Annotated in this window: 103 protein-coding genes and 7 tRNA genes (2 of these 110 only partly in view); 51 read left to right on the forward strand and 59 right to left on the reverse strand. The window is 56.5% G+C overall.

The annotated features are described in order from the left end of the window. From ppk1 to pstB, 5 genes are all read left to right on the forward strand, one after another. A protein-coding gene (gene ppk1 / locus JYG33_RS18045) for a polyphosphate kinase 1 (protein ID WP_207873500.1) crosses the window boundary here: on the forward strand, positions 1-1,285 show its 3' portion. Its footprint begins 788 nt before the window's first position; the window shows 1,285 of its 2,073 coding nt (coding positions 789-2,073); its start codon lies beyond the left edge, outside the window; it ends in the stop codon at positions 1,283-1,285. 96 nt (positions 1,286-1,381) lie between these two features. Next, positions 1,382-2,425 (forward strand): phosphate ABC transporter substrate-binding protein PstS, encoded by a 1,044-nt coding sequence (gene pstS, locus JYG33_RS18050; protein ID WP_207873501.1) that lies wholly within the window; start codon positions 1,382-1,384, stop codon positions 2,423-2,425. A 219-nt stretch (positions 2,426-2,644) separates the two neighbouring features. Further along, entirely contained in the window at positions 2,645-3,583 is a 939-nt protein-coding gene (gene pstC / locus JYG33_RS18055) for a phosphate ABC transporter permease subunit PstC (RefSeq protein WP_207873502.1), read from the forward strand. Positions 3,584-3,595: 12 nt separating this feature from the next. Then, positions 3,596-4,459 (forward strand): phosphate ABC transporter permease PstA, encoded by an 864-nt coding sequence (gene pstA, locus JYG33_RS18060; RefSeq protein ID WP_207873503.1) that lies wholly within the window; start codon positions 3,596-3,598, stop codon positions 4,457-4,459. 33 nt (positions 4,460-4,492) lie between these two features. Further along, a complete protein-coding gene (gene pstB, locus JYG33_RS18065) occupies positions 4,493-5,272 on the forward strand; it encodes a phosphate ABC transporter ATP-binding protein PstB (RefSeq protein ID WP_189392002.1) in 780 nt (259 codons plus the stop codon). 310 nt (positions 5,273-5,582) lie between these two features. Here the strand turns inward: pstB and JYG33_RS18070 are convergent, their stop codons facing one another. Continuing rightward, positions 5,583-7,208, reverse strand: coding sequence for an acyl-CoA synthetase (locus JYG33_RS18070; RefSeq protein WP_207873504.1), 1,626 nt, complete (start codon positions 7,206-7,208; stop codon positions 5,583-5,585). Positions 7,209-7,540: 332 nt separating this feature from the next. After that, positions 7,541-7,951, reverse strand: coding sequence for a hypothetical protein (locus JYG33_RS18075; protein WP_207873505.1), 411 nt, complete (start codon positions 7,949-7,951; stop codon positions 7,541-7,543). A 224-nt stretch (positions 7,952-8,175) separates the two neighbouring features. Between JYG33_RS18075 and JYG33_RS18080 the strand changes: the two genes are divergently transcribed. The 3 genes from JYG33_RS18080 to JYG33_RS18090 are packed head-to-tail and all read left to right on the forward strand — an operon-like array spanning position 8,176 to position 10,755. Then, positions 8,176-8,730, forward strand: a complete 555-nt coding sequence (locus tag JYG33_RS18080) for a hypothetical protein (protein ID WP_207873506.1) — start codon at positions 8,176-8,178, stop codon at positions 8,728-8,730. A gap of 1 nt (position 8,731) precedes the next feature. Continuing rightward, a complete protein-coding gene (locus tag JYG33_RS18085) occupies positions 8,732-9,397 on the forward strand; it encodes a response regulator transcription factor (RefSeq protein WP_207873507.1) in 666 nt (221 codons plus the stop codon). Next, positions 9,394-10,755: an ATP-binding protein gene (locus JYG33_RS18090; protein WP_207873508.1), complete on the forward strand. Its 1,362-nt coding sequence runs from the start codon at positions 9,394-9,396 to the stop codon at positions 10,753-10,755. Before JYG33_RS18085 ends, JYG33_RS18090 begins: the two co-directional genes overlap by 4 nt. Before the next feature lie 55 nt (positions 10,756-10,810). Here JYG33_RS18090 and JYG33_RS18095 read toward each other — a convergent pair whose 3' ends face one another. Continuing rightward, positions 10,811-11,212 carry a DoxX family protein gene (locus tag JYG33_RS18095; protein WP_207873509.1) on the reverse strand — a complete coding sequence of 134 codons (402 nt, stop codon included), beginning with the start codon at positions 11,210-11,212 and terminating at the stop codon, positions 10,811-10,813. A gap of 82 nt (positions 11,213-11,294) precedes the next feature. On the opposite strand from JYG33_RS18095, the gene JYG33_RS18100 reads away from it, so the two are divergent. Then, positions 11,295-12,020, forward strand: coding sequence for a transporter substrate-binding domain-containing protein (locus tag JYG33_RS18100; protein WP_207873510.1), 726 nt, complete (start codon positions 11,295-11,297; stop codon positions 12,018-12,020). Here JYG33_RS18100 and JYG33_RS18105 read toward each other — a convergent pair. Further along, positions 12,004-12,909: a LysR family transcriptional regulator gene (locus JYG33_RS18105; RefSeq protein ID WP_207873511.1), complete on the reverse strand. Its 906-nt coding sequence runs from the start codon at positions 12,907-12,909 to the stop codon at positions 12,004-12,006. The two genes, JYG33_RS18100 and JYG33_RS18105, sit on opposite strands and share 17 nt — an antisense overlap. A gap of 97 nt (positions 12,910-13,006) precedes the next feature. Between JYG33_RS18105 and JYG33_RS18110 the strand changes: the two genes are divergently transcribed. Continuing rightward, positions 13,007-13,444, forward strand: a complete 438-nt coding sequence (locus JYG33_RS18110) for a PACE efflux transporter (protein WP_207873512.1) — start codon at positions 13,007-13,009, stop codon at positions 13,442-13,444. 107 nt (positions 13,445-13,551) lie between these two features. Here the strand turns inward: JYG33_RS18110 and JYG33_RS18115 are convergent. After that, positions 13,552-13,628: transfer RNA gene (locus tag JYG33_RS18115), tRNA-Pro, on the reverse strand. Between the two features lie 285 nt (positions 13,629-13,913). On the opposite strand from JYG33_RS18115, the gene JYG33_RS18120 reads away from it, so the two are divergent. Together JYG33_RS18120 and JYG33_RS18125 are read left to right on the forward strand one after the other, a co-directional pair. Beyond that, positions 13,914-15,542: a flavin monoamine oxidase family protein gene (locus JYG33_RS18120; protein ID WP_207873513.1), complete on the forward strand. Its 1,629-nt coding sequence runs from the start codon at positions 13,914-13,916 to the stop codon at positions 15,540-15,542. Continuing rightward, the gene (locus JYG33_RS18125; protein ID WP_207873514.1) at positions 15,539-15,955 is read left to right on the forward strand and encodes a cytochrome c; all 417 of its coding nucleotides are present in this window, start codon (positions 15,539-15,541) and stop codon (positions 15,953-15,955) included. Before JYG33_RS18120 ends, JYG33_RS18125 begins: the two co-directional genes overlap by 4 nt. Before the next feature lie 30 nt (positions 15,956-15,985). On the opposite strand, the gene JYG33_RS18130 is transcribed toward JYG33_RS18125, so the two are convergent. From JYG33_RS18130 to JYG33_RS18145, 4 genes are all read right to left on the reverse strand, one after another. Further along, complete coding sequence (locus JYG33_RS18130) at positions 15,986-16,246, reverse strand: hypothetical protein (protein WP_207873515.1); 261 nt, start codon at positions 16,244-16,246, stop codon at positions 15,986-15,988. Positions 16,247-16,480: 234 nt separating this feature from the next. Continuing rightward, positions 16,481-16,557: transfer RNA gene (locus JYG33_RS18135), tRNA-Pro, on the reverse strand. 59 nt (positions 16,558-16,616) lie between these two features. Next, on the reverse strand, positions 16,617-18,506 hold the full coding sequence (locus tag JYG33_RS18140) for an LTA synthase family protein (RefSeq protein WP_207873516.1): 1,890 nt from the start codon (positions 18,504-18,506) through the stop codon (positions 16,617-16,619). A gap of 243 nt (positions 18,507-18,749) precedes the next feature. Next, positions 18,750-22,307 (reverse strand): indolepyruvate ferredoxin oxidoreductase family protein, encoded by a 3,558-nt coding sequence (locus tag JYG33_RS18145; RefSeq protein ID WP_207873517.1) that lies wholly within the window; start codon positions 22,305-22,307, stop codon positions 18,750-18,752. 121 nt (positions 22,308-22,428) lie between these two features. Between JYG33_RS18145 and JYG33_RS18150 the strand changes: the two genes are divergently transcribed. Continuing rightward, positions 22,429-23,388, forward strand: a complete 960-nt coding sequence (locus tag JYG33_RS18150) for a LysR family transcriptional regulator (protein WP_207873518.1) — start codon at positions 22,429-22,431, stop codon at positions 23,386-23,388. A 17-nt stretch (positions 23,389-23,405) separates the two neighbouring features. Here JYG33_RS18150 and JYG33_RS18155 read toward each other — a convergent pair whose 3' ends face one another. Beyond that, positions 23,406-24,647, reverse strand: a complete 1,242-nt coding sequence (locus JYG33_RS18155; protein WP_243430222.1) for a phospholipase A — start codon at positions 24,645-24,647, stop codon at positions 23,406-23,408. Between the two features lie 332 nt (positions 24,648-24,979). Between JYG33_RS18155 and JYG33_RS18160 the strand changes: the two genes are divergently transcribed. From JYG33_RS18160 to JYG33_RS18170, 3 genes are all read left to right on the forward strand, one after another. Next, positions 24,980-25,056 (forward strand) — tRNA-Arg (locus JYG33_RS18160). Between the two features lie 350 nt (positions 25,057-25,406). After that, positions 25,407-25,715: a DUF485 domain-containing protein gene (locus JYG33_RS18165; protein ID WP_207873520.1), complete on the forward strand. Its 309-nt coding sequence runs from the start codon at positions 25,407-25,409 to the stop codon at positions 25,713-25,715. Further along, the gene (locus JYG33_RS18170) at positions 25,712-27,430 is read left to right on the forward strand and encodes a cation acetate symporter (RefSeq protein WP_207873521.1); all 1,719 of its coding nucleotides are present in this window, start codon (positions 25,712-25,714) and stop codon (positions 27,428-27,430) included. The genes JYG33_RS18165 and JYG33_RS18170 overlap by 4 nt, the downstream gene beginning before the upstream one ends. Before the next feature lie 172 nt (positions 27,431-27,602). Here JYG33_RS18170 and paaX read toward each other — a convergent pair whose 3' ends face one another. From paaX to JYG33_RS18190, 4 genes are all read right to left on the reverse strand, one after another. Further along, on the reverse strand, positions 27,603-28,565 hold the full coding sequence (paaX, locus tag JYG33_RS18175; RefSeq protein WP_207873522.1) for a phenylacetic acid degradation operon negative regulatory protein PaaX: 963 nt from the start codon (positions 28,563-28,565) through the stop codon (positions 27,603-27,605). Positions 28,566-28,724: 159 nt separating this feature from the next. Continuing rightward, positions 28,725-30,194: a phospholipase D-like domain-containing protein gene (locus JYG33_RS18180; protein WP_207873523.1), complete on the reverse strand. Its 1,470-nt coding sequence runs from the start codon at positions 30,192-30,194 to the stop codon at positions 28,725-28,727. Positions 30,195-30,198: 4 nt separating this feature from the next. Beyond that, positions 30,199-30,435, reverse strand: a complete 237-nt coding sequence (locus JYG33_RS18185; RefSeq protein ID WP_207873524.1) for a hypothetical protein — start codon at positions 30,433-30,435, stop codon at positions 30,199-30,201. A 367-nt stretch (positions 30,436-30,802) separates the two neighbouring features. Then, positions 30,803-30,878, reverse strand: a tRNA-His gene (locus tag JYG33_RS18190). A 195-nt stretch (positions 30,879-31,073) separates the two neighbouring features. Between JYG33_RS18190 and JYG33_RS18195 the strand changes: the two genes are divergently transcribed. The 6 genes from JYG33_RS18195 to JYG33_RS18220 all read left to right on the forward strand — a co-directional run bounded on the left by JYG33_RS18195 (position 31,074) and on the right by JYG33_RS18220 (position 35,556). Next, complete coding sequence (locus JYG33_RS18195) at positions 31,074-31,700, forward strand: L-threonylcarbamoyladenylate synthase (protein WP_207873525.1); 627 nt, start codon at positions 31,074-31,076, stop codon at positions 31,698-31,700. A 161-nt stretch (positions 31,701-31,861) separates the two neighbouring features. Then, entirely contained in the window at positions 31,862-32,512 is a 651-nt protein-coding gene (locus JYG33_RS18200; protein ID WP_207873526.1) for a site-2 protease family protein, read from the forward strand. Between the two features lie 79 nt (positions 32,513-32,591). Continuing rightward, positions 32,592-33,497 carry a 4-hydroxy-tetrahydrodipicolinate synthase gene (dapA, locus tag JYG33_RS18205; protein WP_207873527.1) on the forward strand — a complete coding sequence of 302 codons (906 nt, stop codon included), beginning with the start codon at positions 32,592-32,594 and terminating at the stop codon, positions 33,495-33,497. Next, positions 33,494-34,627: an outer membrane protein assembly factor BamC gene (bamC, locus tag JYG33_RS18210; protein WP_207873528.1), complete on the forward strand. Its 1,134-nt coding sequence runs from the start codon at positions 33,494-33,496 to the stop codon at positions 34,625-34,627. Before dapA ends, bamC begins: the two co-directional genes overlap by 4 nt. A 223-nt stretch (positions 34,628-34,850) precedes the next feature. Next, positions 34,851-35,195, forward strand: a complete 345-nt coding sequence (locus JYG33_RS18215; RefSeq protein WP_207873529.1) for a sigma factor-like helix-turn-helix DNA-binding protein — start codon at positions 34,851-34,853, stop codon at positions 35,193-35,195. Further along, positions 35,182-35,556: a DUF4880 domain-containing protein gene (locus JYG33_RS18220; protein ID WP_207873530.1), complete on the forward strand. Its 375-nt coding sequence runs from the start codon at positions 35,182-35,184 to the stop codon at positions 35,554-35,556. Before JYG33_RS18215 ends, JYG33_RS18220 begins: the two co-directional genes overlap by 14 nt. A gap of 2 nt (positions 35,557-35,558) precedes the next feature. Here JYG33_RS18220 and bioD read toward each other — a convergent pair whose 3' ends face one another. The 9 genes from bioD to JYG33_RS18265 form a co-directional block, all read right to left on the reverse strand. Then, the gene (gene bioD / locus JYG33_RS18225) at positions 35,559-36,272 is read right to left on the reverse strand and encodes a dethiobiotin synthase (RefSeq protein WP_207873531.1); all 714 of its coding nucleotides are present in this window, start codon (positions 36,270-36,272) and stop codon (positions 35,559-35,561) included. Beyond that, complete coding sequence (gene bioA, locus JYG33_RS18230) at positions 36,269-37,609, reverse strand: adenosylmethionine--8-amino-7-oxononanoate transaminase (protein WP_207873532.1); 1,341 nt, start codon at positions 37,607-37,609, stop codon at positions 36,269-36,271. The genes bioD and bioA overlap by 4 nt, the downstream gene beginning before the upstream one ends. Positions 37,610-37,615: 6 nt before the next feature. Further along, a complete protein-coding gene (locus JYG33_RS18235) occupies positions 37,616-38,782 on the reverse strand; it encodes an 8-amino-7-oxononanoate synthase (protein WP_207873533.1) in 1,167 nt (388 codons plus the stop codon). Continuing rightward, positions 38,779-39,975, reverse strand: a complete 1,197-nt coding sequence (locus tag JYG33_RS18240; protein ID WP_207873534.1) for a cytochrome P450 — start codon at positions 39,973-39,975, stop codon at positions 38,779-38,781. Before JYG33_RS18240 ends, JYG33_RS18235 begins: the two co-directional genes overlap by 4 nt. A gap of 406 nt (positions 39,976-40,381) precedes the next feature. Next, positions 40,382-41,626 (reverse strand): benzoate/H(+) symporter BenE family transporter, encoded by a 1,245-nt coding sequence (locus tag JYG33_RS18245; protein WP_207873535.1) that lies wholly within the window; start codon positions 41,624-41,626, stop codon positions 40,382-40,384. 467 nt (positions 41,627-42,093) lie between these two features. Next, positions 42,094-43,284 (reverse strand): cupin domain-containing protein, encoded by a 1,191-nt coding sequence (locus tag JYG33_RS18250; RefSeq protein WP_207873536.1) that lies wholly within the window; start codon positions 43,282-43,284, stop codon positions 42,094-42,096. Between the two features lie 237 nt (positions 43,285-43,521). After that, entirely contained in the window at positions 43,522-46,155 is a 2,634-nt protein-coding gene (mutS, locus tag JYG33_RS18255) for a DNA mismatch repair protein MutS (RefSeq protein WP_207873537.1), read from the reverse strand. 257 nt (positions 46,156-46,412) lie between these two features. Beyond that, positions 46,413-47,447 (reverse strand): nucleotidyl transferase AbiEii/AbiGii toxin family protein, encoded by a 1,035-nt coding sequence (locus JYG33_RS18260; RefSeq protein WP_207873538.1) that lies wholly within the window; start codon positions 47,445-47,447, stop codon positions 46,413-46,415. Beyond that, a complete protein-coding gene (locus tag JYG33_RS18265; protein ID WP_207873539.1) occupies positions 47,440-48,036 on the reverse strand; it encodes a DUF6088 family protein in 597 nt (198 codons plus the stop codon). Before JYG33_RS18265 ends, JYG33_RS18260 begins: the two co-directional genes overlap by 8 nt. Positions 48,037-48,606: 570 nt before the next feature. On the opposite strand from JYG33_RS18265, the gene JYG33_RS18270 reads away from it, so the two are divergent. From JYG33_RS18270 to JYG33_RS18280, 3 genes are read left to right on the forward strand one after another with little or no spacing between them, the layout of a single operon-like run. Further along, positions 48,607-49,785, forward strand: a complete 1,179-nt coding sequence (locus JYG33_RS18270) for an efflux RND transporter periplasmic adaptor subunit (protein WP_207873540.1) — start codon at positions 48,607-48,609, stop codon at positions 49,783-49,785. After that, on the forward strand, positions 49,779-51,737 hold the full coding sequence (locus JYG33_RS18275) for an ABC transporter permease (RefSeq protein WP_207873541.1): 1,959 nt from the start codon (positions 49,779-49,781) through the stop codon (positions 51,735-51,737). The genes JYG33_RS18270 and JYG33_RS18275 overlap by 7 nt, the downstream gene beginning before the upstream one ends. Positions 51,738-51,739: 2 nt before the next feature. Further along, positions 51,740-53,170 carry an efflux transporter outer membrane subunit gene (locus JYG33_RS18280; RefSeq protein ID WP_207873542.1) on the forward strand — a complete coding sequence of 477 codons (1,431 nt, stop codon included), beginning with the start codon at positions 51,740-51,742 and terminating at the stop codon, positions 53,168-53,170. Here the strand turns inward: JYG33_RS18280 and JYG33_RS18285 are convergent. The 6 genes from JYG33_RS18285 to JYG33_RS18310 all read right to left on the reverse strand — a co-directional run bounded on the left by JYG33_RS18285 (position 53,123) and on the right by JYG33_RS18310 (position 60,748). Then, the gene (locus JYG33_RS18285) at positions 53,123-53,887 is read right to left on the reverse strand and encodes a glucosamine-6-phosphate deaminase (RefSeq protein WP_207873543.1); all 765 of its coding nucleotides are present in this window, start codon (positions 53,885-53,887) and stop codon (positions 53,123-53,125) included. The two genes, JYG33_RS18280 and JYG33_RS18285, sit on opposite strands and share 48 nt — an antisense overlap. Positions 53,888-54,019: 132 nt before the next feature. Beyond that, the gene (locus JYG33_RS18290) at positions 54,020-55,864 is read right to left on the reverse strand and encodes an ABC transporter ATP-binding protein (RefSeq protein WP_207873544.1); all 1,845 of its coding nucleotides are present in this window, start codon (positions 55,862-55,864) and stop codon (positions 54,020-54,022) included. 254 nt (positions 55,865-56,118) lie between these two features. Next, complete coding sequence (locus JYG33_RS18295; RefSeq protein ID WP_207873545.1) at positions 56,119-57,726, reverse strand: gamma-glutamyltransferase family protein; 1,608 nt, start codon at positions 57,724-57,726, stop codon at positions 56,119-56,121. Next, entirely contained in the window at positions 57,723-58,751 is a 1,029-nt protein-coding gene (locus JYG33_RS18300) for a tripartite tricarboxylate transporter substrate binding protein (protein ID WP_207873546.1), read from the reverse strand. Before JYG33_RS18300 ends, JYG33_RS18295 begins: the two co-directional genes overlap by 4 nt. A gap of 75 nt (positions 58,752-58,826) precedes the next feature. Further along, positions 58,827-59,753, reverse strand: a complete 927-nt coding sequence (locus tag JYG33_RS18305) for a LysR substrate-binding domain-containing protein (RefSeq protein WP_207873547.1) — start codon at positions 59,751-59,753, stop codon at positions 58,827-58,829. Continuing rightward, positions 59,750-60,748, reverse strand: coding sequence for an LLM class flavin-dependent oxidoreductase (locus tag JYG33_RS18310; RefSeq protein ID WP_207873548.1), 999 nt, complete (start codon positions 60,746-60,748; stop codon positions 59,750-59,752). Before JYG33_RS18310 ends, JYG33_RS18305 begins: the two co-directional genes overlap by 4 nt. A gap of 88 nt (positions 60,749-60,836) precedes the next feature. On the opposite strand from JYG33_RS18310, the gene JYG33_RS18315 reads away from it, so the two are divergent. The 3 genes from JYG33_RS18315 (at position 60,837) to JYG33_RS18325 (ending at position 63,930) form a co-directional block, all read left to right on the forward strand. Further along, positions 60,837-61,451, forward strand: coding sequence for a class I SAM-dependent methyltransferase (locus JYG33_RS18315; RefSeq protein WP_207873549.1), 615 nt, complete (start codon positions 60,837-60,839; stop codon positions 61,449-61,451). Between the two features lie 523 nt (positions 61,452-61,974). Next, complete coding sequence (locus JYG33_RS18320) at positions 61,975-62,787, forward strand: mechanosensitive ion channel domain-containing protein (RefSeq protein WP_207875943.1); 813 nt, start codon at positions 61,975-61,977, stop codon at positions 62,785-62,787. Between the two features lie 207 nt (positions 62,788-62,994). Beyond that, entirely contained in the window at positions 62,995-63,930 is a 936-nt protein-coding gene (locus JYG33_RS18325) for a LysR substrate-binding domain-containing protein (RefSeq protein ID WP_207873550.1), read from the forward strand. A 1-nt stretch (position 63,931) separates the two neighbouring features. On the opposite strand, the gene JYG33_RS18330 is transcribed toward JYG33_RS18325, so the two are convergent. From JYG33_RS18330 to JYG33_RS18380, 11 genes are all read right to left on the reverse strand, one after another. Next, the gene (locus tag JYG33_RS18330; protein WP_207873551.1) at positions 63,932-64,861 is read right to left on the reverse strand and encodes an acyltransferase domain-containing protein; all 930 of its coding nucleotides are present in this window, start codon (positions 64,859-64,861) and stop codon (positions 63,932-63,934) included. 2 nt (positions 64,862-64,863) lie between these two features. After that, complete coding sequence (locus tag JYG33_RS18335) at positions 64,864-65,826, reverse strand: triphosphoribosyl-dephospho-CoA synthase (protein WP_207873552.1); 963 nt, start codon at positions 65,824-65,826, stop codon at positions 64,864-64,866. Beyond that, positions 65,816-66,520, reverse strand: coding sequence for a malonate decarboxylase holo-[acyl-carrier-protein] synthase (mdcG, locus tag JYG33_RS18340; RefSeq protein WP_207873553.1), 705 nt, complete (start codon positions 66,518-66,520; stop codon positions 65,816-65,818). Before mdcG ends, JYG33_RS18335 begins: the two co-directional genes overlap by 11 nt. Next, positions 66,520-67,233 (reverse strand): biotin-independent malonate decarboxylase subunit gamma, encoded by a 714-nt coding sequence (gene mdcE / locus JYG33_RS18345; RefSeq protein ID WP_207873554.1) that lies wholly within the window; start codon positions 67,231-67,233, stop codon positions 66,520-66,522. Before mdcE ends, mdcG begins: the two co-directional genes overlap by 1 nt. Continuing rightward, complete coding sequence (locus JYG33_RS18350) at positions 67,230-68,132, reverse strand: biotin-independent malonate decarboxylase subunit beta (RefSeq protein WP_207873555.1); 903 nt, start codon at positions 68,130-68,132, stop codon at positions 67,230-67,232. The genes mdcE and JYG33_RS18350 overlap by 4 nt, the downstream gene beginning before the upstream one ends. Continuing rightward, entirely contained in the window at positions 68,129-68,479 is a 351-nt protein-coding gene (gene mdcC, locus JYG33_RS18355; protein WP_026484239.1) for a malonate decarboxylase acyl carrier protein, read from the reverse strand. The genes JYG33_RS18350 and mdcC overlap by 4 nt, the downstream gene beginning before the upstream one ends. A 34-nt stretch (positions 68,480-68,513) precedes the next feature. Beyond that, entirely contained in the window at positions 68,514-70,196 is a 1,683-nt protein-coding gene (gene mdcA / locus JYG33_RS18360) for a malonate decarboxylase subunit alpha (RefSeq protein ID WP_207873556.1), read from the reverse strand. 57 nt (positions 70,197-70,253) lie between these two features. Then, positions 70,254-71,534: an amidase gene (locus JYG33_RS18365; protein ID WP_207873557.1), complete on the reverse strand. Its 1,281-nt coding sequence runs from the start codon at positions 71,532-71,534 to the stop codon at positions 70,254-70,256. Between the two features lie 9 nt (positions 71,535-71,543). After that, positions 71,544-72,953, reverse strand: a complete 1,410-nt coding sequence (locus tag JYG33_RS18370; protein WP_207873558.1) for a TIGR00366 family protein — start codon at positions 72,951-72,953, stop codon at positions 71,544-71,546. A gap of 465 nt (positions 72,954-73,418) precedes the next feature. After that, positions 73,419-74,189 carry an IclR family transcriptional regulator gene (locus JYG33_RS18375; protein WP_121738390.1) on the reverse strand — a complete coding sequence of 257 codons (771 nt, stop codon included), beginning with the start codon at positions 74,187-74,189 and terminating at the stop codon, positions 73,419-73,421. Between the two features lie 144 nt (positions 74,190-74,333). Further along, complete coding sequence (locus tag JYG33_RS18380) at positions 74,334-75,182, reverse strand: RNA methyltransferase (RefSeq protein ID WP_207873559.1); 849 nt, start codon at positions 75,180-75,182, stop codon at positions 74,334-74,336. 108 nt (positions 75,183-75,290) lie between these two features. Between JYG33_RS18380 and JYG33_RS18385 the strand changes: the two genes are divergently transcribed. Genes JYG33_RS18385 through JYG33_RS18395 form a run of 3 tightly spaced genes read left to right on the forward strand, consistent with a single transcriptional unit; the run spans position 75,291 to position 78,611 of the window. Next, complete coding sequence (locus tag JYG33_RS18385) at positions 75,291-76,082, forward strand: inositol monophosphatase family protein (protein ID WP_207873560.1); 792 nt, start codon at positions 75,291-75,293, stop codon at positions 76,080-76,082. A gap of 58 nt (positions 76,083-76,140) precedes the next feature. Next, positions 76,141-77,724: a TerC family protein gene (locus JYG33_RS18390; protein WP_207873561.1), complete on the forward strand. Its 1,584-nt coding sequence runs from the start codon at positions 76,141-76,143 to the stop codon at positions 77,722-77,724. A 26-nt stretch (positions 77,725-77,750) separates the two neighbouring features. After that, positions 77,751-78,611 (forward strand): undecaprenyl-diphosphate phosphatase, encoded by an 861-nt coding sequence (locus JYG33_RS18395; protein WP_207873562.1) that lies wholly within the window; start codon positions 77,751-77,753, stop codon positions 78,609-78,611. A gap of 110 nt (positions 78,612-78,721) precedes the next feature. Here the strand turns inward: JYG33_RS18395 and JYG33_RS18400 are convergent, their stop codons facing one another. The 3 genes from JYG33_RS18400 to JYG33_RS18410 form a co-directional block, all read right to left on the reverse strand. Beyond that, positions 78,722-79,525 carry a UDP-2,3-diacylglucosamine diphosphatase gene (locus JYG33_RS18400; RefSeq protein WP_207873563.1) on the reverse strand — a complete coding sequence of 268 codons (804 nt, stop codon included), beginning with the start codon at positions 79,523-79,525 and terminating at the stop codon, positions 78,722-78,724. Next, positions 79,515-80,078: a peptidylprolyl isomerase gene (locus JYG33_RS18405; RefSeq protein WP_243430359.1), complete on the reverse strand. Its 564-nt coding sequence runs from the start codon at positions 80,076-80,078 to the stop codon at positions 79,515-79,517. Before JYG33_RS18405 ends, JYG33_RS18400 begins: the two co-directional genes overlap by 11 nt. A gap of 115 nt (positions 80,079-80,193) precedes the next feature. Further along, positions 80,194-80,805, reverse strand: coding sequence for a tetratricopeptide repeat protein (locus JYG33_RS18410; RefSeq protein ID WP_222667512.1), 612 nt, complete (start codon positions 80,803-80,805; stop codon positions 80,194-80,196). Positions 80,806-81,069: 264 nt separating this feature from the next. Between JYG33_RS18410 and cysS the strand changes: the two genes are divergently transcribed. From cysS to JYG33_RS18460, 10 genes are all read left to right on the forward strand, one after another. Beyond that, positions 81,070-82,521 carry a cysteine--tRNA ligase gene (gene cysS / locus JYG33_RS18415; RefSeq protein WP_207873565.1) on the forward strand — a complete coding sequence of 484 codons (1,452 nt, stop codon included), beginning with the start codon at positions 81,070-81,072 and terminating at the stop codon, positions 82,519-82,521. Beyond that, the gene (locus JYG33_RS18420; RefSeq protein WP_207873566.1) at positions 82,506-83,177 is read left to right on the forward strand and encodes a DNA-3-methyladenine glycosylase 2 family protein; all 672 of its coding nucleotides are present in this window, start codon (positions 82,506-82,508) and stop codon (positions 83,175-83,177) included. Before cysS ends, JYG33_RS18420 begins: the two co-directional genes overlap by 16 nt. A 26-nt stretch (positions 83,178-83,203) precedes the next feature. Further along, positions 83,204-84,169, forward strand: a complete 966-nt coding sequence (locus tag JYG33_RS18425; protein WP_207873567.1) for an acetyl-CoA carboxylase carboxyltransferase subunit alpha — start codon at positions 83,204-83,206, stop codon at positions 84,167-84,169. After that, complete coding sequence (tilS, locus tag JYG33_RS18430) at positions 84,162-85,247, forward strand: tRNA lysidine(34) synthetase TilS (RefSeq protein ID WP_243430223.1); 1,086 nt, start codon at positions 84,162-84,164, stop codon at positions 85,245-85,247. The genes JYG33_RS18425 and tilS overlap by 8 nt, the downstream gene beginning before the upstream one ends. Before the next feature lie 167 nt (positions 85,248-85,414). Next, positions 85,415-86,668 (forward strand): aspartate kinase, encoded by a 1,254-nt coding sequence (locus JYG33_RS18435; RefSeq protein WP_153229374.1) that lies wholly within the window; start codon positions 85,415-85,417, stop codon positions 86,666-86,668. Positions 86,669-86,728: 60 nt separating this feature from the next. Continuing rightward, a tRNA-Ser gene (locus JYG33_RS18440) sits at positions 86,729-86,821 on the forward strand. Positions 86,822-87,240: 419 nt separating this feature from the next. Next, a complete protein-coding gene (locus JYG33_RS18445; RefSeq protein ID WP_243430224.1) occupies positions 87,241-87,801 on the forward strand; it encodes a hypothetical protein in 561 nt (186 codons plus the stop codon). A gap of 173 nt (positions 87,802-87,974) precedes the next feature. Beyond that, positions 87,975-88,115 carry a hypothetical protein gene (locus JYG33_RS18450; protein ID WP_207873568.1) on the forward strand — a complete coding sequence of 47 codons (141 nt, stop codon included), beginning with the start codon at positions 87,975-87,977 and terminating at the stop codon, positions 88,113-88,115. Further along, positions 88,105-89,025, forward strand: coding sequence for a prohibitin family protein (locus JYG33_RS18455; protein ID WP_243430225.1), 921 nt, complete (start codon positions 88,105-88,107; stop codon positions 89,023-89,025). Before JYG33_RS18450 ends, JYG33_RS18455 begins: the two co-directional genes overlap by 11 nt. Before the next feature lie 91 nt (positions 89,026-89,116). Further along, positions 89,117-89,476 (forward strand): hypothetical protein, encoded by a 360-nt coding sequence (locus JYG33_RS18460; RefSeq protein ID WP_207873569.1) that lies wholly within the window; start codon positions 89,117-89,119, stop codon positions 89,474-89,476. Here the strand turns inward: JYG33_RS18460 and JYG33_RS18465 are convergent, their stop codons facing one another. The 3 genes from JYG33_RS18465 to JYG33_RS18475 form a co-directional block, all read right to left on the reverse strand. Next, entirely contained in the window at positions 89,477-90,460 is a 984-nt protein-coding gene (locus tag JYG33_RS18465) for a helix-turn-helix domain-containing protein (protein ID WP_207873570.1), read from the reverse strand. Between the two features lie 218 nt (positions 90,461-90,678). Next, positions 90,679-91,749, reverse strand: a complete 1,071-nt coding sequence (locus JYG33_RS18470) for a nitrilase (RefSeq protein ID WP_207873571.1) — start codon at positions 91,747-91,749, stop codon at positions 90,679-90,681. Positions 91,750-91,971: 222 nt separating this feature from the next. Continuing rightward, entirely contained in the window at positions 91,972-92,238 is a 267-nt protein-coding gene (locus JYG33_RS18475; RefSeq protein ID WP_207873572.1) for a hypothetical protein, read from the reverse strand. Between the two features lie 109 nt (positions 92,239-92,347). Between JYG33_RS18475 and JYG33_RS18480 the strand changes: the two genes are divergently transcribed. Then, positions 92,348-92,941, forward strand: a complete 594-nt coding sequence (locus tag JYG33_RS18480) for a phenylacetic acid degradation protein PaaY (RefSeq protein WP_035271432.1) — start codon at positions 92,348-92,350, stop codon at positions 92,939-92,941. Between the two features lie 241 nt (positions 92,942-93,182). Here JYG33_RS18480 and JYG33_RS18485 read toward each other — a convergent pair whose 3' ends face one another. From JYG33_RS18485 to JYG33_RS18495, 3 genes are read right to left on the reverse strand one after another with little or no spacing between them, the layout of a single operon-like run. Next, a complete protein-coding gene (locus JYG33_RS18485; protein ID WP_207873573.1) occupies positions 93,183-94,187 on the reverse strand; it encodes an extracellular solute-binding protein in 1,005 nt (334 codons plus the stop codon). 16 nt (positions 94,188-94,203) lie between these two features. Then, positions 94,204-95,871 (reverse strand): iron ABC transporter permease, encoded by a 1,668-nt coding sequence (locus JYG33_RS18490; RefSeq protein WP_207873574.1) that lies wholly within the window; start codon positions 95,869-95,871, stop codon positions 94,204-94,206. A gap of 5 nt (positions 95,872-95,876) precedes the next feature. Then, complete coding sequence (locus JYG33_RS18495) at positions 95,877-96,926, reverse strand: ABC transporter ATP-binding protein (protein WP_207873575.1); 1,050 nt, start codon at positions 96,924-96,926, stop codon at positions 95,877-95,879. A 702-nt stretch (positions 96,927-97,628) separates the two neighbouring features. Here JYG33_RS18495 and JYG33_RS18500 point away from each other — a divergent pair. From JYG33_RS18500 to JYG33_RS18510, 3 genes are read left to right on the forward strand one after another with little or no spacing between them, the layout of a single operon-like run. Further along, a complete protein-coding gene (locus JYG33_RS18500; protein WP_207873576.1) occupies positions 97,629-98,747 on the forward strand; it encodes an NAD(P) transhydrogenase subunit alpha in 1,119 nt (372 codons plus the stop codon). 4 nt (positions 98,748-98,751) lie between these two features. Next, positions 98,752-99,072 (forward strand): NAD(P) transhydrogenase subunit alpha, encoded by a 321-nt coding sequence (locus JYG33_RS18505; RefSeq protein WP_009457776.1) that lies wholly within the window; start codon positions 98,752-98,754, stop codon positions 99,070-99,072. Beyond that, complete coding sequence (locus JYG33_RS18510) at positions 99,069-100,505, forward strand: NAD(P)(+) transhydrogenase (Re/Si-specific) subunit beta (RefSeq protein ID WP_207873577.1); 1,437 nt, start codon at positions 99,069-99,071, stop codon at positions 100,503-100,505. Before JYG33_RS18505 ends, JYG33_RS18510 begins: the two co-directional genes overlap by 4 nt. Before the next feature lie 81 nt (positions 100,506-100,586). Here the strand turns inward: JYG33_RS18510 and JYG33_RS18515 are convergent, their stop codons facing one another. Together JYG33_RS18515 and JYG33_RS18520 are read right to left on the reverse strand one after the other, a co-directional pair. Next, complete coding sequence (locus JYG33_RS18515) at positions 100,587-100,922, reverse strand: hypothetical protein (RefSeq protein ID WP_207873578.1); 336 nt, start codon at positions 100,920-100,922, stop codon at positions 100,587-100,589. Positions 100,923-101,267: 345 nt separating this feature from the next. Beyond that, positions 101,268-101,344: transfer RNA gene (locus JYG33_RS18520), tRNA-Arg, on the reverse strand. A 324-nt stretch (positions 101,345-101,668) separates the two neighbouring features. Here JYG33_RS18520 and JYG33_RS18525 point away from each other — a divergent pair. After that, positions 101,669-102,142, forward strand: a complete 474-nt coding sequence (locus JYG33_RS18525; RefSeq protein ID WP_207873579.1) for a hypothetical protein — start codon at positions 101,669-101,671, stop codon at positions 102,140-102,142. A 198-nt stretch (positions 102,143-102,340) separates the two neighbouring features. On the opposite strand, the gene JYG33_RS18530 is transcribed toward JYG33_RS18525, so the two are convergent. Further along, positions 102,341-102,417, reverse strand: a tRNA-Arg gene (locus JYG33_RS18530). Positions 102,418-102,708: 291 nt separating this feature from the next. On the opposite strand from JYG33_RS18530, the gene JYG33_RS18535 reads away from it, so the two are divergent. Continuing rightward, positions 102,709-103,878: an alpha-hydroxy acid oxidase gene (locus JYG33_RS18535; protein WP_279382245.1), complete on the forward strand. Its 1,170-nt coding sequence runs from the start codon at positions 102,709-102,711 to the stop codon at positions 103,876-103,878. Here the strand turns inward: JYG33_RS18535 and JYG33_RS18540 are convergent. The 7 genes from JYG33_RS18540 to JYG33_RS18570 all read right to left on the reverse strand — a co-directional run bounded on the left by JYG33_RS18540 (position 103,872) and on the right by JYG33_RS18570 (position 108,553). Further along, on the reverse strand, positions 103,872-104,885 hold the full coding sequence (locus tag JYG33_RS18540) for a glutathione S-transferase family protein (protein ID WP_207873580.1): 1,014 nt from the start codon (positions 104,883-104,885) through the stop codon (positions 103,872-103,874). The two genes, JYG33_RS18535 and JYG33_RS18540, sit on opposite strands and share 7 nt — an antisense overlap. Positions 104,886-104,899: 14 nt before the next feature. After that, positions 104,900-105,499, reverse strand: a complete 600-nt coding sequence (gene wrbA, locus JYG33_RS18545) for an NAD(P)H:quinone oxidoreductase (protein ID WP_207873581.1) — start codon at positions 105,497-105,499, stop codon at positions 104,900-104,902. Positions 105,500-105,678: 179 nt separating this feature from the next. After that, entirely contained in the window at positions 105,679-106,086 is a 408-nt protein-coding gene (locus tag JYG33_RS18550; protein ID WP_207873582.1) for a PaaI family thioesterase, read from the reverse strand. 5 nt (positions 106,087-106,091) lie between these two features. Then, positions 106,092-106,406, reverse strand: coding sequence for an I78 family peptidase inhibitor (locus JYG33_RS18555; protein WP_207873583.1), 315 nt, complete (start codon positions 106,404-106,406; stop codon positions 106,092-106,094). 71 nt (positions 106,407-106,477) lie between these two features. Beyond that, positions 106,478-107,083, reverse strand: a complete 606-nt coding sequence (locus JYG33_RS18560) for a DNA-3-methyladenine glycosylase (protein ID WP_207873584.1) — start codon at positions 107,081-107,083, stop codon at positions 106,478-106,480. Next, positions 107,076-108,113 carry an adenosine deaminase gene (locus JYG33_RS18565; protein ID WP_207873585.1) on the reverse strand — a complete coding sequence of 346 codons (1,038 nt, stop codon included), beginning with the start codon at positions 108,111-108,113 and terminating at the stop codon, positions 107,076-107,078. Before JYG33_RS18565 ends, JYG33_RS18560 begins: the two co-directional genes overlap by 8 nt. A gap of 59 nt (positions 108,114-108,172) precedes the next feature. Beyond that, positions 108,173-108,553 (reverse strand): DUF423 domain-containing protein, encoded by a 381-nt coding sequence (locus JYG33_RS18570; RefSeq protein WP_207873586.1) that lies wholly within the window; start codon positions 108,551-108,553, stop codon positions 108,173-108,175. A gap of 92 nt (positions 108,554-108,645) precedes the next feature. Between JYG33_RS18570 and JYG33_RS18575 the strand changes: the two genes are divergently transcribed. The 4 genes from JYG33_RS18575 to JYG33_RS18590 all read left to right on the forward strand — a co-directional run. Further along, the gene (locus JYG33_RS18575) at positions 108,646-109,650 is read left to right on the forward strand and encodes a magnesium and cobalt transport protein CorA (protein WP_207873587.1); all 1,005 of its coding nucleotides are present in this window, start codon (positions 108,646-108,648) and stop codon (positions 109,648-109,650) included. A 47-nt stretch (positions 109,651-109,697) separates the two neighbouring features. After that, entirely contained in the window at positions 109,698-111,299 is a 1,602-nt protein-coding gene (locus tag JYG33_RS18580; protein WP_207873588.1) for an acyl-CoA dehydrogenase family protein, read from the forward strand. A gap of 103 nt (positions 111,300-111,402) precedes the next feature. Then, entirely contained in the window at positions 111,403-111,975 is a 573-nt protein-coding gene (locus tag JYG33_RS18585; RefSeq protein WP_243430226.1) for a thermonuclease family protein, read from the forward strand. After that, positions 111,969-112,342, forward strand: partial view of an ABC transporter substrate-binding protein gene (locus JYG33_RS18590; protein WP_207873589.1) — the start only. The gene runs 1,816 nt beyond the window's last position; 374 of the gene's 2,190 nt are visible here — the first part of the coding sequence; the start codon lies at positions 111,969-111,971; its stop codon lies off the right edge, out of view. Before JYG33_RS18585 ends, JYG33_RS18590 begins: the two co-directional genes overlap by 7 nt.

Below are 112,342 nucleotides of genomic sequence, written 5' to 3' on the forward strand. Positions count from 1 at the left end.
TGTGCGTCTGGAAATCGATCGCTCCATGCCCGAGCGCCTGGAGCGATTTTTGCAAAGCGAGTTTTCGCTTGATGTGCCCGATACCTATCGTGTCAGCGGCCCGGTCAATCTGACGCGCCTGATGCAGTTGTGCAATGTGCCGGATCGCCCGGACTTGCTGTTCCCGGATTACCGCGCGCCGATTCCCGCGCCCTTTGATTCTTCTTTTGAGTCCCCCGCACAGTTCTTTGAGGCCATTGCCCGCAAAGACCAGTTGCTGCATCACCCTTACCAGTCCTTTCAGCCTGTCCTGAGCTTTTTGCGTGCCGCCGCGGCCGACCCGGCTGTCGTGGGCATCAAGCAGACCATCTACCGTACGGGTGAAGACTCGGAGCTGATGAATATTCTGCTGTCAGCCGCACGCGCAGGTAAAGAAGTGACGGTGGTGGTGGAGTTGATGGCGCGCTTTGACGAGCAGACCAATATCAACTGGGCCGCCAAGCTGGAAGAAGTAGGGGCACACGTCAGTTATGGGGTGGTGGGGCACAAGACCCACGCCAAGATGGCCTTGGTGCTACGCCGTGAAGGTGGCCTGATTCGTCGTTATGGCCACTTGGGGACGGGGAACTATCACCCGCGTACCGCTCGCCTGTACACGGACTTTGGTTTGATTACGGCCAACCAGGAAGTATGTGAAGACATGGATAAAGTGTTTTCCATGTTGACGGGGCTGGGGGCCTGGCGGCCATTGAAGCAGTTGCTGCAATCGCCTTTCACCTTGCATGACAGCATGATGGACCGGATTCAGGCAGAAACGGAACGAGCCTTGGCGGGCAAGAAAGCACGCATCATGGCCAAGATGAATTCCTTGCTGGAACCCAAAATCATTCAGGCGCTTTATGACGCCAGCCAGGCCGGGGTCAAGGTAGACCTGATTGTGCGTGGTGCTTGCGCCTTGCGGCCTGGGGTGAAGGGTTTGTCGGAAAATATCCAGGTGCGTTCGATTATCGGCCGCTTTCTGGAGCACTCGCGTGTGTTCTATTTCTACAATGGCGGCCAGGAAGAAGTCTTTATTTCCTCCGCAGACTGGATGGATCGCAATTTCTTCCGCCGGGTGGAGCTGGGCGTGCCGGTACTGGATCGCAGCCTGAGAAAACGGGTTATTGCCGAAGCCTTTACCTACGCCTTGCGTGACAACCAACTGTCCTGGAAAGCCAACCCGGATGGCACTTATAACCGTATCCGTAGTCGTGGGGCGCCGTTCAACCTGCATTTGAATATGATGCAGCGTCTGGGCGGTGTGTGAAATACAGACTGTCATGAACGTGTCACATAGCCTGTTTACTATGACGACACATACAGGGTGGGCCTGTGATCTGACTATCATCAAGAGGGTTTCTCGATGTTAAAACGTGTATTCAACAAGGTAAGTATTGCTCTGGCGTTCAGCGCTTTTGCGGCTACTGCCACAGCAGCAGACGTAACCGGTGCCGGTGCGTCGTTCCCTTACCCAATTTATGCCAAGTGGGCGGCTGAATACGCCAAGCAAACCAATAACCGCGTTAACTACCAGTCGATTGGTTCGGGTGGTGGTCAGCAGCAGATTATTGCCAAGACTGTCGATTTCGGCGCTTCGGATGACCCAATGAAGGTCGAGACGCTGGAAAAAGAAAACCTGTTGCAGTTCCCCGCCGTGATTGGTGGTGTGGTTCCTGTGATCAACGTCGACGGCATCGAACCTGGTCAACTGAAACTGTCCGGCAAAGTGCTGGGTGACATCTACCTGGCCAAGATCACCAAGTGGGACGACGCTGCCATCAAGGCACTGAACCCCGACTTGACTCTGCCTAACAAAGACATCGTTGTGGTTCACCGCTCTGACGGTTCGGGCACCACCTTTGGCTGGACCAACTACCTGTCCAAAGTGTCCCCAGACTGGAAATCCCAGGTTGGTGAAGGCAAGGCTGTGAAGTGGCCTACCGGTCAGGGTGGCAAGGGTAACGAAGGTGTTGCCGCTTACGTGCGTCAGTTGCAGAACTCGATCGGCTACGTTGAATACGCTTACGCCAAGCAAAACAAACTGTCCTGGACCCAGTTGCAGAACAAGGACGGCCAGTTCGTCCAGCCTGGTCAGGAAAGCTTTGCTGCCGCCGCTGCGAATGCAGACTGGGCCGGTACACCTGGCATGGGTGTGATTCTGACCGAAGAGCCTGGTGCACAATCCTGGCCTATCACTTCGGCTACCTTCATCTTGATGCACAAGGTGCAAGACAAGCCTGAAAGCGGTAAAGAAGTGTTGAGCTTCTTTAACTGGGCCTTTGACAACGGTGCTCAAGCCGCTGCCGATCTGGACTACGTTGCACTGCCTAAAGACGTGACCGACAAGATCAAAGCGGCCTGGGCTGCGGAAATCAAGTCCAAAGACGGCGCAGCGGTCTGGAAGTAAGATTCGTGTTCAAATACAGGTCAGTTGTAAATTGATCTTGTGAGACGGCCCACCACTAGGTGGTGCCGTCTTTATTATGTAAAAATTACGGTTTTGTCTTGGACGCACGGCGCGTGACCTGATCGTTTTTTCGGACTCAAGCAGCCTTGGCTGTTACAGAATCCGTAAATCGGTTGCAGTGCGTTTGTCCCATTCCGGCCTGACCCTTCATCTGTCTACATGAAATCAAATCAGAACGCCTTTATGGACGGCATTTTCAAGAACATGACGCGCTCGTTTGCGTTCCTCGTGTTCATATTGCTGGCTGCCATCTCTATTTCCCTGATCTATGGAAGCCGGGAATCCATTGCCGAATACGGTTTCTCTTTTCTCTGGACGAATAACTGGGATCCGGTCAATAACGAATATGGCGCACTGGTGCCCATTGCCGGTACCTTGCTCACTTCCCTGATCGCACTCTGTATTGCGGTGCCGGTCTCTTTCGGGATTGCGATGTTCCTGACGGAACTCTCGCCAGCCTGGCTGCGTCGTCCTTTGGGAACGGCTATTGAAATGCTGGCCGCCATCCCTTCCATCATTTATGGCATGTGGGGCCTGTTTGTTTTTGTGCCCCTGTTCCAGCGCTATGTGCAGCCCAGCCTGATCTCTCTGTTTGACGGGGTGCCTTTGCTGGGTCAGATCTTTGCGGGCCCTCCCTTCGGGATTGGTGTGTTCACCGCCGGTCTGATTCTGTCCATCATGGTGATCCCCTTCATTACCGCGGTGATGCGTGACGTCTTCGAGCTGGTTCCTCCCATGCTCAAAGAATCTGCTTACGGTCTGGGCAGCACGACCTGGGAAGTGATGTGGCGTGTGGTTTTGCCCTTCACCAAGAACGGGGTGATTGGCGGCATCATGCTGGGCCTGGGGCGTGCTCTGGGTGAAACCATGGCCGTTACCTTTGTGATTGGTAACTCCTTTAACTTGCCCAGTTCGCTGTTTTCGCCGTCGAACTCGATTGCGTCGGCACTGGCCAACGAGTTTAACGAAGCCGGTGGCATGCAGAAGTCTGCCTTGCTGGAGCTGGGTCTGATCCTGTTCCTGATCACCACAGTTGTATTGGCGATCTCCAAGTTGCTCTTGTTGCGTCTGGCCAAGAACGAAGGCACGTCGCGCTAAGGATCACCTACCATGTTTGATAAAAAATCCGCAATTAGTCTGAGCAACCCGATCTACAAACGCAGGCAGGTGTTTAACCGCCTGATGCTGGGTGTGTCTTTTGCTGCTTTGATCTTTGGCCTGTTCTGGCTGTTCTGGATCATCTGGACCCTGATCGAAAAGGGCAGCAGTGCCATGGCCTGGTCCTTGCTGCTGGAAAGCACACCGCCTCCCGGTGGTGAGGGTGGTCTGCTCAATGCCATCGTCGGTAGTGTCATGATGGCTGGCGTGGGTACCCTGATCGGTACGCCTATCGGCATTCTGGCGGGTACTTACCTGGCTGAATATGGTCAGCGTGGCTGGCTGGCTCCGGCAACCCGCTTTTTGAACGACGTGCTGCTGTCGGCTCCGTCCATCATTATTGGTCTGTTCATCTACGCCGTATACGTGGCCCAGGTGGGACACTATTCGGGTTGGGCGGGTGCCTTGGCACTGGCTATTCTGGTGATCCCCGTGGTGGTGCGTTCTACCGACAATATGCTGATGCTGGTTCCCAACGGTCTGCGTGAAGCGGCTTCGGCTTTGGGCTGCCCCAAGTGGAAAGTGGTGATGGCCATCTCTTACCGCGCAGCCTTGCCTGGTATCGTGACTGGCGTTCTGCTGGCCGTGGCTCGTATTGCCGGTGAAACCGCACCGCTGTTGTTTACAGCCCTGAACAACCAGTTCATGTCCTTGAACATGAACGCACCTCTGGCTAACTTGCCAGTGGTTATTTTCCAATACGCTGCCAGCCCTTTCGAGGACTGGAACCGACTGGCCTGGGCGGGTGCAGTTCTAATCACCTTGCTGGTGTTGGGTATCAATATCCTGGCCCGCAGCCTTTTCCGCCAAAAATAACATTTTCACGGAGCGCCCTTGTCGGCTATCGCTATGAGTCAAATTATTACCCCCGCCGAATCGATCAAGATTGAAATCAAAGACTTGAATTTCTACTATGGCAAGTTCCATGCCCTGCGCAACGTGAACATGTCCATCAAGGAAAAGAAAGTCACGGCCTTTATCGGACCTTCGGGTTGCGGTAAATCCACCTTGCTGCGCACGCTGAACCGCATGTACGAGCTGTACCCCGGCCAACGTGCTGAAGGCGAAATCCTGCTGGACAATGAAAACCTGCTGACTTCCAAGCAGGACATTTCCCTGATCCGCGCCAAAGTGGGCATGGTGTTCCAGAAGCCCACGCCGTTCCCCATGAGCATTTACGACAACGTGGCCTTTGGCGTGCGTTTGTTCGAGCGCCTGAGCAAAGGTGAAATGGACGAACGTGTGGAATGGGCCTTGTCCAAAGCCGCACTGTGGAATGAAGTGAAAGACAAGCTGCACCAAAGCGGTAACGGCCTGTCTGGTGGTCAGCAGCAGCGTCTGTGTATTGCCCGTGGTGTGGCGATCAAACCTGAAGTTCTGCTGCTGGACGAACCTTGTTCGGCACTGGACCCGATTTCTACGGCCAAGATCGAAGAGCTGATTGCGGAATTGAAAACGGACTACACCGTGGTGATCGTGACCCACAACATGCAGCAAGCTGCTCGTTGCTCGGACTACACCGCGTATATGTACCTGGGCGAGTTGATGGAATTTGGTGAAACCGACCAGATCTTCGTTAAGCCTGCTCGTAAAGAGACTGAAGACTATATTACTGGTCGTTTCGGTTAATCAGACGGATGCAGGCAAAGCTGCCTCGCGGCGCTTTGTCTGGAGTTTGATGAGAGCCATACTTCCACATCGGGGCAGTCGTTCCTCTGTGGCAAACACCCCAATCGCTGGATTTATGTCCAATGATTGGGGTGTTTTTTTATCCCTTGGCGCGGTTATGCGGAGTTGGCTCCGGTAATGGGAGTAGCGATGGTCTTGAGTCGTGCTGCTTGTAGACGTGACCTGATTCAGGCGAGCGACAATTGACAGCCAGCAGCCAGCAGCCAGCAGCCAGCAGCCAGCAGCCTGCAATCCCCCGTAGACTGTTCGCTTACTGGCTCAACTTGCGTAAAGCATGGCGTATGACTTTGCCGGTGGTCGTCATAGGCAGGGCATCCACAAATTCGATCAGCCGTGGGTACTCATGTGCAGCCACCCGGCGCTTGATGTGCTCCTGAATCTCCTTGACCAGCGCTTGTGATGGTTCGACATCCTCTTTCAGCACAATAAAGGCTTTCACCACTTCAGTGCGCTCCGGGTCGGGCACGCCAATGACCGCGGCCATCGCGACAGAAGGATGCCCCATCAGGCCATCTTCAATCGGGCCTGGGCCAATGCGGTAGCCGGAACTGGTGATTACATCATCATCCCGGCCTACGAACTGGATATAGCCGTCCTCGTCCTGCATGCCTTTGTCGCCCGTCAGCAGCCAATTGCCCACGAATTTCTCATGAGTCGCCTCAGGTCTTTGCCAGTAGCCCAGAAACATCACCGGATCGGGAGTTTGCACGGCAATATGGCCTTCGACCCCGGCTTTCTGAATTTGCCCCTGATCATCCACAATCGCGACCTTGTGCCCAGGCACCGCCTTGCCGATCTTGCCTGCCTGACCGGGAAACCAGGCCGAGCAGGAGGACACGATCATATTGCACTCGGTTTGCCCGTAGAACTCGTTGATGGTGATGCCCAGCTCCTGTTTTGCCCAATCCAGCAGTTGTGCGCCCAGTGACTCCCCACCGCTGGCAATGGATTGCAGTTTCAGAGGCCATTGCTCACGCGACCATTCACTGCGACGCAGCATCTTCAGGGCGGTGGGCGGCAGGAAGGTATGCGTGACGCCGTGTTCGGACATCAGCTTCCAGGTGGCTTCGGCGTCGAATTTGGGGAAGCGGTAGGCCAGAACGGGTATGCCGTGATGCCAGGCGGGTAACAGCACATCCAGCAAGCCGCCAATCCAGGCCCAGTCAGCGGGCGTCCACATCAGGCCTTCGCCTGTGGGCAGAAAGTTGTGCGACATTTCCACGCCGGGTAGATGGCCCAGTAGAACGCGATGCGCATGCAAGGCACCTTTGGCTGAGCCCGTGGTGCCGGAGGTATAGATCAGCAAGGCAGGGTCGTCAGCACGGGTATTCAGCGTAGAGGGGGCAGGGTTGGGGTGCGCCTGGATGGCTTGCCATAGGGACAGCGCTGGGTCTTGATCGTGTCGGCTATCACTTTGATAAAGGTGCTTGAGTTGCGGCAGGTGCTCCCGCAAAGGCAATACCGTATTCAGTCCCGTTTGATCGGTAACGATTGTGCTGGCACCGGAGTCACTCAGGCGATAGCGCAAGGCATCCGTGCCAAACAGGGTGAATAAAGGCATGGCAATGGCGCCGATCTTGTAGGTCGCCAAATGCGCCAGGGCAGTTTCCAGACCTTGAGCCAGAAAAATGGCGATACGGTCGCCCGCCTGTATGCCTTGAGCTTGCCAGGCGGCGGCCAGCGAATCGGACCAGCTCTTGAGTTGATCGAAGGTGTAGCGTTTGACCTGACCATCGGGCAGTTGCTGGATCAGGGCCAGACGTCCGGAACCATCGGCCCATTTGTCGCAGGCGTCTTGGGCAATGTTGTAGTGCTCGGGGATGGACCAGTGAAATTCCGAGTAGCTTTGTGAGTAAACAGAATCAGCAGACAGCATGGGAGGCACTTTTTCCAAAGGTAAAACAGACCTCCATCCTAACGCTTATGGCGGGATGCCCCTATCCGGGCTAGTCAGTAGAGAGGCGAGTAGGGAGATGGAAAGAAGGCGACGCTGACTGGACGCTGAAAGTGACAGGTAAGAAAAACGGCGCTGGGGGGGCGCCGTTTTTCGTCCTGCTTTACTGCAACTGCCTGTACGACAACTGCTTTACTACAACTACCGACTTTTACTGCTAAAAGAACTGCATGTTGTCACTTCAAACGACTAACTACTGTTGCGAACAGCGACTGCTCAGGGAAAAGTGATAGAGATGCCCTCAGGTCCAAGGATTACTTGGCTTCCTTCGTGGCGGCATCACGATGTTGCTCGTGTCCTTCACGGTGACCACGACGATGCTGGCCATCGGTCTTGCGTTCCACCACGGTAAAGGCGCCGTTTTCACCTTCGGAGCGGACGCGGACGACTTTCCCGTCTTTATCCACGACCATGGCCATGATGTGATCACCACGCTGGTGCAAGCTACCTACCTTGGTGTAGCCCGCGTCTTTCAGGCGCTGGTAGGCAGGACCAATGTCTTTGACTTCATCCGCGGTCAGGGGTTTGTGGTCGCGGGCCTGACGTGTTTGTTTCTGGGCGGTTTGTGTTTGGGCCGTGGGGGTCGCTTCCTGGGCAATGGCAGCGGTGCCGCCCAACAGGCTGGCGCTCAACAACAAGGCGGAGAAAAGGGAAGTGCGTTTCATGTATAGCTCCTTCATGTAATCGAAAAGTAGTGCTGTCAGATTCCTGGGTAGCTTCCTTTTGAGTGGGGAAGGTTTGTTTGCCCTGTCAGCCTGGTGCCCATTATGAGCAAGCGGCTCTGAATCTAAACTGAAGTCGCTGTTCATGTTATGTTCATCCGCAGCTTGCTATATAAGGGGGGCGTGATCTTTTGATCCCTCTTTTTTTTCTGCACGTACCGGTTCCCATGATGTCCTTGAAACGATCTGCACTGCTTGTGTGTCTGGCCGCGGTTCTGACCGCCCTGATGCCACAGGTAGGAGCCCGCTCTCATGATGATGCCCCCGCCTGTGATACACATCGGCGGGGCGATTCGTCCTGGGAGACGCAAGAGCGCCCGGACTGGTCAGGGCATGAGTATTGGCGTGATGAGGACAATGACAGGCGGGACGAGGACTGTGAACGCCGCCCGCCACCACCACCTCCGCCGCCTAGAGATCGTTTTGGGCCTAACCCTGATTGGCCCCCCGGACCGGCGTATCGAGGCCATGATCAGGCCCGTGAGGCTGTACGCCGGGGTGAGGCCTTGCCCTTGAGGGAAGTACTGCGGCGTGTCCGCGGTGATTATCCTGGCCGGGTGCTGCGAGTGCAGTTTGAATATGATGATCACTTTGAGCTTTGGGTGTACGACATCCGCATGCTGTTTGACGACAACCGTCTCCTGCGACTGAAAGTAGATGCCTTGAGCGCCGAAGTGCTGCTTGTGCGTGGCGTTAAGCGTCCGCATTCCAAAGGACATTGATATGCGGATACTGGTTGTCGAGGACGAACCCACTCTGGCGGCACAATTGCAGCAGGCCCTGGAGCGGGCCGGTTATGCCGTGCAGGTAGCCCATGATGGTGAACAAGGCCACTACCAGGGTGAAGTCGAAGCCTTTGATGCGGTTGTGCTGGATCTGGGCTTGCCGGGGATGGATGGCGTATCGGTATTGAGGCGCTGGCGTGCATCGGACATCAATATGCCGGTGCTGATTCTGACCGCCCGTAATGACTGGCACGACAAGGTGGAAGGCATGGATGCGGGGGCGGATGATTATGTGGCCAAGCCCTTTCACATGGAAGAGCTGCTGGCCCGTATGCGTGCTTTGCTGCGTCGTGCGGCGGGGCAGGCGAATCCGCGCTTGCAATTAGGTGAACTGGAGCTGGATGCACGCTCCTCCTCGATCAGTTGTGCGGGTATGGTTCTGGCCTTGACCAGCCATGAATATCGCTTGCTGGCGTTCATGATGCATCACCCCGGTCAGGTCCTGTCACGTACGCAATTGACCGAGCATATTTACTCTCAGGACTTTGAGCGCGACTCCAATACCATCGAGGTTTTCATTGGTCGTCTGCGCAAGAAATTGCCACCGGGCTATATCGAAACGGTGCGCGGAATGGGGTATCGCCTGGTGGACCCGCAAGCATGATTGCGCTTCGCGGTCGTACCACCCTGGGTTCCTTGCGCAGTCGATTGCTGCTGGGGACCTTGGCCTGGATTTTGCTCAGCATTATCTTGGCCGGTCTGGGTTTGAACCGCTTGTTTCAGGACCACGTATATCGCCAGTTTGAGCAGCGTTTGCAAACGCATCTGGACCAGATCATGGCTGACGTGAATCTGGACAGCAGCGATGGCGTAACTTTGCAATCACGCTTGAGCGATCCCTTGTTCGAGCAGCCTTATTCGGGCATGTATTGGCAAATTGCACGTCAGGAAGCGGGCAGTAATCAGTGGACAGTGGCCTTGCGCTCGACCTCCCTGTGGGATGAAGCCCTGGATGTGAATGCGCCTGATACGCCCAATGGCGTCTTGTCGCTGACAGGCCCCGAAAAGCAGCGTCTGGTGGTGCTGCGTCAGGAGCTGGACGAGGTCAACGAGAAAGGCCAAAGCTTGCAGATCATGGTGGGCGGTAATCGGGAATTGTTGGCCGAACCTCTGGCCCGCTTTGAGCGGATTCTGTTTCTATCCTTGGGTGGCTTGGCACTGGGGCTGATTCTGGCCGCCGTGTTGCAAGTGGTGCTGGCTTTGTATCCCCTGCAATTACTGCGCCGCCGTTTACTGGATGTGCAGGAAGGACGAGAACCGCAGGTAGGTGGCAGCTTTCCTAGTGAAATTCAACCTTTGGTGGACGACTTCAATGCCGTGCTCAGTGCCAATGCAGGCATGGTGGACAGGGCGCGTGCGCAGGCCGGAAACCTGGCCCATGCGGTTAAAACACCGTTGACGATTATGGGTAATGCCGCAGAGGCACAAGACCCGCATCTGGCGGGCCTGGTAAGCGAACAGGTAGCCTTGGCTCAGCGGCAGGTGGATCATCATCTGTCACGTGCACGGGCGATGGCGGTACGGGCAATTGGAGTACGTACTGATGTGGCGACTTGTCTGCAATCCCTGTGTCGAGTGATGGGGCGCTTGCATAGCGACAAGCAGATTCATCTGGAGCTATCCGCTCAAGACCTGGTCTTTAAAGGTGAAGAGCAGGACCTGCAGGAGATGGCCGGTAACTTGCTGGATAATGCCTGCAAATGGGCGAGCCAGCATGTCTGGTGTCAGGTATGGCAGCAGGACAATGTGCTGCATCTGGTGGTGGAAGATGATGGCCCCGGTCTGGACCCAGAGCAGTTGGAGCGTGTGTTTGGCCGTGGTCAGCGGGCCGATGAACGTCATCCGGGCTTTGGTTTGGGCTTGGATATTGTGCGCGAACTGGCGCGTAGTTATCAGGGACAAGTGCAGGCCAGTGCCTCGGAAAAAGGTGGCTTGCGTCTGGATTTGACCTTGGCCAGTTAAAACGCCCGGCAGAGCGGGCGCTTTTTTGGCTGTGTGGTCTGTGGAAAGAGGCAGACTAGTTCCAGGGGCCGCCGTCACCGCCCAGACTGTAGCGACCGGCACCAATCAAACCTACCGTTAGAGCACCAATCAGGAACATGCCCTGAAGCTCCAGAGCCCAAATACCCTGGGCATTAAAACTGCCAATCTGGTTGCTATGGGCCAGTAACAGGGCGATGACCATGTTCATGGCTACAATCAAACCACCCGCGCGGGCGTAGAAACCCAGAATCATCAGGACGGGAGCGATCACTTCGCCTATGTATACGCCCCAGGCCAGAAAGCCAGGCATATTATTGGCGATCAGCATTCTTTCGATGCCACCAATGCCATAACGTATCTTGGCGATGCCGTGCAGCAGGATCAAGATACCGACCGTGACACGCAGCAAGAGTTTTCCAAGATCATCACGAGACATACAGACGCTCCATTATGTAGTGGGACAGGAAGGTGCGTTATTGTAGAAGACCGGGTTCTTAAAAGTATGACGGAGCATTTACATGACACAACAGCAGGCTGTCGCAGCAGAACTGGCCCCCAGCGGGGTTTTGCGTGTTGCCATGAATTACGGCAACCCCGTCCTGGCCCAACGCGGTGCCACTGAGCAGTCACCCAAAGGGGTGTCGGCAGATCTGGCCCGCAGCGTGGCGCAAGAGCTGGGTTTGAGTGTGCACTTTCATGGCTATGACGCCGCCCAGGCGGTGGTGGAAGCTGTGTACAAGGATGAGTGGGATTTGGCCTTTTTGGCGATTGATCCCAAGCGTGCTGAAAAGATCCGTTTTACAGAAGCCTATGTGCATATCGAAGGCACCTATCTGGTGCGTGCCGATTCGATCTTCCAGGCGACGGATCAACTGGATAGGCATGGGGTCTGCATTGCAGTGGGGAAAGGGGCGGCTTATGACCTGTTTTTGAGCCGTAACCTGAAGCATGCCGATTTGGTGCGCGCTACGACCTCGGCTGCGGCCATTGATCTGTTTGTAGAGCAGGAACTGGATGCCGCTGCCGGTGTGCGCCAGCCTCTGGAACGCTATGCCAGTTCACGCAGTGGTCTGCGTGTTTTGCCGGATAGTTTCACTGTGATTCGTCAGGCGATGGCCGTGCCGTCGGAACGGACCCTGGCCCATGCCTGGATCGAGGCGTTTATTGCCCGACAGAAAAAAGAAGGGATGGTGGCGCAGTTTTTGGCCGATAGCGGCCAGGCCAATGTCACGGTGCCGGAATAGGCTGAAGACGCGTATTCAGCTCGTCTTGCAGAGCCTGTCTGAACAGGGCCTGTGCCTTGCCCACCTCCTGTCCTTTGGACTGCAGCAGATAAATTGGCAAGTCCAGGCCATTGCTGCCAGTCGCGAACTGGATGCGGCTCAAGCGCCCCGACTCCAGTGAGGGGCCCAGGCATGACAAGGGCAGGTTCGCCCAACCCAGTCCCCGCTCCACCAGTTCTAGCGTCAGGGAGAGGTTATCTGTCTTCCATTGGCGCAGACTGAGCATGGATCGGTCTTTGCCTATATCGTCGTCGGGGCTGGTGATCACAATCTGCCTGTAGGCCTTCAGATCTTCCAATGGCCGGGGGTTATCTTGCAGCAAAGGATGGCCCGGCGCGGCGACGGCGCTAATGGTTTCTGTCCATAGCGATTGCACAATCCCCACGCTTTCCAGTTCCAGCCCCCCATAGGCGATGCACAGGTCCAGCTCACGCTTTTTAAGAGCCTTGACCAAGGTGTCTTGCGGCGCAGTCCGCAGCTCTATGTCCAGGCCGGGATAGCGTTGCTCCAGAGCTTGCAGGGCAATCAAGGCAGGCTCGGGGTTCACATCACACACAATGCCAAGACGTAAATGGCTTTCCAGCCCACCCGATAATTCCTGCAAATGCAGGCGCAGACTTTGCAAGCGACTGCTGATCAGTTTGGCATCGGGCAGCATGGCCAGCAGCTCTGCCGTTGGGACCGGCTCACGGCGGCTGCGATCAAACAGGGGCAGGTCCAGTTCGGCCTCCAGATTGGCTACCGCCATGCTGACGGCGGACTGAGTGCGGCGCAAGGCGCGTGCCGCGGCGGAGAAGGAGCCGTGTTCGACCACGGCGAGCAGCAGTTCAAGATGATCACTGGTAAGCATGGCTAAACCATAAGTAAAACTGATGGAATCTGACTTTTTCTAAAAGCTGTACCCCGGATAATCATCCTTTCGGACATTTTGATCAAGGATATTTATCGTGCAGGGATGGAAAAGAAGAGTGGTCTATGTAGGTATGTTCGAGCTGTTGGGCATGATGGTGGCGGCTGTCGTGCTAGGACACTTGAGCGGGGCGGGGGCGATGGAGAGCGGTGTGCTGTCTTTCATGATCAGTACGTGCGCGGTATCGGTGAACCTGTTTTACAACATGCTGTTTGAGGCTTGGGAGCGTCGTCGCCAGATTCAGGCGCGCACCTTCTGGCATCGGGTGCTGCATGTGGCCGGATTTCAGATCGTGCTGGTTTCCTTGCTGATTCCGCTGATCGCGTGGTGGCTGGATGTCAGCCTGTGGAAGGCATTTCTGATGGAAGCGGTGCTGTTGGCTTTCTTTCCCATCTTTGCATTCATCTACAACTGGGCGTTTGATTCTATTTTTGGCTTGCCCAATTCGGTCGGGATCAGTTCCAGCCAGGCCTAAGCGGTAGTGGCCCAGTGGCTGCCAGGACCCGTGTCGTCGCAGCCAGCTCATTGATTCAGCAAAACAAAAAGGCCTTGCAGATTGCTCTGCAAGGCCTTTGAATTTTTTGGTCGGGGCGATAGGATTCGAACCTACGACCCTCTGGTCCCAAACCAGATGCGCTACCAGGCTGCGCTACGCCCCGACTAAGCAAAAAATTATATCTCGTGGCGATGAACTTGGCAAGCAAATGCCCACCACAAAAAAGGGCTTGAAGGTATTTATCGGGAGTCAGCTAATTTTCAGCGCTGTAAAGATATGTTTTTATCTTTGGCTTAAATATTTCAGGTGCTTATAGTTAAGTGGCAAGCTGATAACAAAGCATGTGTTCTTTGTTGTTTTCCACACGAGTAGCATTTATGCACCGGGGGTTGGCAAAGACGTTGGGGGCGAATGCTGCTCATCAGTTTTCCAAAAAGGAGAAAGCACGATGAGCCAAGTTTTACAGGGTGGAATACTGACACGGCGGCACTTTCTGACAATGGTCGGGTATGCCGCAGGTGGTGCGGCCATGTATCAGGCCATGATGCGGCTGGGCCATGCGGCCGAAGGGAGTTACGACGGCCCTATCCGCCTGGAAGGTAAACCCAAGCCCGGGACTTCTGTCGTCATTCTGGGGGCTGGTCTGGCGGGTATGGTGGCCGCTTTGGAGCTGCGCAATGCAGGCTACAAGGTCAAGATCCTGGAGTTCCGGGAGAAAGTAGGCGGGCGAAATTGGTCTTTGCACGGCGGAGACAGTTTTACCGAGCTGGGCGGAGCCAAGCAGGAGGTGAAGTTCGACAAGGATCAGTACATTAATCCCGGTCCGTGGCGGATTCCCTTTCATCACAGAGCCTTGATTGATTACTGCAAACGACTCAAAGTCCGGCTGGAGCCCTTTGTCCAGTACAACTACAACGCTTACTTGCACAGCAGTAAACATTTTGATGGCAAGCCGCAGCGCTTTCGCCATATCCACGCGGACTTTCAGGGACAGGTGGCCGAGCTGCTGTCCAAGGCCATCAATACCCAGGCGCTGGATGCACCCATGTCCAAAGAAGATCAGGAAAAGCTGCTGGAGGCTCTGCGTAGCTGGGGAGCGCTGGACAAGAACATGGCTTACGTTAAAGGTCATGCCAGCTCTGATGTGCGCGGCTTTGAGCGGGACCCAGGCGGTGGCTTGAACGCCGAGCCCGTTTTTTCCGAGCCTCTGGCTCTGGCCGATATTGTGCGTTCCAGCGTTTGGCACAATATGGGCATTCACGATCTGTATGAATTCCAGCAAACCATGTTCCAGCCTGTGGGCGGTATGGATCAGATCGGGGTGGCGTTTGGTAAAGAGCTGGAAGGGCTATTTACCTTTAATGCCAAGGTCACGGCCATCAAGCAAAGCGATGGCAAAGTCACGGTGACGTATACCGATCAGACCAAGAACGAGGAGCATAAGGAAACGGCAGACTGGTGTGTCTGCACCATTCCGCTGTCCGTGTTGAGCCAGATCGAAGTCGACTCCAGCAAGGAAATGCGGGCAGCTATTGACGCTGTGCCGTATGCGCCATCGGTCAAGATCGGCTTGCAATTCAAGCGACGCTTTTGGGAGGACGATGAGGCCATTTACGGTGGCATCAGCTATACGGATCTGCCCATTACCCAGATTTCTTACCCCAGTGGCGGGATGAATGCCGGGGGCAAGGGCGTGTTGCTGGGGGGCTATATGTTTGGGCCTAGTGCGACAGAATGGTCCTCGCTCAGTCCTGAGGATCGCGTCAAACATGCGCTGGAGTATGGCGCGCAGATTCACCCTCAATACAAGGATGAGTTTGAAAGCGGGGTGGCCGTGGCCTGGCACCGCGTGCCGTGGACCTTGGGTTGCTACGGTTTATGGACGGATCAGACCCGCAAGGCGCATTACAACAACCTGTGTCAGATAGACGGTCATCTGGTGCTGGCTGGTGAGCATGCATCCTATATCAACGCCTGGCAGGAGGGGGCGATTCTGTCTTCCCTGAATGCGATTACGCGCTTGCATAGCCAGGCTGTGGGTAATCAGCAAGCCGATTCCAAAGGAGCCCAGTCATGATGATGCGATCTTTAGCGATACTGCTGGCTTCTGGCTTTCTGACTGTCAGCTATGCCGATACGGCGGTGGTGGGAGGTGACACCCAGGTCTTTACCCAGAAAACGGGCAAGGAGTTGTATGAACAGGTCTGTGCCTCTTGCCACATGCTTGATGCCAAAGGGGCGACAGGGGCGGGGACCTATCCTTCCCTGTCCAAAAATCCCAAGCTGGGAGCACCGGCCTATGCCGTGTTCATGGTGACCCAGGGCAATCGGGCCATGCCGGGTTTAGGTGGTTTGATGAATGACGAGCAAATTGCCGAGGTGGTTAATTATGTACGCTCGCATTTTGGCAATGAGTTCAGTGACAAGGTCACAGCCAAGGATGTAGCGGCGCAACGGCCCAAAGACCATCAGTATGTTGATCTGAACTGATAAGGATCATGGAGAGGCAGGGCCGGGGCTTCAGGCTCGATAGCCCTGCTGAATCCACTGCATGCAAAACAGGAAGATAAATATTGCTACCGGGATAGGCAGCAGGGCGAAAAGCCGAATACCCAAACGGCGTGCCTGCCCACGCAGGCCGCGCTTGTAAACATGGAGGCTGATCAGGCAAGCGGACAGGGGGAACAGAAAGACGGGCAGAATCAGAAATAGAGTGGGCACGGTCAGCAGGCACAGCAGCCAGGCAAGACTGCTCAAACCTATAATTCTTGAGTCGCTCATTTCGGATTCCTGATCATGTTTTGCGCCTAAAGCATAAGGTACTTGAGGTGGCAAACGGATGTTGCTGGTGGGGGAGGTATCAGACCCAGGCGCTGTCTGGTGAAACAGGCTAATTGAAGGTTGCTCGTGGGTGAGCAGCAAATGAATCCGGCAGAAAAACAAGCCTTGCCCGATAAGCGGGCAAAGAAAAAGGCTTAGTTCACTGTGTAATGAACTAAGCCTTTAATTCTTTAATGGTCGGGGCGATAGGATTCGAACCTACGACCCTCTGGTCCCAAACCAGATGCGCTACCAGGCTGCGCTACGCCCCGACTAAAGACAAGCATGATAGAACGGATTTAGCGCTTCGTCAAGCGCTGCACGCTCTGATTTAACGCTTTTGCAGGTGAGGCAGGGTGTAAGCCTGCTCATGGTAGGCCCAGCTAGGCCAGAGCACGTGAGCCAAGGCTTCTTTAGCCAGTGCTTCGTCAATCTGCTCCAGCGCGTCGTATTTGTCCGGTGCGGTATAGCGATACTGGCAAGGCGGCAGGTGGGGCATCAGCACAGTCAGGATGTCGCCTTTCAGATAACCGTAGTTCTCGAAGTACTGCATCATGGCCCGGTCGCTGTCTTGCTGGGTCAGGTCACGCCCAATCATGGGGTGTTCGCTTTCAATTCCCATCAGGGACAGCAAGGTGGGGGCCATATCGATCTGGCTGACAATGCGGTCGTCCTGGCGGCTGGGCACGCCTGCTCCCAGAATCAGGGCAGGGATATGGAAGTGGCGCAGGGGCACCAGATTGGCGCCGCCGACGCGGGAATCGTGATCGGCCACAATCAGGAATACGGTGTTGTCCCAGTATTCAGATTCACGGGCTTTCTTGAAAAAGTCGCCAATGGCCCAGTCGGCATAACGCACGGTGTTCTCGACTGTCGCAGGATCGCCGTCAACCTGAATGCGGCCAGCAGGATACTCCCAAGGTGAGTGATTGCTGACGGAAAAAGCCAGTGTCAGGGTGGGCTGTTCAGTGTCCTGGCTAAGCAGTTGGTGCAGTTTGTTGAACATGTCCTCGTCGCTGGCACCCCAGGTGCCGACAAACTCGGGGGATTCAAAGCTGGACTGCTCATGCAGCTCATCAAAGCCATTACCCAGGAAAAAGCTCTTCATATTGTCAAAGTGGGCTTCACCGCCATAAATAAAGCGCGAGCGGTAGCCTTGTTCCTTGAGCAACTGGGCCAGGGTGAAAAAGCGGGTTTGGGAGCCGGGCAGGCGCAGCACTGCATCGGCCACGGTGGGCGGGAAACCGGCGGAAACGGCTTCCAGACCGCGCACAGAACGGGTGCCCGTTGCGTAGGCACGACGGAAGTTCCAGCCCGTTTCAGCCAGCTTGTCCAGTTCCGGGGTCAGGTTTGCGCCGCCCAGATTGCTGACGTATTGTGCGCCCAGGCTTTCTTCCACAATCAGAACCAGATTGGGCTTGCGTGTACCTTTCTGGGCGGGTGTTTGGCGGTGCAGAGTGGGCAGATTATCCGGCCCGGCGGGCAGGGATGCAGCATCGCGCACAATCTGGTTCATTTCCGCTGCATCCATGCCGCCGTAAATGTCTTCAGCAGAGCGCTCGTTTTTCATGCTGTAAATGGCGTAGGCCACGTTGTACAGCGAGTTCAAGGGCAGGGTGTTGAGCATGCTGTCGCTGCTCCAGGCCACCGATGAAGGGTTGATGGGGCGGTGCGCCAAGGTGCCGCGTATCGCCAGGGCGCACAAGGCGGCGCCGACCAGCATCCAGATAGGACGCAGCCACCAGCTCATGACCGGATCGGGGGCGATATGCCCAAAAATAGACCAGCCTGAATAGACAATCAGCCCCAGCCCGATCAGGGCGATACCAATCATCAGTTTGTAGCCCTTCCAGAGCATGCCCATCACTTCCTGAGGGTGCTTCAGGTAATCCACGTACAGGCGGTTTGGACGGGTGTCGTATTCAATAATGAATTGGGGCGTGGACACTTCCAGCAAGGTCAGCAGGAACCAGGCGAAGGTAAACCAGAGAGCCGCTACCGTGGTCATCACGGGGAAATGTCCCACCCAAGGGGCCAGCAGCACAACAGGAGCACTTAAGGCGGCAATCATCAGGGCGTCAATACGCAAGCCACCTATCAGAATCGGCAGCAGTCCTCCCGCCTGACGCACACGTGGCCACTGCCAAAAGGCAAAGGCCAGCCTGAACGCAGTCAGCAAGATCAGGGCAGAGGGAATAAAGACGTAAACAAGATGGCGCATAAGAATGTGGTCCTGGGCCGACCCATACGCCACGGACGGTGGCACTGGCATCGAATTGCACGATTGTATGTCAGTTTAATAAGCAAACTATGTCGTTAAACGGACAGGGTCTGAACGGGGGAAGCGTTCCAGGGGCCAGGTAGCGTTCAAGAGCAAAAAAAAGAGCAGGCTGCTTGCTAAGACAGCCTGCTATTAAGGAGGAGCTAAAGGGGCCCAGCCCTGAGCTCAGGGCTGGGGGCAGGCTTAGGCAACGCGTTGGCTGGGTTCCGTGCGAGAACGGAATTGGCTACGTTGCTGTTCGCGCTGGGCGTAGGCTTTGAGGTGACCAGCATCTTTGACATGGCCATAGCCACGGATCAGATCCGGGTAGTTCAGCCAACGCTGCGCCACTTCCAGATTGTCTGCATCCAGGTGTGCGCTGACTTCGTTCAGGTCGGCCAGATAGTCTTCAATGTTCTGACGTTCCTGACGACGCTCCTGGGTGTAGCCAAAGATATCCAGCGCCGAGCCACGCAAACCACGCAGACCGGCCAGAATCTTGAACAGGCTTCGGGTCGAGGGGCCGAACTTGCTCTTGATAGGCTGGCCCTGGCTGTTCTTGCGACCTAGCAGGGGTGGAGCCAGATGGTATTGAATCTGGTAGTCCTTGCCAGGCTCACCCGCAAATTGGGCACGCAGCTTATCCAGGAAAGCCGGGTCGGTATAAAGACGGGCGACTTCGTACTCGTCCTTGTAGCTCATCAGCTTGGCCAATTGCGTGGCGGCGATACGGGTCAAAGGCAAAGCCTTGTCCTGATCCAGGCGGGACTCACGCTCCATGACGGAGGTGATGGCATCACGGTAGCGCTTGGCCCAGGCCGGATTCTGATAGGCGCTCAGGTGTTCTTCCATGCGCTTGATCAGGGATTGCACGCTTTCAGGGAAGGCAACGGCGCGAGCCTTGGATGTGGCACCTTCCATCAAGGCTTCAATCCCTTTCTCCGCCGCCAGGCGGCCCCACTGGAAGGCTTTGCGGTTGGCTTCAACGGACACGCCGTTCAGCTCAATGGCGCGCAGCAGGCTGTCCATGTGCAGAGGAATCCAACCACGCTGGAAGGCATAGCCCAGCAAGATGGGATTGGCATAGAGAGCATCGCCCATGACGTGTACGGCCAGGGCGTTGGCATCCAGATAGCGGATATCCTGGCCCACAGCGCTTTCAATATCTGTGCAGGCGGTTTGCAGTGGGAATTGCCAGTGCGCGTTGCCAATCAGATCCGAGGTGGGGCTGGCTGCCGTATTGATAATGGTGTGCGTGCGGTCGCGACTGACGCGGCTCAGTACATCGGTGGAGGCGCTAACCAGTGCATCGCTACCAATCAGCAAAGAAGCCTCGCCGGTAGGAACGCGTGTGGCATGCAGCAAGTCAGGCTGGCGAGCAATTTGTACGTGGCTCAACACGGCACCGCCTTTCTGTGCCAGACCGGCCATGTCCAGTACGCTGACGCCTTTCTGTTCAATATGAGCCGCCATGCCCAGCAGGCCGCCCACCGTGACCACACCAGTTCCACCAATACCCGCGATCAAAATGCCGTAGGTCTTGTCCAGGCTAGGTAGCTTGGGCAAAGGCAATTCGGCCAGATTGAAGGATTCCAGCGAGCGACCTTGCGCTTCCGGCTTGCGTACTTGCGCCCCTTTCAGGGTGACAAAACTGGGGCAGAAACCGTTAACGCAGGAGAAGTCCTTATTACAGGAGGACTGGTTGATACGACGCTTGGAACCCATAGGGGTGTCCAAGGGTTCTACGGACAAGCAGTTGGACTTGACCGAGCAATCCCCGCAGCCTTCACAGACCGTGTCATTGATAAAGGCGCGCAGGGCAGGGTCAGGATACGTGCCCTTTTTGCGACGGCGACGTTTCTCTGTGGCGCAGGTCTGGTCATAGACCAGGATGGTGGTGCCGGGTATTTCACGCAGCTCGCGCTGCACGCGGTCCAGCTCATCCCGGTGATAGATGGGGGGATTGCCCGCCAGGGTCAGACCCTTGAATTTTTCGGGTTCGTCGGTCACGACCACGATCTTGCGGGCGCCTTCCGCATGCACCTGGGCAATCACATCGGTGACTTTCAAAATCCCGTCTACGGGCTGGCCGCCTGTCATGGCGACGGCATCGTTATACAGAATCTTGTAAGTGATATTGGAGTTGGCAGCAATCGACGCACGAATCGCCAGTACACCCGAGTGGAAGTAAGTGCCATCGCCCAGGTTGGCAAAGACGTGCTTTTCATCGGTAAAGGGTTGCTGGCCAATCCAGGCTACCCCTTCGCCACCCATATGGCTGAAGGTGGACGTGTTGCGATCCATCCAGACCGTCATGTAGTGACAGCCAATCCCGGCCATGGCGCGCGAACCTTCAGGCACGCGGGTAGAGGTATTGTGCGGACAGCCCGAACAGAACCAGGGTTTGCGCTCTACGCTGACGCGCGGCATGCGGGCTTCACGGTCCTTGGCGTCCAGAATGGCCAGACGGGCCTGGATGCGGGCTTGCAGCTCCTCAGGCAGGTCCATGGTGCCCAGGCGGCGGGCAATCGCGCGCGCAATAATAGCGGGCGACAGTTCACCTTGCGGGGGCAACAGCCAGGGCGAGCGCGACAGAGACCATTCGCCACCGCCGTGTTCGGTTTCATCGAATTTGCCGTAGACCTTGGGGCGTACATCGTCGCGCCAGTTATACAGCTCTTCTTTCAGGGCGTATTCCAGAATCTGGCGCTTTTCTTCTACCACCAGAATTTCGGACAGGCCTGTGGCGAACTGGCGGGCGTCCTGCCCGTCCAGAGGCCAGATACAGCCCACTTTAAATAGTCGGATGCCTAGCTCGGCACAGAGCTCGTCGGACAGGCCCAGATCGGCCAAGGCCTGGCGAGTATCCAGATAGGCCTTACCGGCCGTCATGATGCCAAAGCGGGCGTCGGGCGAATCAATTTCGACACGGTTCAATTTGTTGGCACGCACATAAGCCAAAGCGGCGTACCACTTGTGGTTCATCATGCGGGCTTCCTGAGCCAGCGGAGGATCAGGCCAGCGAATATTCAGGCCGTCAGCCGGCATGTCCTCGATTTCGGGCAGGACGATTTTCAGATTGTCCGGGTCCAGGTCGACCGAGGCGTTCGATTCCACCACTTCGGTGACGCACTTCAAGGCCACCCACAGACCGGAGAATCGGCTCATGGCCCAACCATGCTGGCCGAAGTCCAGGTACTCCTGTACGTTGGCCGGATACAGCACGGGGATACCGGCGGCGGCAAAAACGTGATCGGACTGGTGGGCGACGGTGGAGGATTTGGCGCCGTGGTCATCGCCCGCCAGAACCAGCACGCCGCCATGACGGGCACTACCGGCCGAGTTGGCGTGCTTGAGCACGTCCATGGAGCGATCCACGCCGGGGCCTTTGCCGTACCACATGGCAAAGGTGCCGTCGAAACGGGCATTGGGGTAAAGATTGGTTTGCTGGCTACCCCAAACGGCGGTAGCGGCCAGGTCTTCGTTCAGCCCGGGCTTGAAGACGATGTCGTGTTCTTTCAGGTGTTTGCTGGCTTGCCACAGAGCCTGGTCTACGCTCCCTAATGGGGAACCCCGGTAGCCAGAGATAAAGCCGGCGGTATTCAGACCAGCGCGCTGGTCGCGTTCCTTTTGCAGCATGGGCAAGCGCACCAGCGCCTGTGTGCCGCTCATATAGGCGCGGCCCTTGGTGACAGTGTATTTGTCGTCCAGGGACACGGATTCCAACATGGCCTTGTAAGGTTTGTTGAGTGGGGCATTCATGAGTTTGTCTCCTGCAAGAAGGATGGTTTTCGTGCAAGTTGTTGTAGTTTGTTCTTTAGTCTAGGGCAGCTTTTTGTTATCGTAAAATCAAATTTACGTGTACCTGATATCTGAAAAACGGATGGCTATGAAACACGAAGTGACCTTGAGACAGTTCCGCTATTTCATCGCTGCGGCCGTTAGTGGGCAGTTCTCGGCGGCGGCTCAGGCGGAGAACGTATCGCAGTCGGCAATCAGCAATGCGGTGCAAAGTTTGGAGCGTCAGCTAAATGTGGCGCTGTTCGAGCGCTTGCCGCATGGCGTGGAATTAACGCCACAGGGGCAGGCGTTTTTCCATCATGCTCACCACGTTATTGATGCCGTCAGTGATGCGCTGAATCATGCGGATTTGCGCCGTCAGAATATCGAGGGGCAGATTCGGGTAGCAGCGGGGTACACAGTGCTAGGGTATTTTCTACCCGACCTGATCAGCCGTTTCAAGCACAGTTACCCCAATATCGATATCGAGCTGGTGGATATGGAACGCCCTGAAATGGAAGCGGCCCTGCAAAGCGAGCGTATCGATCTGGGTGTTGCTATTTTGTCGAATATCACCGATCTGGCCATGTATGGGCATCATCGCTTAAGCAGCTCGCGCCGTCGTTTATGGGTGTCGGATCAACATGCTCTGGCCAATGAATCCAGTGTTTCACTGGGGCAGGTCAATAACTATCCCTTTATCTTTCTGACGGTGGATGATGCCGACACGGCCGCCAGGCGGCATTGGGGACTGCCTGGCTTTCCAGAGCGAGTGGCAATGCGGACGCGTTCACTGGAAGCCGTGCGAGGTCTGGTGGCTTATGGCTTTGGGGTGACGATTTTGTCCGATATGGTTTACCGCCCCTGGTCCCTGGAAGGCAAGCGCATCCATGCTATCGGGATTAGTGACCCGGTGGAGTCGGTGGAGGTGGGCTTGTTATGGCCGAAAGGGAGGGAACCACAAGGTTTGGTGGCCTTGTTCCAGCGCTTTTTGATCCAGGCCTGTGATCATGATATGGCCCGCGCCGGCATGGGTAGCCGACGCGGTGGGGGACTGCTTTGAGTTCGGCTTAACTCGGCTCAAGGCACCAGGGCCAGACCAATACGGAATTGCGAAGAACGATCGCGGTAGCCCAGCATGGTTTCGGCATAGCCCGAGAAGTACTGGCCATAGAGATAGCCATTCATGTTCAAAGGCGTGCGCTTTAGTGGCCAGGCAATCGAGAACTCGTGTGTGTTGCGGCTACCTGCAGCTTTGTTATACATACCGGACAGGACCAGCCCGTTGTCCTGGGCATAGCGCAGATTCCAGTCGTAACGGCCACGGTAGTGTGCCCAGTCGGCGTTTTCGCCCATAAACACATAGTGTTTGATACGTGGAGCAAACGTCAGCGTTGCACCGTGATCGAAGCGGTAATTGAACTCGGGCTGGATGAAGACTTCGTTCATGGAACGGGAGTCGTCGCCGGCCTTGCCGTTGGACGCGTGTTCATAACCGGTTGCCAGGCCCATGAACAGACGTTTCTGCTCGGATTCCCAGATGGAATCCTTGCGCCAGAAGAAGCTGGGGCGGTAAGTGGTGTCCACAAATGGCTTGGAGTCTGCGTGCAGATCCCACAGGGCTGTTTGTGTATAGCCAATATAGAAGTGGTCGTAGAACTTCGGATTGCTTGGGTCCGACGGCGAGTGCAGGCGGTACTTGAAGCTCAACTGGAAGCGAGCATTCGTGCCGCCTTTATTGCCACCAATAAAGTAGGTTGGGTCGTGGGCCGAGATCGCGTTGCTGAAGTTCTCGAAACTGGAGCTCGCTGGGCGCAAACCCTCGCCGCTATTAATGGCGGGGCCTTCAGCTTGTGCCCCGGCAGCAGCAGCCTGTGCGTAGGGCAATTCAGGATCAATGACCCGAGGATCGCTACCTGCGCCCGCATTAATTACCGGCGCGGTGGCGGGGCGTGACGTAATCGGGCTTTGGCCTTGCGAGTTGGTATCCAGCGCCAACATGACCCGCTCGCCTTCAATATTGACGGCTTGCAGGCCGGTCAACCCATTGGGGACCACAGCCCGCCAGCTATAGGCGGTGAAGTTGTTGGTGGGGATGGACGCTCGCGGTCGGGGGGTAACCAGTTCAGCCAGACTTCGGATGACGTTGCCGTCATTGTCACGCCACTGCAACACCAGATTTTGCGGGGCGGTCCAGCTCATCAAGCTGCCCGTGTCGTTGTAGACGATGGCATCAATATTGACGCTTTCGCCTGAACTGGCCTGTACTTGGCGCAACTGATACGTGATACCGGCTTGTGCGGTATTCAGGATGGCGCTCAAGAGTAGAAAGGGGGCCGATAAGATTAAAGAGTGCTTACTTAATTTCTTTGCTGTCGGCATGAAAAAGAGATCCAGAAAAACGAGTTAATCCGTACACGACTGTACCATTTGCGACTAAAAATACTACTTATAATTATTTTTCTTACAGTATTGACACTCTGAATGGCTTGCTGCTTATCTAAAACGGCTTTTCAGGCTAGAATATTCGATTGTCCTTTTCGGCCCTTATTTTCCTCCAAAATTCGGCCATGGATTAAGTCCTTGTTTATACAAGATCTTGATTTTCAGGACCTTGCATTGCCCAGTTTTCTCTGGCGATGCCATCAGAACCGGCGGGTGTAGCTCAGTTGGATAGAGCACAGGCCTTCTAAGCCTGGGGCCGGGGGTTCGAACCCCTCCACCCGCGCCAATCTTATTCCTTTTCTTGCGCGGTTTGCGCCTGGTCTGTCAGGATCGCAGTAGCGTTTTTGTGCGCTCCGTTTCTCTTGTTTATTACCATTTAACTATCTGTTTTTACAGCGAAATTCATTGTCGCGGCAAGGGTCTTTGCTGCCTGCGGGAAGGCTGTATATTGCCCGTCCTAGGCATAACCCTGAGGCGGTGCTGTTAGTAAGTATGGTGTAAGTGTCGGGCTCTAATGTTCACCGCATAGACGTCGGCAGGCGTCTTCATAGCGCCGTTTTCAGCCTTTTCGGGCTGGGCCGGTTCAATAAGATACGCCAGCAAAATAAGGCGTTCAGAACAATGCGGAGACAAACTATGCAAGACCCCCTTGTAGGTCGAATTTCGGCCAATCCTCGCTATCAGAATCTGGTCAAGACCCGGCTGCGGTTGGGCTGGATACTCACCATCGTCATGCTGGTGGCTTACTACAGCTATATCGGCATTATTGCTTTCGACAAGGAATTGTTTGCAGAGCGTCTGGGTGATGGCGTGATGACGCTGGGTATTCCTATTGGTTTTGGTGTCATTGTTTTGGCGGTTGTCATTACCGGCATTTATGTCTGGCGCGCCAATACCAAGTTTGACCAGATGGCCAAGGAAGTCCTTGAGGAGGTGCGTAAATGAAGCATTCCTATCTTCGTTCCGGCCTAGCTCTGGGCCTGATGTTGGCTAGCCCCGCCTTGCTGGCGGCGGGTGGCGACCTGGGCGAGCTGCAAAAGCAGCCGACCAACTGGACTGCCATTGGCATGTTCGCAGTCTTTGTGCTGGCGACCTTGTGGATCACCAAATGGGCGGCTGCCCGCACCAAGTCGGTCTCTGACTTCTACACGGCAGGTGGCGGTATTACAGGCTTTCAAAACGGCCTGGCCATTGCCGGTGACTATATGTCTGCGGCTTCCTTTTTGGGTATTTCGGCTGCGGTGATGATCAACGGCTATGACGGCCTGATCTACTCTATCGGCTTTTTGGTCGGCTGGCCCATCATTACTTTCCTGCTGGCAGAAAAGCTGCGCAACCTGGGTAAATTCACGTTTGCCGACGTGGCAGCTTATCGCTTCCGCCAAGGTCCGATTCGCGCCTTTGCGGCTTCGGGCACGCTGGTTGTGGTTCTGTTCTACCTGATTGCACAGATGGTGGGTGCAGGCCAGTTGATCAAGCTGCTGTTTGGTCTGGAATACTGGGTTGCCGTGGTGCTGGTCGGTGTGTTGATGATGGTCTACGTGCTGTTTGGCGGTATGACAGCCACGACCTGGGTGCAGATCATCAAGGCGGGCCTGCTGCTGTTCGGCGCTTCCTTCATGGCCATCATGGTATTGGCACAGTACGGTTTCTCTCCTGAAAAACTGTTTGCCGCTGCCGTGCAGGTCAAGACCGATGCCGCTATTGCTGCGGGTAAAGATGCGGTTCAGGCCTCCACGATTGGTCAGGCCATCATGGGCCCCGGCAACTTCATCAAGGATCCCATCAGCGCGATTTCCTTCGGTATGGCTCTGATGTTTGGTACGGCTGGTCTGCCACACATCCTGATGCGCTTTTTCACCGTGCCTGATGCAAAAGAAGCACGTAAATCCGTGTTCTGGGCAACGACCTGGATTGGCTACTTCTACATCCTGACTTTCATCATTGGCTTTGGCGCTATCGTGCTGGTGTCTACCAATCCCCGCTTCCTGGAAATTGGTGGCGACCTGATTGGCGGCTCCAATATGGCTGCCGTGCACTTGGCTGATGCTGTGGGTGGTGACGTGTTCCTGGGCTTCATGTCGGCAGTGGCATTTGCCACGATTCTGGCTGTGGTGGCTGGTTTGACCCTGTCGGGCACTTCCGCTGTGTCGCATGACCTGTACTCCACGCTGATCAAAAAAGGCGAAGCCACGAACGAGGAAGTGATGCGTGTATCGCGTACCACCACCTTGATCCTGGGTGTGGTTGCGGTGCTACTGGGCATTATTTTCGAGAAGCAGAACATCGCTTTCATGGTGTCCCTGGCCTTCGCGATTGCCGCTTCGGCTAACTTCCCGGTCCTGTTCCTGTCCATTCTGTGGAAAGGTTGCACGACACGCGGTGCCACGATTGGCGGTTTCCTGGGCCTGATCGTTGCCTTGCTGCTGACCTTGCTCTCGCCATCGGTGTGGGAAGCCACGCTGGGTAATCCTGCTGGTTCGGCTCCGTTCCCTTATGCCTCGGCTGCCTTGTTCTCCATGCCTTTGGCCTTTATCGCGATCTGGTTCTTCTCGATCACCGATAGAAGTCCACGTGCCGAGATTGACCGTGCTGGTTTTGAAGCTCAGTCGGTACGTTCCGAAACGGGTGTGGGTGCTGAAGCCGCGTCTTCGCACTAAGCCATGCTGACAGGCCGGGCTTGATCGCCCGTGCCTGGCCCTGATAGTGAAAGGGCACAAAAAACCCGGTGTGATTTCAATCACACCGGGTTTTTTTTATGGCAGTCCTAACGGCAGTCCTAACGGCAGTCCTAACGGCAGTCCTAACGGCAATGCCGCCTATTGGATGGCTTTATACCTGATCAGGGGCTGTTGCTTGGGGCAGGCCATCAAAGCGCTCGTAAAAATAGGCTGCCGCTTCGGGGGCTTGTTCGTCTTCCGCACGCAAGGTGGACAGGATATAGCGCTCGGCTTTGCCGCAGACTTGTCGATAGACATCTCGGCACAGCTCGTATGCCTGCTTGCCTGCCCAGCCTGCTGGCAGTAATTCAATAGGCAATTGAGGGTCGTGCAACTGAATACGGCGGAACTCGTGGATCAGCAAGGTGCGAATCACGAAGGCCAGTTCGTCGTTGTAAGACTGGCCCGCATTTAACATCGCCAGTGCTGGCGCAAAGCGTTGGATGAACTGCCCATAGCCGTTGGCAACCTGAGCCAAGTCCCAACTGTCCTGGATCAATTGGGACAGGGGGCGGGTCTGGGGTAATTGGGACGGCTCCAGTTTGCCTACATACACCTGAGATTGGGCCTGTGTGGCTTGCAGGATGTAATCCAGAATCGTGTGATCCGGGTTCGGGTGCAGGAACGCGGTGGGCGACAAGGCACAAAACCCTTCCCACAGCAGTTCTTTACGCAAGTCGGCCCGTTGTTTGGAATTCATCATCAGGCTGGGCATGCTGAAAATCAGTGTCCATTGCCCGTCCCAGGCCAGATAGGTCGGGGTATAGATGCGCTGATAAGCATGCTCAAAGCGCTGGCTGGCTTCGGGGCGCAAGGTGTACTGGCTGCGTCGCCCTTCGCGCTGTGCGCTGAGCCAGCCTTCTTCGGCCAGCCTGTACACACTGGTGCGCACCAGTCGGTCGCTGATCCCGAAAGGGGCCAGCAACTGGATCAAGCTACCCAGCCAAAGTTTGCCGCCATGCGGGCGAATGACGTCGCCAAACAAGGTCATGACCAGGGACTTGGCACGGGGAGGGCGATTTTCCAGATGGTGGGCGGCCCAGTGGGCCAGGTCGGAATAAGAGAGCTCGGACATTGTTTTTTTAAAGGCGCTCAAGGCTGTATAGGGACGGCACGCCTATCTGTGTAGACCGTTCAAGCGCTTGATTATAAAGGGTGGGTGCGCAAGCGGATTGAAAGATTGTGCAAGCTAGGGGCTTTCTTGAAGCTTGCAGGAGTTTTATACGCACCGACACTACAAATAAGGGCTGGCCAGCCAGATCAGGCGGTTGCGCAAGCGCTTGCCAAAGCCAATCGAACTTAAGGATTCCAGGGTGACCGCTTCGGCTTCCTCAATTTCCAGATCAATCAGGTTTTGGATTTGGCGGGCGGTGTCGCGGCTGTAGATCTCCACATCCAGCTCGAAGTTCAGACGCAAGCTGCGTGGGTCCAGATTGGACGAACCAATATAGGACCAGACGCCATCAATCGTCATCAGTTTGGAATGGTTGAAGGGGCCGGAAGCGCGCCAGACTCGACAGCCTGCGCGCAGAACCTGGTCTAGCTGGGCTGTCATGGCGTAGTTGACCAGACGCAGATTGTTTTGCCCTGGAATCACGATATCTACCTGGATGCCACGGCGGGCAGCCGTATTCAAGGCGCCCAGCAGAATCTGGTCGGGCAGAAAGTAGGGGGACTGGATGCGGATATGGCGTTGAGCAATGGCAAATGCACCTTGCAGCATATGGTGCGTGCTGGCCATGAAGCGGTCTGGGCCAGACGCAATGCAGCGTGCCGGTACGTGGGGCCGGGGGGCGGGCGAGGAGCTGGCATGCCAATAAGCAGGGGAGAGATCCTCGCGGGTCGTAAATTGCCAGTCGTGGCGGAAAGAGGCCAGCAACTGCATGACGGCGGGGCCCTCCAGGCGGAAATGCGTGTCCTGGGACGGTTTGCCGTCGCTGTATTGCGCCATAAAGGATTCGCGCAGATTCATGCCGCCTGTAAAGCCTACCGTGCCATCCACAATCAGCAGTTTACGGTGACTGCGCAGGTTGGCGTAGGGCATGCGTAAAAAGCCCAGGGGATTGGTCATGAACAAGGCGCAGCGTATACCTTCACGACGCAGGGCCCGCACAATGGGTGTGCGTGAGTATTTTGCGCCGATGGCATCGACCAGAACGCGAATCTGCACACCACGCTGGTGCGCGCGGGACAGGGCACTGACGAATTCGCGCCCCAGGCGGTCGCTATCAAAGATATAGCTTTGCAGAGCGATGGTGCTATGGGCTTGCTCAATGGCTTCCAGCATGGCGGGGTAAGCCTGATCGCCCCCCACCAGCAGGCGCACATTATTGCCGTTGCGCAACTGGCTGCGGCTGACCCGGTCACCCAGAATCTGCAAGGAACGGAAAGGCGCGCCGACCAGGGCGCCAATATCCGAGACGGGGGGATGCAGATAGGTAACCTGCTCATAGAACACGTCTGCGCTGTGTTCCAGGCGGCTTTGCCTGCGTACGCGGTTGATGCCTGCGATCAAATACAGAAACGGCCCCAGGAGTGGCGACATGATGATGACGCCTACCCAACTGATGGCGGCACGGACATCATTCTTGGTCATGGCGGCATGAATCGCCGCCGACGCGCCCAGTATCACGCTGAGTGCCAGGGCCAGATGCGGCCAGTAATCGTGCAGCAGGGAGCGCAGATGTATCAGATGCTCTTGCATGGGGTCAGGTGCTACGGTTCTTGTCGGGCAGGTCCGGACGTTGATAAAGGCTGTGCATCCAGGACGGGTTGGGTTCGCCCTTGGCCGCAAGCTGCTGCATGCGCGAGGGGGAGCGCCATACGCCACCACCAATGCCAGGGGAGGGCTGGACGCCATACCAGAACCACTGACCGTCTTCGTCTTGCGCGAGCCAGTCCCAATGGGCAGGAGCCTGATCCCAGCAGGGAAAACCGAGTGTCATCAGCAAACTTCCAGAAAATGGGACAGATTAGAGTATAAGAAAGCGTGCTTTTGTGCCAGTTTCTATTACTGAGATGGCGGGCTGAAAAGCCTGCGGGAAGGGCGGCGGAATGCGTTGAGGCCTGCGTGCATGAACTGGAGGGTGGCTAGCCATTGCGTCAAGGCTTGCTGCGCCTGGGGTTCACAATCAAACACAGTTTATTGTCCAGCCTGGACTTGTGCGGGGGTGTGCGAAGGTGCCAAACTTGCTACGATGAACAAACGCAAAAAAGCCCGCTACGTGGCGGGCTTTCAAGTATGTTCTTTTCCATTTCCTGGTTCTGTCACCGATTAAGGAGAACTGCAAAACCTTGGAAGCGGTAAATTTCTGGGGTGACCGATGGGGCTCGAACCCACGACAACCGGAATCACAATCCGGGACTCTACCAACTGAGCTACGGTCACCACTGTTTACTGCTTTTTTGCTTCCAACCGACTTTAGGGTGGGCTGCGAAGTAAAAAATGTATTCTAGCATGAATATTTTAAATAATGCAACAGTCATGCAAGAATGCCTCGACCCTCAGTCTTGCCCCGGTCTTGCCGGTCGTGGTGTGACTCAGGTTTAATGATTTCCCCTCGTAATAGCAAGGAAGCGCGAAATGTCTCAATTATTCGTCGTTCATCCCGAAAACCCCCAACCCCGCGCATTGGCTCAAGCGGCCGAACTATTGGCTAAAGGAGGGCTGTTAGCCATTCCTACCGATTCCAGTTACGCCGTTGTCGCCCGTCTGGACGATAAGTCCGCGGCAGATAGCCTGCGTCGTTTGCGTGGCCTGGATGATCGTCATCATCTGACCTTGCTGTGTCGTGATCTGGCCGAGATCAGCCACTTTGCCAAAGTGGACAATCCGCAGTATCGCTTGTTGAAAATGGCGACCCCCGGTCCTTGGACTTTTATTCTGGAAGCCACCAAAGAAGTGCCACGTCGCGTGTCGCACCCGTCGCGTAAAACGATTGGCATTCGGGTTCCGGACCAGAAAGTAGCCCTGGCCTTGATGGAACAAGTGGGCAGCCCACTGATTTCCACCACGCTGATTCCTGAAGGCGAAGACGAACCCTTGAACGATGCCCAGGAAATTCTGGAGCGTTTTGCGCACCAATTGGCCGCGGTGGTCGATGGTGGTCCTTGCCCCTTGCAAGCCACTACGGTGATCGATTTGACGGGCCCCACGCCCGAAGTGCTGCGTCGTGGTTCGGGTGATCCTGCCACCTTGGGCTTGTCCTGATCCCCTGGCTTGCACAAAATTCGCGTCCAGGTGCGTATCCGTGTTTCAATTCTGAACCTTGGGGCAGCACTCGCTGTCCCAATCAGACGGGCTGATTGTGCAGGTGACTTATCCCCTTGAATGGCGAGAGGATAAGTCCCCGGCCCGGACCAAGGATCACCATGGACTCTTTTATACAGACCTTGACGGTCTATGCTTTGCCAGTCATTTTCGGTATTACGCTGCATGAAGCCGCTCACGGCTATGTGGCACGCATGTTTGGCGATCCCACGGCCATGCTGGCCGGTCGCATCAGCCTGAACCCACTGCGGCATATCGATCCTATCGGCACGATTGTGGTGCCCGCCGTTCTGCTGCTATCCAGCGCCATGATGGGGATGGGTGGCATTTTGTTTGGTTGGGCCAAACCCGTGCCTGTGGATTGGGGCCGGTTGCGCAATCCCAAGCGCGATATGCTGTGGGTGGCCCTGGCCGGACCCGCCTCTAATATGGTGATGGCTATCTTGTGGGTTCTGTATGCCCATTTGATGGTCAAGCTGGGGCAGGGCGACAGCCGTTTCTGGATGGGTATGGCCATTGCCGGTGTACAGGTCAACCTGGTCTTGATGGCACTGAATCTCTTGCCTTTGCCGCCTCTGGACGGCGGGCGCATTGTATTTAGTCTATTGCCTAATCGTTTGGCCTATCATTATTCTCGTATCGAGCCTTACGGCATGGTCATTTTGATCCTGCTGATGTTTACCGGCGCACTTTGGACCCTGATGAGGCCTTTGATTGCGCTGGGTGAAGGCGTGTTGAAATGGTTCTTATGATTTAACGGCTTATCCGTTAAACTTGTGAGTCATTATTTTTTTGGGCTGTAGGGCCTTAAACCCGGAGATTCATCTCATCATGGCAAGTTCGGACTCTGCTATTTCCAATTTTCAGGGCAGCATGGTTGCCCTTGTTACACCCATGGATCCCAATGGGGGTCTGGATTTTGCCGCTTACCGAAAGCTGATCGACTGGCACATACAAGAAGGAACCCGTGTGCTGGTGGTCGTTGGAACCTCGGGCGAATCGCCTACGGTGTCGGTTGATGAGCACGCTGAGCTGATCAAGATCGCGGTTGAGCATGCCGCTGGGCGTGTTCCCGTGATTGCCGGTGTGGGTGGCAACTCCACGCGCGAGGCGATCGAGCTGTCGCGTCACGCCCAGGAAGTGGGTGCTGATGCCGGTTTGTCGGTGGTGCCTTACTACAACCGTCCTACTCAGGAAGGCATGTATCAGCACTTCCGTGCGATTGCCGAAGCGGTGGACCTGCCCCAGTTCCTGTACAACGTACCTGGCCGTACTGTTGCCGACCTGCAGAACGACACCGTGCTGCGTCTGGCCCAGATCCCCAACATCATTGGTATCAAGGATGCAACGGGAGATCTGGCGCGCGGTGGCCTGCTGCTGCGTGATGCGCCTGAAGATTTCATCGTTGTTAGCGGTGATGATCCTACTGCGGCTTCCTATATCTTGCTGGGCGCCAAAGGCAATATCTCCGTGACAGCCAACGTGGCTCCACGCTTGATGAGCCAGTTGTGCCAGGCTGCCCTGGATATGGACGTACCCACGGTACGTCGTTTGAACGCCCATTTGGCAGGTCTGAACAAGAACCTGTTTGTTGAGGCTAACCCCATTCCCGTGAAATGGGCCGTTGCAGAAATGGGCCTTACTCAGTTGGGATATCGTTTACCATTGACGCCGTTAAATGCACAGCATCACGAATTGCTGCGTCAATCTTTGAAACTTGCGGATCTTCTTCCATGATTGCTAAGCCAGTTAATAAAAGCCTGATCGGGCTGTCCCTGAGCCTGTTGGTGCTGTCGGGCTGCTCGACGATGGACCAGATAATGGGCCAGGGCGAATCGGTAAATTACAAGAGTACGGTTGCAGGCGATCCCCTGAGCATTCCCCCGGATCTGACCCAGGCTAACCGCGATGCGCATTACCGCGCTCCAGAAGGTGCTACGTCCTACTCGGTCTACGCACAAGGTCAAAACGCGCAGCAGGCCACCGGCGGAGCAGACAAGGTTCTGCCTCAGTCCGATGCCATCAAAGTGATGCGTGACGGCGATTTGCGCTGGTTGGTGGTGGACCGCCCTGTTGAAGATCTGTTCCCCCGCATCATCGATTTCTGGGGTGATCATGGTTTCACCATTCAGTCCCAGGACCCTCGTGCTGGCCTGATCCAGACCGACTGGGCTGAAAACCGCGCCAAGATTCCAGAAAGCTGGATTCGCAGTGCCTTGGGCTCCATCATTGACCAGGTCTTTGACAGCGGCGAACGTGATCGCTTCCGCACCCGCTTTGAGCGCGTTGGCAACAAGACCGAAATCTATGTGTCCCACCAGCACATGGAAGAAACACCGACGGCAGACGGTTCCGCCTTTAAGTGGGTGTTCGCTAAAGAAGATCCAGGCCTGAATGCAGCCATGCTGGCTCGCATGATGGTCTTCCTGGGCTCCGACATTGAAACAGCACGTGAACAAGTGGCTAACGCCTCCAAGGATCCTGCTGGCGTTCAAGTCCAGGCTTCGGACAAGGGCGACCAGGCCGAACTGGTGCTGAACGAATCCTTTGACCGTGCATGGCGTCGTGTTGGCGTAGCCATCGACTCCGCTGGCTTCTCGGTGGAAGATCGTGACCGTTCCGCTGGCGAATTCTTCATCCGTTATCTGGATTCGGATACGGGCGAGAAGATCGAACAGCAAAACATCATTGGCCGTATCTTCGGTAGCCGTAACACCGCTGAAGCTACACCGTTCCGCATCAAGCTGAGCGCTCAAGGTGCGGGCACACGTGTCTCCGTGCTGGATCAGCAAGGTCAGGAACAGACTACGGCGACAGCCAAGCGCATCATCAATGTGCTGTCCACCAATCTGCGCCCCGGCAACTGATTGTTTTGATTTGGCCCTCGGGCCGTCTGGAAAAAGCCCTGGTTTCATGCCAGGGCTTTTTTTATGCCCGAAATTCGCCCTGATATGGTTTGGCGCCAAGCCTTGCCGCTTTCTATTTATTTTTGTGAGCAGAGTGAATCTTTATCGAACAGGGCTGGACTTTCTCTAAAACAGTAAAGATAATAGGAACCATTATCATTTAATCTCTTTTAGGGAGTGGCCCATGCTGAAATCGTTTTACCGTAACGGTTCAAGTTTTTGCCTGCGTATGCTGCGTGGCACACAAGCCTCTGCTCACGCTCCTTCAGAACCCGGTGCACGCATGCTGGCCATGATCGAGGCCTTGCCGCGCCGCCGTCGCGAAGCCTTTGTGCTGCATCGCTTCGAGGGCCTGAACTACAAAGAAATTGCTGCGCGTATGGGCACCAGTCCGCGTGTGGTGGAACACTATATCCGCATGGCCATGCTGGCTTGCCGTCATAACCCAGCGCCGGTCAATCGGGTGGACGGGGCTGTGCCGCGCCCGGCTGGCTCGTATGTCTCAGGACGAGCACATGCAGCATATTGATGAGCAGGCCTTGAGTTGGCTGCTCAAACAGCACGATCCCAAACATCAGGGTGATGCTCGCAGCCAGTCTGCGTTTCGTGCCTGGCTGTCCATTGATCCCGAGCATCAGGCTGCTTTTTTGCGCTGGAAGCTGGCGTGGGAAGCGATGGACGGAATCAGCGCTGAGAACCTGAATCGCTTGCGTGCCGACTCTCAGCAAAGTGGTGTATTGACAGAGCAAGGCGGCTGGCGTCAACGACTGATGAATGCGTGCGTGGACGCCTGGTCTGCCAACCCGGCCTTGCGCTTTGCCTTGAGCGGTGCGGTGTGCCTGCTTTTGGGCGTGGCGGTTCTAGGCAGTGTTGGCAGTTATTTTTTATAGGGTCAGGCTCTGAGGTCTTGGCCTTTAGCCAGATCGGCCCAAGGCGAGCGTAGATACTGCGCGGCTTGATGAATACGCTCATCCAGATCGGGAGAAGCCAGCCGGGGAATCACCCCCAGGCAAGGGCCAGGCATATAGTCATGCAGAGTCTGCAAATTCTCCTCGATATAAGCCATCTCTGGACCGATGCAATTGGCGACCCAGCCCAGCAAAGCTAAACCGCTTGCGCGTATGGCCTGGGCTGTCAGCAAAGCGTGATTCAAGGCTCCCAAACGCAAACCGATGACCAGCACCACAGGCAATTGCAAAGCCTGTGCCAGATCCTCTCCCGTTCGCCCTTGCCCCAGCGGCAGCATGAAGCCTCCCACACCTTCGACGATCATGTAGTCGGCCTGTCCGTTCAGTTTCTGGATGTTTTGCTGAATCAGTGTGAGGTCTAATGAGATGCCTGTTTTTTCAGCAAGTACGTGAGGTGCCGCTGCCTCGCGAAACAGATACGGAGTCAGTTTCTCTTGATCCACTTGGACGCTGGAGTGTCTTGCCAGTGCGTCCACATCTTCGTTGTGCAGACGGCCATTCCGTTCCGCTGCGCCCGATGCTATCGGCTTGATGCCTAGCGTACGTGCACCCTCCCGTCCCAAGAGGTGAAGTAGGGCTGAGCTGACCAACGTTTTGCCGATTTCGGTGTCTGTTCCCGTGACAAAGCAGGCCCTCATGCGAATTCCTTCAGCAGATGAGCCAAACCACCCAGCAAGTGTTGGACCTCTGTTTCAGTCCATAGATAGCCGGGCATCAGGTAAACCGTATTGCCAATGGGGCGCAGCATCAGCCCCTGTTGCAGAGCCGAGCGGTAAAAGCGTCGTGCAAAGCCCTGGTGATCGTAGCGGGCCGGACCTGCGTCCAGTTCAAAGGCCCAGATCACGCCACAACGTCGTAGATGCTGCATTTTGGGATGACGCTGCGCCAGTGCTTGCAAACCTTCATCAATGTGTTGTCCCAGCGTGTTTTGCAGCTCATACACGGGGTACTGACGGAACAGTTCCAAGGTAGCCAGAGCCGCGCGGCAGGCTAGTGGATTTCCGGTGTAGGAGTGTGAGTGCAGAAATCCACGGCGCAGGTCCTGGTCGTAAAAACCTTGGTAGATGGCAGGGGTAGACAGCACGACTGACAGGGGCAGGGCACCACCACTAATCCCTTTGGACAGGCAGAGCAAATCCGGCCAGATGCCAGCTTGTTCACATGCAAAAAAAGTACCGGTGCGTCCGCAACCTACGGCAATCTCATCCAGAATCAAATGCACTTGATAGCGATCACACAGGCTACGCACACCGCGTAAGTAGTCGGGGGAATGCATTCTCATCCCGGCGGCGCATTGCACCAGCGGCTCCAGAATGATGGCGGCAATGTCCTGATGCGTATCCAGAATCTGCTGCAGCGATAGCAGGGCTTTTTCGGTGACTAGCGTTTGTTCTTCCGGACTTTTGGCTTGGCGCAGATCCGGGCTGGCGGCTGTGTATTGGGCGCTGAGTTGAGCACCATAATTTTCACGGAACAAAGGCACATCCGTTACGGCTAAAGCTCCCATGGTTTCACCGTGATAGCCCTGCTCAATGCCCACAAAACGCTGCTTGTACTCCTGGCCCTGGTTGCGCCAGTAATGCAGACTCAGCTTGAGTGCGATCTCCACGGCGGAGGCACCATCACTGGCATAAAAAGCATGGCCTAAATGATGGTCGCTCAAGGCGGCTAACTGCTCGGACAACTGCACGACTGGCTCATGCGTCAGACCGCAGAGCATGACGTGATCCAATTGTTGCGCCTGATCGCGAATAGCCTGCACCAGATGCGGGTGGCTATGTCCAAACAGATTCACCCACCAGGAGCTGATCGCGTCCAGATAGCGATTGCCATCGGCATCGTAAAGCCAGGCACCCTGAGCACGCTTGATAGCCAGCAGCGGCACACCCTGATCGTGATGCTGCATTTGCGTGCAGGGATGCCAGACGGCCTTCAGGCTGCGTTGGGCTAGAGGGGAGAGGGAGTTCGGATTCATGGCAAATCACCGTAAAGAATGGGCGGCTTCATGCAGAGCCTGGACCAGTTTTTCAATGTCCTGATGGCTGTGGGCGGCAGAGAGAGAAATGCGTAAGCGGGCTTGGTGACGAGGTACGGTGGGCGGCCGTATAGCGGGAGCCCAAATGTCTTTTTGCAGCAAAATTTCAGATAGCTGCACAGCAGGCTCGACCTCTCCAATCAATAGGCTTTGCACTGGCGTGTCCGAAGGGGCCAGATGCCAGGGCAAGTCCCGGCTTAAGGTTTGCAGGGTTTGAATGTTCGCTTTTAGGGAGGCGCGTTGTGGCTGGGCTTGCTTGATCAGTTGCAGGCATGCCAGCAAAGATGCGCAATGGGCCGGGGCCAGGCCCGTGCTGTATACATAGCTGCGTGCAGATTGGGTAAACCAATCCGCCAATGGGTTAGAGCAGGCAATAAAGGCCCCGCCTTGTCCGGCAGCCTTGCCAAAGGTGCCCAGATAAATCAGGCGTCGGCGCTGTTCGGGGCGAAGCAGGAAATGCTCAGCTGCCCCGCGTCCGTTCTCCCCCAGAATGCCCAGGCCGTGTGCGTCGTCCAGATACAGCAGGGCGTCATGACGTTCACACAGATCAAGTAGCGTATCAAGGGGCGCGATGGTGCCATCCATGCTGAACAGGCTGTCTGAAATTACTAGTTTGAAGCCCGTGCCTGGACGACCTAGTAAATCGTCCAGGCGCTCCATATCGCGGTGAGGATAGACCCGTAAACGGGCACCAGACAGACGGCTGGCGTCAATCAGGCTGGCGTGGTTGAGCCGGTCACAAAAAATAGTGTCGCTAGCTCCTACTAGAGCAGGAATTACCCCCAGACTGGCTTGATAACCACTGACAAACAGGCGGCTACTTTCAAAGCCACTCCATGCTGCCAACTCTTGTTCCAGTGTCTGGGCAAGCGGGTGATGTCCGCAAATCAAGGGGGAGGCAGTGGCTCCGGCGACGCTGTGGGCCTCTAGCTGTTTGAGTTGCGGGTGCTGGCTAAGGCCCAGGTAATCATTGCCAGCAAAGTTCAGCAGGACCTGGCCATTGCGTTCAATCTGCGCGTTGGGCAAGGGTAGGCTAATAGCGCGCTGCCGCCAGAGTTGCTTGGCTTTTAAAGCCGCTACTTGCTGGTCCACATGGGCAAGAAAAGCGCTCATGAGTGCGACGCCCGTAGTTGGACCGGCAGGCTGTTCCAGCCACGATAGGCAGGCAACTGAATACGTTGTCCCTGGCCTGGTTGAAGGCGGGACAGCAGGGGGAGAGTTCGTTGCAGGGTGAGCCGGGCTTCCAAATGCACCAGGCCTGCTCCCAAGCAATGATGAATGCCGTGGCCCATTGATAGTTCGGCCTGGTTGTCGCGGCTGAAATCCAGCTCGTCCGGGTCAGTAAAAACTTTGGGGTCCCGGTTGGCGGCACCTAAGAGCAGAAGCAGCAACTGCCCCTTGCGCAAGTGCTGACCGTGCCAATGCTGGTCACGCATCAGACGTCTGGCCGTGTATTGAATCGGGCTGTCGTGACGCAAGACCTCTTTAATGGCTGCGGGGATGTTTTCAGGCTGTGCCTGCAGGTGCCGCAGCTTGCGTGTGTCGCCAAGTAGAGTCTGAAAGAGCGTGCTAAGCAGATGCCGAGAGGTTTCATAGCCTGCGAAGAGCAACATACAGGACTGCGCCAGACGTTCGCGCCTGCCGTGCAGGGACAATTGCTCATCCTGCAAAAGCCGCCAAACCAGACCGCCTTCGCACAGATTGGACGTGGTGCTCAAAAAATCAGCCATATCCAGCAAGGCGTCCTGGGTGTCCATCAACAAGGGGAGATCAGGGGTTGCTTGCCCTATAAATCGCGCCAGTTGCTCGGACCAGTCCTGGAACACGGACAAGGGTAATGCCTTCAATCCGAGTACATCCATCATGACCAAGGCGGGCAAGGGGCGGCAGAGTTCATCAACCAGATCCGCAGGACCATGCTGCAGCTTTTCTTCCAGATTCAGAAGGATCTGCGTGACGCGGCTATCAATCGTGCCATGCAGGGATTCCAGTGCTTTGGGGCTAAAGGCAGCATTGACGACGCGTCGCACGCGGGTGTGACGGGGGCGATCCAGAAAAACCAGCGTTCTGGCCATCAGGCCTTTGAAAGCCTGCAGGCGAGGGGAGGGAGCGGCACCGGCTTGAGACACCCATCCTCCCACACGTCGCACACTTAAATCGGGATGGCGCAGGGCGGTTTGTACATCCTTATGTCTGTGAACCAGCCAGGCCCCACCACAGAAATCCGCATCCCACACCAAAGGCGGCCCCTGATGGAGGCGGGCATAAGCCGCATAGGGGGACGCAAGATTGAAATCGCCAAACATGACACTGTTTCCTGAAGATCAAAGCCAGCGCAGGCTAGCACTCGATCTGGAAAGAGGCAGTCAGGAGATTGTGTCTATTAATTCTTTCAGTGTGTTTTGCCGGATTTAGGTCGAATTTGATGTCTTCTGGTGTCTATAGATGGAAGTTGGGTAACTATTTTTTACAATAAATTGAAGTAGTGGAGCCCTGGTTTCAAGGTCTTGTTCTGCCCGGAGAAATAGAAAAACCCGGCTCAAGGCCGGGCTTTTTTTCTGCTTTCAGGATTGCTGCTTCCAGGACTGCTGTTTGATAGACAGCCTGATGATAGAACAGGTCAGGTGCCGCGCTGTATAGCAGCCAGTATTGTTTCTGTGAAAGCCACGGCTCTTGATTTCAAGCGTATGGATTCGAGTGCTTAGTTATCCATCAACGGGCATCCGAAGCGGTAGGAAGGGCTTCATTTCCCAGCTTTGCTGGTTTCCGTTGTGGCAGCTTCCCGTTCAAAATGAAGTACGCCAACAGACCAATCACCAGCCCCCAGAATGCCCCGCCAATCCCGAACAGGGTGATATTCGCGGCCGAGGCCAGAAAGGTAATCAGCGCCGCTTCACGCGATTTGGGTTCGGCCATTGCGCCAGCCAAACTGCCGCCAATCGTACCCAGCAGAGCCAAACCAGCCAGAGTGGTGATGAATGTTGCGGGGAAGGCCATGAATACGGCGGCCAAGGTCAATCCAAAGATACCGACCAGAATATAAAAAATACCTGCAGCAATCCCGGCGATCCAGCGTTTGGAGGGATCCTGATGTGCTTCCGGTCCTGTACAGATGGCGGCGGTAATGGCGGCGACGTTCATGGCATGAGAACCAAAGGGCGCCATGATCAGTGAGCCCAGGCCAGTCACCCACACAATCGGGTTGGCACTGGTGCGAAAACCATCGTTACGCAGAACCAGCATGCCTGGCATATATTGGCCAGTCAGAGTGATCAGAAACAAGGGCAAGGCCACGCTCAGCAAGGCATTCAGCGTGAAGACCGGCATGGTAAATACAGGGGCTGCCAGCTCCAGCTTCAGGCCGCTCAGGTCGACACGATGCTCCAGCAGGAGAAAGGCCAGACCCAGGATCAGAATCCCCACCACGGCATAGCGTGCAGAAAAGCGTTTGATGATCAGGTAGGCCAGAATCAGCAAACCAGCCAGTTTCGGGTCCAGCGTCATGCTGCCAAAGGCCCCAATCCCGAATTGCAGCAGAATCCCGGCCAGCAAGCCTGCAGCAATCCCGTTGGGAATCAGACGAATCAGGCGCTCGAAGTAGGATGACAGGCCCAGCACGACAAAGGCCGCCGCTGATATCAGATAGGCTCCGATGGCTTCTTCGTATGGCGTACTAGCCAGGGCGGTCACCAGGAAAGCGGCCGCAGGGGTAGACCATGCCGTGATGATAGGTTCATGCGAAACCCAGCTTAAAAGCAGGCCGGTCACACCGACACCAATCGAAATCGACCAGACCCAAGATGCGGTCAGTTCCGGGCTGAGCCCGGCGACTTTGGCGGCCTGGAAAACCAGAATAAAGGTGCCGCCGTAATTAACGATGACCGAGATCAGACCAGCCACGATAGGCGGGATCAGATCACTGATTAAATAGGATGAGGACGATCGAGAGGTAGACATAGTGCTCAGCGCTTTCCAAAAGGAGAGATGACAAACGAGCACTATTTATAGCGATTAAATGGACTGGCCTGATAGGACGCTTTCAGGGTGTAGGGCAGACCACTTTTGAATTCGGCAGGTGCCTGACTACAGGGAGTGGGGTGGGTTACGTGATTTTTGAGTGTGGCCCGAGCTGGATTGAAGCGGGGCTGCAAAGCCACCAATGGTGGCTTTATGACGAGTTGCTCGTCTTGTGAATCGCATTTTTCATGATAGTACTTTTTGCTGCTGTATGGCGTGAATAATGCTGCCACAGCCACAGCCACAGCCACAGCCACAGCCACAGCCACAGCCACTGCTACTGCCCCAGCCGCAGTCAGCGGATGTATCAGGCTTTCGATTCCTGAGGTGTCAGAAATAAAAAAGCGGGGCAGCCTGCAAGCTGCCCCGCTTTTTTCCTGAACTCGCCAGAGCTAGTGGCTTAGTGCTCAGTTTTCCTTGAACTGCAGCCAGCCGTCATCCAGCCAGGCATTCAGCATTTCCAGTTCGTCCTCATCCAGTTCTGCAAATGCGTCGCCAGAGGTGGGGAGCTCGCGTTGATCAGCCAACAATTTCAGTGCCGGGCTGGCCGGGCAGGGGGCCACTTCACCGTTGATGTACAGCTCATCGCCGCGATACATCATGCGCGAGCAGCGGTCCAGCACCAGACGACCTTCGGGCAGATCAGGGTCATGTAAATCAACCGGATCTTCCGCGATGTCGAACCAGCTATTGCTGGGCAATTCGGTCAGCCAGACACCCAGGAAGCGAGAGGCCAGTGCCTCATCAAAACGAATGGCGTTCAATGCATCCAGCGACTTCTGAATCAGATTTTCTGGCAGGGCGGCGGGTGTGCTGCTGGCCAGAGCATCCGGGTCGGTGTAGCGGTTTTGCAGGGATGCAGGCATGTCGATGGGTGGGTCTGCATACAGGCCAAAGCCTTCATTACTGGCAGCAGCCAATTGATCCGACGCGGCATCCATCAAGCCACGCGCCAGCGTTGCCTGGGTGGGTGAGCGAAAGCCGATGGAAATCGTCATGCAGTCGCCAATCGCAATGCCGTCATGCGCGACATGGGGGGGCAGATACAGCATGTCGCCGGGTTCCAGGGTGAACTCTTCTTCTACCTGGAAATTGCGCAAAATCTTCAAGGGAAGGTCAGGCACCAGGCTCAGGTCTTTTTGCTGGCTGATGCGCCAGTGACGCTTGCCGTGGGCTTGCAGCAGGAACACATCGTAGCTGTCGAAATGCGGGCCTACGCCACCGCCGTCAGAAGCAATGCTGATCATGGCATCGTCCAGACGGGCATCGCCAATGAAGCGGAACTGACGCATCAGGGCAGCGGTATTGTCGTCATGCAGATCCACGCTTTGTGCCAGAGCAGTCCAGTTGGGCTGCGAGGCGGGTGGCAACTCGTCAAAGGGCCCGGTTTCCATCTCCCAGTCCTCGCCGTCATGAATGATCAGGCGCGATTCGACCTCTTCACGCGTTACCAGCTCGCGGATATTGTCTATGCTCAGCGAGTGCTTGAAATTAGGGATGGCGCCGCGTATCAATAAAGGTTTGCGTTGCCAGTAGGTTTGCATGAACTCATGCGCGCTGATGCCGCCCAAAAGGGTCAATGGCTGGTCGATATTCATGGACTGCCCGAACAAGAATTAAATTAGCCCGTAGCTTAACTGATCCGGCCTGTCCCGGTGTATGGCTAGCCTGCGTATCAGGCGTATCCAGCGCAAAGAATCCAGAGAAATATTCACGAAATAGAGTGATTGATTCACGGTGGACAGGCTGAGAATGATGGATTGTCTATCTGCTCGCCAACGGCCCTCGGGAAACTGCATAAAAAAGGGAGCCTCCTGGGCTCCCTTCCGGACTGTTTACCCCGCCTTCATATCCTTTTTCCAGCGATACAACAGGTCCAGTGCATCCCGTGCGCTTAGCTCATCCACATCCAGCTGCCTGAACTGATCCAGCAGTTCCAATGCTTGATCAGTCGTAGGATCGGGCTCTGCAACCGAGGTTTCAGGCGCACTGCCCGCATTGAACAAGTCCAGTTGTGCGCTAGGATCATTCTGCGCTTCCAGACGGCTCAGTTCACGGCTGGCCTGACGAATGACCGCAGAGGGAATACCGGCACGTTGTGCCACCTGAATCCCGTAACTGCGGCTGGCCGGGCCTTCCTGAACTTCATGCAGGAACACAATGCCTGAAGCCGATTCAGCCGCGGCCAAATGCACGTTGGCGGCTGCGGGCAATTCGTTGGGCAAACGGGTGATCTCGAAGTAGTGCGTTGCAAACAGGGTCAGTGCCTGATTGTGGCTGAGCAGGCGATGTGCAATCGACCAGGCCAGGGCCAGGCCATCATAGGTGGAGGTGCCCCGGCCGATTTCATCCATCAGTACCAGGCTGTAAGGGGTGGCACCCGCCAGAATGGCCGCGGCTTCGGTCATTTCCATCATGAAGGTGGAACGGCCACCGGCCAGATCATCAGCCGCGCCGATACGGGTGAAGATACGGTCAATCTGCCCAATGCGGGCGCTGCTTGCCGGTACAAAACTGCCAATGCGGGCCAGCAGGGCAATCAGGGCCACCTGACGCATATAGGTGGACTTACCACCCATATTCGGGCCGGTAATCAGCAACATGCGGCGCTGGGCATGCATTTCGCAATGGTTGGGTGTGAAGCGCTCGATGCTGTGCTCCACCACGGGGTGGCGACCGGCTTCAATCCAGATGCCTGCCTGTTCTGTCAGTTCCGGGGCGATCCAGTTGTTGTCCAGGGCATGCAGGGCCAGGGAGGACAGGGTATCCAGTTCGGCCAGCGCACTGGAGCACAGGGCCAAGGGGCCCGCATAGCTTTGCAGCTTGTCCAGCAGTTCGTCGAACAGGAACTTCTCGCGGCTCAAGCTGCGGTCCTTGGCGGACAGAACTTTGTCTTCCCATTCCTTCAGTTCGGGCGTGATGAAGCGCTCAGCATTTTTCAAGGTCTGGCGGCGACGGTAATCATCGGGCACCTTGTCGGCCTGACCGCGGCTGACTTCAATAAAGAAGCCATGCACACGGTTGTATTCGACACGCAGGGTAGCAATGCCGGTGCGCTCGCGTTCGCGGGCTTCGATCTTGACCAAGACATCGCCGCTGTCGCTGGCCAGGCTGCGCAACTCGTCCAGATCAGCGTCGTAGCCGTCGGCAATGACACCCCCGTCACGGATCAGCAAAGCGGGTTCGGGGGCGATGGCCGTGCGCAGCAAGGTGGCCAGCTCAGGGTCCAGGGCCAGATTCAATAAATGGGCATACAGGTGTTCAGACTGCCCAAAGCTCTGTTCCAACTCCTGGCGCAGTTCGGGCAGAGTAGCCAAGGCGTCACGCAGGCTGGCCAGTTCCCGAGGACGGACACTACGCAGCGAAATACGCGTTGCAATCCGTTCCAGATCGGGGAAGCGGCGCAGGGCCTGACGCAGCACGCCTAAAGGGTCGCCCGCATTCAGACTGGCTGTTTGCTGAGTCTGAAAGAACAGCGACACGATATCCTGGCGCTGTTGAACGGCTTGGTTCAAGCGCAGCGGATGGTGCAGCCAGCGGCGCAGCAAACGGCTGCCCATGGGGGTCTGGCAATGATCCAGGGTGGAGAACAGCGTCGGGCTGGTTTCACCGCTAATGGTTTCCGTGATTTCCAGATTCTTGCGGGTGACGGCATCCAGCACCAGAAAGTCCGAGCTGTGCTGAACGCGAATGGCCGTGATGTGAACCAGCGATTGGGATTGCGTGCTGCCTACATAGCGCAGCAAGGCACCGGCGGCCGCGGTGGCGGCGGGCAAGTCGTCCAGACCAAAGCTGGCCAGGGAATCCAGATCGAAATGGTCCAGCAAGGTTTCGCGCGATCCGTCCTGGGCGAAGTGCCAGTCTGGCAAGGTATGGCAGCTTGCTTGCGGCAATTCAGGGGCGGGGCGCAGGGATTCGGGGTAGACCAGTTCTACCGGGCCGATGCGGTTCAGTTCCGTGTCCAGCATGTCTGGCTCGCACTGGCTGACCAGAAATTCGCCACTGGCCAGATTCATCCAGGCCAGCCCTATCATTTCTTGACGCTGAACTTTAATCAGGGTGCAGGCAGCGATCAGACGGTCTGCCTTGGGAGGCAACAAGGCGTCGTCAGTCAGCGTACCGGGGGTGACCACGCGCATGATCTTGCGCTCGACCGGGCCTTTGCTGGTGGCGGGGTCACCGATTTGCTCGCAGATAGCGACGGATTCGCCCAAGGCCACCAGACGCGCCAGATAGCCTTCCATGGCATGAAAAGGTACACCTGCCATGGGGATGGGCTCGCCATTGGAAGAACCGCGCTTGGTCAGCGTCAGGTTCAGCAGGCGCGCACCGCGCTCGGCATCGGCGTAGAACATTTCATAGAAGTCTCCCATCCGATAGAACAGCAGATGCGAGCCAGCTTCAGCCTTGAGCTGAAGGTATTGACGCATCATGGGCGTGTGGGCGGACAGATCGGCAGCAGAAGTCATGGCGCAGTACAAGTCAGGGAATTCAACAACAAGGCCGCCCAAGAGGCGGCTGAGTCGATATTGTAGCGAGGGCAGTCAAGTGGGGGATAGGGAAGTGCGCTAATTTGGCCTGCGCATTTGTGCGTATGGACTTGAGAGCGGTGTGGTTTAGGTGAAATGTGGCTTCAAAAGAGGCTCAGAGCAACAAGTCATCACGCTAGCATGGAGGCGGCTTGTGGTTTTAAGCCAGCCGGAATAAGGAATTCGATATCTTTGGTTTACAACAGGCCTTGTGAGGCCATTTGGTTTGCCTGGGTTTCCACGTAGGCACAGGCCTTGAGTAGTTCATCAAATGGCAGCCCGTCGCCTAGCAGGACTTGGTCTTCTTGCATGGCAGCATAATCTTTCTCCAAGGCAGTTTTTGCCTCTCCCATGGGAATGAGACTCAGATTTCCGCTGGTGGCGTTGATGTAGTCAATCACTAGCCCTTGCACGTCTTTTTCAATGAAAAATAAGGACTTGTGCCGGGCTACCGCTGTAGCAATGTCTCTGGCTGCAATGGCTGTATCGAAATACGGACTGCGGGCGATGGCGGCAAGGTCATGCCAATGGCGGGCATAGCGTTCACCACGGATACGGCCTTGTGCGCAGAAAACATGGACTGCGGTCGCCTTTTCCCAGAAAGTTCGGCTAACACTCATGACGCGGGGGGAGGCGCTAGGGAATGAGACATCAGGAAGATGCGTGGCGACATCGCAATGGACGGTGTGCACCTCATTGGGCTCCCCAGTTGCACGGCCACCAAATTCCAGGGTGATGGTGGGTTTGATATAGCCTGTTCCCTCCACCAGTGCCGGGTAATGCAAGAGCAGTTTGTCTTGGCTTGGCCCCGTAAGCTCCAGGTGAGCATTGATCTGTTCTTGTGCCAGAGCCTCTTGCAGGACGGGTAGGACATGGTCCTTGATCCAGTCTGGTAAGCGATGTCGTACTTCTGTAGTCCATCTGCTTGCCTGGCTACGGCTTGCGGGCAGTTCGCCTGTTTCCCCTATGAGATCAGGGATCAGTTTGCGGATGTCGTAAGTCAGGTCTATATCTTCCGAGAATCGGTCGATGATGTTGTAAACCTTGGAGAGTGAGGTCCCGCCTTTAAAGGTCAGATTATTGTGCAATGTGGAGCTGAACAGGGCGTTTAGTGTCCACACGACCCAGATATCTTTTTCCAGAAGATGAGCGGGGCGGCCTGATTCCGTACGAGCGAACTCCAAGGCTTCGCGTTGATCGGCCCTGCTGAGGCTGAAAAAGGTTTCAGTCACGCAGTGTCTCCTTGCCTATGGCACACGCCATCCAGCTAGGCAGACTGGCACGGCTTGCAATCAAGGTTTGCCATTCAGAGTTTGGTAGGCTGCGGCGCAAGGAGGCAAGAGACTCGCTAACGTGTTCAGGGCCCATCCAGGCCAGGGCGCGCACTGCCGCACCGGCTGGACGTGAGCCTAGTGCTGTCATCCAGGGTGGAGCATGTTTAATGAGCACCTGTGATTTTCCAAGGGTAATTTCGCGGCTCTTACCAGAGGTCAGGTAGATGTCGCGAACAGGAACTTGCTGGGTCAGTCCTAAGGTATTGGCCGCATTGGCTCCATGGGAGACCATTTGTTCGCCATTTTGCTCTGCCAAGGATTGGATTACTTTGGCTGGGGAGGGTGTACGAACACCAAACCGGCTGGCGATCGGAGCCACATAAGCTCCGCGCTCTATGCGTAGCAATGATCCTGCTTTGCACAAACGGGAAAAGGCTTGATCAATCGCGGCACGACTACCCAAGTGTAGAAACTCTTTGGGCGATAGCACCGCTCCCTCGGGAAGGGCTTGGGCTTGCAGAAGAATAGTTTCGGGTAGGGTAGTCATAGTTTTGCCTTGCATGTCAGAAACTATACATCAACTTCTAACATTATAGCAATTGAGACGTGTCGGATGATAGAGAGGTGCTTGTCATTCAGGTCTGAAGCGGATGTGATTTCCTTGCCTTTTGTTACCAGTCGATAATAGAATTCATTCTCATTTAAGGTGTCTCCCTTTGGCTGGGTCTACATCACTTTATCTGCCAGTGGTTCTGATCCAGTAAACAGCCGCTTGTACGTACCTGAGTGTCTTTGGACAGGGCTTCGGTTCAGTCCGCCTTGAGCATGGTTGCAGACCGGAGAAAGGCACTTGGCGTGCCAATTTACAAAATAAATGTCCGGAAAATGGGCTCTCAAACGTCTTACTAAGGAAGGCCTCTAAAAAGGACCTCTTGCCGTGCCCTCTTTGCTGCATCGTTTTAATGAACGCCTCTTGTGTTTAGCCTGATGGCGTCGGGTTTGTATCGGTGTGACTCGGTGGTTTGACACGCATTCCTTCTTGACCACTATTACTTTTTTGATCACCTGCCACGCATGATCCGGCGGGTGTAGATCTACGGTTTTAACGGGATTATTTATGAAGTCCAAAGCAGTAAAGCGCCGCTGGGCGTTGGCCATTGTGGCGGTGCTGGTACTGGGGGCGCTGGCCGCGCAGGCCGGGCGTTCGTCCGAGCAGTTTGAGACGGTATCGGTGGAGCAAAGCGATATACGCGCCACCGTTGCAGCAGTAGGCACTTTGAAACCCAGCCGCTATGTGGATGTGGGCGCGCAAGTGTCGGGACAGATTACGGCTTTGCCAGTTGCGCCGGGCGATCAGGTTGAGCAGGGCCAGTTGCTGGTGGAAATTGATCCCAGTGTGCAACAAGCCACAGTGGATGCAGGCCGAGCTTCTTTGGCCGCGTTCCGCGCCCAGTTGGCCGAGCAGCAGGCGCAGCTTTTACTGGCGCGTCAGCAGTTGACTCGTCAGCGTCAATTGGAGCGCCAGCAGGCCAGCCGTCAGGAAGATATTCAGATTGCGCAAGCCAATCTGGCGACGTCGCAGGCTCGGGTAGCGCATGTGCAAGCGCAGATGGAGCAGACCCAGGCCACGCTGAAAGCCGATGAGGCGCGCTTGGGCTACACGCGCATTTATGCACCCATGAGTGGCACGGTCATTGGCGTACAGGCTCGTGAAGGCCAGACGCTGAATGCCACGTACCAAACCCCCAATATTCTGCGCATTGCAGACTTGAGCACCATGACGGTGTGGACCAGCGTGTCCGAAGCCGATATTCGTCGTATCAAACCCGGTATGACGGTCACCTTCACAACCTTGGGTGAGCAGGGCGAAACTCAGGCGCGTCAATGGCAGGCCAAGGTTCGTCAAATCATGCCTGCGCCGGAAGGTAGCACTCAGGATGAAAGCACGGCAGCGGCACCGACGGCCACGCAGGCCATCATGTATACGGTGCTGTTTGATGTGGACAATGAAGATGGCGAGTTGATGCCGCAGATGACGGCTCAGGTGTTGTTTGAAATTGATCGTGCCGATCAGGCCTTGCTGGTGCCTTTGGTGGCGTTGCGCCCCGATCCTGCTCGCGGTCCTGACGCTTTTACGGTGCCAGTGCTGGAGCGTGGCAAGCTGCAGGAAAAGCCGGTTGACCTGGGGGTGCGCAATCGCCATCAGGTGCAAGTCGTGGAGGGGCTGGCTAAAGGAGAGCAGGTTGTTTTGGCAGTGATCACACCTGAGCGTGGCTGGCGGTGGTTGCAATGGTAGGGTCTGCGCCTCCTTTGATTGAGCTGCGCGACATTAACCGTATCTATGGCGGTCCGCCCAGCACCAAGCCTGCTGTGCAAGTTCTGTTCGATGTCAGCCTGTGTATTGAGCCGGGTGAGTTTGTAGCGATTGTGGGGGCCTCGGGCTCGGGTAAATCGACGCTGATGAATCTGCTGGGTTGTCTGGATAAACCCAGCAGTGGCAGTTATCTGTTTCAGGGCCGGAATGTTGCGGATTTAAGCCCGGACGAGCTGGCCCAGCTACGTCGGGAAACCTTCGGTTTTGTGTTTCAGGGCTATCACCTGATTCCCACAGAAAGCGCCAGTGAAAATGTCCAGATGCCCGCCATTTATGCGGGTATGGATGAGGACGCACGTGCAGCACGGGCTGCAGAATTACTCAGCAGTCTGGGACTGGCGGACAAGCTGGATAATCGGCCGAATCAGTTGTCCGGTGGCCAGCAGCAGCGGGTGTCCATTGCTCGCGCTCTGATGAATGGTGGCCGTGTCATTCTGGCCGACGAGCCGACAGGGGCACTGGATTCGCGTAGTGGTGCAGAGGTGATGGCCCTGCTGCGCAAGCTGTCAGACTCCGGGCACACCATTATTCTGATTACGCACGACCATGACGTCGCTGCGATGGCAGACCGGATCATTGAAATCCGTGACGGTTGCATCCTCTCGGATAGTCGTCCTGAAGGGGCCCAGGAGAGTCAACCCAAGCAGCCCTTGCCGCAGCCCGAGCATCGACGCTCGCCCTGGTTTTCAGAAATCAAGGATGCCGCCCGCAGCGCCTTGCGCAGCATGTTCATCAACCGTCATCGCACGGCCTTGACCTTGTTAGGCGTGATTATCGGGGTGGCCTCGGTCATCGTGATGCTGGCGGTGGGCGAAGGTGCCCGCCAACGGGTCATGGATCAGATGGGCACGATGGGTACCACGATTATTTATTTGAGCAGCTCATCACCGCCCAACGGGGTGGCCAAGGGGCAATTGACGGAAGAGGATCTGGAGGCGATTGGCGAGCTGCCACTGATACGGCGCGTCATGCCCGTGATTGGGGATCCGATTACCGTGCGGCGTGGCAGTGTGGACCGGCAAGTCTATGTGTTTGCCGCCAATGAAACCATGCCGGACATTCACCGCTGGCAACTGGCACAAGGCCGTTATTACACCGATGCCGAGGACCGGGATCTGGCTCCTTTGGTTGTCTTGGGCTATCGCGCTGCCAAGCATTTCTTCCCGGATATGGAGGTGCCCTTGGGTCAGCAGTTGCTGATCGGCAATTCTCCCTTTGAAGTGATCGGGGTGATGCAGGAACGGGGTGCCGACTCGGGCGCACAGGACTATGACGATATGGTGTTTGTGCCCTATCACGCGGCGCGTGCTCGTGTGTATCAGGCCCAGACACAACCGGATTACGTCGTCATTGATGCGCAGGACAGCTCCACTGTTCTGGAGGCAGAACAAGACATGCGCCAGTTACTGACGCAGCGTCACGGTGGCCGGGAAGACTTTTCTATTGGTAATGCAGCGGCTCGCTTGCAGGCTGAAGCGTCTACCCGTCAGGCCATGAGCATGATGCTGGGCCTGATTGCTGCTGTCTCGCTGGTGGTGGGCGGTATTGGTGTGATGAATGTGATGCTGATGACGGTGCGTGAACGTACGCGAGAAATCGGCATACGCATGGCCACCGGTGCGCGGCAAAGCGACATCATGCGGCAGTTCCTGACGGAAGCTGTCTTGTTGACGATTACGGGTGGTTGCCTGGGTGTATTGGTGGGTGCTCTGGTGGGCCTGGGTTTGATTTTTGGTGGGGTGGATGTGGTGTTTTCCTTGCGGGCTGCCTTGGGCGCCTTCGGCTGCGCCGTTGCGACGGGCATGATTTTTGGCTATATGCCAGCACGGACGGCGGCCGCTCTGGACCCCGTTCAGGCCTTGGCGGGGGAGTAAGCATGGCTCATTACCGATGGATTCTGGGAGCCTTCAGCGGCCTCTTGTTGCAGGCGTGTACATCGCTGTCCTCTGATCTGGAAAAGAGCACACCCAGCTTGCCGCTGGCGTATCAGCAGCAGGGCAAGACAGCCGCCAGTCCGGTCACGGCCAAAGTAGAGGCGCAGTGGTGGCGCGCCTATAACAGTCCGGCCCTTAATACCCTGATGCAGGAAGCGCTGGATGACGTGGCGGTGCTGCGTCAGGCGCAGGCCCGTATCTTGCAGGCCCAAGCCCAGGCGCGGATTGCCGGTGCCAGTTTGTTGCCTGAGTTGCAGGGAAATCTGTCCGCCCAAAGAGATGCGCCGTTTTCTTCCAGCCATGGTGACAGCCGTTCGCAGTATGTGGCCGGTGTGTTCATGAGCTACGAGCTGGACTTGTGGGGACGCAATAGTGCTCAGGCCAATAGTGCCTTGTTCCAGGCACAGGCTGCGGAGTACGAGCTGGATGTACTGCGTGTCAGCGTTCAGGCTCAGGTGGTGCATTTAAGTCTGCAAACCATGGGTGACAAGCAGCGCGTGGCGATTGCCCGTCAAAACCTGGCCGTTGCACAACGCTTGTTGAGTTTGCTGGAAGCACGTTTACAAGCAGGGGCCGCCTCACCGCTGGAGCTGGCTCAACAGCGTCAGTTGCTGGCGTCTCAGCAACGTAAATTATTGGTGCTGGAAGAGCAGGCCATACGCACGCGGGTGGAGCTTACAAGCTTGCTGGGTCGCACCGAGATTCTGCCCGAACCGCAAGAGGATATTGCCACTTTGCAGGTGCCGGTGCTGGATGCGGGATTGCCGTCGCAGCTCTTGTCGCAGCGTCCTGATATTGCGCGTATTGAGTCCCAGTTGTCCGCTGCCCATGCGGATGTGCATGTGGCTCGTGCTGCCATGTATCCCAGTCTGACTCTGGGTGCGCGGGCAGGGGCATCGGGTAATCATTGGGAAGAAAGTTTGCGCCATCCCGTCTACAGCCTGATCAGCGGGCTGGTGGCTCCTATCTTCAATGCAGGCCGTCTGGAGGCGGGCAAGGATTTAAGTGACGCCCGTTTGCAGGAGTGGCTGGCTCAGTATCGTCAGACCATTGTGCAGGCCTATATGGATGTCGAAGGTGTGCTGGCGCAGTTGCATAGTCTGGATGCCCAGGCGCAGACGATGGAACTGGAATGGGAGCAAGCCAGGCTGGCGTTTCAACTGGCCGAAGCACGTTATCGCTCCGGCTCGGAAACTTTGCTGTCTTTACTGGATGCGCAGCGTACTTTGTACGCCGCTCAGGATGTACGCGTCAGCTTGATGCAGTCGCGTTTGCAGTCCCGCGCGGCGCTCTTCCGAGCGCTGGGCGGAGGCTGGCAAGCCGGTTCAGGCGGCCTGGCTGATCAGGGGACGGTGGCAGAGGCTGGGGTCTAGCAGGTTGGCAGCCGCCTCATCCAGCAGGATGTGGGTGTTGGCGTGCTGTTTCAGTGCTGTGAAAGGCAGTTCAGGCGTGATACCGCCTTCCTGATAGTTCAGCATGGTGCGAGCCTTGTGCTCGCCCGTCACCACCAGGGCAATTTCACGGGCGCTCAGAATATCGGCAATCCCCATGGTGATGGCCGATGCAGGCACTTCATCCATGGAGTCAAAAAAGCGGCTGTTGTCGATGCGAGTGCGCTCGGACAGGGCGACCACGTGAGTGCGGCTGTCAAAGGGTGTACCGGGTTCGTTAAAACCGATGTGGCCATTGGTGCCTACGCCCAGCAGTTGCAGCGCAACGCCACCACAGGCAGCAATCCCGGCCGAATAATCCTGGCAGTGTTGCTCCAGCTCTGTGGTCAGGCCATTGGGCAAGTGCAGACGCGCGGTATCAAAGGGTAAAAGGCCGAACAGGTGCTGGCGCATGTAGCAGGCGTAGCTTTGCTCGTGCGTTGCCGACAAGCCTACATACTCATCCAGATTGAAGCTGTTGATCTTGGAGACATCCAGCCCATTGGCGCGCACGTCCTGTACGAAACGGGCGTACACGGGTTCCATGGTCCCTCCCGTTGCCAGACCCAGCGTTGCTTCAGGATTTTGACGAATAATGTCCTGGAGGCGGGCGCTCAGGTGGGCTGCAATGGCGGCGGAATCGGGGAAGACTAAAAACATAATCTTGTTCTTCGTATGGGCTGATTAAGTTGAAAAAAAACTTCGCCGCAAGCACGGCGAAGTTTGATCTTCCGAAATTCTAATGGGACAAAGACGTAACGTCAGTTTTTTTTTGCAAGCAAGTGACACCTTTTAGACATCTTGTTTGCCGGTCTCTCCCAGGAAACCACCACTTTGACGTGCCCATAAACGAGCGTACAGACCACCTTGTTCCAGCAGTTCCTGGTGGCTGCCCTGTTCGATGATGCGGCCCTGATCCAGCACAATCAAGCGGTCCAGTGCGGCAATGGTAGACAGACGGTGAGCAATGGCGATCACTGTCTTGCCGTGCATCAGGGTGTTCAGGCTTTCCTGAATAGCGGCTTCCACTTCGGAATCCAGCGCGCTGGTCGCCTCATCCAGTAACAGGATGGGGGCGTCTTTCAGCATCACGCGGGCAATCGCCACACGCTGACGCTGACCCCCAGAGAGCTTCACGCCACGTTCGCCCACATGGGCATCCAGACCTTCACGACCCTGACGGTCGTGCAGTTGCGGGATGAAGTCAGCAGCGGCAGCACGATCTACGGCCATATGCAGCAGTTCGTCACTGGCGTCGGGGCGACCATACAGGATGTTGTCGCGCATGGAACGGTGCAGCAGGGAGGTATCCTGCGTCACCATGCCAATCGCGGCACGCAAGCTGTCTTGGGTGACATGGGCAATGTCCTGGCCATCAATGCGGATGGTGCCGCTATCCACATCATGGAAGCGCAGCAGCAAGTTGACCAGCGTGGATTTGCCCGCACCCGAGCGTCCGATCAGGCCAACACGCTCGCCCGGCTTGATCACCAGATTGAGCTTGTCGATAACCTGACGGCTTTTGTCGCGGTAGGCAAAGCTGACGTCCTGGAATTCGATACGGCCTTGCTCGATCTGCAGGGGCTTGGCATCGGGCGCATCCACCACGGTAGGTTCTTGCGTCAAGGTGTTGATGCCATCCTGAATCGTGCCCACGTTCTCGAACAGATTGGTCAGCTCCCACATCAGCCAATGGGAATGGCCGGACAGACGCAGTGCCATGGCAATGACGGCTGCCACGACACCGGCGGTGGACTGATCAATCGACCACAGGTACAAGGCCAGACCGGCCGAGCTGATCAGCAAGAGCGTGGCCAGCACATGGTTGGCCACTTCAAACATGCTGATCAAACGCATCTGGGCGTGGCCCGTTTCCTGGAAACGGCGCATTGCATTCTTGGCGTGATCTGCTTCACGACGCGTGTGGGCAAACAGCTTGACGGTATTGATATTGGTGTAGGCGTCGGTAATGCGGCCTGTCATCAGTGCACGGGCGTCAGCCTGGGCTGCACCGACTTTACCCAGACGGGGCACAAAGTACACGCAGGCCAGTGCGTAGCCCACCAACCAGAACAGGAAGGGCAGGATCAGCAGGAGGTCAAAGCTGCCCGCCAGAATCAGGATACCGATCAGGTAAGCGCTCATGCCCACGACCACTTCCACGGCCATGAACAGGGTTTCACGCACCGCCAGAGCGGTTTGCATGATCTTGGTGGTGATGCGACCGGCAAACTCGTCCGCGTAAAAGGACATGCTCTGGTTCAGCATCAACTTGTGAAACAGCCAGCGCAAGCGCATGGGGAAGTTGATGGCCAGCACCTGGTGCATGACCAGTGTATGCAGGCCAATCAGCACCACGCTGCCCAGCAGAACCCCGGCAATGGTCAACAGTGTGCCGCCTTGCTGACTCCAGAATTGGGCCGGTTCAATAGAGGGCAGCCAGTCCACGATATAGCTGAGCAGGGCGAACAGCATGGCCTCGTAGGCCGACAGGCCAATAGAGGTCAGTGTCATCAGGCCAATCCAGCCGCGCGAATTTTTCGTGCAGGACCAGATGAAGGCGAAAAAGCCTTTGGGAGGGGTTTCTACTTGTTGTTCGGGATAGGGATTTAATCGACGTTCAAAGAATGACAGCACCGAATGGGCTCCAGCGGACGGCCTTAAGGATGAGAGGCCGTTTAGACAGATAGAAAACTGCTTCTGGGGTATGGAAACAGCAATTTTTGATGGTAACGCAGACGCCCAGATCCGCTGAAGAAAACCTGATAAAAACACAGTCTTTGTGTCTTGAAAGTGTCAGATATTGACCACGGTGTACGTTTTTGGGGTCTGGAAAAGAACATCCAGACCCCAAACAGAGAACGGCAGTGACTTCTTGAAGATAAGCAGGCTTAGTAAGCCACCACCTGACCGTCTTTACGCGGGTCGGAGCCGCCCACGTAATGATTGCCCTGGCGCAGAATCAGTTGTGCACCACCAAAGGCGAACACACCGCTGCCGGGTTCAACGACGACTTCATGACCGCGATCGCGCAAAGCTTGAACCAGAGCGGGATCGAAAGTAGGTTCTACCGCGACGCCACGGCCACCTGTCACGCGCCAGCGTGGGGCATCGGCGGCGGCTTGCGGGTTCTGGCCGTACAGCAGAACACGCAGCGCCATTTGCATATGGCCTTGCGACTGGAAGGGGCCACCCATCACACCAAACGACATTTGAGGCGTGCCATCGGCATTCATGGCAAAGGCGGGAATGATGGTGTGCGAGGGGCGCTTGCCACCGGCCACTTCATTCACATGACCGGGGCGCAGGGTAAAGCCATGACCGCGGTTCTGCATGCTGATGCCGGTGCCGGGAACGACCACGCCGGAACCAAAGCCCATGTAGTTGGATTGGATCAGGGAAACCATCATGCCGCTGGAGTCGGCGGCGGTGACATAGACCGTGCCGGAGGGGCCAGGCAGGCCATGTTTGGGATCGCCCGCCTTGTCCATTTGAATCAGGGCAGCGCGTTCGCGCAGATAGGCCGGGTCCAGCAAATGCTCGGGCTGATGAATCATGTGCTCCAGATCTGCGTGGTGCTCGTACAGATCGGCAAAAGCCAGCTTCATCGCTTCAATGCTCAAGTGCACCGTGTCGATATGATCCAGCGGCTGCTGGCCGATACCGGCCTGTTCCATGATGCCCAAGGCCATCAAGGCGGCCAGACCCTGACCATTGGGGGGGATTTCATGGATGACAGATTGCGCAAAGGGATGGCTGATGGTGCCGCACCAGTTCGCGCGGTGTTCGGCCAGATCCTGCTCGTCCATGGCACCGCCATGCAGGCGAGAAAAGTCGGCAATGCGCTTGGCCAGTTCGCCCGTATAGAAGTCCTGACCTTGTGTGGCGGCGATACGTTCCAGCGTATTGGCCTGATCCTGATTCTGATACCACTGACCGGCTACGGGGGCTTTGCCATCACGCAAAAAGGCTTCGGCAAAACCGGGTTGATCGCCCAGGCGCTGACGACCCAGTTCCCACAAACGCGCGATCACGGGCGAGACCGGGAAACCTTCGCGGGCGTAATGAATCGCGGGGGCGGCGACTTGCTCCAGACTCAGGCGGCCCAGCTTGCTGGACAGCTCGGCCCAGGCAGAGACGGCACCGGGAACGGAGACACTTTCCCAACCCTTGTCGGGGATGGCAGCGTGACCTTTGAAGCGGTCCGGTGACCAGCCACGGGGCGAGCGCCCGGAGGCGTTCAAGCCATGTAATTCTTTACCGTCCCAGACGATGGCAAAGGCATCGCTGCCTATGCCGCAACCCGTGGGCTCGACCACCGTCAGGGCGATGGCGGCCGCCAGAGCGGCATCGACCGCATTGCCACCGGCTTGCAAGATACGCAGGCCCGCTTGTGCGGCCAGAGGGTGAGAGGTGCTGACCATGTTCTGGCCAAGTACCGCAGAGCGGGCGGACGGGTAGGGGTTGTTCCAGTCCATACAGGTGTCAGTCTTGTTCATTGAATCTGTATTCCAGTCAGTTGGATCAGGCCTTGCCAACGTGCGCTGTCCTCGCGAACCAGAGAGACAAACTCTTCTCGGCTGGTGCTGCGGGGTTGGTCCACGCCCAATGTTTGCAGGCGCGAGCGTACTTTGGGGTCCTGAATGGCATGTGTAAAAGCCTCATAAGCTTTGTCACGGATTTCGTCGGGCAGGCCTGCGGGTGCGTACAGACCAAACCAGGTCACTGATTCATAGCCCGGCAGGCCGGACTCTTGAAAGGTAGGCAAGTCGGGAGCCAGCGGCGAGCGCTGTTGGCCGGTTACCGCCAGGGCGCGCAACTGGCCACTGTTTACATACGGCATCCCGGTGGGGATGGCGTCCAGTAAAACATGGATGGAGCCGCCCAGCATATCGTTAATGGCCTGACCGGTTCCACGGTAAGGAACATGGGACATGACGATATTGGCCTGATTCAAAAAGGCCTCGGTGCCCAGGTGCACGATGGTGCCATTGCCACTGCTGGCGTAGTTCAATTCATCGGGGTGGGCACGAGCGTATTCAATCAGTTCGGGTAGCGTTTGTGCGGGGACTTTCGGGTTCACCAGCAAGACGCTGGCGGCATCACCCAGATGGGCGATGGGGGTGAAGTCTTTTTCTGCATCGTAGGGCAGGGACTTGTACAGATGCGGGGCAATGGCGTGGGTGCTGCTGGTGGTGAACAGAAGGGTGTAGCCATCGGGCTTGCTGCGAGCCACTTCACCTGAACCAATTGTGCCGCCTGCGCCCGTGCGGTTGTCCACAATGATGTTGGCGTTCATCGCTTTGGCGGCGCTTTCGGCGATCAGTCGGCTGATGACGTCGGTGGCACCGCCGGTGGGGAACGGCACAATCAGGCGAATGGGACGATCCGGCCAATCGCTGGCATGGGCAGCCACGCTGCTGACAGCCAGCACGGCACCTAACAAGGTTTGGGCAAGACGACGCCAGGGCTGGCGTGTCGCAGGGGGCTGCTCTGTGTTCAGGGCTATGCTGGTTGGGCTCATGGCTATCTCCTCAATCAAGAGATGATAGGAAAGGCAATGATGCCGAACCAGCAACAAATAAGCAGGTCAGTGTTGCTATTTTGGCAAGGCTAGCGGGTCGACTTCAAGCTGTGGCAGCAACTCGTCCAGAAAGCGGTGAACAATAGAGGGCAAGCGGCGGCCAGCCAGGGCCTGCACTTCGATTTGGCGGTTCAGCAAACCGCGTTCATGGATGAAACTGGCTTGCAGCAAACCTTGCTCAATCAGATGGCGGGCGGACAGCAAGGCCGATACAGTCACGCCTGCGCCGGACAAGGCAAATTGATGCAAGGACTGCATATGGTTGCTGCTGAACACCGGGTCCAGACTCAGGTTCTGCGCACTGCAGGCCACATCCATCATTTGCCGCACGGTGGTGTCCGGACCGGGCAAGGCCAATGGGTGGGCCAGGAGGCTTTTCAGGCTGATGCGTTCGGTGCGGGTGACGGGGTGACCGGGAACAGCCAGAGCCATTACCGGGGCATCGCGGCGGAACAAGGTCTTGATGTCTTTTTCAGCCGTTTGGGTGAACTTGATGCCTATATCTATCTGGCCACTTAATAACAGCATGGTGATGCGGTGGGGGGGCAGTACGTCCAGTTGAAAACGTATGCCCTGATGCTTCTGACGGAACTGGGCAATGCACAGGGGCAGCAACTGAGCCGCCAGACCTTCAGAGGAAGCAATACGTATCAAGCCGGTTTGCAGTCCTTGCAGAGCGGCAATATCGTGCAAGGTGCGCTCGGCATCCATGGCGCTGCGGCGCGCATGGGCCAGCAAAAGTTCACCTGCCGCGGTCAGGTTCATGCCACGGGCATGGCGTTCAAACAGAGCCATGCCCAGGTTTTCTTCCAGCCCGCTGATCTGGCGGCTAATGGCAGACGTGGCCACATGCAAATTGCTGGCTGCCTGCGAAATAGAGCCACAACGCGCTACTTCCTGGAAGTAGCGCAGTGCCGTTTCTTGAAGGTGACGTGGGTTCATACCAGACTGCCGCGCAGCTCGGCGGCAATCTCGTAGGAGCGCAGGCGCTTCTTGTGGTCAAAAATATTGGCGTTCAGCATCAGCTCGTTTGCGCCCGTCAGTTGGATGAAACCCTTCATCTGCTCAAGCACTTGCTCCGGCTTGCCAATGGCGGTACAGCTCAGCAAGGAATCCAGCAGATGTTGCGCCGGTGGACTGCATTGCTCGTAATAGTCCTGTACGGGCGGTGGCAATTGGCCGGGGCGACCACTGCGCAGGTTTACAAAGGACTGTTGCCAGGAGGAGGCCAGCAGCTTGGCTTCGTCTTCCGTGTCGGCGGCAAAGACGTTGTAGCCCAGCATGACGTACGGCTTTTCCAGATGTACGGATGGCTGGAACTGACGGCGGTAAACCTCAATAGCATCCATCAACTGAGCAGGTGCAAAATGCGAAGCAAAGGCATAGGGCAGACCCAGAGCGGCCGCCAGTTGAGCCCCGAACAAGCTGGAACCCAGAATCCAGACTGGCACATTCAAGCCTCGGCCTGGCACGGCCATGATGCGGTTGCGCGGTTCGTCGGACATGTAGTCCATCAACTCCAGCACATCGCGCGGGAACTGGTCGGGGTCGCTGTTCAGATTGCGGCGCAAGGCACGGGCGGTTTCGGGGTCAGAACCGGGGGCGCGGCCTAAACCCAGGTCGATACGACCGGGGTAGAGAGAGGCCAGTGTTCCAAACTGTTCGGCGATAACTAGCGGCGAATGGTTGGGCAACATGATGCCGCCTGCGCCCACGCGGATACGGCTGGTCTGGCTGGCAATGTGCCCGATCAGCACCGATGTGGCCGCGCTGGCAATACCGGGCATGCCGTGGTGTTCGGCCAGCCAGTAACGGTGATAGCCCCATTGCTCGGCATGACGGGCAATGTCCGCCGAACAGCGAAAAGACTGGGCCGGGGTGGAACCCTGAACAATAGGGGACAGGTCTAGAACGGAGAGCGGATAGCTTGGCGTCATGGCATCAGATTCAAATTGGACTCGGGATATAGTCGATCCATCGTTAGGCAGCGTCAAGTAAACCCATAGCATAGGCAAGGATGTTCAGATGAAAGAAACCAGTCGTCGCACCGTCAATCATTACCAGGACCATGCGCAGGCCTATCGGGACGGCACCTGGGATCATGACGTCAGCCAGAATCGTCAGGCCTTGTTGAGCGCCATAGCGGCACAGGGGCCTGTGGATATTCTGGATCTGGGCTGTGGACCGGGTCGGGATCTGGTGGCGTTTCAGGCAATGGGCCATCGCCCTGTTGGTCTGGATGGTTGTGCCGCCTTTGTGGAAATGGCCCGTCAGCAAACCGGCCTGACAGTTTTGCACCAGGATTTTCTGGATTTGAAACTGCCCGCCGCCGCCTTTGATGGCGTGTTTGCCAATGCTGTTTTATTCCATATTCCAAGCGCAGAACTGCCGGGTGTGCTGGCTGCTTTGCGGCATAGCCTGCGACCAGGGGGAGTCTTGTTTGCTTCGAATCCACGTGGCGAAGGACAAGAAGGTTGGCATGGTCAGCGCTATGGCTGTTACTACAATTGGGAGCAGTGGTCACAGCGTCTGGAGCAGGCGGGCTTTGACTATATTGATCACTTTTATCGTCCGACTGACAAGCCGCCACAAGAGCAACATTGGCTGGCTTCTCTGTGGCGCGTACCGGTCCCCGAGTGAGCAAAATGGTGAATCGCTGACCTGGGTACTTAGACGATTGTTTTATATAGGGATTTATTGTTAATACAGGGGTTTTCCCTATTTTTATGCACATCTTTTGTGGATAAGCCTGTTTCCGGTCGCCTGGGCGAGTCCTGGGGAAAAAAATGGTAAAGAATTGTCGATTCTCTGATCAGCTATTTTAAGTGCTTGATTCAATTGCCTTAAGTGCAGTGATTCACGGTTTATCCTGTGACTTGTCCACATTTTACGGGGATAAGCTGGCGCTTATTTTCCGATTTGGCTGTTTTCTATTCGCCCTTTTTAAGTGTTTGATACTTCAGCCTGTTTTTCTGATTTGCCCAGTTTTTCCTATGAGCTATCCACAGTTTTCGGGGATAAGATGGAGTGCTTGTCCAACTTGGGTTCGGGCCCGTCCCAAGGCTATGATGCGCACTAGCAATGTTTACCCTTAGCGGCCAGTCCCTTCGGTGCTTTGCCCTTTAATTGAGGAGATTGAAACGTGGAAAAATTGCAAGTCTGGATGACAGAGTTTCCCGCCGTGGTCGCGATTGCGCTTAACGTCGTGATCGCTTTGTTGATTCTGATTATTGGCTGGTGGCTATCGGCCGTCGCTGGTCGTGCGATCAAGCGAATGGCGGCTCGCTCTCCCCGTGTGGACCCGACCATTGTGCCTATGGCTCAGTCCGTCACGGTCTGGACGATTCGCATCTTTGTGCTGATTGCGGTACTGGCTCGTTTCGGTGTGCAGACCGCCAGCATTATCGCGGTGCTGGGTGCTGCCGGTTTGGCGGTAGGTCTGGCTTTGCAGAACACGCTGCAAAATATCGCTGCGGGCATCATGCTCTTGATGCTGCGCCCTTTGCGTGCCGGTGAGTTCGTGTCGGTCGTCGGTAAAGGCGACGGCACCGTGCTGGAAGTGGGTTTGTTCCTGACCCGCTTTGAGCAAGTGGATGGCATTCAGTTCACCCTGCCCAATAGCCTGATCTGGGGCAATCCCATCATCAACTACAGTCGCAACCCGACCCGCCGTTTGGACTTTGGTGTGGGCGTGCGTTATGGCGATGATCTGGACCTGGCCATCAAGCTGCTGCAAGGCTTGCTCAATGAACATCCCAAGGTGCTGAAAGACCCCGCTCCTTTGGTCATGGTCATGGAGTACAAGGACAGCGTGATCACGGTTAATTTGCGCGCATGGATCAATGCAGCAGACTTCTGGGATGCCCGTTTTGATCTGTACCGCCGTGCTGTTCAGGTATTGAATGAGGCTGGTTTGCAGACTCCAGTGCCTGTACGAGAAATCGTGCAAACGAGTGGCGAGAAAAAGGCCGCTTAAGTCCTGGGTTCAGGGTCTGATTTCCAGACCCTGAACATGATCTTGTCGGGTTCAGGCCCGTGCGATTCTGATCTAAAATAGAAATGCCCCAAGCCTTGCTTTTAGCGGCTTGGGGCATTTTTTCGGGTTAGTCAGCATTGGGTTTGTTTCAGGTTTCACCCATACTGTACTCTTTGCTTTCGCGCTGTTTTTCTAGCTGCCCACACGATGTTTCTGATCGACGAAAAAATCACGGTACGACGCCTGGAAGTTCTGCTGGCCTTTTTGGAAGCAGGTACGATTGCGCGCGCCGCCGAGCAACTGGGCACCAGTGCCGTCAGTGTGCATCGGGCATTGAAAAGCCTGGAAGAAGGCTTGCGCTGCCCCTTGTTCTTGCAGGAAGGGCGCAATCTGGTGCCACAGGAGTCGGCCCGTGAACTGGCCGAGGCGGCTAAAGAAACCATACGCACCTTGCAGCATGGCATTGATGCTGCTCGTGAAGCCGGAGGCTATTCCTCGGATCAGTTGCGCATTGGCTCCATGTATTCGCTAACGATTCGTCTGGTGCCACGTCTTTTGGTGGAGCTGAAGGTCCACAAGCCTTTATTGCAGATTGATCTGGTCCTGGACTCTAACGAGAAGCTGCTGCAAAAGCTGCGGGGCGGTCATATCGACGCGGCCTTGATCGAGCTGCCGCAAGAGCAGCCGGATGATCTGGAAGTGCTGCCCATTTTTGATGATGAGCTGATGTTTGCGGCTCCTATGGATTGGCAAGGCGCGGACTCGTCCGTGGTGGATCTGGAGCGCTGTTCCAAGGAGCGCTTTGTGTCGTTGACTGATGACTTTGCGACAGGTCGGGACATGCAGCGCATGTTGGCCAAAGCCGGCTTCGATGCCGATATTGTGATGCGCACCGGAGACATCTTTTCCTTGATGAGCCTGGTTAGCGGAGGGGTGGGATGCTCACTTTTACCTGCCCGTGCCAAAGAAGTTTTCTCTGACAAGATTCAGTGGCTAAGTCTGGAGCCGCAGTATCAACATTCGCAACGCATTGGCCTGGTTTGCATGAAGTCGCGCGAGCGCAGCCCGAATGTCTTGAGCTTGTTGCGGGCCTGCCGAATCGTGCGGACTCAGCTAGAAAAAGAAGGGCAGAAATCGGCCTGATCTATCCCGCCCATCTGGATAACCAGCGCTGCAACCCGTCCAGGGTTTGAAACTCGTCCACACTACGCGCCGGAATCTCCGGATAGCGCTGATTCCACATGGTCGCCAGGCTGCGCCCCGGTCCAATTTCCAGCACTACATTTGGCTGTCGTTCTTCAATCTGCTCCATGCAGGAATCCCATTGCATGGTTTGCATGATCTGCGCCGATAAAGCCTGCGCTGCGGTGGCGGCGTTATGCACCCAGACACCGGCATTGGTCGGCCACGGCACCTTTGGGGAAGCCAGTTGGCTTTGATTGAGCTGCTCTTGAAAGGCTTGGGCCGCGCTGCTCATCCAATGGGTATGGGATGCAATGTTCACGGCCAATGGCGTGCAACGAGCCCCTTGTTCCTGAGCGAATTTCTCCAGCGCGGCGAGCTGACTGCGGGGGCCTGCACATACGGCACTATCGGGGCCATTGCGTATCGCCAATGCCGCGCCGTGTGTCTGGCACCATTGTTCAATGGTCCGAATTGAAACCCCGCTGATCGCCAGCATGCCACCGTCTTGTCCGGCTCCAGCCTGGTCCATCAGGGCGGCTCGTCGGCCAGCCAGTTTGATGGTGTCGCTGGCGGATAGAACGCCCGCTACTGAAGCGGCAGCCAGTTCGCCAATGCTATAGCCTGCTACGGCCACCAGCGCTTGGGAAGAAGATTGCAGAGCAGGAAGCTGTTCTTGCAGTTCCTGCCAGGCCGCCAGTGCGCATGCCGTCAGCACGACTTGAGCATGAGCGTTGGTACTGGCCCACTGGGCATCGCGCATGGCAGCACGCCAATCGGGGACATGCAGTTGCTCCTGCATGTGCAGCAGTAAAGGGTGTGCCGGATTAATCCAGGGCAGCATCTGGGCGTGCTGCATGCCTTGCCCGGAAAACAGCAGGGCGATTTTCATAGTCAGGCTCCAGTAGGGCGGCGCTGGCTGGCGCAACCGGGTGCATAGGCTTGCAGACGGTCCAGCCAACAGCAGGCCGACAAGGTATCGGCTGCGCCTCCGGGGGATAAGCGGCGTTCCATGAATGCCTGATGCACAGCTTGTGCGCGCTGCAGGGCATCCGGGGTAAAAACACTGCCTTCCTGCAGATACTGCGCGGCGCAGCGGCGCGCGTAGTGTAGCCCCTCCAGTCCGCCACGATGGGCCAGATTACTATCGTCCAGGATCGCCATAACAGAAAAGAGAGTATGCAAACCCACGGTCTGCAACTGCTGTTCTGCCACTGGTGTGCTGTGCGGAGACAAAGTTTTGACAGCGACTTGCCAGGCGGGCCAGGCCGTTTCAAACAAGGTGGGAAAGCCCTGGGCTGCTTCCTGGTTCGCGCCTTGCAAGCCATAGCGGCGTACCGCCCGTCCGCCCGGCAGTGCGGACGAAGCTTGCAGGCTGCGGGCCTGTAAAGCCGCCCCCCATAATGTGTGAAGTTGGTCCCGAATCGTGGCGGGAGTCAGGGTGCGAAAAGGAAGGCAGGCGCCTGCGGCTGCGCACAACAAGCCCAGCATGAAGATAGCTCCACGATGGGTATTGATGCCCCCCGTGGCTGCCTGCATGCGAGCCTCCGCTGCAATCCCGCGAGTTTGCAGTTGGCTGAATGGAACACGCTGTTGGCCCAGGGCCGCCATGTCGGTGAAGTAGTGGCGCAAGGCAAACAGACTGCGATAAAACGTGCTGGCATCCATATCGTCGTGGCTGCCGCTGTCGAGCAAGGAAACCAGCCCCGGTTTTGGGGCAAGAATCAGTTCGTCATACAGCGCCAGAACGGCTGCTCGACCTACGGCCGCGCAGCTCCAGGAACGGGATGGATCGTTGGAGTCCTGGGTAGCAGGCCGCTTGGCCAATGCCGTCTGTTCAATGACATCAAGCAGCATGGGAAGACTCCAGAATGGGGGCGTGCTCGGGCCAATCCGAGTGTGCCTGAATGCGTAAACCATGAGTGCGTTTGATCAGGACTTTGCTGCTGGCACCGCTGCGCCACTGTTGCCACTCGCGCCAGGCAATAGCGTCGTCGTTGGGAAACAGCAGTTCGCCATCCAGACGGGGCAGACCTGTGATGTCACCGGCTTCTGTCAGTATCTTGACCAGACGATCTGCCTGCGTGGCACTTTGCACGGGCAGCATCAAATCCAGATCCGAGCCTTCACGTACATAGCCTTGCCCGGTGATCAATTCCCAGCCGTAGCTGCCATAGACCTGTGCCATGCAGCCTTGTACCTGCAATTGCTGGCATAAGCTCAGCCAGTCTTGCGCCAGGGAAACGGGCAGTAAAGTCTGGGCCTCATGGGCGGGTGGGAAACCTCCCCACGCCAGACTGAAGGCGTGGGGAACGATCAGGGATAGACGCTGCCGTCCCCAATCCGTGGGCAAAGGAATCCCTGCTTGAAGTTGCCCGCTGCGCAGTTCGCCCGCTTGACGGCTGACTACCAGCGGCCACCCTCTGGCCTGCCATTGGCGCAAGCACTGACAGGCATGGCTGGCAGGTTCCAGATCAGCCAGCACTTGTTCCCATGCGATGCTTTGCAGGGTGATCAAGTGGTGACGTCGAACGGGCAGCGGGGCTGTCATCAGGATGCCTGCAAGACCTGTTCAATGATCTGGGCAGCCAGACGGCGGCCACCGCGTTCGGCACCATCAATGGCGCGGTGATCCTGATCATTGGATTGGGTCAGTGCCGCACGCAAGGAGGCACGTAACTGTTCGGGGGAGGTACTGTCCCAGACAGATTGAATGCCACCCATCGCCACGTAGTTGCCTACGCCGGGCGCAAAGACCGGATTGGATTGCGCCAGCTCTTCCAGCATGGCTTCGGGCAGCTTGGTGACGCGGGCCATGGCTGGAATGCGCATGACGCGAATCTCGGCTTCGGGCAGGGCATAGCAGGCATCAGCAATCAGACCGGAGGTGATGAAACCACCGGACAGGGCCTGGTCGTACACCAGCCCAATAACCTTGTGACCCTTGCGTCGGGCCAGATCCAGACACATGCCCAAATGGGCCATGGCGCGATTGATGCCCAGCAGTTCATCGCGGCGGCGCAGTTGCTGGCCTTGGGTATCGACCAAAAGCAGCAGGCTGCGGCCAGGATGGTTCTTGATGGTGTCCAGCACGGCCTGTGCCTGGGTCAGTGCCAGGGCGACGCCGATGGGGGCGTGTTCGGTGGTGCCGATAACGGCCAGGGTCTGGCCATCAAACTCGGCATTGCCCTGCAAGAACAAATCCTGTTCGGTAATGCTGTGCTGCGTATCGAACAGCGATTGCACCAGTGTTTCCCATTTCATGACAGCGCCTCCTGGCTGCGTAATGCTTTGACGGCTGCAGCGTCCATCTGCCCGACTTGATCGCTTTGTTCCAGCCCCAGCGCTTGCCACAAGGTCTGGGCCTGATTCTCGGTGTGATCCCATTGCTCCACAGGCAGCAGGGCCGCACGTTGTGTCAGCAACTGATGCTCTTGTTCCAGCTCTTCCAGGGTGACGGGGCCACGGGCCGGGTTTTTCAATCCTTGTATGGCAGCGGCGCGGAAAGCGGCCACGGTATCGGACACCAGATCGTCGCAATCCGCCGTTAACCAGCGGTGTTTCCCGCCACTGGTTTGCCAGACCAAAGCGCGGTCTTTGGAGTCGTATTCTTCGACTCCGTGGGAGGCTTCAATCACTTCCGGGCCGGACATGGCCAGACGACCCACGTCACTCATGATCAGGTGGTTGGTGCAGCGGGCCACAATACCCATGCCACCAAAGCAACCGTTTTGCCCGCCTACCAAAGCAAGTACCGGCACACCCGCATTACGCGTATCCAGCAAGGCGCGCATCACTTCGGAGACGGCAATCAAACCGGCATTGGCTTCGTGCAAGCGCACACCACCGGACTCCAGCAGCAGCACCACAGCAGCAGGGCGGTCGATCATGGCTCGGCGCAGCAGGCCAACCAGCTTGGCACCGTGGACTTCACCCACACCGCCGCCCATGAATTCGCCTTCTTGTGCCGCCACATACACGGTCTGCCCATCCAGCAAAGCATGGCCGATGGCCACGCCATCATCAAAGGAAGAGGGCACACCCAACTGCGCCAAGTGAGGGCTGCTCAAGCGCTGGGCAGGGGGCAGCCATTCGTGAAAGCTGTTCGCGTCAAACAGAGCCTGGACGCGCTGGCGGGCAGAACATTCCAGATAACTGCTCATGACTGTGTTCCTTGTGCTTGACTGCGTGCCAGCGCTTCGCTGGCGGCCTGATCCAGACGCAGGCTGACGACGGCAGGGGTGGCCCCCATATCGTTGATGTCAAAGTGGATACCGGCCAGCGGATGGCGCTGGTGAAAGTCCCGCACCACCGCATCCCAGATCGTGGAGAAACCGCGCGCTGAGGTATGAATGTGGATGGTGCATTCTGGGCTGTCCTTGGGCTCGGCCAGCACCTCCAGATTGCCCGAACCGACGACGCCAACCAGCACAGGCTGGAAGGTGCCAATGGGCTCTTGTCCCTTGAAACTGTAGGCCAGGGTTTCCAGGCCGTGAGGAATGTTTGTCATCGTGATCTCCTAATGCAAATAGCGTGGCGGACCATTACCAGTTACGGAAGCGTGCCGGGGGTTGATACAGCCCACCGGAGGCTTGAACCAGATCCCGCATGCTGCGTGCGGCCAATAGATTGCGTGTGGCCTGGCGTGGGTCTATGCCCAGATCCTGAGGGCGGCGGATGATGCCGCGATCGCGCAGGTTTTCCACCATGCGGGCATCGCGTCCCAGACCTACTTGTGTGTAGCCCGCAACGCCGCGTATGGCTTGCTCGCGTTCTTCGTCGGTACGGCACAGCAACAGATTGGCGATGCCTTCTTCAGTCAGGATGTGGGTGACATCGTCTCCGTACACCATGATGGGAGGCAGATCCATGCCGGTCTGTTCTTGCAGAGTCCAGGCATCCAGAGTGTCCACAAAAGCGGGGGTCATGTGTTCGCGAAAGGTTTCCACAATTTGCACGACCAGCTTCTGACCACGTGGCGTACCGGCTGCACCTTGACGTCCGGCACGGGCTTGTTGACCGGCCTTCAACCAGGCCGGGCTGGCGTGGCGACGACCGCGTGCATCCGCACCCATATTGGGGGCACCACCAAAACCGGCAATACGGCCCAGCGTGGCGGTGGAGCTATTGCCATGCAGGTCGATTTGCAAGGTGGAGCCGATGAACAGATCGCAGGCATAGTGGCCTGCTGCCTGACAAAAAGCGCGGTTGCTGCGCATGCTGCCATCCGGGCCGGTGAAGAACACATCGGAACGGGCGCGCAGATAGTTTTCCATGCCCAGCTCGGAGCCGAAGGAGTGCACCGATTGCACCCAACCGGCTTCAATGGCCGGGATCAGGGCAGGGTGGGGATTCAGGGCCCAGTGCTGGCAAATCTTGCCTTTCAGGCCCAGCGATTCACCGTAAGTGGGTAGCAGCAATTCAATGGCGGCGGTGTCAAAACCGATGCCGTGGTTCAGGCGTTGTACGCCGTATTCCGCATAGATGCCCTTGATCGCCATCATGGCCATCAAGACCTGGATTTCGCTGATCTGAGCGGGGTCGCGGGTAAACAGCGGTTCAATAAAGTGCGGGCGTGGAGCGGGCACCACGAAGTTCACCCAGTCGGCGGGAATGTCCACGCGCGGCAGGCGGGTGGTCTTGCTATCGACCAGCTCGTTGACCTGGGCGATGACAATGCCGCCGGAAAACGCGGTGGCTTCCACAATGGCCGGAGTGTCCTCGGTATTGGGGCCGGTGTACAGATTGCCGTGCTCATCGGCGGCCTGGGCCGCGATGAGCGCGACATTCGGGGTCAAGTCTACAAAGTAACGGGCAAACAACTCCAGATAGGTATGAATGGCACCGATGTTCAGCCGTCCTGCCGAAGCCAGCCTGGCCAGGCGCGCACCTTGCGGGCCGGAAAAGCTGAAGTCCAGGCGGTTGGCAATGCCTTTCTCAAACACATCCAGATGCTGGGGCAAAGCCAGCACGGATTGCACCATGTGCAGGTCATGAATCTGCGCTGGGTCGACTCCTACCAGTGCGTCGGCCAGAAAGTCGGCCTGCTTCTGGTTATTGCCTTCCAGACATACTCGATCTCCTACTTGTAATACGGCTTCCAGCAAGGCGCTGGCTTTATCCGTGCTGCATATTTTGCCTTGCAAAGAGTCTCCCAGTGCGCGGCTGGCACGTTGCAGTCTTTGCTGGCGGGCTTGATTCTTAAGATTCCAGTTGCTGTCCGTCATTGGGTTTCCCTGTCATACCTCTGTCGATGTGATCCGTTAAATAAGCTGCCTGACCCTTCAGGATCGCAGTTCAGGCAGCGCGATAGTTAATGTGCCCAGGCGATGGGCAATGCGGGTGGCCGCTTCCAGCAGCAGGTCGTCCTGCCCGGGGCGGGCGGCCACTTGCAGTCCCAAAGGAAGCCCGTGATTGCCAAAGCCGATGGGCAAGTTGATGCATGGAATGCCCAGCGCCGTCCAGGCACGACACAGCACCGGATCGCCGGTGGTGTCGCGCGTGGGGGCCTCGCCTAAAGCAGCCGCACTCAGGATCAGGTCTGCGTCGCCGAAGATCAGCTCGGGATGGCGCTTGACCTGATTGATCAGACCTTGGGCCTGGATCAGTTCGGCGGGCTGGGTCTGTGCGCACTTGTCCAGATAGGTTTGCAAGGCAGGCGAGAGCAGTTCCAGGTGCTGCTGGCGTTCATGGCTTAAATGGGCCAGTACCTCAGCCCCCATGACGGCTTGCTGCGCGTAGGTCAGTTCGCCAAACAGCTTGTCCTTGTCGCTAAGCTGAACCTCAAACTGGCCATCATCCGTTTTCAGATGGCCGACGCTTGCTTCCAGTCGATCACGCAGATCCTCGGCAATATCCTCCCACCAGGGTGTGTGCAAAAAGTTCAGGCGCAAAGGGGCTTGCAGCAGGACTTGCGATACTTCTGGTGTACTGCGCAGTGCGTTGAAAACACGGCGCACATCCTCCAGACGCTGGCCCAAAATCCCCAGGGTATCCAAAGAGGGGCTGATGGTTTTCAGCCCGCTGCTGGGTAGGGCTCCAAAGCTGGGTTTGAAGCCGTAAATACCGCAGAACGTGGCCGGACGTATGACTGAGCCGGCCGTTTGTGTGCCCAAAGCGACGGGCACTACATTGGCGGCCACCGCCGCCGCAGAGCCCGACGATGAACCGCCCGGCGTGTGCTCCAGATTCCAGGGATTGCGGGTTTTAGGGGGGCTGAACAGGGCAAATTCCGTGGTCACGGTTTTCCCAAAAGGCACCGCTCCGGCAGCTCGCAATGCCTGCACAATGGCGGCATCCTGCGTGGGGCGGTTGTCCCGGTAAATGGGCGAGCCATAGGTGGCTGGAGCATCGGCGGTATTGATCAGGTCTTTGATGCCGACCACCAGCCCCTTCAGGGGGCCGGTGCTCTGCGCTTGATCCTGGGCAACACGCCGTACCTGCTCCTTGTCCAGATGGGCAAAGGCCTGAATCAGATCCTCAGTTTGCTCATAGCGGGCAATGGCCGCTTCTGCCGCCTCCTGGCTGGATGTCTTGTTTCGGGCAGCGAAATCAGTCACAGACATGGCGGGTCCTTAGAGCGTGAAAGGAGCAATAAGAATAGCAATCGTCAAAATGACGGTGCCAATCAAAAAGGCTACGACGGTAAAGCCCATCACTTGTCGCACATTCAGGCGGGCAATGGCCAGTACGGGCAGGAGCCAGAAGGGCTGGATCATATTGGCAACGGCTTCACCAAAGGCTACGGCCATGGACATCAGACCCAGATAGGCGGGACTGTCCTGACCAATCGCCAGAGCGGACTGCACGGCAATCGGGCCTTGTACCCCCCAGTGCCCGCCACCCGAAGGGACAAACAGCGAGATGATGATGGAGGCGATGAAGGTCAAAAAGGGCAGGGTGTACTCGTTGGCGCCGGTGACCAGGGCCGAAGACAGGATCTCTTCCAGCGCACGGCCGCCATCCATGGGGATATAGGCCAGCAAACCCATGATGCCGCCGTATAGCGGATATTGCAGAATCAGCGGACCAGCGGTCTTGGCGGACTCGACAAACGCTTTGATAAAGCGGATAGGGGTCCAGTGCAGCAGGGCACCGGTCACGGTGAACAGCATGATCATGGATGAGATGTTCAGCGCAAAGCCGCTGCGCACGAAGTAGTACATACCCGCGGCAAAGAACAGCACATTCAGAATCCACAGGTTTTCCAGCTTTTCAGCGGGGGTCTTGGGCTTGTCTTTGGGCAGGTCTTTTTCAATGTCAGCAAAGACGGCTGGATCGGGCGGCAAGGCGTAGTCCGGCTCCATGCGCCAGATGGTCAGAAACAGCAGAATGATCAAGGCTACAACCGGAATCCAGCTATAGGGCTGGAAGATGGTCAGGCTGAAAGGCACCGTCATGCCCGTCAGTTGATGGATGACGTTGATGGGACTGCTTGGGTCGGTATTGGCCAGGGCAATAGAGCTGGACAAACCTTGAGTCCAGAGCAGATAGCCCATATAGCCCGAGGCAATCAGATACCCGAAATGCACATTGGGCAGACGACGGGCGACTTGTCGGGCCACCAGCGCACCGGCCACCAGACCCAGGCCCCAGTTCAGCAGGCAGAAGATCGAGCCTACGGCAAAGCACAGCAGGGCACCTTCAACTTGAGTGCGGGCGCGGGACGCCAGCCAGATGATGGCGCGTTTCAAGGGTGGTGCTTCGGCCAGGGTGTAGCCCGTCACCAGAATCAGCACCATTTGCAGAGCAAAAGTGAAAATGCTTTTGGGGCCCCATACGCCGCGATACCAGGCATCCACCATTCCTCCTGGGGTGGCGCCATCGACAAACAGGGCAATCAATCCAACAACCAGCAAACTCAGGATGACCGCAAATAAATACGGGTCGGGCATCCATTTTTCTACGTAACGCACGCAGATATTGGTGAAACGGGTTAGCAAGTTTGGCCTGGGTTTGGCCGAGATGGTAGCAGTGGTGTTCATAATGAACTTATCCTTGTTTTTGTCTCCCCGACCTGGCTAGTGGGTCGGCTTCTGGATTCGGATGCTGGATACACAGTCCCGCTAGCGCGTACTCCTCGGTGTTGACTGTTGCCTGTATCTCGCCTTCCTTGTTTTTATGGCGTGCCCCTTAGGGGGCTTATCGTTGTGCCCACAAGATAGCGACAGGCCCGGCAGGGGATCAATAAAGCAAATGTCGGTTTATTTACGCGAGGCGAAACGATGGCGCGTTAACCCTAGGGAGATAAGGGTGTGCAGGCGTTTGTACAGGCGGCTTTGGGTATAAAGCGGGCTGTTTTCTTGAAGGCGGGGGTATTTAACTAAAACGAACTGATTAGAGGATCAGTTGGAGGGGGGAGGTGCGAGATATAAAAAAGCACACAGGAAATTCTGTGTGCTTGAGGGGGAGATATTGCAGACGTCCAAGTAAGGAGGCGTCCGCCTTATTTAAAATTTGTCGGCCACTGAATCCAGTGCATCGCGCAGTAAACCGGCAATTTCTTTTTGGCGTGGTGCTGGCATGCGCTCGGTAATGGCGGTGACACTCATGGCCAGAATCGGGCGGCCTTTATGGTCGCACAGGGCACAGCCCACACCCAAGGCACCACGTACCGCGTAGTTGCCGACGACCGAGTAGCCACGAATACGGGTGTTGGTGACCAGTTGGCGCATCTCGCGTTGAGTCATGCCGCCGTACTGGTCAAGCTGATTGGCATTGCGCTCGATAATCTGTTCGATGGCCTCGTCGCCCAAGGTCGCCAGATAGGCCATGCCACCGGAACCCACCCCTAAAGGCTGGCGTTTGCCTACATAGGTCGCCAGAATCTGCACCGGGTAGGGGCCGATTTCGCGCCACAGGCTGATGGAGTCATCACCATCGCGTCCCACCAGAAAGACCGCATCGCCGGTAAGCTGAGCCAGCTCCTGCATGATGGGCTGCATGATGGTGACACGCGGGTCCAGTCCAAACAGGCCCTGATCCTGGCGCGTGGCGCTGTAACGGCGGCTATGGCTGCTGTTTTGCACCAGACCGTGATCGATCAGGGCGGCCAGCAGTCTATAGATCGTGGGGCGCTGCAATTGGGTGGCGCGCGACAGGTCAGTCACGCTCAATCCTTTGCCTTGATGATTTTGCAAAGTCTTGAGCACCAGCAGGCCGCGTTGCAAGGTACGCGGCCCGGCCTGATCCTGCGGTTCTACGGTCTCGGGAGTGTTCATGCTTGAAAACAGCTAATGCTTACCGAAAAGTAACTCAGTAAGAATATACGCCAGCCGAGAAAGTGTCCACTGCGTGATCGCTCATTAAAGACAATGCCCGCTGGGTGCAGCGGGCATGGGGGACAGAGCCGTTGAGTGCGGGCTTTAGCGGTGTTCCGGGCCTGCCGACTCGTCCTTGCGCTGTTCGGGGATGGGGTGGCCCGCCGTTTTCGCGGTCTTGATCATGGCGGTACACAGGCCGCGCAACATATCAACCTCGTCCAAACTAAGCTGGGCACGTCCGAACAGGTGCTGCATGCGGGGCACCAGCTTCTTGGGGTGTTTGGGGTCCAGAAACTTGACGCTTTCAATGGCCTGCTCCCAGTGCTGCAGCAAGGCTTGCACCTTGGCCTGAGGGGCCAGCTCTTTACCGGGATCTGCTTTACCGTCGGTATTAGGCAACAAGCTGGCACCGCTTTCGGCCAGTAGGGCATAGCGCAATTCCCAGGCAGCCAGTTGCAGAGCCTGGGCGACATTCAGGGAGCTGTACTCAGGATTGGCCGGAATATGGCACACATACTGGCACTGGCTGATGTGATCATTGGTCAGGCCCACACGTTCGGTGCCCAACACAATCGCGACCGTGCCTGCATGTTGGCGCAGGTGTTCACGGCTCAGTTCGGCAGTCTGGCGAATATCCGCGGCCGGTGGTCCCAGGTAGCGGGGGCGGGCCGTCAGGGCGAATGCCAGGGTGACGGGTTCCAGTGCATGCGCCAGGGTAGGAACAATCGTTGCCCGCTCCAAAACGTCTACGGCACCGCTGGCCAGCGAGATTGCCTGAGGGTTTTGTGCAACGTCCGGGTCCAGCGGGTCGACCAGACATAAGTCGCCAAAGCCCATGGTTTTGATCGCTCGCGCTGCTGCGCCCACGTTTCCAGGGTGGCTGGGTTGCACCATAATGAAGCGAACCCGGTGAAAATTATCATCAAATGCCGATGCTTGCGTCTGAGTCATTTAAAATAGCTACTTTGAAGCTACGCTTCCTGTGTCTGCTCACGCGATTTTGCCCTGCAACAGGGCACGCCAGGCAGGCTCAATTATTGTTAAAAAAACGGAATTTCCATGCACCCGATGCTCAATACCGCCATCAAGGCGGCTCGCCGTGCCGGCACCATTATCTCTCGCGCCAGTCTAGACCTCCAGCACCTGTCGGTTGCGCGTAAAGGCCCTAAAGATTATGTCACGGAAGTGGATCGCGCAGCAGAGGAAGCCATCATTGAAGTGTTGAGCGAAGCCTATCCCGACCACGGTTTCATTGGCGAGGAAACGGGCGAGCGCCCACCGCTGGAACCCGCAGGCGAAGGCACTCCTGAATACCAGTGGGTGATTGATCCGCTGGATGGCACCACCAACTTTATCCACGGTTTTCCTTGCTACGCCATTTCGATTGCATTGATGCACCGCGGTCAGGCTGCCCATGCCGTTATTTATGACACCACCCGCAACGAGTTGTTTACTGCCAGCCGTGGGGGCGGTGCTTTCCTGAACGATCGCCGTATTCGCGTGTCGGGCCAGACCCGTTACCACGACGCCTTGATCGGTGCACACGTGCCAGATTCGGGCGCAGGCGTGAAATCCACCTCCCCATTTGCCGATATGCTGGCCGAATGTGCGGCCGTGCGTCGCGTGGGTGCAACGGTTTTGGATCTGGCCTATGTGGCTGCCGGTCGTCTGGATGGCTTTTGCGCCGTCAACCTGAAACCTTGGGATCTGGCTGCCGGCACCTTGCTGGTGACTGAAGCCGGTGGCCTGGTGGGCGACTTTGAAGGCGAACAAACCTGGAAAGAAACCGGCAACGTGATTGCCGCCAGTCCGAAGATCTTTATTCAGATGCTGTCGCACCTGCAAGATTAAGAACCTAGACCCCGGCACTGCCGGGGTGTTCTTTTAATCACAGCGCCAAGGAGCTGAGATGGAGTGGTTGATGGACCCGACCGCCTGGGTCGGGTTACTCACACTGGTAGTGCTGGAAATTGTGTTGGGCATCGATAACCTGGTGTTCATTGCAATTTTGGTCGACAAGCTGCCCCCCGCGCAGCGCGATCGGGCTCGTGTGCTGGGCCTGTCGCTGGCCTTGCTGATGCGCCTTGGCCTGTTGACGGTCATGTCCTTCCTGGTGCAGTTGACCGATCCTTTGGTGTCCGTCCTGGGCCTGGATTTCTCAGGCCGTGATCTGATCATGATCGTGGGCGGTTTCTTCTTGCTGTTCAAAGGCACGCTGGAACTGCACGAGCGTATTGAAAACCGCAGTGCCCATGCCTCCGGTTCGCGCATGTATGCCAGCTTCTGGGTCATCGTGGCGCAGATTGTGGTGCTTGATGCGGTGTTCTCCATCGACGCGGTGATTACCGCTGTCGGCATGGTGGAACACCTGCCCATCATGATGGCCGCGGTGGTTATTGCGATTGGCATCATGCTGGTGGCCTCCAAGCCCCTGACGATTTATATCAACAGCCGACCCACGGTGGTGATTCTGTGCCTGGGCTTTTTGTTGATGATCGGCTTTTCCCTGCTGGTGGAAGGCTTTGGCGTTCATGTACCCAAGGGTTACCTGTACGCAGCCATTTCCTTCTCCATCCTGATCGAAATGTTCAACCAGTTGGCGCGGCGCAAGTTGCGTTTGCTGCAAGCGGGTCGCCCCATGCGTGAACGGACGGCCGAGGCTGTCTTGCGTATGTTGGGCAAACGCCCGGCCTCGGGGGAGGCCACGACTGGGCCGGATTTGCCCGGCAGTGGCGAGCAAGTGGTGTTTGGTCAGGAAGAACGCAATATGGTCAGCGGCGTGCTGACCTTGTCCGAGCGCACCGTGCATTCGGTGATGACGCCGCGTAACGCCATTACCTGGGTCAATATTCAGGACTCTCCGGAAGTCCTGCGCGAAAAAATGACGCAGGAACCTCATAGCATGGTGCCGGTCTGTCGCGGTTCGCTTGATGAGGTTATTGGCATTGGTCGAAGCAAAGAGTTACTGGCAGACCTGCTGATTCATGGTCATATCCGTGTGGACCAATTACGTCAGCCGGTCTTTGTGTATGAGTCCATCGGGATTTTGGACCTGATGGAAACCATCAAGCAAAGTCGTGGGCAGTTGGTGATGGTCACTGACGAGTTCGGCACAATTGAAGGGCTGGTCACGCCTCTGGATATTTTCGAGGCAATTGCGGGCGATTTCCCCAGCGAGGATGAATCCCCCGATATCGTCCAGGAGTCTCAGGATCACTGGCTGCTGGACGGCTCTACCGACTTGCATCATCTGGAGCAAATGCTGGGGGTAGATGGTCTGGTGGACGAAGAGGAAGAATATGCCACCCTGGCGGGCTATCTGCTGACGCGTTTTGGTCAGTTGCCCAAGGTGGGCGATGTGTGTGTTCTTGAGCAGAGCGATGCGGTTTATCGCTTCAAGGTTGAAGAGCTGGAAGGGCGTCGTATTTCCCAGGTCAGCCTGGAGCGCGTGCCCTACGATGATGAACAAATCGATCCGTTCCTGGCGTCTTAATTTTTATTGGCTTTGATTCACGCAACATGACTGAGCAAACTATCTATCTGCTGAAAGCCCTGTTTCTGGGGATTGTTGAAGGCATTACGGAATTTATCCCGGTCTCCAGTACGGCACACTTGCTGATTCTGGGCTCCTGGATTGATTTTTCATCGGGTGATGCCAAGGTGTTCGAGGTCGTGATTCAGTTCGGTTCGATTCTGGCCGTGGTCTGGATTTTCCGCGCCCGCCTGATTCAACTGATCATGGGAACCTTGCGCGGTGACCGCACCGAGATGATGTTCACGCGCAATCTGCTGATTGCCTTTTTGCCCGCTGCAGTGATTGGCGCTTTGACAATTCAGTATGTAAAAGCGCTGTTCCATCACCAGATTGTGTTTGTATTCACACTGGTGTTGGGTGGCCTGCTGATGTTGTGGGTAGAGCGCAAGCCGCAGTATGCGAAAAATACGTCCGAGACGGATCAGGGTGAAACGGCGACCTCACAAAAGGCCACCGCCTTTGCTTTGGAAGAAATCACCTGGAAGCAGGCTTTGGTAGTGGGCTTTGCGCAATGTGTGGCGATGGTGCCCGGTACGTCGCGCTCTGGCGCCACGATTATTGGCGGTATGCTGGCGGGTATTCAGCGCAAGACTGCCACGGAGTTTTCTTTCTTCCTGGCTATGCCCACCATGTTGGCCGCCACAGTGTATGACCTGTATCGCAATGGTGCGTCTTTAAGTGCTGATCAAAGCACCGCGATTATTGTGGGTTTTGTTGCAGCGTTTTTTAGTGCGCTGTTCCTGGTGAAGGCGGTGCTGCGTTTTGTGTCCAGCCGTACTTATCGTCCCTTTGCCTGGTATCGCATTGCGCTGGGCGGAGTACTGTTTGTGTGGCTGATGACGTAGCCCTTTGCCGCTATAAAGGTTTCGAGATCCCCGCTTGGTTGACATGCCTCCGGGGATTTTTTATTGGGCTGTTCTGAAGGGAACTTGAACCTAATTGGCTGGAGACGGAGTCACACTTGCTGAGGTTTCAGCGTCTGGCACTGATCCTCTTTACCCCATTGGTGCAAGCAAAGTTGCGCACCTTCGATGCTGATATAACCGCCACGTTTGGCACTGTCAGATTCGGCATCCCAATCCGGCAACACCCAACGGCGCACTGGCTCAAAGCCGGGAATATCATGCACTGCCGGTCTATGTGTATGGCCATGCACCATGGCGTGCACAGGATGTGCCTCGCAGGTCGCAACAATAGCCGCTGGCTGCACATCCATAATCTCTTTGGACTTGTATTGCTTGCCGCGCTGGCTACCCGCACGGGCTGAGTCGGCAATGCGCTGGCGCAGGCTCAAAGGGCAGGCCAGATACAGCTTTTGCAGCCAGGGTTTGCGTACCCAATAGCGAAAGCGTTGATAGGCCAGATCGTCCAGGCAATACTCATCGCCGTGCGACATCAAAACCAGACCGGCAGAGGTATCCAGGATTACTTGATCGGGCAATAGCGTGGCGTGGACATGACGGGCGTAGGTCTGGCCCAGCAGGAAGTCGCGATTGCCGCGCATGAGATAAAGCGGGTGCTGCTGCGCAAACGTACGCAGCGCCTCACTGACTTGAGCCAGCCAGGGAGCAGGGTGGGCGATTTGATCGTCACCAATCCAGGCATTGAAAATATCACCGCCCAGAATCAAGGCATTGGCTTGATGCTGGGCGGAGTGCAGAAACTGCAAGAAATCCTGGACGGTGTCTGGATTGTCCGGACCCAAATGCAGGTCCGCGGCAATCCAGATAGTGCCCGAAAGCGTGAGCTTATTCGACAAGCGTGGCTTTTTCCAGAACGACGTCTTCAACAGGCACGTCTTGGTGGAAGCCCTTGTTGCCGGTGCGCACGGTACGGATCTTGTCAACGACATCCATGCCTTCGATCACACGGCCAAATACGGCGTAGCCCCAGCCATTGGCGGTAGGAGCGGTGAAGTTCAGGAAGTCGTTGTCAGCGACGTTGATGAAGAACTGAGCCGTGGCCGAGTGTGGGTCGGATGTGCGAGCCATGGCCAGGGTGTACTTGTCGTTCTTCAGGCCGTTGTCGGCTTCGTTCTTGACAGGTGCGTTGGTGGCTTTCTGCTTCATGTCGGCCTCAAAACCGCCGCCCTGGATCATGAAGTTGTTGATCACGCGGTGAAACACGGTGCCGTCGTAAAAGCCGCTGGACACGTAGTCCACAAAGTTGGCTACGGTGTTAGGGGCTTTTTCTGCGTTCAGTTCGATCAGGATAGTGCCCTGATTCGTCTGCAGTTGGACGCGTGGAGAGGTGCTCATAGAAGTGCCTTCAGAAGAAGTGGAAGAATCTGCTGCCATAGCCGGACTGCTCATCATAGGCATAGCCATACAGGCAGCAATAAGCAGGGTGCGCAAGCCGCGAGCCTGATCACACCATTGAAATGTGCTTGCAAACATAAGATAGGGACAACCCAGTCAAGGAAAAATCTTATTGTTGCAGAATTTTGCCCGTTTGTTGTGCACGCTGGGCGGCTTTGGGCACACCACTGGCGGCAGCCTGACGGTAGGTGTCATTTGCCAGCATCAGTTGCACTTCACCCATATTGGCGCGCGCCAGCGCATAGGATGGATCGGCGGTCAGGGCCATTTTCAGGGCTTCCAGAGCCAGATCCAGCTTGTCTTGCGCAATATATTCAGCCGCCAGATTATTCCAGGGCTCGGGCAGCTCCGGGTAATAGGTGGTCATGTCCTGATAAATGCCGATGGCACCGTTGTGGTCGCCACTGGCCGACAGGGCACGTGCTTTCAGGAACAGCAGTTGCACGTTGGCACCGGGCTCGCCACGGTTCTTGCGCTGATCCAGTTGCTTTTCAATGGCCTGCAAGGCGTCGGCATGACGGCCCTGCGCAATCAGGGTGCTGATGCGCTGGCTGACTTCCGTTGCGCTGAGCGGCAAAGAAGTATCAACACTGGGGGCCAGAACGTCCAGCGCACGGGCCAGACCTTTCCAGCCACGTTCAGGTTCGGGGGCAATATCCAGCAGCGGATCGTTTACCCGCGCACTGGGTGGGGGCAAATCGGGCAGGGACTGAGCACTCACGGAGTGACCGAAGGCCAGCAAAAGGGCCAAGGTGCAAGGAGCGAGAAACCGAGTCCGTCTAGGTGTACTGAACACAGAGGGGGCGCCTATAAAATCTGGCTTGAAGACCAGGAAGGTTGGTAGATTGCTGCCTTTAACGAGGTCTGCTTGCTATACTTATTGACCATCATTCTAACCTTGCCTCTTGCCGGGCGGGAAATACGGAACCTAAGCCAAGGGCAATCGTTCTGGCACAAGGTTCCGATTTTATGACGATTACAGGCCATGTTGCGCATTTATAACTCGTTATCACGCTCTAAAGAGGTGTTTTCTCCGGTTGAACCGGGCCACGTACGTATGTACGTCTGTGGCATGACGGTGTACGACTTCTGTCACCTGGGACACGCCCGCATGCTGGTCAGCTTTGACATCGTGCAGCGTTGGTTGCGGGCGAGCGGCTATCGCGTCTCCTATGTACGCAACATTACCGATATTGATGACAAGATCATCCGCCGTGCCGTCGAGCGTGGGCAGCTCATGTCTGAAGTCACGAACTTCTATATTGATGCCATGCATGCCGACGAAAAGGCATTGGGTGTACAAAGCCCGGATTCAGAGCCGCGTGCCACGCAGCACGTCCCCGATATGCTGGGCATTATTGCCAAGCTGAAAGAAAACGGCCTGGCCTATCAGTCCGAAGACGGTGATGTGAACTACGCTGTGCGTCAGTTCCCCGGCTACGGCAAATTGTCGGGCCGCTCTCTGGACGATTTGCGTGCCGGTGAGCGTGTCGCCCTGAATTCGGCCAAGCGCGATCCTCTGGATTTTGTGCTGTGGAAGTCGGCTAAAGAAGAAGAGCCTGCCGAATCCAAATGGGAGTCCTCCTACGGTCTGGGCCGTCCAGGCTGGCATATTGAATGTTCGGCCATGAGCAAAGCCCTGCTGGGTTTGCCGCTGGATATTCATGGTGGTGGCCCGGACTTGAAGTTCCCCCATCACGAAAACGAAATTGCTCAAACGGAAGGCGCGTTTGGCGGTCAGTTGGCCAATGTCTGGATGCACTGCGGTCCCTTGATGGTGGACTCGGAAAAAATGTCCAAGTCTCTGGGCAACTTCCGCCGTATTCGCGATACCGTGGCTCCCGATGGTCTGGTCGACGAAGAAAGCAACTACACCGCCAATCCGCGTGAAGCGGAAATGCTGCGCTTCTTTATTGTGCGCAACCATTACCGCAGCATGCAGAACTACGCGCCAGACAATCTGCGCGATGCTCAGCAAGCGCTGGACCGTCTATATCAGACCCTTCAACACGTTCCTGCCGCCGAAGTCCAAATCGATTGGACTCAAGGCCCTGCTTTGGCTTTTGCCGAAGCCATGAACGACGATTTCAATACCGCTGGTGCTGTTGCCGTTCTGTTCGAGCTGGCTGGTCAAGCCAACCGCGACAAGGATGCGCAGGCCGCCGGTTTGATGCGCGCTCTGGGTGGCGTGATTGGTCTTCTGCAAGTGGACCCTGCTGTCTACTGGCGCGCCAGCACACGGTTTGGCCAGGCGGCCAGCGTGGCTGGGGCTGATTCCTTGAGCGACACCCAGATCGACGAATTGCTGGCCGAGCGTGCGCAGGCCAAACAGAACCGCGACTTCGCGCGCGCCGACGCGATTCGCGAGCAGCTTAAAGAGCAGGGAGTTGAGCTGGAAGACCGGCCAGGTGGAGCAACACAATGGCGCAGGGCCTAAGCGGCGTTCAATCCGGCCCTCAAGTTCGTTTGGTGGGCAAACCTGATTATTGGGACGACGCGTGCGCCCAGTTGATGAAGCGCGACCGTATCCTGCGCAAGCTCATTCCCCAGCACGGCGATTACTGGCTGCAACATCAGGCCCCGGCCTTCACCACTTTGGTGCGCTCCATCGTGGGCCAGCAACTGGCTTCGCGTACGGCGGACCAGCTTTGGCGCAAGCTGCTGGACGGCTGCGGGCAAGCCCTGTCGCCCGAGCTTATTCTGGAGCTGGGGCACGAGGCGCTAAATGGCTTTGGTCTGCCCAAACGCAAAGCCGAATACATCGTTGATTTGGCGGCACACTTTGATGCTCGTAAAATCGACCCCCAGGCATGGCAATCCCTGTCTGACGAGGCTGTCATTGCAGACCTGTGCGCCATTCGTGGCGTGGGTCGCTGGACGGCAGATATGTTTCTGATTTTCAACTTGCACAGACCCGATGTTCTCCCTTTGGATGATGCGGGCCTGCTCAAGGCAATCTCTCAGCACTATTTCAGCGGCGAACCGGTCTCCCGGTTCGAGGCGCGTGAAGTTGCTCAAGCGTGGGCACCGTGGTGCACGGTGGCTACCTGGCATCTGTGGCGCAGTCTGAACACAGTTGCGGTACGATACTAAATTAGGCCTAAACCTTAAGAACCGACATGCGAAATACATTCCTGGAATTTGAGCAGCCTTTGGCCGAGCTCGAAGGCAAAATCGAAGAGCTCCGCTATGTGCAATCTGATTCCGCTGTGGATATTTCAGAGGAACTCAGCCGTCTGCAGCAAAAAAGCCAGACGTTGGCCAAGAACATTTACGCCAAGCTCACGCCTTGGCAAACGGCCTTGGTTGCTCGCCATCCACAACGTCCATACACACTGGACTATGTAAACCAGATCTTCTCGGACTTCCACGAGCTGCATGGCGATCGCATGTATGCGGACGACCTGGCAATTGTGGGCGGTCTGGCCCGTTTCAACGGCACACCGTGCATGGTCATTGGTCACCAGAAAGGTCGTGATACCAAAGAGCGCGCTCGTCGCAACTTCGGCATGCCGCGCCCGGAGGGCTACCGCAAGGCTCTACGCCTGATGACCCTGGCTGAAAAATTCGGCATTCCCGTTTTCACCTTTGTGGACACCCCTGGTGCCTACCCTGGTATTGGCGCGGAAGAACGCGGCCAGTCCGAAGCGATTGGTCACAACCTGTTTGCCATGGCCAAGCTGCGTGTACCTATCATCTCCACCATTATTGGTGAAGGCGGTTCGGGCGGCGCTTTGGCAATTGCCGTGGGTGACGTGGTCTCCATGCTGCAATACTCCACCTACGCCGTGATCTCGCCCGAAGGTTGTGCCTCGATTCTGTGGCGCAGCGCGGACAAGGCGCCTGTGGCGGCTGAAGCCCTGGCCATTACCGCTCCCCGTCTGAAAGAACTGGGTCTGGTTGATCGCGTGATTAACGAGCCTATCGGTGGCGCACATCGCGACCCCACCATGATGGCGCGTCAATTGGGCCGCGCCCTGGCCGATGCCCTGCGTCAGGTCTCGGGCCTGACTACTGAACAACTGCTGGCGCAGCGTATGGAACGCCTCTTGGCCTACGGTCGTTATCAGGAAGTTCGTGCCTGATCCTCTGCCTTCCAGTCAGTTGGGGGGCTTTAGCCCCTCACCCCTGCTGCTGGAGGCGCTTGATCACCACCTAAGTTTTAAAAACGGCGATAGCGTCGCCGTCGCCTTAAGTGGTGGTGCGGACTCGGCAATGCTGGCGGTACATGCCCACCTCTGGGCCAGCCGCCGCAAAGTCACACTTCATTTTTTTCATATCCATCATGGCCTGCAGGCCCTTGCCGATCAGTGGCAATGGCATGTGCATGAGCTGGCGGCCCGCTTGCAGCGGCCCTGTCACAGTTTGCGAGTGCAGGTGCAGTCTCGCAGCTTGAGTGCCGATGGTATGGAATCAGCGGCGCGGGATGCCCGCTATCAAGGTCTGGCAGAACTGGCGCAGTTTGCTGGTTTGCAGCATGTGCTGCTGGCCCATCATCAGGATGATCAAGCCGAAACTGTCTTGATGCGTTTGCTGCGTGGCACGGGAATCACCGGCCTGGGTGCGATGGCACCGCATATGCAGCGCGATCATCTTGATTACTGGCGACCTTGGCTGGATCAACCGCGATCTCGCATTCTTCAAGCCAGCCATGACTTTGCCCTTGCCACTGGCTGGCACGCGGTACAAGACCCCACCAATATCAATCCCGACTACACCCGTGGCGCAGTGCGCGATTTGCTCACGCCTGTGCTGGATGCCCGCTGGCCGGGTTGGCAGGGCCGTCTGCAACGTCAGGCGCAGCTAAGCCGGGAAACACAGGATGTATTGGATAGCGTGGCTCGTCAGGACTGGCTGACGTTGCAAGCGGATGAGACCGGACGCAGCTTCAGCTTGAGCGCCTGGCGTCAGTTGGAGCCTGCCCGACAAAGCATGGTGATCCGTTATTGGTTGCAAGAGCAGGGCGCTGGACTGCCTACTCAGGCGCGTTTGGCGGAATTATTACGCCAGTTGCGCAGCGTACACGCCCAGGGTCACGACAGAAATCTGATCTGGAAACATGGACAAAACCTGATCCGCTGTGTGCGGGGTCGGGTGCAGATTGAATCGGTGGATTCGATCAATCAGAAAGACGGACTGAAGACCGATCAAGCAAGTAAGTAGTTTGGGGTGGCCTGTGGCAGGAGCGTGGGCTATGGTGTTGAGTCGACAAAGTATGTGTTTTTTTGCGCTGGCATGTGGTAGAGCCTGCGCTTGGGGCACAGAAAGTCGTTAGAATAGTTGGGTTTTGTGTCTATCCCAGACCTTAGCCCTTTGATGCAGAGTAAAAGATGTCCCTGATCGTACATAAATATGGCGGCACGTCGATGGGCTCGATCGAGCGCATCCAGAATGTGGCGCGTCGGGTTGCCAAATGGCATGCCGCCGGGCACCAAGTTGTGGTGGTTCCTTCGGCCATGTCCGGTGAAACCAACCGTTTGCTGGGCCTGGCCAAAGAACTGAGCATTCAGCCTGATCCGCGTGAGCTGGATATGCTGGCTGCCACGGGCGAACAAGCCAGTAGCGCTTTGTTGGCCATGGCTTTGGCTGCCCAAGGCGTTCCCGCCCGCAGCTACGCTGGTTGGCAAGTTCCCGTCAAGACCGACAATGCCTATACACGTGCCCGCATTAGTTCTATTGATGACACCCGCATTCGCCAGGATCTGGACGCAGGCCGTGTGGTCGTTGTGACCGGCTTCCAGGGTGTGGATGATGAAGGCAATATCACGACCCTGGGTCGTGGTGGTTCGGACACTTCCGCAGTGGCTGTTGCCGCTGCCATGAAGGCCAGCGAATGCCTGATCTATACCGATGTGGACGGTGTCTACACGACTGACCCGCGCGTGGTTCCAGAAGCCCGTCGCATGAAAGTGCTGTCCTTTGAAGAAATGCTGGAAATGGCCTCTTTGGGCTCCAAAGTTCTTCAAATCCGGTCCGTGGAATTTGCTGGCAAGTACAAGGTGCCTGTGCGCGTCTTGTCCTCCATGACCGACCCCATGATTCCGCTCGAAGAAGAAATGTCTTCGGGCACGCTGATTACTTTCGAGGAAGACCAAAAAATGGAAGCTGCCGTTGTCTCTGGCATCGCCTTCAGCCGTGATGAAGCCAAGTTCACCCTGCGTGCCGTACCCGACACCCCCGGCGTGGCCTATTCCATTCTGGGCCCCATCGCAGCGGCCAACATCGAAGTCGACATGATTTTGCAGAACCTGTCGGTTCAAGGCACCACAGACTTTTCCTTTACCGTCAGCCGTAATGACGCGCTGCGCACCAAGGAATTGTTGATGAACCAGGTTGGTCCTGCTGTGGGCGCTGGCGAAATCGTGTTTGACGAAGCCGTGTGCAAAGTGTCCATCGTCGGTATCGGCATGCGTAACCACGCTGGCATCGCCAGCTCCATGTTCCGTGCCTTGTCCGAAGAGGGCATCAACATCCAGATGATCAGCACCAGCGAGATCAAGACCTCGGTCATCATTGCCGACAAGTACATGGAACTGGCTGTACGTGCTCTGCACAAGACTTTCGAGCTGGATCAGGAAAAATAATCCCTTTTGCTATTTGCATTGGTTTTTTATAAATGCTATAGTAGCTTCTTTCCTAGAGCTGGAGACGTGGCCGAGAGGTTGAAGGTACTCCCCTGCTAAGGGAGCATACGGCTTATACCCGTATCGAGGGTTCGAATCCCTCCGTCTCCGCCAGCTAGAAAATAATTAAGCCCTTGTTTTCAAGGGCTTTTTTATTGCCTGTTACTTTGCCAGCTGTCGCTTGGACCGTTTGCATGCGGTCGGTGTTTTGAAATTATGAGCATCGTCAGTGGACATGTAGCGCCATCTGGACAGGGTTGCAGCCTCTTCAAGTACAAGAACAAAAAAAATATTTGTTACTTTTTTATCCCTGTCTCCACAGGCTGGCTTGAGCGCGGCACCATAGGCATAGCATACGTTTAAAACGGCACGTAATTTCCAGAGCGCAAGGCTTTTCAACTCAAGACTGTTGAGGACTGAAAAGGCTGTGTTGTTTTTGGCACAGGCAAAGAAAAGCAGCCAGTCCCGTGCTTACAATCAAACAATGTGTTTTGCGTCGTTCAAGACGGTAGTCTTGTTTTTTAGGGCGAGCGATGATTAAACGAGTCCTCTGTATCTGTGGCATAGCCTTGATGGGCTTGCCGTTTTTGGCGTCTTCGACTGAGCTGGCCTTGGATGAGCAGGTCGTGACTCGTTATGTGCAAAGCCTGCGTGATATCTTGCCGGTTCTGCAAACCGTAGAGCGTAGCGAGCCGGTGTGGGATGGTGGTCTGCCAGACGGTTTGCCGCCCATGCTGGATGTGACGCAGATGGAGCGTGGTTCGGACCTGTACCGCCAATTGAACAGCCTGACGCAAAAGCATGGCTTTGTCAGCCTGGATCAATGGAGCAGCCTGGGTCAACAGATCTGGTTGACTCGCCTCTATATTCAAGAGCGTGAAGATCTGGACTCGGTCTATGAGCAACTGGATGTCCTGGAAGTGGCCTTGCGTGACAATGCCCGTCAATATTCCACGGCCGAGCTGGAGCAATTGATGCGCACCTTTCAGACCAGCAAAAACCATATCCTGCGCTTGATTGCGACTCGTAGCGACGTGCCTCCCGTACAAGCACATTTAGCCGAGCTGGATGCAGCGCTGGCCTCCCTGGAATAAGGCAGTCAGTCAGGCTGTTTGCTGGCATCAGGCGCTGCAATAGCGCCTGTTTAGATTTTGTTACCAGCAATATTGTCCATTTGTCATAATTTGACGCTTCTTTTCTGAGCATGACAGAAGGAATCGGGGATAATTGCCGTCTAATTGAAATCTAGTGGGAAGACTGGAGCGTCATGCGTATCATCTTGATTTTGTTAGGGGCTGCAGTATTGGCTTACCTAATTGCCAAAGGCATACGGCAACTGATGGTTGAGCGTCGTCAACTGAAAGACAAGACGCAACAGCCACGTAAAGGAAGCCGTGATGAGCACTGATAAAAACCCCTTAATGAAACTGGCCGCCGGGTCCAAACCGGCAGGTGGCGCTACTTACTCCAAGGGACTGGCGTTCCTGGGTAGTGCCGTTGTTATTTTCCTGATCCTGATTGTGGCCTCCATGGGCTCTTTCTTGCAGGTCGACCAGGGCGAGCGTGGTGTCGTGCTGCGTAACGGTAAACTGGTCCGCGTGGCCGAACCTGGTCTGGACTTTAAAGTGCCGTTCTTCGATACCGTACGCAAAATTTCGGTACGTGATCATACGGTGCGCATGCAGTTGGAAGCGTACAGTTTCGATCAGCAGTCTGCCTCCATGGTGGCCTCGGTCACTTACCGTGTTCCTGAAACCGACGTGGCTCAGTTGTACTCCGAGTACGGTTCGCTGGAAGCGCTGGAAGCCCGTCTGCTGGAGCGTAAAGCCCTTGACGTGATCAAGAACGTGTTTGGTAAATACACCGCAGCCCAGTCGATTCAGAACCGTGAAAAACTGGGCGCTGACATCAACGAAGCTATGCGTGTGACCCTGGAGTCTGCCCCGCTGCAAATGATGGGTGTGCAGGTTGAGGAAGTGTCCTTCTCCAAGGCTTACGAGCAGTCGATTGAAAACCGTATGTTGGCCCAGGTTCAGATTGAAACCACCCGCCAACAAAAAGAAACGGCTTCTATTCAGGCTGAAATTCAAGTGGTGCAGGCTGAAGCCGAAGCCCGTGCTCAGCGTGAGCGTTATATGGCCGAAGCCGATGGTATTCGCCTGCGTGGTGAAGCTGAAGCCAAGGCTATTTCTGCCAAGGCCCAGGCATTGGCCCAGAACACCAATCTGGTCAATTTGAATGCGGTGGAGAAATGGGACGGCAAGTTGCCAGAAAGTCTGGTTCCCGGTTCCGCCATGCCATTTATTGGACTGCGTTAATCTCTGAGCAGTCACTGACCTGAGCAGGTTTTCTTCGGTAGCGTTATGGCACACGTAGCGCTACCGTTTGTTTTTCCAAGGAGTAATACGGATGAATGAGGATATGAACCCTGTTCCACAAGGCGAGGGTACAAACCAACTGGTCAGCCTGCGTAATCTGACGCTTATCATTTACGCGCTGTACATTTTGTCCATGTTTGGTGGTATCACCGCCTTGGTGGCCATCATCATCAACTACATCAAGCGCGATGAAGTCCGGGGGACCTATCTGGAGTCTCACTTTGACTGGCAAATCCGCACCTTCTGGTGGGGCTTTGCGGGCGTTGCCGTGTCCTTCTTGCTGATGGCCATTCTGGTTGGTTTTGTGACCATCGCAATTGTTGGCGTGTGGATTTTGTACCGCCTGATCAAAGGCCTGCTGGCCTTGAACGATGGCAAGGCAATTGCCTGATTAGCTCGGTCTCGAATCCGACTGAAAAAGGGCCCGCCGTCCTGCGCGGGCCTCTTTAGGCGGCACTCCGAAGTGCTGCCGAAATGCCCGGCTGAAATGGGCAGAGCTGCTGAAACCCCAGTGGTAGGCAATTTCCGTGATGGTCTTGTCAGAACAAGCCAGACGGTGCAAATCTTGCTCCGCCCCTTTCAGGCGCATGGACCACATCCACTTGCTCAATGTATCCGGTTCGCCTTCCCAGGCCCTATGAACCGTGCTGGCTGTCAGGTTCAGACGCTTGGCGATCTTGCTGATACTCAACTCCGGATCGTGCAGGTTCTCCAGCACGTAGGCTTTGATCCTGTCGCATCGTAGCGAAACACTTTCGTCTTTCAAAGACAGGCTGCCCATATTCTCGGCCAGTGTCGCGACCAGAATGCTGACCAGACCATCTGCCACAGCCATATCCACAACAGGTCCGCCAGCCGGTGGGCTAGCCATCAGCTCGGTGATCATGCGGGAGAGCAGCCGCGCCGTCCCCGATTGAGCCGTGGTGATTTTGCTGGCTGTCATGTCCTCGGCATTGCGCAATCGTTTGCGTAAGAGCGAGCCGGGCAAAGAGAGCACGTACTGCTCAAAGTGATGGTCAAACAAGAGTTCGTAAGGCCGTGTGGAATCGTACAGGGCCAACTCGCCGGGCTTAAGGCGTGCAATTTTTTGATCCTGAACCAGTTGACCCGCTCCGGCTAATTGAATACTGAGCAGAAAAACATCTTCTGATGCTTTGGAGATTTGCTGCGGGGTACGCAGTACGGTTTGGGCGGTCGAGGTGATGCGCGACAGGTTCACCTCTGCCAGCTCCCGGCGTGTGATAGCACCAAAAAACGGGTCTGAGGAGCGGTGGGGGACGGCACATTCCAGTTGCACATACGCCTGGTTGACCGCCTCTATCCAGTAGGGCGCTCGCCGGATGGCGGGAACTGCCGTGGTGGACCATTGCTCCATTGATGACCTCTCCGTCTTGGATCCCAAGACTGATGGCAGGGGCTGCCATCAGCCGATCCGACTAAGTATCGGGCAAGATCTGCGGTTTGAGCCAGACCAGAACGAGCGCCAGGTGACGATATTTTCCGACCAGGACATCGAACTGATGCATCTGGTCGGGAAGGCGTCGTGAAGAGGAGGGCCGCCAGTGGGTCTGTTTGGACCTGCTGTGCTGGAGCTTAAGACGGCTCTTGCAGCAGCATGTGGTCCATACCTTGAGGCTGATTGCCTGTGATTTGAACGCTGGCATTCTGTATGGGCGTATCCGGGGTTTCCGCTTTGAGTACGCTTTTTGAATGCACGCGAGTCATGGGCTCGCGATGCCCCAAATCCAGTATCAGTCGAGTCGCTTCGGGTTTGGAGTAGTGCCCGACAGGGTCGTTAATGGCCTTGGCGTAGGCAATTTCTTCCATGTTCAGGTCGGCAATGATCAAGCCTTCCGCATCATGTGGCAGATAGGGAGCCAGCGTACGCCCATCGGGGGAAAAAATCATGGAGCTGCCGCCACCGACTTTCAGCAAATCCGCATTGTGCTCACCCACTTCCAGCATATCCAGCGTCTCTTGGGTGACTACGCTGCTAGCCGCGATGGTAAAACACTGACCTTCCACCGAATAGATTTGCGAGGCAGCCATGTTTACCTTGGCGCTAAGAGCATGGGCCTGATCGCTGTACAGCGAAAACGAGGGCCAGGCGGCCAGGTGAATGGCTTCATGCTGGGAGTACAGCGCGTATTTGCTCAAGGGGGACAAATGCTCCCAGCAGCACAGGGCGCCGACTCGGCCTAGTTCAGTGTCGGACACAATCAGGTCACGGGCATAGCCCTCACCGAAGACGGTGCGTTCTACATGCGTGGGTTTTAGCTTGCGACGCGACCACAGCATTTCGCCCTTGTCGTCGATCAGGCATTGGCCCAGATACAGGCTGCCGCCGCTGCGCTCGCTATAGCCCAGGGCAATGAAGATGCCCAGGCTACGTGCAGCTTCTGCAATGCGTCGGAACTCGGCGCTGTCCAGCGACAGCGAGTTGGCAAAGTAGCGTGCGCTGTACTTCAGGGACCAGGCTGGGGCTCCCAGCCACACATGAAAAGGGTAGCCAGGCAGCCAGGTTTCACCAAACACGATCAGGTCGCAGCCTTCATCGCGAGCCTGGCGAGCCAGCTCAATAGTCTTGTCAACGCCGACGGCCAGATCGTAGTTGGGGGAGGCCGCTTGTACCGCTGCTGCCCTGACGATTTTTCTTGTCTGCATACATCCTCCGTGTCGCGGTATCCGCGATCCTGATCGCTAGACCGTGCAGATCAGGTGCACGGCCTTGATGGTTTGCGTCAGTGTAGGAGGGGGCGTTGCTGGTGAATTGACTGGCAGGCGCAGAATGCTTGACTGAGAGACGCAAGCGCAGGGGCCAGAAAAGGAGCCAGAGGGACGTGGCCCAGGCTCAGGGGAGTGTTCTGCTAAAGGGTATCTGCTTGCTCAGACCGGCTGCAGGGAAAAACTGTATTGCACCGTCAGCCCAAGGCCAACAACCCACAGGATCAGGGGCACAGGCCGCATCAGCAGGCTGGGAATCGTGCGCAGGATAAAACCGATCAGGCGGGTGAACAGCCAGAGCAAAGACGGCGATTGATCTTTTTCCTTCATGTAGATCATGCCTTGCGACAGCAGAAAGGACTGGGACAGGTAGGCAGCGTAAAACACCATGCCCAGGGAAAAAGCCAGCCAGTAATACAACATGCTCATAGGATGCAAAAAGAAAGGGGACGGCGCATTATATCGGTCTGTAGCAGCTATGATCGTATTTTTGGCCGGGCGGTTGGTCGGCTGGGTGCAGGCTTTGGACGAGGCAGGTATGCAAAATATTTATTCTATTGATGGCCTGGTGCCCGTGGTTCATCCCACGGCCTATGTTCATCCTACCGCTGTACTGATTGGTGACGTCATTATTGGCGAGGGTGTATATATCGGCCCCCTGGCCAGTCTGCGCGGAGACTTTGGCCGCATCATCATGAAGGCCGGTTCCAATATCCAGGACACCTGTGTCATCCACGGGACGCCTTATCAGGACACCGTCGTGCACGAAGACGGGCACGTTGGACATGGTGCCGTGCTGCACGGCTGCGTCATTGGCCGTAATGTGCTGGTGGGTATGAATGCCGTGGTGATGGATGCGGCAGATATTGGTGCAGACAGCATTATCGGTGCGATGGCTTTTGTGAAGAAAGGCATGCAGGTGCCCCCACGCAGTCTGGTGGCGGGTTCCCCGGCTACCGTTGTCAAAGAGCTGGATCAGAAAGCCATTGATGGCAAATTCTTCGGTACGCGCATGTACCAGCGTCTGGCTCAGCGTTCCCTGGCAACGATGCAGCGCGTGGAGCCTTTGACGGAAGTGGAAGCGGACCGCCCGCGTTTGCGTGAAGATCAGATTTATCCGGTGGATAAATAAGGCTGCTCTGTTTATCTTCAGGCTGCTTGTCTGCGTAGTGCAGTTTGGTCGTGAAGACGGTCGAGATACGCTTGATAGGTGCAGCCAGACGCAAGTTCTGCCCGCGTATTCCAGGCAATAAAAAACCCCTTGAGGGCCGGATGAGAATCCAGCATCAAGGGGTTTTTCTATTCAGTGCTGATCAGCAGGAGGGCGGCATAGGCCCTCCTCACATTGCTGTTCGACTCCGAACCTGTCCTGCTTATTTGCCAGCCGCAGTCAAGGCTTGTTTCCAGGCTGCGATCACGGTTTCGTACTCGGCAGCGGCTTTCAAAGGATCAATATTGGCAACTTTGATCTGATCCAGGTTAGGCAACTTGGTCAGCTCGGCCACATTGATGTCGCTGCGGGTAGGACGGCGGAAGTTCTCAACCAGCTCAGCTTCCTGGACTTCTTTGGACAGTAGAACGTCGACCAGCTTGCGGGCCGCTTCCTGACCGTTCTTGGGGTTCTTGATCACAGCCACGCCTTCGGGGGCGATGAAAGTACCGTCTTCAGGGTAGATCAGCTCAATGCCTTTCTGGCCACCAGCCACGTAAGCGTAAGCCGCGTATTCCATGGTCACGCCCAAGGGATACTCACCGTTAGCCACGCTCTTGTAGACCTGGCCCGAACTCTTGGACACGATCACGTTGGCTGCCAGCTTTTGCAGGCCTTCAGCGCCGTACAGTTGGTAGATGCCGTAAACCTGGTCGTAAGCACTGCCCGACGAGGCTGGGTCACCAATAATGACTTTGCCTTTCCATTGCGGATCAAACAGGTCGGACCAAGTCTTGGGAGCGGCCAGGCCTTTCAGTTGGCGGTCGTTGGCCATGATGACCATGACGTGGGCATTGGAGCTGGTCCACAGGCTGTCCTTGCCGTGGAAGGCTTCAGGAATGGCCTTGTTTTCGGGCGATTCGTAAGCCTCGAAGTTCTGCTGGAAAGCGGCCATGGTGCCGTAGCCAGTGCCCCAGACCACATCACCCAGCGGGTTTTGTGATTCGGCTTCGATACGCTTCATCAAGGCGCCAGCGCCCGAGGTCACTTGTTGAATGGACAGGTCAGAAGCCGTCTTGCGAGCGATTTCCAGCGCCGTATCAATGGTTTGCACATTGTTCGGGGTGTACATCACTGCATTGGCGGCCAGAGCGGTACCGGACAGAGACAGGGCGCCGACACTGAGGGAGAGTGCCAGACCAGTTTTCAGAAAACGTGTAGTCAGCATAGTGAGCCTTTTTAGATTAGCGGCTGGAAAACAGATCCAGCTTGAGAAAACGGATAGCCAGATAAATCGGCACCAGAATCACGACCATCAAGATCACCCCGTAAGCCGACGCGCGGGCCAGAAAGCCAGCGTCGATCTGACGGAACATCTGGATGGGCATGGTCTCCATACCACCGTAATACAGCACGATAGTGGCGGAAATTTCAGCCAGCGAAGTCACCCACATCAGAATGGCCGCGCCCAGAATGGCGGGCTTCATCAAGGGCAGAACAACTTTGAAGAAACTCTGGAAGGGACTGACACCCAGATTGATGGAGGCCTCTTCGATAGAGTCGGGAATGTTGTAGAGCGAGGCCGAAGCCGAGCGGATGGAGAAGGGCACTTTACGCACAAAGTACGCACCGGCCATGATCACCCAGGTGCCGGTCAGCACCAGCATGCCGCTGTTGTAGGTCTGAATCAGGGCAATACCCAGCACCGTGCCGGAAATGGCCAGGGGCAGCATCACCATATAGTCCAGGGCCGTCACCACGAACAGGCGTTTTTTCACGATCAGGTAACTACAGACGGTCGCAAAGCAGGTGCCTGCAATGGTGGCCACACTGGCCAGCATCAGCGAGTTCAGGATGGGCTCAGGGGCGTAGCGCAGGGCACGCTCCATATTGTCCAGGGTGAAGGTGCCGTATTGCATGACCGGACCGCTGGCTTTGGTGAAGGCACCGATCAGCACGATAAAGGCGGGGATCAGCGAGAAAGTCACAAACAGAACGGCGCCCACGGTCAGCAAGATACCGGCCAGACCTTGAGCACGAACCGGGCGTGGTGCACGGCCTTGCTGCATCTGGAAGGTCTTGCGCTCCAGTACCCGCTTCTGAATGAACAGCACCGCACCGACCAGAATTACGGACACCACGGCCAGCACACCTTGCATGGTGGGGTTGCCGCTCATTTCGGACAGGAAGGTGGTGTAGGTCAGCGAGGACAGCACATCAACCTGACCGCCCAGAATCATGGGGATGGAGAAGTTGTCCACGGCCAGCGTGAACACAATCATGGCATTGACCAGCAGGGCAGGCATCAGTACCGGGAAGGTCACGCTAAGCGCACGTTTGAAGTTGCTGGCACCCAGGTTCACGGCGGCTTCTTCCAGCGTGCCGTCAATGGCTTTCAGCGCAGCCAGCATGCCGATATACACGTAGGTGTAATCGTTCAGAATCAGCACGTAGGACATGCCGAACCAGCCATAGAAGCTGGGCAGATCAATCCCAATGCTTTCCAGCGCCAGACGCACCACGCCGTTATTGCCCAGCAACATCAGCCAGGCCTGCGAGACGATGATGTCCGGCAGCACAATGGTGGTCAGCGGCAGAATTGCCACAATGGCTTTACCGGGGAAATCGTAGCGGGCCACCACATAGGCCAGGGGAGCGCCCAGCAGCAAGGTGCCGATGGTGGAGATCAGCCCCAGCTTGATGGTGTTGAAGAAGGCTTCTACGTAGCGCGGATCGCTAAAGAAGGTTTCAAAACCGTGCAGGCTGGGTCGACCCGAGGCCGGGTCGATAATGCTTTGATAGAACAGAGAGGCGAGTGGCCAGACGACCCAGAAGAACAGCACCACCAGACAAACCAGGGCGGGCAGGAACCAGGGAGAACGAAGGGCCAGGGGTCTTGCAGCAATAGCCATGGGTCTTACGCCTCGACCAGACGACATTCAGGGCTAAAGCTCAGGTTGACCGAGCTGCCTGCAGACAGATGCGGGTCCTGGGCGGCAGCAACGTCGACAATGATTTGTTTGCCGTCGTTCAATTTCAGGCTGTATGCCGTTTTGGTACCCAGGTACTGGCGGGCGACGACCTGGGCAGGAATGCTGCCTGCCTGGGCTTCGGTATGCAGGGTGATGTTTTCAGGACGTGCCGCCAGCAGCACTTGGCCAGCAGGAGGCAAGTTGTTCACCAGAATGTGTCCGCCCGCAATGCTGACGGTGGTGTGGCCCGCTTCCACATGCACGCCCAGGGTGTCGATCAGGTTGGCAGCACCAATAAAGTCGGCGGCGTAGGCGGTGCGTGGGGTGGCATACATGGCTTCGGGGGTATCGAGCTGGTCGATACGGCCCTGACGCAGCAAAGCAATGCGGTCCGACATGGACAGGGCTTCTTCCTGATCATGCGTCACAAAAATCGCCGTGATGTTGGATTCCTGCTGCAACTCGCGAATGACCTGGCGCATCTGAATACGCAGCTTGGCATCCAGGTTGGACAGTGGCTCATCCATCAGTAGAACGCGGGGCTCAATGACCAGGGCGCGGGCCAGGGCCACACGCTGGCGCTGGCCGCCGGACAGTTCTGCCGGGTAACGCTCGCCCATGCCGCCCAGTTCCACGCGGTCCAGGATGTAGGCTACTTTTTTCTTGATATCGCTGCTGCTGACCTTGCGAATCCGCAAGCCGTAAGCCACATTGTCAAACACGGTTTTATCGGGGAACAGGGCGTAGTCCTGGAACACCATGCCGGTCTCGCGCTTGTGGGCGGGCAGGTAGGTAATGTCTTCCTTGTCCAGAAACAGGCGGCCTTCATCGGGGATGATGAAACCGGCAATCATGCGCAGCAAGGTGGTTTTTCCGCAGCCGCTGGGCCCTAATAAAGTGAAGAACTCGCCATGCCGGATTTGCAGGCTCAGTTCATTGATGATGGTATTGCTGCCGTAGCGTTTAACTACGTGATCGATGTGGATTTCTGCCATGGGGATAGATCAGCCTGGGACTGAATAGTGCAGGTAAACCGCGCATCAAGGGGGCGGTTGCCTAGGCTTTAAAAAGAAGTGGTTCAGCGGCCATTAGTGACGCAAACATCACTGTGGCGTGAACACGAACATTAATTACAAGTTAATGACAAGTTTTATAGGAAGTTGCTATCTTAGCAGCAGGCCAATGCTTGTAGTTTTAATTATCAGGCGTCTAAGTCCAGCCCAAAGGCTGATCTGGCCGGTCTTGCCCAGTGACCAAGCAAAAAAAAATTCGTTGGACAAGCATCATATTGCGATAATCAGGTGGTAGTAATGTGTCTTGCTTTTTCCGCTAAAGCGGTCTAGTGCGGGCCGGGGTTTCTTGTGTCAAATAAAGGCCCTTATAGTGAGTTCCAAAAAGAATGATAGTTTCTTGCAGGGCGCGGGAATGGGAGAGGGACATAAAAGAGCAGGTTTTCATCCTGTTTAATCAGGCGTGGAACACGCCTGTACTTGCGCATCCGAATTTGTAGATGGTGTTCCGGTGTTGTGATGAAACACACACCGGGCCGGAGTGGTTGTTGGCGTAGATCCGAGCGGTGCCGCTGGCTAGTCCATCAGTAAAGGCGTGGCGCCTGTTTCGTTGAGAGATCCACCCACATCCGGGTAATGCATGTCGTCAGAGATCATAGAAGTTAGTTATTTAACTGGAGATTGAAGATGCGACTAGGTGTATTAAGCCCCCGGGGGACCGGGGAAAAGAGGGTAGCGGCCACGCCCGATACCATCAAGGCTTACCGCAAGGCGGGCCATGATGTGATTATCGAGGCGGGAGCCGGACAAGGTATTGCCAGCTCGGATGCCGATTACGAGGCCGCAGGCGCAACGATAGGAGATCCTTATCAAGCCACCGTGCTGCTGGTCGTAGGCCCGGCTGATGTTGATTCGGCGCGTTTGCGTGCCGAGCATGTGGTCGTCGGCATGCTGGACCCGTACGAGAGCGAGGGTCTGGACAAGCTGGCTTCTTCTGGCTGCCAGGCATTCGCCCTGGAGCTGATCCCGCGTACCACGCGGGCGCAAAGCATGGACGTTCTGTCCTCGCAGGCCAATATCGCGGGTTATGCCGCGGTGCTGAAAGCGGCCACTTTATATCCCCGATTCTTTCCCATGATGATGACCGCGGCGGGCACCGTCAAAGCGGCCCGTGTCGTGGTGCTGGGCGCGGGTGTGGCGGGCTTGCAGGCGATTGCGACGGCACGTCGTCTGGGGGCGGTAGTAGAAGCCTCCGATGTGCGTCCTGCCGCGCGTGAGCAGATCGAGTCTCTGGGCGGCAAGTTTATTGACGTGCCCTACGAGACCGACGAAGAGCGCGAAGCGGCGCAAGGGGTAGGCGGTTATGCCCGTCCCATGCCTGCTTCCTGGTTGCAACGGCAGGCGGCGGTGGTGGCGGCACGTTGCGCCCAGGCCGACGTCATCATCACCACGGCCTTGATTCCGGGGCGTCCCGCTCCGCGTCTGATTGCCGAGGAAGTGGTGCAGTCCATGCGTTCCGGCTCGGTGATTGTGGATCTGGCGGCGGCACGCGGCGGTAACTGCGCGCTGACTGAAGCCGATCAGATTGTGGAAAAACATGGCGTGACCCTGGTGGGCGAGACCAACTTCCCGGCCCGTGTGGCGGCGGATGCGTCTGCTTTGTATGCACGCAATATTCAACAGTTCCTGGGCCTGATGCTCAAGGATCAGTCTGACGAGCTGCATATCCCTGCGGACGACGACATTGTGAATGCCAGCCGTGTTGTACAGGGTGGCAAACGACTCTTTCCACAGCAGGGAGCCTGAAGTCATGGATATTATTTCTCCCCTGGTCATTAATCTGATCATCTTTGTGCTGGCCATCTACGTGGGTTACCACGTGGTCTGGACTGTAACGCCCGCTTTGCATACGCCTTTGATGGCGGTGACCAATGCGATCTCGGCCATCATTATTGTGGGCGGGATGCTGGCAGCGGCCCTGACCGAAAGCCCCTGGGCACAGGCGATGGGCATTATTGCCACCGCGCTGGCCTCGGTAAACGTGTTTGGTGGCTTTCTGGTTACCCGACGTATGTTGGAAATGTTCAAAAAGAAGGGCGCTAAAAATACGCCCAAGGAAGGGCAGTCATGATTTCCATGAATACCGTTACCTTGTGCTATTTGCTGGCCTCGGTGTGTTTTATTCAGGCCCTGAAAGGCTTGTCTCATCCGGCCAGTTCGCGTCGCGGCAACTTGTTCGGCATGGTGGGGATGGCCCTGGCCATTGCGACCACGGCCGTGCTGATCTACAGCCTGGCTCCTGAAGGCAAAGAGCTCTCTGGCCTGTTGCGGGTTCTGATTGGCCTGGTGATTGGTGGCTTGCTGGGCACCATCATGGCTCGCCGTGTCGAGATGACCAAGATGCCGGAACTGGTAGCCTTCATGCACAGCATGATTGGTCTGGCTGCAGTAGCCATTGCGATTGCCGTCGTGCTGGAGCCCGTGGCCTTTGGCATTGGTTCTGCCGAGGTCGGTCTACCTATGGGTAACCGTGTGGAGCTGGCTTTGGGCGCGCTGGTCGGTGCCATTACCTTCTCTGGTTCGGTGATCGCGTTTGGCAAGCTGTCGGGCAAGTACAAGTTCCGACTGTTCCAGGGCGCACCTGTCACCTTCAAGGGTCAGCACATGCTGAACCTGCTGCTGGGGCTGCTGGCCTTGGCTTGCGGTGTGATCTTTGTGACGACTCAGGCATGGTGGGCCTTTGGTGTGCTGCTGGCTCTGTCCTTCCTGTTGGGCGTGATGCTGATCATCCCGATTGGTGGTGCGGATATGCCTGTGGTGGTGTCCATGCTGAACAGCTATTCGGGCTGGGCGGCAGCGGGGATTGGTTTCTCCCTGAACAACTCCATGCTGATCATTGCCGGTTCGCTGGTGGGCTCCTCCGGTGCGATTCTGTCCTACATCATGTGCAAGGCGATGAACCGTGCCTTCTTCAACGTGATTCTGGGCGGTTTTGGTGCCAATCCGGAAGCGGCTGCGGGGGGCGCGGATCAGGGCAATCGTTCAGTGAAATCCGGTAGTGCTGAAGATGCTGCTTTCATGATGAGCAATGCCGAGTCCGTGGTGATTGTGCCTGGTTACGGTTTGGCCGTGGCCCGTGCTCAACACGCCTTGAAAGAGCTGTCGGACAAGCTGACCAGCCAGGGTGTGAATGTGCGCTACGCCATTCACCCGGTCGCCGGTCGTATGCCTGGCCATATGAACGTCTTGCTGGCTGAGGCCGAAATGCCTTACGAGCAAGTCTTTGAAATGGACGACATCAATAGCGAGTTTGCTCAGACCGATGTGGTGCTGGTTCTGGGTGCTAATGACGTGGTCAACCCGGCCGCCAAGAATGATCCAGCTTCGCCGATTGCAGGCATGCCGATTCTGGAAGCCTACAAGGCCCGAACCGTGATCGTGAACAAGCGTTCCATGGCCGCCGGTTATGCCGGTCTGGATAACGAGCTGTTCTATATGGACAAGACCATGATGGTGTTTGGCGATGCCAAAAAGACCATCGAGGATATGGTCAAAGCGCTGTAAGACCTTCGCGTCATTGCGCTGAAAGTAAAAAGCGCTCTGGTTCCTTGCGGGCCAGAGCGCTTTCTTGTTGAGTGCAGAGTCTTAGAACTTGGGGCCGGAGCGCAGTTGTTCGCACATCTTGTTGCGTTGCTCGACAGTGGCTTTTTCCAGATCCTGACGACCACGATTCAGACCTTGGTCAAAGGCTTTGTCAAAATCCTCGTCACTCAAACCCATGCTTTGAATGGACGACTTTTGCTGTTTTTTCATCTCTTGCAGTTGATCTTGGCTGTAATCACCGCAAACTTCGGCGGCAGCGTGCATGGCACCACCCATTTGAGCCAGTTGGATGGCCGGGCCGCTGTCCTGAGCGTAGCTATTGGCGCTGGCCAGGAGAAGGGCCGCTAAAGGCAAAAGAAGTTTTGTGCGCTCAAACATGGTCAATCCTGTCGATTAAGAAAAAGCCCGTCCAGACTGTGCAGGCTATCTATTGATTGAAGGCCTGTGTGTTTCCCGTCAGGCGGAAGTCGCTACTTTACACCGCTAGCCCGTCCGCTGTTGAGGGGGGTGAAGGTGCACGCATTATTATGTGCTGCTTTACGTGAGGCGGCTTTGATCTGCTTGCCTCTTGAGGCAAGAGCGCGGAGCAGGGAATGACAGGCAAAGAAAAAGCCCTGATGACGATGTCATCAGGGCTGATCTTTTCAGAGTCTCATCCATTGGGTTTGACCCCACGAGTTCTAACTCTGGTCGCTGATTCCGGTAAGGAAATCAACTTGAATATGGCGCGGCTGGCAAGATTCGAACTCACGACCCCTTGGTTCGTAGCCAAGTACTCTATCCAACTGAGCTACAGCCGCTAAAGAAGTGAAACTATAGCAGACTATTTATACGCATGACAAGCCTGAAAGGCGTTTTTCTTAAAATAAATGCGATTTTTTTTGAAATGATCAGAAAATAAGGCTTTTACAGGGCGTGAGAAGCAGAGTAATACGGATTTAACCTGGCATCGAGTAGGGTTTTTGGTCTGTGGTATTTACGATCGTACTCATTGATGCAAGAGTGGCTTGCTGGTTCGGGGATAGAACCAGTAATCTTCGTGTCGGATGTGCCAAAGTCCAGAGTTATGATGCGGTTGCGATATGTCGATTAGCCGCAATTTGTCCGCATCAGGAGTGACAGGCATGGTTCCATTCGGGTTAAGTCCAGCACAGTTTCAGCTACGCTATAAGCGCTGTCTGGAACGGGCTTCAACGCATTTCATTACTGAGCTACGTGCCTTGTTCACGTTGCCTGTGCCGGACAGTGTGGTGGATGCCGAGGTACAAATCTTCTTTGGTGAAGATGGCCTGGAAACCCCGTCGGCATGGATTTACTACAGCGGCGAAAATAATAAAGTTGATAGCAGCGACCCTTCCATTTTTCCCGGTAGAGCCATGGAGCTGTCTCTGGGCTTGGAGAAGATGGATGCCTTCCACGAAGACTATTTTCTGGACGAAGACTTTGATGGCCTGAGCATCGCGGCTAACACCACTAAAGCGTGGTTTGCAGAATGCTGGTGGAAAGCGGGTGGATGGAGCTATGCCGTTCCCGTGACGGCATGGGTGCACGATGGCTTTGGGGACGGTGAGGGGCTTGAGTTGTCAGAAAGGCGATAAGGCCGTGCAGGAGCAGTTCCTGACGACATAAAGGGCTACTACTGCTTATTCTGTTTCTTCGTTCAAGCCTGCTCGTATTGTTATTGTGGGTGGGGGCTTGGGCGGTACCTGACAGGGTAGTGGGTCTTGTTCCTGTCCGTTGCCCGAGAGTAGAAAGCAAAAAAGCCATTTCCGAAGAAATGGCTTTTTTACTGAATATGGCGCGGCTGGCAGGATTCGAACCCACGACCCCTTGGTTCGTAGCCAAGTACTCTATCCAACTGAGCTACAGCCGCTAAAGAAGTAGAAATATAGCACGGCTATTTTTACTTGTCACCACAATATCCAGAATTTTTACGTAAATAGTCTTTTTTATGGTTTTTGTCGGGAGCAAGAAGGGCAACAGGCATCCGAAATCAGGCTTCTCAGCAGAGATGGTACGGCTATCGTGTGGCGGCTTTCAGAGGCTCGAATCAGAGGCCGACAATGCGGGTGCAAAGCCAAATCCTCAAACAGTCCATGCGGGATGACTTGCCCCGCAAGGAACAAAGTCGCATTATTACGCCATTGTTTTGGAGCCCAATGTAATGGATCTGTCGAAAATTACCTGCACTGAAGATTTCCGCCTGGCGGCTAAACGCCGCGTGCCCAAGATGTTTTATGACTATGCCGACTCCGGCTCCTGGACGCAGGGCACTTACCATGCGAACGAGCAGGATTTTCACAAGCTGAAATTCAAACAGCGCGTAGCCGTCGATATTGATCACCGCAGCTTAAGGACCAAGCTGCTGGGCCAGGATGTTGCCATGCCTATGGCCATTGCTCCTACCGGTTTGACCGGCATGCAGCACGCCGACGGTGAAATGCTGGCGGCGACGGCGGCTCGGGATTTTGGTATTCCTTTCACCTTGTCCACCATGAGCGTGTGCTCGCTGGAAGACGTGGCCCAGGCCACTCGCGCCCCGTTCTGGTTTCAGCTCTATGTGATGCGGGATCGCAGCTTTATCGAAAACCTGATTGCACGGGCCAAAGCCGCTAACTGCTCGGCTCTGGTGCTGACTCTGGATTTGCAAGTGCTGGGTCAGCGTCACAAGGATATTAAAAACGGGCTGACTACGCCTCCACGTCTGACCATTCCTAATCTGCTGAATCTGGCGACCAAGCCCTACTGGTGCCGCAAGATGTTAGGCACGCACCGTCGCAGCTTTGGCAATATCGTCGGTCACGCCAAGGGTGTGTCGGATCTGCGCTCCTTGTCGACCTGGACGGCCGAGCAGTTCGACCCGACCTTGAACTGGAAAGACATTGAGTGGATCAAGAATGCCTGGGGCGGCAAGCTGATTGTGAAAGGCATTATGGATGCAGACGATGCCCGTTACGCCGTCGATAGCGGGGCGGATGCCCTGATTGTGTCCAACCACGGTGGCCGTCAGTTGGATGGCGCACCTTCTTCAATCTCTTGCTTGCCGGCAATCAGCAAAGCTGTGGGCGACAAAATTGAAGTGCTGGTAGATGGCGGTGTTCGTAGCGGTCAGGATGTATTACGTGCCCGTGCCTTGGGGGCGCAGGGCGCCATGATTGGTCGTGCTTTCTTGTACGCCTTGGGTACAGCAGGGCAGGCGGGCGTGGCTCGCCTGCTGAAGTTGATGGCTAATGAACTGGACGTGTCGATGGCCTTTTGCGGCCGTACCGATATCAATCAGGTAGATCGCTCTATCCTGTTGAATCCTGATATTTTCGACCGCCCCGGTTATTGAAGACCGGTATGCAAGGGCCCTGGCTGGACCGGCAAATGACCGCGTCCGTGGGGCCCATTCAAATCCAGTACAGGGCCAGCAGGCACAATCCCGCTCGGGTTCAGATGACGGTGGCTGCTGTAGTAGTGAGTCTTGATATGATCCAGGCTTACTGTGCTGGCCACACCGGGCATCTGGTACAGCTCCAGCATGTAGTTCCACAGATTCGGGTAGTCCATCAGACGGCGCAGATTGCATTTGAAATGGCCGACATAGACCGGATCAAAACGAATCAGGGTGGTGAACAGACGCCAGTCGGCTTCTGTCAGACGTGTACCGGTCAGGTAACGCTGTTGGGCCAGCCGTGCTTCCAAACCATCCAGGCTGTCGAACAGAGCGTGAACTGCCGTGTCATAAGCCGCTTGTGAGCGGGCAAAACCGGCTTTATACACACCGTTATTGACGGTGTCATAGACATGGGCGTTGATCTGGTCAATTTGCGCCAGCAAGTCGGCTGGAGCCATATCCAGTTCTCGCGCTCCCAGGCTGTCAAACGCCGTATTGAAAATACGGATGATCTCGGCAGACTCATTATTGATAATCGTGCCGCGCAGCTTGTCCCATAGCACAGGAACTGTAATCCGGCCTGTAAATTGCGGGTCAGCCTTGGCGTAGAGTTGATACAGAAACTGGGCGTCCATCACCGGGTCAGGCACCACGCCCTCTGCCGGTTCAAAGGTCCAGCCTTGCTCGCCCATGATGGGATTGACCACAGATACCGAAATCAGTTTTTGCAGCCCTTTCAACTCGCGCATGATCAAGGTGCGATGCGCCCAGGGGCAGGCTAGCGAGACATACAGGTGATAGCGATTGGCCTGGGCGGGCTGGGCTGCCTGACCATCGGGACCGGGGCCGCCATCGGCGGTAATCCAGTCCCGGAAGGCAGACTGGGCACGTTGAAACGTATCGGACGTTGTGCTACTGACAGGCTCTTTGCTATGCCATTGTCCATCTATCATCATGCCCATCTGTGTACTCCGTTTTAGCCTTTCAGCTTGATTGCAATTTCAGCGATATGACGGCCCTGGAAGCGGGCACCGTCCAGCTCGTTCTGGCTGGGTTGACGCGAACCGTCGCCCCCGGCAATGGTGGACGCACCGTAAGGGCTGCCGCCAGTGACTTCAGTGAGCAGGGTCTGGCCTGCAAAGCTGTAGGGCAGGCCCACCACGATCAGGCCAAAGTGCATCAAGTTATGAATAATGGACAGCAGCGTCAGCTCCTGCCCGCCGTGTTGGGTAGCGGTAGAGGTAAAGGCCCCACCCACTTTGCCATTGAGTGCGCCGCGCGCCCACAGGCCACCGGCCTGATCCAGGAAGCTGGCCATTTGCGAGCTGATGCGCCCAAACCGGGTGCCGGTGCCCACAATAATGGCGTCGTAGTTTTCCAGGTCGGCAATAGTGGCGACGGGGGCGGCTTGATCCAGCTTGAAGTTCGCTTTCTGGGCCACCGCTTCCGGGACCAGTTCAGGGACACGCTTGATGTCCACCGTCGCGCCAGCGCTTTGCGCGCCTTCGGCAACCGCTTGAGCCATTTTTTCGACGTGGCCGTAGGCGGAGTAATAGAGAACCAGGACTTTTGCCATTTGAACTTCTCCAGAAAAGCGATCAACAAGGAATCGAACGGGGCAGCGGCCTCAGGACCTGGCCTGGGCGCGCTTGCTAAAACGATCATAGTCGGGCCAAGCCCGCTATGACAAACCGTTGGGCGATTTGTTTTGTGTCAGAGTCTGTCTTGCCGTGGGCAAGGCCACGGCAGGCAGAATCAAGCGGGAAGCAGGGCGTAGGTCGTGGTGGCGTGGGCCGCCAGACGGTCTTGTTCGTCCAATAGCTTGATATCACCGAACACCATGCTTTTGCCACGTTTCAGAACCTGGGCATGGACCAGCACATCGCCCTGGCTGACCGGGCGCACAAAGCTGGTATTCAGCGATACGGTGGTCATGGGGCGGAACTCGCCCAGACTTTGGCTGACAGCCAGCACCATGGCGGTATCGGCCGCTGCCATATAGACCTGGCCGCAAACCACACCCGCTACATGGGTAAGCTGCTCAGAAAAGGGTAGTCGCAAAACCACACCGTCCTCGGCAATACGCTCTACGCGCAGCTTCAGGGCTTGTACCCAGGGGGCGAAAAGCGTGTCGAGCAGGTGCTGAGCTTGTTCTTGGGTCATGTCTATCAGCCGCAGTAAATCGAGGTAATCCGGTTTTGTTCATCGATCCGAATGCTCAGGCGGGTGGGATCGTAGTCGGTGGTGTACATGCGATCTGGAGCCAGTATGCGGGCTTGGGCGGCACCGGCTTGTTTCACCAGACGCTCGACCTGGCTTTGGCTGGCGGTCTGCCCGACTGGGTTCAGGGCGTCCGCATTGCACACGCCGCCAGAGGAATTGCTGAACGAAGATGTCGAGCCAGTTTGGGCGCTATTGCCTGTGGCGGTGCAAGCGGCCAGCAAAACGGCGGGAAGGACGCTGAGTAGTACGGAGAGTCGCATGAGAAATCCTTAAAAGCAGCTAGGAAGCATTCAGCTTGAAGGATTAATAATACCTGTTCTAGGCGGGGCGTTTAAGGCTTGTTCAAGGCACTTTTTGCGGCTGCTTTGCCGGTTTTGGCCGAGACCGCCGGATGTTGGGCAATGCAATAGCGCAAGGGGGCCTTGGCCCAGGCTCCTGCATAGTCCACACCGATGCGTGGACCAATCTGGATTTGATCCAGTGGCAGGGCGGGTGCGTCCAGCCAATGCAAGGTGGGGACGCAAGCATCGGCCCCGTTATAGCTTTTGTCGATTCCCAGCCCCTTGCACAGACGGCCCGGGCCTGACAAAGAAGGGCCGCCTTCTGGCGAAACCCACTGGGCTGCACGCAAGAGCACCGCCGTGCCGTCGCCTTCCACACCGCTGACCATATTCATGCAGTGGTGCAGGCCATAAATCAGATAGACATAGGCATAGCCTGCCGGGCCAAACATCAGTCGGGTGCGCTCGGTAATGCCGCGGCGGCTGTGGGCGGCCTGATCTTCCGGCCCCAGATAGGCTTCTGTTTCGACAATGGTGGCGCAGCGCTGGCCGCGTTCGTCATTCACAACCAGGGTTTTGCCCAGCAACTCCAGGGCGACGTAACGCGGATCGCGGGCAAAGAACGTCCGTGGCAGGTAGAGCGCAGACTCAGTCATTTCCGGGAATCCGCTCCAACTTGTTCAACCAGGCCTGTTGTTGCTCCTTGGGCAAAAAGGAGGAGCGCAGGCTATTGGCTGCCAGAGTACGCAAATCGGCTTCCTGCAAATTCAGGGCCTGGGCGGTTTGCATATAGTTGTCCAGCAGATAACCACCAAAATAAGCCGGGTCGTCCGAGTTCACACACACGTTCAGGCCGCGATCCAGCAAGTGCTTCAGATTATGCTGGTGCAGGCTGTCAAAGACCTTGAGCTTGATATTGGACAGAGGACAGACCGTCAGGGAAATGGCGTGGTCGATCAAATATTGCATCAGGGCCGGGTCGTCCTGGCTGCGTACGCCGTGGTCGATACGCTCTACTTTCAAAAGCTGAAGGGCGTCCCTCACGTAGCTGGCCGGGCCTTCCTCACCGGCGTGGGCGACCAGTCGGAAGTCCAGCTCGCGGCAGCGGGCATAGACTTTTTCAAACTTGGCGGGAGGATTGCCCTTTTCCGAGGAATCCAGGCCAATCGCAATCCACAGGTCGGAATACTGATTGCGTAAGGGCAGGGCGGCTTCCAGGGTGGCAAAAGCGTCGGCTTCGCTCAGGTGGCGCAGGAAGCTCAAGATCAGATAACTGCTGATCCCCAGCTCGGACTTGGCCTGGCGGGCGGCACGGGCGATCCCGGCAAACACGGTTTCCATGGCAATCCCGCGTGCCGTGTGGGTTTGCGGGTCAAACATGATTTCAGTATGGACAATGCCATCGGCCTGGGCGCGCAGAAAGTAGGCCCAGGTCATGTCAAAGAAATCCTGCTCGGTAATCAGCACACCGGCTCCGGCGTAGTACAGATCCAGAAAGGATTGCAGGTCGGTAAATTGGTAGGCGGCGTGCAGGCTGGCCTGGTCGGGATAGCGCAGCGTAATGTGATTGCGCTGGGCCAGCTTGAAGATCAAGTCCGGTTCCAGCGTGCCTTCTATATGAAGGTGCAGTTCGGCCTTGGGCAGTTGGCGGGTAAATTCGCGTAAGGAAAAAGCGGAATCAGACACGGGGCGCTCCTGGTAGGCAGACTATGCGCCCCATTATACGAATGGCAATAGCTCGGGGGTCAGTTGTCCTTGCCACGCAAGGCGGCAATCGCCAGAAAGAGCCAGGCCAGAATCATGGCTACCCCGCCAATGGGGGTGATCGCGCCTAGCCATTTCACGCCGCTAAGCACCAGAATGTACAGGCTGCCGCTGAAAATCAGTACGCCAGCCAGCATCAGAATCGCGCTGCGGGACTGCCAGGCTGTATTCAGTTGCGAGCTCAAAGCGGCGATCAGCAGCAGACCCAGGCCATGCAGCAATTGATACAGCACGGCAGTGTGCCAGGTCGCCAAGGCCGATGCGTCAACCATGGCGCGCAGGGCGTGGGCACCAAAAGCGCCCAGGCCTACGCCCAAGGCCATAATCAGTGTGCCCAGGCACAGGATGGATCGTGATTTCATGTCTTTCCTTGCAAGTCGCTGCAGTCGCAGCGCGGAGGGAGGCCAGTGCTATTATCGAATAAAAAAATTGGCTTTGTCTGCAAGGAGACAGCATGCAAGAAATAGCCCCGGTCGCCCCTGATGCGCAAGACGTCGTGGTGGCTGCCTATCGCTATCAGTCTGGCCAGCCTGCACAGGCTTTGGATATTCACCACCTGCCTGCACACGACCCCTTGAAGGACGGCTTTATCTGGATTGGTTTGAAAGACCCCAGCGAGGTAACCTTGCGCCACCTTGGCGAGCAGTTGGGGCTGCCAAGCAATGCGGTCGATGAGTTGATCGTTCCTCATCGTCGCCCCAAATGGCTAGAGTTCAGCAATTGCCTGATTGTGGTGGCAGTGACCTTCGGTTTGAAGGATCTGCGTCCGGTTTTTGGTACGACCCAGATTCTGATCGCCCAGGGTTTGTTGCTGACCGTACGGCGTGGCTCCAACAGCAGCTACTTACAGTTGCGCTCCCGCCTGGAGAGCACACCGGCTCTACTGGTTCGAGGTAGTGATTTCGTGGCTTCGGAGCTGCTGGATTTGATTGTTGACCAGTACCAGACTTGTTTGGAGCAATTTGAAAAAGCGGTGGAAGCCATTGAGCAGCAATTTCTGATTCTTGGTTTCAAGGAGAACGACGTACGGCGTATTTATCGTTTGCGGCGCGATTTGCTGCGTGTGTATAACGCCGTGACGCCTTTGGCGGAGCTAAGTCGTCGCTTGTCACGCATTGAGCTGGCTTATGTGGATGCAGAAAGCCGGGCGTATTTTGGGGAAGTGGCGGACCGTATTACCCGCACGTCCGAATTCATTAACAGTCTGCGGCAAGCTTTGGCTTTCGCGTTTGAAGGTGGCTTGATGATAGGGCAGATGCAGCAAACCGACACCACCCGCAAGCTGGCTGCCTGGGCCGCTATTTTGGCTGTGCCGACAGCGGTGGCGGGGATTTACGGCATGAACTTCAAGTTCATGCCCGAGTTGGAGTGGACGATGGGCTACCCCCTGGCCCTGGGCCTGATGGGGAGCGTTTGCGGCTTTTTATACTGGAAATTCAAGAAGGCCAAATGGCTCTGACGTAGGACAGCAATAGGCCGAGCCGGGGCCACTATCAAGGAGGCGTGATGGATCTGAAACAGCAGTTACAGAATCAGGTGCCGGATTTGATTGATGACGATCTGTTTGTCGAAGACCCGGTTTTACAGATCTGGTACAGAAAGCTGGCGTCGACCAAGGCCCAGGCGGGTCTGGCCGATTATGGTCGCAAGCTGGGTTCGGCATACTGGCGCGAACAAGGGGCCTTGGCGAATCGACAGCCACCGCAATGGCGTGGCTGGTCGGCGCAAGGTCAGCATATTGATCAGGTGGATTTTCATCCCTCCTGGCACCACTTGATGAGTCTGGGTATGGAGCAGGGCCTGCATATCTGGCCCCATCAGGCGCAGCCCGGTCAGCATCTGGAGCGGGCAATCGGTTTTTATATGCACGGTCAGATCGAGGCGGGCACCCTCTGCCCCCTGACCATGACGCGCGCCGCCGCTCCTTTATTGCAGGCGGACCCCTTTCAGGAGTGGGCGGCTCAACTGGACCAGACTCAGTACGACGCGTCCAGTCAGGTGATGAGCCAAAAACAGAGCGTGCTATTGGGCATGGGCATGACGGAAATGCAGGGTGGCTCTGATCTGCGCGGATGTACCACCGAAGCCCACCCTGATGGCGCTGCATTTCGTCTTTATGGGCATAAATGGTTTTTCTCCGTGCCGCAGGCTGACGGGCATCTGGTACTGGCTCGCGAGCACGAACAGTTTTCCTGCTTCTTGATGCCTCGCTATACCGAATATGGCTTGAATCGCCGCTATATACGCAGGCTGAAAGACAAGCTGGGTAATCGCTCCAATGCCAGTGCCGAGATTGATTTTGACGGTGCCCTGGCCTGGCGCGTGGGGCAGCCCGGGCGCGGCATCGCCTTGCTGGCCGGAATGGCCGCCCGAACCCGTATTGATTGCGTGCTGGGCAGTGCGGCCTTGATGCGGCAGGCACTGGTGCAGTCGCTTCATTACTGCCAGCATCGGGTTTGCTTTGGCAAAGCCTTGATCGACCAGCCCTTGATGCAGGCTGTCCTGCTGGATATGAGCCTGGAAAGCGAAGCTGCCACGCATCTGGCTTTGTTTCTGGTGGATTTGCAGGAGCGTGTTGATGATCCCGTCGCACAGGCCGTGCTGCGTATTCTGTCCCCCGCTGCCAAATTCTGGGTCTGCCGTCGCGCCATAGCCCTATGTGCCGAGGCCATGGAAACCTGGGGTGGCAATGGCTATATCGAGGAGGGGCCCATGCCGCGTCTTTTGCGGGAAGCCCCCGTCAACTCCATCTGGGAAGGTTCAGGCAATATTATGTGTCTGGATGTGCAGCGTGCGCTAGGCCAGGAGGGTGTGTTCGAGGCCCTGCAGACTGATTTGCGTGCCCGCTGTGGAGACGATGCCGAGCTGGGCCGGGCGGCTCAAACCTTGCTGGATACCGTATCCCAGGCTGGAGGCCGGGTCTGGACACAAAAACTGGCCGTCTTGTACCAGGCCTGTCTGATGCGCCAACTGGCCCCCGATGCTGTGGCCGATCTGTTTATGGCCCAGCGTGTGCAACAGGGCCCGTCGGCGGTATTCGGGCTGGAAGGCGTAGAGCAGAGTGACTGGTATCTGCACCGTGCCTGGCCCCGCCTGCAAACCACCTGAGCAGAGCCTGGCTACTAGGGACATTGCTCTGGACAGGCGGTGCGCAGTATCTATAATTTGTTAGCCTTGTTTTCCGCTACCTGCCTGGAGTGTTGTCCGCATCATGACTGTGTTTTCCTTGTCCGGCTTTTCTTCTTTGACTCGGCACGCAGCCGTTTGTGCAGGTCTGACGGCGGTGATAACTGCCTGGGCCTTGCCTGTTCAGGCGCAGGACTTTGAGCTGACAGGGCGTGTGGTGCGGGTTGCTGATGGCGATACGCTGACGATTCTGGGACGCGACAACAAGCAGCAGCGTGTGCGTCTGGCCAGTATTGATGCGCCTGAAACCAGCAAAGACAGCCGTCGCCCCGGTCAACCCTTTGCGGTGGCCTCCCGGCGCTTTCTGTCTGATCTGGTATCGGGCAAACAACTGACCTTGTCTTGCTACGAGCGTGATCGCCATGGCCGTGCCGTGTGCGATGTGCCTTTGGACGATGGCGAAACCGCTAATCAGAAACTGGTGCGTGCCGGTATGGCAATGGCGAACCGGGAAAAGCGTGGCCGCTTCCTGCGTGACCCGCGCATTGACGGGTTGGAGCGCGAAGCCAAAGAGGACCGCGTTGGCATCTGGTCCGAACCCAATCCTGTGCCGCCATGGAAATGGCGCTATGACTGCTGGCAGCAAGGGCAATGCTAAGCCCCTTGCGGCGGATCGGGCTGGCTCTGATATGTACCGCACTGGCCGCATGCTCCAACCCTGTTAACAGCCCTTATCACGAAGAAAGTGCAGCGGAAAATACGCTGTACAGCGCGTTTACGACCCGTTCGCCCAATCACCTGGACCCGGCTTTGTCCTATTCAGGGGACGAGACGCCGTTTACCTATTCGATTTACGAGCCTTTATACGGTTACCACTACCTGGATCGGCCGTATCGCCTGATTCCCAAAGCGGCTGCCGAGCTGGTTGACGATCCGGTGTATCTGGACGAACACGGCAATCGACTGCCTGCAGATGCGCCTGGTGAGCAGGTGGCGGTCAGTCGTTATGACATTCCCATCAAGCA

This window comes from Alcaligenes sp. SORT26 (assembly GCF_017377875.1).
Classification (GTDB): Bacteria; Pseudomonadota; Gammaproteobacteria; order Burkholderiales; family Burkholderiaceae_B; genus Alcaligenes; species Alcaligenes parafaecalis.

What these genes read in the sequence shown, in the direction of transcription:
- mdcA (WP_207873556.1), bottom strand. Translation starts at nt 70,196, where the DNA reads ATGACGGACAGCAACTGGAATCTTAAGAATCAAGCCCGCCAGCAAAGA.
- JYG33_RS18080 (WP_207873506.1), top strand. Translation starts at nt 8,176, where the DNA reads ATGATGTCCTTGAAACGATCTGCACTGCTTGTGTGTCTGGCCGCGGTT.
- JYG33_RS18470 (WP_207873571.1), bottom strand. Translation starts at nt 91,749, where the DNA reads ATGCAGACAAGAAAAATCGTCAGGGCAGCAGCGGTACAAGCGGCCTCC.
- JYG33_RS18490 (WP_207873574.1), bottom strand. Translation starts at nt 95,871, where the DNA reads ATGGCTATTGCTGCAAGACCCCTGGCCCTTCGTTCTCCCTGGTTCCTG.
- JYG33_RS18390 (WP_207873561.1), top strand. Translation starts at nt 76,141, where the DNA reads ATGGAGTGGTTGATGGACCCGACCGCCTGGGTCGGGTTACTCACACTG.
- JYG33_RS18325 (WP_207873550.1), top strand. Translation starts at nt 62,995, where the DNA reads ATGTTTCTGATCGACGAAAAAATCACGGTACGACGCCTGGAAGTTCTG.
- JYG33_RS18240 (WP_207873534.1), bottom strand. Translation starts at nt 39,975, where the DNA reads ATGTTTGGCGATTTCAATCTTGCGTCCCCCTATGCGGCTTATGCCCGC.
- JYG33_RS18365 (WP_207873557.1), bottom strand. Translation starts at nt 71,534, where the DNA reads ATGTCTGTGACTGATTTCGCTGCCCGAAACAAGACATCCAGCCAGGAG.
- JYG33_RS18180 (WP_207873523.1), bottom strand. Translation starts at nt 30,194, where the DNA reads ATGCAAGAGCATCTGATACATCTGCGCTCCCTGCTGCACGATTACTGG.
- JYG33_RS18265 (WP_207873539.1), bottom strand. Translation starts at nt 48,036, where the DNA reads ATGACTACCCTACCCGAAACTATTCTTCTGCAAGCCCAAGCCCTTCCC.
- mdcG (WP_207873553.1), bottom strand. Translation starts at nt 66,520, where the DNA reads ATGACAGCCCCGCTGCCCGTTCGACGTCACCACTTGATCACCCTGCAA.
- JYG33_RS18570 (WP_207873586.1), bottom strand. Translation starts at nt 108,553, where the DNA reads ATGAAATCACGATCCATCCTGTGCCTGGGCACACTGATTATGGCCTTG.
- JYG33_RS18215 (WP_207873529.1), top strand. Translation starts at nt 34,851, where the DNA reads ATGCTGAAATCGTTTTACCGTAACGGTTCAAGTTTTTGCCTGCGTATG.
- JYG33_RS18575 (WP_207873587.1), top strand. Translation starts at nt 108,646, where the DNA reads ATGCAAGAAATAGCCCCGGTCGCCCCTGATGCGCAAGACGTCGTGGTG.
- JYG33_RS18125 (WP_207873514.1), top strand. Translation starts at nt 15,539, where the DNA reads ATGATGATGCGATCTTTAGCGATACTGCTGGCTTCTGGCTTTCTGACT.
- JYG33_RS18580 (WP_207873588.1), top strand. Translation starts at nt 109,698, where the DNA reads ATGGATCTGAAACAGCAGTTACAGAATCAGGTGCCGGATTTGATTGAT.
- pstB (WP_189392002.1), top strand. Translation starts at nt 4,493, where the DNA reads ATGAGTCAAATTATTACCCCCGCCGAATCGATCAAGATTGAAATCAAA.
- JYG33_RS18295 (WP_207873545.1), bottom strand. Translation starts at nt 57,726, where the DNA reads ATGAACAAGACTGACACCTGTATGGACTGGAACAACCCCTACCCGTCC.
- JYG33_RS18270 (WP_207873540.1), top strand. Translation starts at nt 48,607, where the DNA reads ATGAAGTCCAAAGCAGTAAAGCGCCGCTGGGCGTTGGCCATTGTGGCG.
- JYG33_RS18485 (WP_207873573.1), bottom strand. Translation starts at nt 94,187, where the DNA reads ATGCTGACTACACGTTTTCTGAAAACTGGTCTGGCACTCTCCCTCAGT.
- JYG33_RS18130 (WP_207873515.1), bottom strand. Translation starts at nt 16,246, where the DNA reads ATGAGCGACTCAAGAATTATAGGTTTGAGCAGTCTTGCCTGGCTGCTG.
- JYG33_RS18095 (WP_207873509.1), bottom strand. Translation starts at nt 11,212, where the DNA reads ATGTCTCGTGATGATCTTGGAAAACTCTTGCTGCGTGTCACGGTCGGT.
- JYG33_RS18335 (WP_207873552.1), bottom strand. Translation starts at nt 65,826, where the DNA reads ATGCTGCTTGATGTCATTGAACAGACGGCATTGGCCAAGCGGCCTGCT.
- pstC (WP_207873502.1), top strand. Translation starts at nt 2,645, where the DNA reads ATGAAATCAAATCAGAACGCCTTTATGGACGGCATTTTCAAGAACATG.
- JYG33_RS18320 (WP_207875943.1), top strand. Translation starts at nt 61,975, where the DNA reads ATGACAGAGTTTCCCGCCGTGGTCGCGATTGCGCTTAACGTCGTGATC.
- JYG33_RS18235 (WP_207873533.1), bottom strand. Translation starts at nt 38,782, where the DNA reads ATGAGCGCTTTTCTTGCCCATGTGGACCAGCAAGTAGCGGCTTTAAAA.
- JYG33_RS18535 (WP_279382245.1), top strand. Translation starts at nt 102,709, where the DNA reads ATGGATCTGTCGAAAATTACCTGCACTGAAGATTTCCGCCTGGCGGCT.
- pstA (WP_207873503.1), top strand. Translation starts at nt 3,596, where the DNA reads ATGTTTGATAAAAAATCCGCAATTAGTCTGAGCAACCCGATCTACAAA.
- JYG33_RS18585 (WP_243430226.1), top strand. Translation starts at nt 111,403, where the DNA reads ATGACTGTGTTTTCCTTGTCCGGCTTTTCTTCTTTGACTCGGCACGCA.
- JYG33_RS18120 (WP_207873513.1), top strand. Translation starts at nt 13,914, where the DNA reads ATGAGCCAAGTTTTACAGGGTGGAATACTGACACGGCGGCACTTTCTG.
- paaX (WP_207873522.1), bottom strand. Translation starts at nt 28,565, where the DNA reads ATGTCCGAGCTCTCTTATTCCGACCTGGCCCACTGGGCCGCCCACCAT.
- JYG33_RS18195 (WP_207873525.1), top strand. Translation starts at nt 31,074, where the DNA reads ATGTCTCAATTATTCGTCGTTCATCCCGAAAACCCCCAACCCCGCGCA.
- JYG33_RS18425 (WP_207873567.1), top strand. Translation starts at nt 83,204, where the DNA reads ATGCGAAATACATTCCTGGAATTTGAGCAGCCTTTGGCCGAGCTCGAA.
- dapA (WP_207873527.1), top strand. Translation starts at nt 32,592, where the DNA reads ATGGCAAGTTCGGACTCTGCTATTTCCAATTTTCAGGGCAGCATGGTT.
- JYG33_RS18555 (WP_207873583.1), bottom strand. Translation starts at nt 106,406, where the DNA reads ATGCGACTCTCCGTACTACTCAGCGTCCTTCCCGCCGTTTTGCTGGCC.
- bioA (WP_207873532.1), bottom strand. Translation starts at nt 37,609, where the DNA reads ATGAATCCGAACTCCCTCTCCCCTCTAGCCCAACGCAGCCTGAAGGCC.
- JYG33_RS18395 (WP_207873562.1), top strand. Translation starts at nt 77,751, where the DNA reads ATGACTGAGCAAACTATCTATCTGCTGAAAGCCCTGTTTCTGGGGATT.
- JYG33_RS18315 (WP_207873549.1), top strand. Translation starts at nt 60,837, where the DNA reads ATGAAAGAAACCAGTCGTCGCACCGTCAATCATTACCAGGACCATGCG.
- bioD (WP_207873531.1), bottom strand. Translation starts at nt 36,272, where the DNA reads ATGAGGGCCTGCTTTGTCACGGGAACAGACACCGAAATCGGCAAAACG.
- mdcE (WP_207873554.1), bottom strand. Translation starts at nt 67,233, where the DNA reads ATGAAATGGGAAACACTGGTGCAATCGCTGTTCGATACGCAGCACAGC.
- JYG33_RS18495 (WP_207873575.1), bottom strand. Translation starts at nt 96,926, where the DNA reads ATGGCAGAAATCCACATCGATCACGTAGTTAAACGCTACGGCAGCAAT.
- JYG33_RS18185 (WP_207873524.1), bottom strand. Translation starts at nt 30,435, where the DNA reads ATGACACTCGGTTTTCCCTGCTGGGATCAGGCTCCTGCCCATTGGGAC.
- JYG33_RS18250 (WP_207873536.1), bottom strand. Translation starts at nt 43,284, where the DNA reads ATGAATATCGACCAGCCATTGACCCTTTTGGGCGGCATCAGCGCGCAT.
- JYG33_RS18090 (WP_207873508.1), top strand. Translation starts at nt 9,394, where the DNA reads ATGATTGCGCTTCGCGGTCGTACCACCCTGGGTTCCTTGCGCAGTCGA.
- JYG33_RS18305 (WP_207873547.1), bottom strand. Translation starts at nt 59,753, where the DNA reads ATGAACCCACGTCACCTTCAAGAAACGGCACTGCGCTACTTCCAGGAA.
- JYG33_RS18475 (WP_207873572.1), bottom strand. Translation starts at nt 92,238, where the DNA reads ATGAGCATGTTGTATTACTGGCTGGCTTTTTCCCTGGGCATGGTGTTT.
- mutS (WP_207873537.1), bottom strand. Translation starts at nt 46,155, where the DNA reads ATGACTTCTGCTGCCGATCTGTCCGCCCACACGCCCATGATGCGTCAA.
- JYG33_RS18170 (WP_207873521.1), top strand. Translation starts at nt 25,712, where the DNA reads ATGAAGCATTCCTATCTTCGTTCCGGCCTAGCTCTGGGCCTGATGTTG.
- JYG33_RS18505 (WP_009457776.1), top strand. Translation starts at nt 98,752, where the DNA reads ATGGATATTATTTCTCCCCTGGTCATTAATCTGATCATCTTTGTGCTG.
- JYG33_RS18370 (WP_207873558.1), bottom strand. Translation starts at nt 72,953, where the DNA reads ATGAACACCACTGCTACCATCTCGGCCAAACCCAGGCCAAACTTGCTA.
- JYG33_RS18085 (WP_207873507.1), top strand. Translation starts at nt 8,732, where the DNA reads ATGCGGATACTGGTTGTCGAGGACGAACCCACTCTGGCGGCACAATTG.
- JYG33_RS18525 (WP_207873579.1), top strand. Translation starts at nt 101,669, where the DNA reads ATGGTTCCATTCGGGTTAAGTCCAGCACAGTTTCAGCTACGCTATAAG.
- JYG33_RS18330 (WP_207873551.1), bottom strand. Translation starts at nt 64,861, where the DNA reads ATGAAAATCGCCCTGCTGTTTTCCGGGCAAGGCATGCAGCACGCCCAG.
- JYG33_RS18455 (WP_243430225.1), top strand. Translation starts at nt 88,105, where the DNA reads ATGAGCACTGATAAAAACCCCTTAATGAAACTGGCCGCCGGGTCCAAA.
- JYG33_RS18450 (WP_207873568.1), top strand. Translation starts at nt 87,975, where the DNA reads ATGCGTATCATCTTGATTTTGTTAGGGGCTGCAGTATTGGCTTACCTA.
- JYG33_RS18100 (WP_207873510.1), top strand. Translation starts at nt 11,295, where the DNA reads ATGACACAACAGCAGGCTGTCGCAGCAGAACTGGCCCCCAGCGGGGTT.
- JYG33_RS18435 (WP_153229374.1), top strand. Translation starts at nt 85,415, where the DNA reads ATGTCCCTGATCGTACATAAATATGGCGGCACGTCGATGGGCTCGATC.
- JYG33_RS18560 (WP_207873584.1), bottom strand. Translation starts at nt 107,083, where the DNA reads ATGACTGAGTCTGCGCTCTACCTGCCACGGACGTTCTTTGCCCGCGAT.
- JYG33_RS18380 (WP_207873559.1), bottom strand. Translation starts at nt 75,182, where the DNA reads ATGACTCAGACGCAAGCATCGGCATTTGATGATAATTTTCACCGGGTT.
- JYG33_RS18200 (WP_207873526.1), top strand. Translation starts at nt 31,862, where the DNA reads ATGGACTCTTTTATACAGACCTTGACGGTCTATGCTTTGCCAGTCATT.
- JYG33_RS18275 (WP_207873541.1), top strand. Translation starts at nt 49,779, where the DNA reads ATGGTAGGGTCTGCGCCTCCTTTGATTGAGCTGCGCGACATTAACCGT.
- bamC (WP_207873528.1), top strand. Translation starts at nt 33,494, where the DNA reads ATGATTGCTAAGCCAGTTAATAAAAGCCTGATCGGGCTGTCCCTGAGC.
- JYG33_RS18375 (WP_121738390.1), bottom strand. Translation starts at nt 74,189, where the DNA reads ATGAACACTCCCGAGACCGTAGAACCGCAGGATCAGGCCGGGCCGCGT.
- mdcC (WP_026484239.1), bottom strand. Translation starts at nt 68,479, where the DNA reads ATGACAAACATTCCTCACGGCCTGGAAACCCTGGCCTACAGTTTCAAG.
- JYG33_RS18550 (WP_207873582.1), bottom strand. Translation starts at nt 106,086, where the DNA reads ATGACCCAAGAACAAGCTCAGCACCTGCTCGACACGCTTTTCGCCCCC.
- JYG33_RS18105 (WP_207873511.1), bottom strand. Translation starts at nt 12,909, where the DNA reads ATGCTTACCAGTGATCATCTTGAACTGCTGCTCGCCGTGGTCGAACAC.
- wrbA (WP_207873581.1), bottom strand. Translation starts at nt 105,499, where the DNA reads ATGGCAAAAGTCCTGGTTCTCTATTACTCCGCCTACGGCCACGTCGAA.
- JYG33_RS18300 (WP_207873546.1), bottom strand. Translation starts at nt 58,751, where the DNA reads ATGAGCCCAACCAGCATAGCCCTGAACACAGAGCAGCCCCCTGCGACA.
- JYG33_RS18220 (WP_207873530.1), top strand. Translation starts at nt 35,182, where the DNA reads ATGCAGCATATTGATGAGCAGGCCTTGAGTTGGCTGCTCAAACAGCAC.
- JYG33_RS18245 (WP_207873535.1), bottom strand. Translation starts at nt 41,626, where the DNA reads ATGTCTACCTCTCGATCGTCCTCATCCTATTTAATCAGTGATCTGATC.
- JYG33_RS18445 (WP_243430224.1), top strand. Translation starts at nt 87,241, where the DNA reads ATGATTAAACGAGTCCTCTGTATCTGTGGCATAGCCTTGATGGGCTTG.
- JYG33_RS18280 (WP_207873542.1), top strand. Translation starts at nt 51,740, where the DNA reads ATGGCTCATTACCGATGGATTCTGGGAGCCTTCAGCGGCCTCTTGTTG.
- JYG33_RS18350 (WP_207873555.1), bottom strand. Translation starts at nt 68,132, where the DNA reads ATGAGCAGTTATCTGGAATGTTCTGCCCGCCAGCGCGTCCAGGCTCTG.
- JYG33_RS18540 (WP_207873580.1), bottom strand. Translation starts at nt 104,885, where the DNA reads ATGGGCATGATGATAGATGGACAATGGCATAGCAAAGAGCCTGTCAGT.
- JYG33_RS18075 (WP_207873505.1), bottom strand. Translation starts at nt 7,951, where the DNA reads ATGAAACGCACTTCCCTTTTCTCCGCCTTGTTGTTGAGCGCCAGCCTG.
- JYG33_RS18310 (WP_207873548.1), bottom strand. Translation starts at nt 60,748, where the DNA reads ATGACGCCAAGCTATCCGCTCTCCGTTCTAGACCTGTCCCCTATTGTT.
- JYG33_RS18515 (WP_207873578.1), bottom strand. Translation starts at nt 100,922, where the DNA reads ATGTTTGAGCGCACAAAACTTCTTTTGCCTTTAGCGGCCCTTCTCCTG.
- JYG33_RS18500 (WP_207873576.1), top strand. Translation starts at nt 97,629, where the DNA reads ATGCGACTAGGTGTATTAAGCCCCCGGGGGACCGGGGAAAAGAGGGTA.
- JYG33_RS18420 (WP_207873566.1), top strand. Translation starts at nt 82,506, where the DNA reads ATGGCGCAGGGCCTAAGCGGCGTTCAATCCGGCCCTCAAGTTCGTTTG.
- JYG33_RS18150 (WP_207873518.1), top strand. Translation starts at nt 22,429, where the DNA reads ATGGCTATGAAACACGAAGTGACCTTGAGACAGTTCCGCTATTTCATC.
- cysS (WP_207873565.1), top strand. Translation starts at nt 81,070, where the DNA reads ATGTTGCGCATTTATAACTCGTTATCACGCTCTAAAGAGGTGTTTTCT.
- JYG33_RS18165 (WP_207873520.1), top strand. Translation starts at nt 25,407, where the DNA reads ATGCAAGACCCCCTTGTAGGTCGAATTTCGGCCAATCCTCGCTATCAG.
- JYG33_RS18145 (WP_207873517.1), bottom strand. Translation starts at nt 22,307, where the DNA reads ATGAATGCCCCACTCAACAAACCTTACAAGGCCATGTTGGAATCCGTG.
- JYG33_RS18070 (WP_207873504.1), bottom strand. Translation starts at nt 7,208, where the DNA reads ATGCTGTCTGCTGATTCTGTTTACTCACAAAGCTACTCGGAATTTCAC.
- JYG33_RS18465 (WP_207873570.1), bottom strand. Translation starts at nt 90,460, where the DNA reads ATGGAGCAATGGTCCACCACGGCAGTTCCCGCCATCCGGCGAGCGCCC.
- JYG33_RS18385 (WP_207873560.1), top strand. Translation starts at nt 75,291, where the DNA reads ATGCACCCGATGCTCAATACCGCCATCAAGGCGGCTCGCCGTGCCGGC.
- JYG33_RS18285 (WP_207873543.1), bottom strand. Translation starts at nt 53,887, where the DNA reads ATGTTTTTAGTCTTCCCCGATTCCGCCGCCATTGCAGCCCACCTGAGC.
- JYG33_RS18405 (WP_243430359.1), bottom strand. Translation starts at nt 80,078, where the DNA reads ATGAGCAGTCCGGCTATGGCAGCAGATTCTTCCACTTCTTCTGAAGGC.
- JYG33_RS18140 (WP_207873516.1), bottom strand. Translation starts at nt 18,506, where the DNA reads ATGCGCCATCTTGTTTACGTCTTTATTCCCTCTGCCCTGATCTTGCTG.
- pstS (WP_207873501.1), top strand. Translation starts at nt 1,382, where the DNA reads ATGTTAAAACGTGTATTCAACAAGGTAAGTATTGCTCTGGCGTTCAGC.
- JYG33_RS18460 (WP_207873569.1), top strand. Translation starts at nt 89,117, where the DNA reads ATGAATGAGGATATGAACCCTGTTCCACAAGGCGAGGGTACAAACCAA.
- JYG33_RS18510 (WP_207873577.1), top strand. Translation starts at nt 99,069, where the DNA reads ATGATTTCCATGAATACCGTTACCTTGTGCTATTTGCTGGCCTCGGTG.
- JYG33_RS18480 (WP_035271432.1), top strand. Translation starts at nt 92,348, where the DNA reads ATGCAAAATATTTATTCTATTGATGGCCTGGTGCCCGTGGTTCATCCC.